Annotated in this window: 104 protein-coding genes (2 of these 104 only partly in view); 28 read left to right on the top strand and 76 right to left on the bottom strand. The window is 71.4% G+C overall.

The features are described 5' to 3' along the window. Positions 1–1078, bottom strand: partial view of an exonuclease SbcCD subunit D gene (locus ACGFI7_RS09035; RefSeq protein WP_393401150.1) — the 5' portion only. It extends 32 nt beyond the left edge of the window; only the first 1078 of its 1110 coding nucleotides appear in the window; the start codon lies at positions 1076–1078; its stop codon lies off the left edge, out of view. 271 nt (positions 1079–1349) lie between these two features. Between ACGFI7_RS09035 and ACGFI7_RS09030 the strand changes: the two genes are divergently transcribed. Beyond that, on the top strand, positions 1350–2675 hold the full coding sequence (locus tag ACGFI7_RS09030) for an alpha/beta hydrolase family protein (protein WP_393401148.1): 1326 nt from the start codon (positions 1350–1352) through the stop codon (positions 2673–2675). Here the strand turns inward: ACGFI7_RS09030 and ACGFI7_RS09025 are convergent. Next, positions 2648–3601, bottom strand: coding sequence for an alpha/beta hydrolase (locus ACGFI7_RS09025; protein ID WP_393401145.1), 954 nt, complete (start codon positions 3599–3601; stop codon positions 2648–2650). The two genes, ACGFI7_RS09030 and ACGFI7_RS09025, sit on opposite strands and share 28 nt — an antisense overlap. A gap of 1 nt (position 3602) precedes the next feature. Beyond that, a complete protein-coding gene (locus ACGFI7_RS09020; protein ID WP_393401143.1) occupies positions 3603–4466 on the bottom strand; it encodes an enoyl-CoA hydratase-related protein in 864 nt (287 codons plus the stop codon). Between the two features lie 142 nt (positions 4467–4608). On the opposite strand from ACGFI7_RS09020, the gene ACGFI7_RS09015 reads away from it, so the two are divergent. Then, entirely contained in the window at positions 4609–6132 is a 1524-nt protein-coding gene (locus ACGFI7_RS09015) for an LCP family protein (protein ID WP_393401141.1), read from the top strand. 39 nt (positions 6133–6171) lie between these two features. Here the strand turns inward: ACGFI7_RS09015 and ACGFI7_RS09010 are convergent, their stop codons facing one another. After that, complete coding sequence (locus ACGFI7_RS09010) at positions 6172–7182, bottom strand: enolase C-terminal domain-like protein (protein WP_393401139.1); 1011 nt, start codon at positions 7180–7182, stop codon at positions 6172–6174. A 68-nt stretch (positions 7183–7250) separates the two neighbouring features. Beyond that, positions 7251–7976: a TetR/AcrR family transcriptional regulator gene (locus ACGFI7_RS09005; RefSeq protein WP_393401136.1), complete on the bottom strand. Its 726-nt coding sequence runs from the start codon at positions 7974–7976 to the stop codon at positions 7251–7253. 104 nt (positions 7977–8080) lie between these two features. Here ACGFI7_RS09005 and ACGFI7_RS09000 point away from each other — a divergent pair, with 104 nt between their 5' ends. Further along, positions 8081–9520, top strand: a complete 1440-nt coding sequence (locus tag ACGFI7_RS09000) for a DHA2 family efflux MFS transporter permease subunit (RefSeq protein WP_393401134.1) — start codon at positions 8081–8083, stop codon at positions 9518–9520. Here ACGFI7_RS09000 and ACGFI7_RS08995 read toward each other — a convergent pair. Genes ACGFI7_RS08995 through ACGFI7_RS08975 form a run of 5 tightly spaced genes read right to left on the bottom strand, consistent with a single transcriptional unit; the run spans position 9489 to position 17009 of the window. Beyond that, positions 9489–10682: a VWA domain-containing protein gene (locus tag ACGFI7_RS08995; RefSeq protein ID WP_393401132.1), complete on the bottom strand. Its 1194-nt coding sequence runs from the start codon at positions 10680–10682 to the stop codon at positions 9489–9491. The two genes, ACGFI7_RS09000 and ACGFI7_RS08995, sit on opposite strands and share 32 nt — an antisense overlap. Beyond that, positions 10675–13260 (bottom strand): DUF5682 family protein, encoded by a 2586-nt coding sequence (locus tag ACGFI7_RS08990; RefSeq protein ID WP_393401129.1) that lies wholly within the window; start codon positions 13258–13260, stop codon positions 10675–10677. The genes ACGFI7_RS08995 and ACGFI7_RS08990 overlap by 8 nt, the downstream gene beginning before the upstream one ends. Next, positions 13257–14321: an AAA family ATPase gene (locus tag ACGFI7_RS08985; protein ID WP_393401126.1), complete on the bottom strand. Its 1065-nt coding sequence runs from the start codon at positions 14319–14321 to the stop codon at positions 13257–13259. The genes ACGFI7_RS08990 and ACGFI7_RS08985 overlap by 4 nt, the downstream gene beginning before the upstream one ends. Beyond that, a complete protein-coding gene (locus ACGFI7_RS08980) occupies positions 14318–15658 on the bottom strand; it encodes a DUF5691 domain-containing protein (protein WP_393401124.1) in 1341 nt (446 codons plus the stop codon). The genes ACGFI7_RS08985 and ACGFI7_RS08980 overlap by 4 nt, the downstream gene beginning before the upstream one ends. A 34-nt stretch (positions 15659–15692) precedes the next feature. Continuing rightward, positions 15693–17009 carry an SWIM zinc finger family protein gene (locus ACGFI7_RS08975; RefSeq protein ID WP_393401121.1) on the bottom strand — a complete coding sequence of 439 codons (1317 nt, stop codon included), beginning with the start codon at positions 17007–17009 and terminating at the stop codon, positions 15693–15695. 79 nt (positions 17010–17088) lie between these two features. On the opposite strand from ACGFI7_RS08975, the gene ACGFI7_RS08970 reads away from it, so the two are divergent. Beyond that, the gene (locus tag ACGFI7_RS08970; protein ID WP_393401119.1) at positions 17089–17652 is read left to right on the top strand and encodes a cupin domain-containing protein; all 564 of its coding nucleotides are present in this window, start codon (positions 17089–17091) and stop codon (positions 17650–17652) included. Here ACGFI7_RS08970 and ACGFI7_RS08965 read toward each other — a convergent pair. Then, positions 17624–18673, bottom strand: coding sequence for an alpha-hydroxy acid oxidase (locus tag ACGFI7_RS08965; RefSeq protein WP_393401116.1), 1050 nt, complete (start codon positions 18671–18673; stop codon positions 17624–17626). The genes ACGFI7_RS08970 and ACGFI7_RS08965 overlap by 29 nt on opposite strands. Positions 18674–18884: 211 nt before the next feature. Here ACGFI7_RS08965 and ACGFI7_RS08960 point away from each other — a divergent pair, with 211 nt between their 5' ends. Further along, a complete protein-coding gene (locus ACGFI7_RS08960) occupies positions 18885–19250 on the top strand; it encodes an STAS domain-containing protein (protein WP_393401113.1) in 366 nt (121 codons plus the stop codon). Here ACGFI7_RS08960 and ACGFI7_RS08955 read toward each other — a convergent pair. From ACGFI7_RS08955 to ACGFI7_RS08945, 3 genes are all read right to left on the bottom strand, one after another. Further along, a complete protein-coding gene (locus ACGFI7_RS08955) occupies positions 19247–19729 on the bottom strand; it encodes a MarR family transcriptional regulator (protein WP_393401110.1) in 483 nt (160 codons plus the stop codon). The genes ACGFI7_RS08960 and ACGFI7_RS08955 overlap by 4 nt on opposite strands. Before the next feature lie 51 nt (positions 19730–19780). Further along, positions 19781–21400 (bottom strand): sulfatase-like hydrolase/transferase, encoded by a 1620-nt coding sequence (locus tag ACGFI7_RS08950; RefSeq protein ID WP_393401107.1) that lies wholly within the window; start codon positions 21398–21400, stop codon positions 19781–19783. Positions 21401–21650: 250 nt separating this feature from the next. After that, positions 21651–22985: a helix-turn-helix domain-containing protein gene (locus ACGFI7_RS08945; RefSeq protein ID WP_393401104.1), complete on the bottom strand. Its 1335-nt coding sequence runs from the start codon at positions 22983–22985 to the stop codon at positions 21651–21653. Between the two features lie 184 nt (positions 22986–23169). On the opposite strand from ACGFI7_RS08945, the gene ACGFI7_RS08940 reads away from it, so the two are divergent. After that, positions 23170–23679 (top strand): hypothetical protein, encoded by a 510-nt coding sequence (locus ACGFI7_RS08940; protein WP_393401101.1) that lies wholly within the window; start codon positions 23170–23172, stop codon positions 23677–23679. 7 nt (positions 23680–23686) lie between these two features. Here ACGFI7_RS08940 and ACGFI7_RS08935 read toward each other — a convergent pair whose 3' ends face one another. Continuing rightward, complete coding sequence (locus ACGFI7_RS08935; RefSeq protein WP_393401099.1) at positions 23687–25288, bottom strand: FAD-dependent oxidoreductase; 1602 nt, start codon at positions 25286–25288, stop codon at positions 23687–23689. A gap of 352 nt (positions 25289–25640) precedes the next feature. Here ACGFI7_RS08935 and ACGFI7_RS08930 point away from each other — a divergent pair, with 352 nt between their 5' ends. Beyond that, positions 25641–27221 (top strand): ABC-F family ATP-binding cassette domain-containing protein, encoded by a 1581-nt coding sequence (locus ACGFI7_RS08930; protein ID WP_393401097.1) that lies wholly within the window; start codon positions 25641–25643, stop codon positions 27219–27221. Between the two features lie 13 nt (positions 27222–27234). Here the strand turns inward: ACGFI7_RS08930 and ACGFI7_RS08925 are convergent, their stop codons facing one another. Further along, entirely contained in the window at positions 27235–27540 is a 306-nt protein-coding gene (locus tag ACGFI7_RS08925) for a hypothetical protein (RefSeq protein ID WP_393401095.1), read from the bottom strand. 92 nt (positions 27541–27632) lie between these two features. On the opposite strand from ACGFI7_RS08925, the gene ACGFI7_RS08920 reads away from it, so the two are divergent. Continuing rightward, positions 27633–29168: an aldehyde dehydrogenase family protein gene (locus ACGFI7_RS08920; RefSeq protein WP_393401092.1), complete on the top strand. Its 1536-nt coding sequence runs from the start codon at positions 27633–27635 to the stop codon at positions 29166–29168. Between the two features lie 108 nt (positions 29169–29276). Further along, positions 29277–30605 carry a CehA/McbA family metallohydrolase gene (locus ACGFI7_RS08915; protein WP_393401090.1) on the top strand — a complete coding sequence of 443 codons (1329 nt, stop codon included), beginning with the start codon at positions 29277–29279 and terminating at the stop codon, positions 30603–30605. Between the two features lie 107 nt (positions 30606–30712). Here the strand turns inward: ACGFI7_RS08915 and glnII are convergent, their stop codons facing one another. The 4 genes from glnII to ACGFI7_RS08895 form a co-directional block, all read right to left on the bottom strand. Further along, positions 30713–31732, bottom strand: a complete 1020-nt coding sequence (gene glnII / locus ACGFI7_RS08910) for a glutamine synthetase GlnII (RefSeq protein WP_393401087.1) — start codon at positions 31730–31732, stop codon at positions 30713–30715. A gap of 93 nt (positions 31733–31825) precedes the next feature. After that, positions 31826–32296: a hypothetical protein gene (locus ACGFI7_RS08905; RefSeq protein ID WP_393401085.1), complete on the bottom strand. Its 471-nt coding sequence runs from the start codon at positions 32294–32296 to the stop codon at positions 31826–31828. Positions 32297–32328: 32 nt separating this feature from the next. Beyond that, positions 32329–35379 carry an AAA family ATPase gene (locus ACGFI7_RS08900; protein WP_393401082.1) on the bottom strand — a complete coding sequence of 1017 codons (3051 nt, stop codon included), beginning with the start codon at positions 35377–35379 and terminating at the stop codon, positions 32329–32331. A 12-nt stretch (positions 35380–35391) separates the two neighbouring features. Further along, entirely contained in the window at positions 35392–36069 is a 678-nt protein-coding gene (locus tag ACGFI7_RS08895) for a hypothetical protein (protein ID WP_393401079.1), read from the bottom strand. A 234-nt stretch (positions 36070–36303) separates the two neighbouring features. Between ACGFI7_RS08895 and ACGFI7_RS08890 the strand changes: the two genes are divergently transcribed. After that, complete coding sequence (locus ACGFI7_RS08890) at positions 36304–36648, top strand: carboxymuconolactone decarboxylase family protein (RefSeq protein WP_393401077.1); 345 nt, start codon at positions 36304–36306, stop codon at positions 36646–36648. Here the strand turns inward: ACGFI7_RS08890 and ACGFI7_RS08885 are convergent. Further along, positions 36608–37867 (bottom strand): PQQ-dependent sugar dehydrogenase, encoded by a 1260-nt coding sequence (locus ACGFI7_RS08885; RefSeq protein ID WP_393401075.1) that lies wholly within the window; start codon positions 37865–37867, stop codon positions 36608–36610. The genes ACGFI7_RS08890 and ACGFI7_RS08885 overlap by 41 nt on opposite strands. A gap of 527 nt (positions 37868–38394) precedes the next feature. On the opposite strand from ACGFI7_RS08885, the gene ACGFI7_RS08880 reads away from it, so the two are divergent. Beyond that, positions 38395–39147, top strand: a complete 753-nt coding sequence (locus ACGFI7_RS08880) for an SDR family NAD(P)-dependent oxidoreductase (protein ID WP_393401073.1) — start codon at positions 38395–38397, stop codon at positions 39145–39147. A gap of 117 nt (positions 39148–39264) precedes the next feature. Here the strand turns inward: ACGFI7_RS08880 and ACGFI7_RS08875 are convergent, their stop codons facing one another. Further along, on the bottom strand, positions 39265–40485 hold the full coding sequence (locus ACGFI7_RS08875; RefSeq protein WP_393401070.1) for an ABC transporter ATP-binding protein: 1221 nt from the start codon (positions 40483–40485) through the stop codon (positions 39265–39267). A gap of 181 nt (positions 40486–40666) precedes the next feature. Between ACGFI7_RS08875 and ACGFI7_RS08870 the strand changes: the two genes are divergently transcribed. Continuing rightward, positions 40667–41722: a LacI family DNA-binding transcriptional regulator gene (locus tag ACGFI7_RS08870; protein WP_393401067.1), complete on the top strand. Its 1056-nt coding sequence runs from the start codon at positions 40667–40669 to the stop codon at positions 41720–41722. Positions 41723–42055: 333 nt separating this feature from the next. On the opposite strand, the gene ACGFI7_RS08865 is transcribed toward ACGFI7_RS08870, so the two are convergent. Both ACGFI7_RS08865 and ACGFI7_RS08860 read right to left on the bottom strand, forming a co-directional pair. After that, a complete protein-coding gene (locus ACGFI7_RS08865; protein WP_393401064.1) occupies positions 42056–43963 on the bottom strand; it encodes a S41 family peptidase in 1908 nt (635 codons plus the stop codon). Between the two features lie 109 nt (positions 43964–44072). Beyond that, positions 44073–44558: a glutathione peroxidase gene (locus ACGFI7_RS08860; RefSeq protein WP_393401062.1), complete on the bottom strand. Its 486-nt coding sequence runs from the start codon at positions 44556–44558 to the stop codon at positions 44073–44075. Between the two features lie 188 nt (positions 44559–44746). On the opposite strand from ACGFI7_RS08860, the gene ACGFI7_RS08855 reads away from it, so the two are divergent. Both ACGFI7_RS08855 and ACGFI7_RS08850 read left to right on the top strand, forming a co-directional pair. Continuing rightward, positions 44747–45160 carry a transglycosylase SLT domain-containing protein gene (locus ACGFI7_RS08855; RefSeq protein ID WP_393401059.1) on the top strand — a complete coding sequence of 138 codons (414 nt, stop codon included), beginning with the start codon at positions 44747–44749 and terminating at the stop codon, positions 45158–45160. A gap of 368 nt (positions 45161–45528) precedes the next feature. Next, a complete protein-coding gene (locus ACGFI7_RS08850; RefSeq protein ID WP_393401057.1) occupies positions 45529–45981 on the top strand; it encodes a transglycosylase SLT domain-containing protein in 453 nt (150 codons plus the stop codon). Between the two features lie 24 nt (positions 45982–46005). Here ACGFI7_RS08850 and ACGFI7_RS08845 read toward each other — a convergent pair whose 3' ends face one another. Continuing rightward, positions 46006–46653 carry a TetR/AcrR family transcriptional regulator gene (locus tag ACGFI7_RS08845; protein WP_393401055.1) on the bottom strand — a complete coding sequence of 216 codons (648 nt, stop codon included), beginning with the start codon at positions 46651–46653 and terminating at the stop codon, positions 46006–46008. Between the two features lie 82 nt (positions 46654–46735). Between ACGFI7_RS08845 and ACGFI7_RS08840 the strand changes: the two genes are divergently transcribed. After that, complete coding sequence (locus ACGFI7_RS08840; RefSeq protein ID WP_393401052.1) at positions 46736–47851, top strand: ferritin-like domain-containing protein; 1116 nt, start codon at positions 46736–46738, stop codon at positions 47849–47851. Between the two features lie 4 nt (positions 47852–47855). Here the strand turns inward: ACGFI7_RS08840 and ACGFI7_RS08835 are convergent, their stop codons facing one another. The 3 genes from ACGFI7_RS08835 to ACGFI7_RS08825 all read right to left on the bottom strand — a co-directional run bounded on the left by ACGFI7_RS08835 (position 47856) and on the right by ACGFI7_RS08825 (position 53100). Next, complete coding sequence (locus tag ACGFI7_RS08835) at positions 47856–50624, bottom strand: P-loop NTPase fold protein (RefSeq protein WP_393401049.1); 2769 nt, start codon at positions 50622–50624, stop codon at positions 47856–47858. Positions 50625–50633: 9 nt separating this feature from the next. Beyond that, entirely contained in the window at positions 50634–51944 is a 1311-nt protein-coding gene (locus ACGFI7_RS08830) for an MFS transporter (RefSeq protein ID WP_393401046.1), read from the bottom strand. A 1003-nt stretch (positions 51945–52947) separates the two neighbouring features. Beyond that, positions 52948–53100, bottom strand: a complete 153-nt coding sequence (locus tag ACGFI7_RS08825; RefSeq protein WP_393401043.1) for a hypothetical protein — start codon at positions 53098–53100, stop codon at positions 52948–52950. A 155-nt stretch (positions 53101–53255) separates the two neighbouring features. On the opposite strand from ACGFI7_RS08825, the gene fxsT (ACGFI7_RS08820) reads away from it, so the two are divergent. Next, on the top strand, positions 53256–55787 hold the full coding sequence (gene fxsT, locus ACGFI7_RS08820; protein WP_393401040.1) for an FxSxx-COOH system tetratricopeptide repeat protein: 2532 nt from the start codon (positions 53256–53258) through the stop codon (positions 55785–55787). Here the strand turns inward: fxsT (ACGFI7_RS08820) and ACGFI7_RS08815 are convergent. The 3 genes from ACGFI7_RS08815 to ACGFI7_RS08805 form a co-directional block, all read right to left on the bottom strand. Beyond that, positions 55777–57069 carry an HEXXH motif domain-containing protein gene (locus tag ACGFI7_RS08815; protein ID WP_393401037.1) on the bottom strand — a complete coding sequence of 431 codons (1293 nt, stop codon included), beginning with the start codon at positions 57067–57069 and terminating at the stop codon, positions 55777–55779. The genes fxsT (ACGFI7_RS08820) and ACGFI7_RS08815 overlap by 11 nt on opposite strands. Positions 57070–57079: 10 nt before the next feature. Further along, on the bottom strand, positions 57080–58234 hold the full coding sequence (locus ACGFI7_RS08810) for an FxsB family cyclophane-forming radical SAM/SPASM peptide maturase (RefSeq protein WP_393401035.1): 1155 nt from the start codon (positions 58232–58234) through the stop codon (positions 57080–57082). Positions 58235–58396: 162 nt separating this feature from the next. Then, complete coding sequence (locus tag ACGFI7_RS08805) at positions 58397–60694, bottom strand: tetratricopeptide repeat protein (protein WP_393401033.1); 2298 nt, start codon at positions 60692–60694, stop codon at positions 58397–58399. 603 nt (positions 60695–61297) lie between these two features. Here ACGFI7_RS08805 and fxsT (ACGFI7_RS08800) point away from each other — a divergent pair. After that, positions 61298–63823 (top strand): FxSxx-COOH system tetratricopeptide repeat protein, encoded by a 2526-nt coding sequence (fxsT, locus tag ACGFI7_RS08800; protein ID WP_393401031.1) that lies wholly within the window; start codon positions 61298–61300, stop codon positions 63821–63823. On the opposite strand, the gene ACGFI7_RS08795 is transcribed toward fxsT (ACGFI7_RS08800), so the two are convergent. Together ACGFI7_RS08795 and ACGFI7_RS08790 are read right to left on the bottom strand one after the other, a co-directional pair. Next, positions 63813–64004, bottom strand: coding sequence for a hypothetical protein (locus tag ACGFI7_RS08795; protein ID WP_393401028.1), 192 nt, complete (start codon positions 64002–64004; stop codon positions 63813–63815). The two genes, fxsT (ACGFI7_RS08800) and ACGFI7_RS08795, sit on opposite strands and share 11 nt — an antisense overlap. Positions 64005–64250: 246 nt before the next feature. Then, the gene (locus tag ACGFI7_RS08790) at positions 64251–64730 is read right to left on the bottom strand and encodes a nucleoside deaminase (RefSeq protein ID WP_393401026.1); all 480 of its coding nucleotides are present in this window, start codon (positions 64728–64730) and stop codon (positions 64251–64253) included. 153 nt (positions 64731–64883) lie between these two features. Here ACGFI7_RS08790 and ACGFI7_RS08785 point away from each other — a divergent pair, with 153 nt between their 5' ends. The 3 genes from ACGFI7_RS08785 to ACGFI7_RS08775 all read left to right on the top strand — a co-directional run bounded on the left by ACGFI7_RS08785 (position 64884) and on the right by ACGFI7_RS08775 (position 69107). Further along, the gene (locus ACGFI7_RS08785; protein ID WP_393401023.1) at positions 64884–66569 is read left to right on the top strand and encodes an ABC transporter ATP-binding protein; all 1686 of its coding nucleotides are present in this window, start codon (positions 64884–64886) and stop codon (positions 66567–66569) included. After that, positions 66566–68389: an ABC transporter ATP-binding protein gene (locus ACGFI7_RS08780; protein ID WP_393401021.1), complete on the top strand. Its 1824-nt coding sequence runs from the start codon at positions 66566–66568 to the stop codon at positions 68387–68389. The genes ACGFI7_RS08785 and ACGFI7_RS08780 overlap by 4 nt, the downstream gene beginning before the upstream one ends. An 85-nt stretch (positions 68390–68474) precedes the next feature. Beyond that, positions 68475–69107, top strand: a complete 633-nt coding sequence (locus ACGFI7_RS08775) for a hypothetical protein (RefSeq protein ID WP_393401018.1) — start codon at positions 68475–68477, stop codon at positions 69105–69107. Positions 69108–69216: 109 nt separating this feature from the next. Here ACGFI7_RS08775 and ACGFI7_RS08770 read toward each other — a convergent pair whose 3' ends face one another. The 11 genes from ACGFI7_RS08770 to ACGFI7_RS08720 all read right to left on the bottom strand — a co-directional run bounded on the left by ACGFI7_RS08770 (position 69217) and on the right by ACGFI7_RS08720 (position 77993). Next, positions 69217–69603 (bottom strand): hypothetical protein, encoded by a 387-nt coding sequence (locus tag ACGFI7_RS08770; RefSeq protein ID WP_393401016.1) that lies wholly within the window; start codon positions 69601–69603, stop codon positions 69217–69219. Between the two features lie 130 nt (positions 69604–69733). After that, on the bottom strand, positions 69734–70042 hold the full coding sequence (locus ACGFI7_RS08765) for a hypothetical protein (protein ID WP_393401013.1): 309 nt from the start codon (positions 70040–70042) through the stop codon (positions 69734–69736). 59 nt (positions 70043–70101) lie between these two features. Beyond that, the gene (locus tag ACGFI7_RS08760; protein WP_393401011.1) at positions 70102–70437 is read right to left on the bottom strand and encodes a DUF202 domain-containing protein; all 336 of its coding nucleotides are present in this window, start codon (positions 70435–70437) and stop codon (positions 70102–70104) included. A 2-nt stretch (positions 70438–70439) separates the two neighbouring features. Beyond that, positions 70440–70766, bottom strand: a complete 327-nt coding sequence (locus ACGFI7_RS08755; RefSeq protein WP_393401009.1) for a YidH family protein — start codon at positions 70764–70766, stop codon at positions 70440–70442. Positions 70767–70812: 46 nt separating this feature from the next. Continuing rightward, a complete protein-coding gene (locus ACGFI7_RS08750) occupies positions 70813–71208 on the bottom strand; it encodes a hypothetical protein (RefSeq protein ID WP_393401007.1) in 396 nt (131 codons plus the stop codon). 38 nt (positions 71209–71246) lie between these two features. Beyond that, entirely contained in the window at positions 71247–72533 is a 1287-nt protein-coding gene (locus ACGFI7_RS08745; RefSeq protein ID WP_393401005.1) for an ABC transporter substrate-binding protein, read from the bottom strand. Between the two features lie 13 nt (positions 72534–72546). Then, on the bottom strand, positions 72547–73713 hold the full coding sequence (locus ACGFI7_RS08740; RefSeq protein ID WP_393401003.1) for a branched-chain amino acid ABC transporter permease: 1167 nt from the start codon (positions 73711–73713) through the stop codon (positions 72547–72549). Then, a complete protein-coding gene (locus tag ACGFI7_RS08735) occupies positions 73710–74597 on the bottom strand; it encodes a branched-chain amino acid ABC transporter permease (RefSeq protein WP_393401000.1) in 888 nt (295 codons plus the stop codon). Before ACGFI7_RS08735 ends, ACGFI7_RS08740 begins: the two co-directional genes overlap by 4 nt. Beyond that, positions 74594–76444, bottom strand: coding sequence for an AMP-dependent synthetase/ligase (locus tag ACGFI7_RS08730; protein ID WP_393400997.1), 1851 nt, complete (start codon positions 76442–76444; stop codon positions 74594–74596). Before ACGFI7_RS08730 ends, ACGFI7_RS08735 begins: the two co-directional genes overlap by 4 nt. Then, entirely contained in the window at positions 76441–77205 is a 765-nt protein-coding gene (locus ACGFI7_RS08725; protein ID WP_393400994.1) for an ABC transporter ATP-binding protein, read from the bottom strand. The genes ACGFI7_RS08730 and ACGFI7_RS08725 overlap by 4 nt, the downstream gene beginning before the upstream one ends. Then, complete coding sequence (locus tag ACGFI7_RS08720) at positions 77202–77993, bottom strand: ABC transporter ATP-binding protein (RefSeq protein WP_393400991.1); 792 nt, start codon at positions 77991–77993, stop codon at positions 77202–77204. The genes ACGFI7_RS08725 and ACGFI7_RS08720 overlap by 4 nt, the downstream gene beginning before the upstream one ends. Before the next feature lie 89 nt (positions 77994–78082). Here ACGFI7_RS08720 and ACGFI7_RS08715 point away from each other — a divergent pair, with 89 nt between their 5' ends. After that, a complete protein-coding gene (locus tag ACGFI7_RS08715; protein WP_393400989.1) occupies positions 78083–78340 on the top strand; it encodes a UBP-type zinc finger domain-containing protein in 258 nt (85 codons plus the stop codon). A gap of 1 nt (position 78341) precedes the next feature. Here the strand turns inward: ACGFI7_RS08715 and ACGFI7_RS08710 are convergent, their stop codons facing one another. Next, on the bottom strand, positions 78342–79493 hold the full coding sequence (locus ACGFI7_RS08710; RefSeq protein ID WP_393400987.1) for a hypothetical protein: 1152 nt from the start codon (positions 79491–79493) through the stop codon (positions 78342–78344). Positions 79494–79707: 214 nt separating this feature from the next. Here ACGFI7_RS08710 and ACGFI7_RS08705 point away from each other — a divergent pair, with 214 nt between their 5' ends. After that, positions 79708–81696 carry an ATP-dependent DNA helicase gene (locus ACGFI7_RS08705; RefSeq protein WP_393400984.1) on the top strand — a complete coding sequence of 663 codons (1989 nt, stop codon included), beginning with the start codon at positions 79708–79710 and terminating at the stop codon, positions 81694–81696. 177 nt (positions 81697–81873) lie between these two features. On the opposite strand, the gene ACGFI7_RS08700 is transcribed toward ACGFI7_RS08705, so the two are convergent. From ACGFI7_RS08700 to ACGFI7_RS08610, 19 genes are all read right to left on the bottom strand, one after another. Then, on the bottom strand, positions 81874–82359 hold the full coding sequence (locus ACGFI7_RS08700) for a nucleotidyltransferase domain-containing protein (RefSeq protein ID WP_393400981.1): 486 nt from the start codon (positions 82357–82359) through the stop codon (positions 81874–81876). Between the two features lie 214 nt (positions 82360–82573). Next, positions 82574–83332, bottom strand: a complete 759-nt coding sequence (locus tag ACGFI7_RS08695) for an SGNH/GDSL hydrolase family protein (protein ID WP_393400977.1) — start codon at positions 83330–83332, stop codon at positions 82574–82576. Positions 83333–83436: 104 nt separating this feature from the next. Beyond that, positions 83437–84513 (bottom strand): 3-dehydroquinate synthase, encoded by a 1077-nt coding sequence (gene aroB, locus ACGFI7_RS08690; RefSeq protein ID WP_393400974.1) that lies wholly within the window; start codon positions 84511–84513, stop codon positions 83437–83439. Continuing rightward, positions 84510–85010, bottom strand: coding sequence for a shikimate kinase (locus ACGFI7_RS08685; RefSeq protein WP_393400972.1), 501 nt, complete (start codon positions 85008–85010; stop codon positions 84510–84512). The genes aroB and ACGFI7_RS08685 overlap by 4 nt, the downstream gene beginning before the upstream one ends. Beyond that, positions 85007–86188 (bottom strand): chorismate synthase, encoded by a 1182-nt coding sequence (aroC, locus tag ACGFI7_RS08680; protein WP_393400969.1) that lies wholly within the window; start codon positions 86186–86188, stop codon positions 85007–85009. Before aroC ends, ACGFI7_RS08685 begins: the two co-directional genes overlap by 4 nt. A gap of 44 nt (positions 86189–86232) precedes the next feature. Beyond that, positions 86233–86898: a prepilin peptidase gene (locus ACGFI7_RS08675; RefSeq protein ID WP_393400966.1), complete on the bottom strand. Its 666-nt coding sequence runs from the start codon at positions 86896–86898 to the stop codon at positions 86233–86235. A gap of 93 nt (positions 86899–86991) precedes the next feature. Then, positions 86992–87513, bottom strand: a complete 522-nt coding sequence (locus ACGFI7_RS08670; protein ID WP_393400963.1) for an SseB family protein — start codon at positions 87511–87513, stop codon at positions 86992–86994. A gap of 10 nt (positions 87514–87523) precedes the next feature. Then, entirely contained in the window at positions 87524–88381 is an 858-nt protein-coding gene (locus tag ACGFI7_RS08665) for an ABC transporter ATP-binding protein (RefSeq protein WP_393400960.1), read from the bottom strand. 1 nt (position 88382) lies between these two features. Further along, positions 88383–89159: an ABC transporter permease gene (locus ACGFI7_RS08660; protein WP_393401910.1), complete on the bottom strand. Its 777-nt coding sequence runs from the start codon at positions 89157–89159 to the stop codon at positions 88383–88385. A gap of 5 nt (positions 89160–89164) precedes the next feature. Then, on the bottom strand, positions 89165–89992 hold the full coding sequence (locus tag ACGFI7_RS08655; protein ID WP_393400957.1) for an ABC transporter permease: 828 nt from the start codon (positions 89990–89992) through the stop codon (positions 89165–89167). Further along, positions 89989–90960 (bottom strand): ABC transporter substrate-binding protein, encoded by a 972-nt coding sequence (locus ACGFI7_RS08650; protein WP_393400954.1) that lies wholly within the window; start codon positions 90958–90960, stop codon positions 89989–89991. Before ACGFI7_RS08650 ends, ACGFI7_RS08655 begins: the two co-directional genes overlap by 4 nt. Before the next feature lie 192 nt (positions 90961–91152). Then, positions 91153–91821 (bottom strand): GntR family transcriptional regulator, encoded by a 669-nt coding sequence (locus ACGFI7_RS08645; protein ID WP_393400952.1) that lies wholly within the window; start codon positions 91819–91821, stop codon positions 91153–91155. 64 nt (positions 91822–91885) lie between these two features. Continuing rightward, positions 91886–92836: a VOC family protein gene (locus ACGFI7_RS08640; RefSeq protein ID WP_393400949.1), complete on the bottom strand. Its 951-nt coding sequence runs from the start codon at positions 92834–92836 to the stop codon at positions 91886–91888. Positions 92837–92871: 35 nt separating this feature from the next. Beyond that, positions 92872–93936: a 4-oxalomesaconate tautomerase gene (locus ACGFI7_RS08635; RefSeq protein WP_393400946.1), complete on the bottom strand. Its 1065-nt coding sequence runs from the start codon at positions 93934–93936 to the stop codon at positions 92872–92874. After that, positions 93933–94715, bottom strand: coding sequence for a DUF1932 domain-containing protein (locus tag ACGFI7_RS08630; RefSeq protein WP_393400944.1), 783 nt, complete (start codon positions 94713–94715; stop codon positions 93933–93935). Before ACGFI7_RS08630 ends, ACGFI7_RS08635 begins: the two co-directional genes overlap by 4 nt. Beyond that, on the bottom strand, positions 94712–95413 hold the full coding sequence (locus ACGFI7_RS08625; protein WP_393400942.1) for a 4-carboxy-4-hydroxy-2-oxoadipate aldolase/oxaloacetate decarboxylase: 702 nt from the start codon (positions 95411–95413) through the stop codon (positions 94712–94714). Before ACGFI7_RS08625 ends, ACGFI7_RS08630 begins: the two co-directional genes overlap by 4 nt. 10 nt (positions 95414–95423) lie before the next feature. Beyond that, positions 95424–96137, bottom strand: coding sequence for a PIG-L deacetylase family protein (locus tag ACGFI7_RS08620; RefSeq protein WP_393400940.1), 714 nt, complete (start codon positions 96135–96137; stop codon positions 95424–95426). An 80-nt stretch (positions 96138–96217) separates the two neighbouring features. Continuing rightward, positions 96218–96391 carry a hypothetical protein gene (locus ACGFI7_RS08615; protein WP_393400937.1) on the bottom strand — a complete coding sequence of 58 codons (174 nt, stop codon included), beginning with the start codon at positions 96389–96391 and terminating at the stop codon, positions 96218–96220. Between the two features lie 68 nt (positions 96392–96459). Next, on the bottom strand, positions 96460–97545 hold the full coding sequence (locus ACGFI7_RS08610) for an aromatic acid exporter family protein (protein ID WP_393400934.1): 1086 nt from the start codon (positions 97543–97545) through the stop codon (positions 96460–96462). Positions 97546–97628: 83 nt separating this feature from the next. On the opposite strand from ACGFI7_RS08610, the gene ACGFI7_RS08605 reads away from it, so the two are divergent. Beyond that, entirely contained in the window at positions 97629–98171 is a 543-nt protein-coding gene (locus tag ACGFI7_RS08605) for a TetR family transcriptional regulator (RefSeq protein WP_393400931.1), read from the top strand. A 6-nt stretch (positions 98172–98177) separates the two neighbouring features. On the opposite strand, the gene ACGFI7_RS08600 is transcribed toward ACGFI7_RS08605, so the two are convergent. From ACGFI7_RS08600 to ACGFI7_RS08580, 5 genes are read right to left on the bottom strand one after another with little or no spacing between them, the layout of a single operon-like run. Next, positions 98178–98843, bottom strand: a complete 666-nt coding sequence (locus ACGFI7_RS08600; RefSeq protein ID WP_393400928.1) for an alpha/beta fold hydrolase — start codon at positions 98841–98843, stop codon at positions 98178–98180. 13 nt (positions 98844–98856) lie between these two features. Then, the gene (locus tag ACGFI7_RS08595; protein ID WP_393400926.1) at positions 98857–99249 is read right to left on the bottom strand and encodes a hypothetical protein; all 393 of its coding nucleotides are present in this window, start codon (positions 99247–99249) and stop codon (positions 98857–98859) included. Further along, complete coding sequence (locus ACGFI7_RS08590) at positions 99246–99692, bottom strand: hypothetical protein (RefSeq protein ID WP_393400923.1); 447 nt, start codon at positions 99690–99692, stop codon at positions 99246–99248. Before ACGFI7_RS08590 ends, ACGFI7_RS08595 begins: the two co-directional genes overlap by 4 nt. Before the next feature lie 10 nt (positions 99693–99702). Then, complete coding sequence (locus tag ACGFI7_RS08585) at positions 99703–100494, bottom strand: carbon-nitrogen hydrolase family protein (RefSeq protein WP_393400921.1); 792 nt, start codon at positions 100492–100494, stop codon at positions 99703–99705. Further along, positions 100454–101374, bottom strand: a complete 921-nt coding sequence (locus ACGFI7_RS08580) for a DUF418 domain-containing protein (protein WP_393400919.1) — start codon at positions 101372–101374, stop codon at positions 100454–100456. The genes ACGFI7_RS08585 and ACGFI7_RS08580 overlap by 41 nt, the downstream gene beginning before the upstream one ends. A 99-nt stretch (positions 101375–101473) precedes the next feature. Between ACGFI7_RS08580 and ACGFI7_RS08575 the strand changes: the two genes are divergently transcribed. Beyond that, positions 101474–102640 carry a pyridoxal phosphate-dependent aminotransferase gene (locus tag ACGFI7_RS08575; RefSeq protein ID WP_393400917.1) on the top strand — a complete coding sequence of 389 codons (1167 nt, stop codon included), beginning with the start codon at positions 101474–101476 and terminating at the stop codon, positions 102638–102640. Here the strand turns inward: ACGFI7_RS08575 and ACGFI7_RS08570 are convergent. The 3 genes from ACGFI7_RS08570 to ACGFI7_RS08560 form a co-directional block, all read right to left on the bottom strand. Continuing rightward, the gene (locus tag ACGFI7_RS08570; RefSeq protein WP_393400915.1) at positions 102637–103746 is read right to left on the bottom strand and encodes a ring-opening amidohydrolase; all 1110 of its coding nucleotides are present in this window, start codon (positions 103744–103746) and stop codon (positions 102637–102639) included. The genes ACGFI7_RS08575 and ACGFI7_RS08570 overlap by 4 nt on opposite strands. A gap of 100 nt (positions 103747–103846) precedes the next feature. Further along, positions 103847–105334, bottom strand: coding sequence for a carboxyl transferase domain-containing protein (locus tag ACGFI7_RS08565; RefSeq protein WP_393400913.1), 1488 nt, complete (start codon positions 105332–105334; stop codon positions 103847–103849). 43 nt (positions 105335–105377) lie between these two features. After that, positions 105378–106535, bottom strand: a complete 1158-nt coding sequence (locus tag ACGFI7_RS08560) for a CaiB/BaiF CoA transferase family protein (RefSeq protein ID WP_393400911.1) — start codon at positions 106533–106535, stop codon at positions 105378–105380. 76 nt (positions 106536–106611) lie between these two features. Between ACGFI7_RS08560 and ACGFI7_RS08555 the strand changes: the two genes are divergently transcribed. Beyond that, positions 106612–107166: a uridine kinase gene (locus tag ACGFI7_RS08555; RefSeq protein WP_393400908.1), complete on the top strand. Its 555-nt coding sequence runs from the start codon at positions 106612–106614 to the stop codon at positions 107164–107166. A 48-nt stretch (positions 107167–107214) separates the two neighbouring features. On the opposite strand, the gene ACGFI7_RS08550 is transcribed toward ACGFI7_RS08555, so the two are convergent. Continuing rightward, positions 107215–107883 carry a histidine phosphatase family protein gene (locus tag ACGFI7_RS08550; protein ID WP_393400905.1) on the bottom strand — a complete coding sequence of 223 codons (669 nt, stop codon included), beginning with the start codon at positions 107881–107883 and terminating at the stop codon, positions 107215–107217. A 73-nt stretch (positions 107884–107956) separates the two neighbouring features. Between ACGFI7_RS08550 and ACGFI7_RS08545 the strand changes: the two genes are divergently transcribed. Continuing rightward, positions 107957–108214 (top strand): hypothetical protein, encoded by a 258-nt coding sequence (locus ACGFI7_RS08545; protein WP_393400902.1) that lies wholly within the window; start codon positions 107957–107959, stop codon positions 108212–108214. A 55-nt stretch (positions 108215–108269) separates the two neighbouring features. Here ACGFI7_RS08545 and ACGFI7_RS08540 read toward each other — a convergent pair whose 3' ends face one another. Continuing rightward, a complete protein-coding gene (locus ACGFI7_RS08540) occupies positions 108270–109496 on the bottom strand; it encodes a hypothetical protein (protein WP_393400900.1) in 1227 nt (408 codons plus the stop codon). A 348-nt stretch (positions 109497–109844) separates the two neighbouring features. On the opposite strand from ACGFI7_RS08540, the gene ACGFI7_RS08535 reads away from it, so the two are divergent. Then, positions 109845–110855 carry a S66 peptidase family protein gene (locus tag ACGFI7_RS08535; RefSeq protein ID WP_393400897.1) on the top strand — a complete coding sequence of 337 codons (1011 nt, stop codon included), beginning with the start codon at positions 109845–109847 and terminating at the stop codon, positions 110853–110855. Here the strand turns inward: ACGFI7_RS08535 and ACGFI7_RS08530 are convergent. Next, positions 110836–111390, bottom strand: coding sequence for an NUDIX domain-containing protein (locus tag ACGFI7_RS08530; RefSeq protein WP_393400894.1), 555 nt, complete (start codon positions 111388–111390; stop codon positions 110836–110838). The two genes, ACGFI7_RS08535 and ACGFI7_RS08530, sit on opposite strands and share 20 nt — an antisense overlap. 128 nt (positions 111391–111518) lie before the next feature. On the opposite strand from ACGFI7_RS08530, the gene ACGFI7_RS08525 reads away from it, so the two are divergent. Beyond that, entirely contained in the window at positions 111519–112724 is a 1206-nt protein-coding gene (locus ACGFI7_RS08525; protein WP_393400892.1) for a hypothetical protein, read from the top strand. A gap of 4 nt (positions 112725–112728) precedes the next feature. Here the strand turns inward: ACGFI7_RS08525 and ACGFI7_RS08520 are convergent, their stop codons facing one another. Then, positions 112729–113676, bottom strand: partial view of a hydantoinase B/oxoprolinase family protein gene (locus ACGFI7_RS08520; RefSeq protein WP_393400890.1) — the 3' portion only. Its footprint extends 861 nt past the window's final position; 948 of the gene's 1809 nt are visible here — the last part of the coding sequence; the start codon falls outside the window, past its right edge; it ends in the stop codon at positions 112729–112731.

The following is a 113676-nucleotide window of genomic DNA, read 5'->3' as shown; positions in this document are numbered from 1 at the left end:
CGATGGCCCGTCTTAGCAGCTCTTCTTCCTCACGTGTGGCAGGCTCGCCGCAGACCTCGCGGACGAAGTCGAGCGCGACCTCCGCCTCGGGCCGCCCGCTCAGCCGGGCCGGCGCGGGCACGGTCCGCTCGCCCTCGGGCTCGAAGGACAGGGCGAGCGTGTGGGGGAAGCGGGCGCGCAGCCGTTCCATGGCGGCGCGCGGCCGGACCGGGTCGGTGAGCACGACCTGGAGCCAGTGATCCTCGACCGGCTCGTACCGGGGCGAGGTGAGCAGGTCGTCGAGCCGGCCGGTGACGCGGCCGACGGGGCGCGGCACCGGCGCGGGCACGAACTCGGCCCCGGAGCCGAGCGTCACCAGCCACGACCCCTTGACCTGCCCGGCCTCGGAGAACGAGTAGGCCAGCGGGGAGCCCGAGTAGCGGACGGTCTCGGACATGCGCTGGCGGCCGTGCAGGTGGCCGAGCGCGACGTAGTCGACCCCGGCGAAGGCCGTCAGCGGGACGTGCGCGATCCCGCCGACGCTGATGTCGCGCTCGCTGTCGCTCGCCGCCCCGCCGGTCACGAACGCGTGCGCGAGCACCACCGCGTGCCGGTGGCGGGCCGCGTCGGCGCGGACCCGCTCCATGGCGTAGGTGAGCGCGGCGGTGTGGCTGCGCTCGGTCAGCTCCCAGGGGCGGCGGACCAGCTCGGGCTCAAGGTAGGGGATGCCGTAGAAGGCCACGTCGTCGATCACCACGGGCTCCCACGCCTGGGCGGGGTCGGTGCGGAGGTGGACGCCGGACGCCTCGATCAGGGCCGCGCCGAAGCCGAGGCGGCGCGCGGAGTCGTGGTTGCCGCTGATCAGGATCGTGCGCGCGCCCGTCTCCCGCAGGCGGCGCAGCGCCTCGTTGCAGAGCGCGACGGCGTCGACCGGCGGCAGCGCCCGATCGTAGACGTCACCGGCGACGAGCACGACGTCGACCCGCTCGGCCCGCACGGTCTCCACCAGGTGGTCGACGAACGCCGCCTGCGCGTCGAGCAGACTCTCGCGGTGGAACGAGCGGCCCAGGTGCCAGTCGGAGGTGTGCAGGATCCGCATTCGCAGGAAGCTAACAGGTCCCAGTGACATATGTGGCCCCCTGCGCCACGTGAGCTGGGAGTAAGCTGGAAGATCGACGGGCAAACCAACGCACATGGGGAGGCCGATGCGGACTGGCCGTGGCACACTGAGCGTTGCCGCCGGTCTGTTACTGGTGGCTCTGGCGTCCGTCGGATACGTGCTTCCGCCCGCGTTCGACCCACCGCCGCTCAAGGCCGACGTCTCACTGCGGTCCCTGCCTCCTCAGCCGGCCGCGGAGCTTCGGCCTGCGGTGACCGTCTCCGACTTCAGGGAGGAGGCGATCTCGGTACGGGCCGAGGGGCAGATGCTCTACGGAACGGTCCGTTTTCCGGTGAAGCCGGGCCGCTACCCGGCGATGGTGTTCGTGTCGGGCTCGGGCAACGGGTCGCGCACCGAGTTCACGCCGCAGGCGGAGTTCCTGTCCCGGGCGGGCGTGGTGACGCTGGCGTTCGACAAGCGGACGGTCGGCTACAACTTCCGCGACCGTGACTTCTCGCTGCTCGCGGACGACGCGCTGCGCATGGTCGAGTACCTCCGCACCCGCTCCGACGTCGACGCGACCCGGGTGGGCATCTGGGGGGTGAGCGAGGGCGGCTGGGTGGTGCCGATCGCCGCGGCCAAGAGCGCCGGCGTGGGCTTCGTGGTCCTGGTGTCGTCGCCGAACGTCTCGCCGCTGCGGCAGGTCGCCTGGGCGCTGAACGAGCAGTTGCTGCGGCTGCGCGCGCCGGCGGGCGTGCGCGACCTGCTGATCAGGGCGATGGGCGCGGTCGGCTTCGACTTCCTGCGCTACGACGCGCAGCCCGCGCTGAGCCGGATCGAGCAGCCGGTGCTGGCCTTCTACGGCACCACCGACCCGTCGATCCCGTTCGTGGAGTCGACGGACGCGCTGCGGCGCGGCATGAAGGCGGCCGGGAACGACCGCTACACGATCCGCTTCATGGCCGAGGGCGACCACGCGATGCGGGTGCACGGCGGCGACTTCACCGCCGGCTATCTCGACACGCTCGCCAACTGGATCCTCGGCCTGCCGGGCACCGCCAAGCCGACGGTGCACCTGGCGGGGGCGACGCCGGTGCAGCGCTTCGAGGCGGCCGACGTGCCGGCCGCGCCGTGGTACGCGGGCGGCACGATGCTGGGGCTGACGATCTGCCTGGCCGCCGTCGGCTACGTGGCCGGCCCGGTCGCGGCGATGGTGGTACGGCTGCGCGGCCGGCATCAGATCCCGGAGCTGAACGCGAGCCTGTGGCCGCCGATCAGGCGCAGGCTGGCCAAGATGGTGTGGACCGGCGTGGGCCTGCTGGTGTCGGTGGCGGCGTTCATCATGCTGCTGGTGCTGTTCAGCATCAACCAGGCCGGGGCGTGGCCGGCGGTGCTGGCGGGCTGGCTCGTGGTGCGGGTGCTGGCGGTGCTGATGCTCATCCAGGAGGTCACCGCGGTGGCCGCGGTGGTGTCGGGCCTGCGCGAGGGCATGCGGCCGAGCCGCTGGCAGCACGTGGCGATCGCGGGCGTGCTGGGCGGCACCGGCCTGCTGCTGGTGGCGGCGGCCTACTACGGGTTGTTCTCGTTCCCCTGGTGATCGGCCGGCGTCAGGTCACCGCGCGGCCCGACGTAGGCGCTCATCCAGCGGTCGAGCTCGGCGAAGACCTGCTTGCGCACCGGCTCGGACGACAGCACCAGATCGTGCACGCCGCCGTCGACGCGCACGCAGGTGACGTGCGGGCCGACCGCGGTCGCCCAGCGGGCCATGTCACGCGGGTCGAGCACGATGTCGGCCGAGCGCGCCTCCGGTACGAAGTCCCGTACCCGCAGGCCCTTGCCCGCCGTCAGGACGAGCACCGGCACGTCCACCCGCAGCCCGGCGTGCAGGCGGCGCTGGGCGCGCCGGATGGCGGCGAGCCAGGTGGCGTGCACCGGGAAGCCGCCGTGCGGCTTCAGCTCCAGGTCGTAGTGCCACTCGCCGCCGTGGTCGCGGTGCAGGCTGTGGCCGTAGGCGTGGCTGGCGCCGAGCGGGAGCGGCCTGGTCACGTACGCGAGCGGGGTCTTGAGCAGGTCGGCGGCCAGGCGGAGCGGGCGCGGGACGTTGAGGTCGAAGAACGGGCTGTTGAGCACCAGCCCCTGCACCAGGCCGCGGCCGCGGACCCGGTCGGCCCAGAGCGGGGTGATGAGCCCGCCGGTGGAGTGGGCGTTGATGGTCAGCTCGTCGTGGTCGCGCCGGATGCGGCGGACGGCCTCGTCGATCTCCGGGAAGTACTCGGTGACGCTGCGCACCAGGCCGCGGGTCTGGTGCGGCAGCAGCGAGCGGCCGTACTTGCGCAGGTCGAGCGCGTAGAAGTCGATGCCGCGCTCGACGTAGTGGTCGGCCAGGTGGTCCTGGAAGAAGTAGTCGGTGAAGCCGTGGACGTAGAGGACCGCCCGGCGGGAACCGGTCCGCTTGGAGATCAGGGTCGCCACGACCTCGCCCTCGTAGTCGGGCGGCAGGTCGAGCACGGTCGTCTCGTACATGCTAGACACGATAGGGATCTTCCGGCCACGACGGCAGTCCCGCGGGGAGGTCCTCGGTCACCGACAGCGGGAAGTCGGGCTGCCGCTTCTCCAGGAACGCGGTGACGCCCTCGATCGCGTCGCCGGCCGGGCCCAGCTCGGTCATGAGCCGGGAGTCGGCCGCGTGCGCCTCCCAGGGCGAGGACGCCGACAGCCCGGACCACATCAGCCGGCGCACGGCGGCCACCGACACCGCGGAGGTGTTCCCGGCGATCTCGCGGGCCAGCTCGTACGCGGCGGGCAGCAGCTCCTCCTTCGGGTGGACGCGGGACACCAGCCGGCCTTCCAGGGCTTCCGCCGCGCCGAAGACCCGGCCGGTGGCGGCCCACTCCATGGCCTGGGCGATGCCGACGATCCGCGGCAGGAACCAGCCGGAGGCGGCCTCGGGCACGATGCCGCGGCGGGCGAACACGAACCCGATCTTGGCGCCGTCGGCGACCAGCCGGACGTCCATCGGCAGCGTCATCGTGATGCCGACGCCGACGGCGGCGCCGTTGATGGCGGCGATGACGGGTTTGAGCGAGGCGGCGATGCGCAGGCTGACGGTGCCGCCGCCGTCGCGCGGGTACCCGTTGACCAGTTCGGGCTCCCGTCCGGAACGGCCGAACGTGCCCCCGCCGCCGCCCAGGTCGGCGCCGGCGCAGAAGGCCCGGCCCGCCCCGGTGACGACCACGGCCCGCACCTCGTCGTCGGCGTCGGCCAGGTCGAAGGCCTCGATCAGCTCGGCGCGCATGGTGAGGGTGAACGCGTTGAGCCGGTCGGGGCGGTTCAAGGTGATGGTGGCGACCCGGTCGGCCACGCCGTACTCAATCTCAGTGAACGCCATGAACCGAATCTTATTCGGTCCCAAGTGTTCGTCCGCTCATAAACATACATTTCGCATTTTGTCCGTAGACTCCTGCTGCGATTCGTGCCTAACGTCACGCTCTTCGGGGAAGCGGGATGGAGTAGGCCAGGGGAGGATTCGGGTGGGTGCGTTGCGGCTCGTCGGCTGGTTGATGCTGGCGGCACTGGCTCCGGGGGCGGCCCATCTGAAGGCGGGATGGCGCAGGACGGGCCTGACGCTGCTCGGCTGCTACGCCACCGCCCTGCTCGCGCTCCTCGCCGTGGGACTCACGACCGACCTGGGCGCCTTCGGGCAGCTCCTGGACGACGCCTGGCTGATCGCGATCATGGTCGGGTCGGCGGTGCTGGGGGTCGCGTGGTTCGCGATGATCGTGCACTCATTCACGCTGCTGCGGCCGGGGCGGCTGCGCCAGGCCGAGCAGATCGTCACGGGGGCGCTCGCCGGCCTGATCGCCGTCGCGGTGCTCGCGCCGTTCGCCGTGACCACGCAGTACGTGTGGACCGCACGCGAGGCGATCAACGACATCTTCAAGGACGCCGTGCCGGACCCGCAGGCCGACGACGGCACGCCGCCGCTGCCGGTGGTCGAGGACCCGTGGGCCGGCCGCGACCGGGTGAACGTCCTGCTGCTGGGCGGCGACGCCGACGACCACCGGCCGGGCGTGCGCACCGACAGCATGCACCTGGCCAGCGTGGACGTGAGGACGGGCAACACCGTCCTGTTCAGCCTGCCGCGCAACCTGGAGGACGTGCGGTTCAAGCCGGGCACGCCGATGGCCGAGCACTTCCCCGACGGGTTCCGCCTGCCGCCCGACCCAGGCGGCGGCCGCAGCGACCTGCTCAACAGCGTCTGGGAGTACTCCGACGCGCACCCGGAGATCTTCGGCGGGCAGCAGAACCAGGGCCCCGAGGTGCTGAAGGAGACCATCGGCTACACACTCGGCCTGGAGGTCGACTGGTACGCGCTGGTCAACATGTGGGGGTTCGCCCGGCTGATCGACGCCATCGGCGGCATCACCGTCACCGTCGAGCAGGACGTGATCTTCGGCAGGTACAACGAGGGCCTGGTGAAGGCCGGCACGCGCAAGCTGAAGGGCGCGGACGCCATGTGGTACGCCCGCTCGCGCACCAACAGCGACGACTACACCCGGATGCGCCGCCAGCGGTGCGTGATCAGCGCGCTGCTCGACCAGGCCGACCCGGCGACGGTGCTGGCCAGGTTCACCGCGATCGCCGGGGCGACCAAGGAGCTGATCCGGACCGACGTCCCCCGCGACATGCTGCGCCACCTGGTGCCGCTCGCGCTGAAGGTGCAGGACGCGAAGGTGACCAGCATCCAGTTCGTGCCGCCGCTGATCAAGACGTACGACCCCGACTGGCAGCAGATCCGCAAGCTCGTCCGCCAGGCGCTGCGCGACTCGGCCGGGACCACCGCGATCGCCGCCTCGGCCGCGCCCACGGCGACCCCGTCCACGGGGTCGGCCACCCCGTCCACCACACCGTCCACCACCCCGTCCGCCACCCCCTCCGCCGAGTCGTCCGCCACCCCCTCCGCGACGCCGTCCCGTACGAAGACGCCGAAGAAGACCGCGGACCCGGACGACGCCTCGCCCACGGACCTCGCGGAGGGCTGCGGCAAGGCCTGACCCGGCGGCACAGGCTCAGGCACAGGCACAGGCACAGGCTCAGGCGGTGAAGGTGAAGTAGTCCTTCGCCAGGCGGCGCAGCCGGGTCTCGTCGACGGAGTGGCCGAGGCCGGGCTGGGTGAACGGGACGGCGATGACGCCGGCGTTCGCGCCCACGATCGGGTCGACGATCTGGTTGTTGCGCGGCGGCTGCGTCACGTCGCACGGCAGCGTGCAGCCGGGCAGGCTGCCGACGGCGACGGTTGCCGCCCTGGCCAGCCCCGCGCCCTGGCCGCCGGCGCACTGGATGTCCCACCCCGCCGCGACCGCGCGGTCGTGGGCGCGGCGCGCCTCGCTGATCGACGGGAAGGCCGACGGCCGCAGCAGCAGCACCCGGGCCGCGCGCACCGTCAGGTAGTCGTCGAGGTCGGCGGTGGCGCGGACCTCGACCGCGACCGAGGCGGACACCTGGTCCTGCAGGTCGGCGTGCGCGTACACGTCGCCGACCGGGAACGGACGCTCGATCACCTCGAGGCCGTAGGCGTCGAGCGCGACGAGCTGGCCGCCGTCGGTGTAGGCGTTGCCGCAGTCGACGGCGAGCGTGAGCGCGGGATAGGCGGCGCGTACGGCCCGGACCGGCTCGACGTCCCACCCGGGCCGCACGTCGAGCGTCACGTGGCTGTAGCCGGCGCAGACCTGCTGGTTGACCCGCGTCACCAGGCTCTCGATCGACAGGTCGGGAGTGAGCCGCACGGTGGCCATCAGCGAGGTGCGGGTGCCGCCGATCGCGTCGGCGAGCGGCACGCCGCGCATCCGCGTCCACAGGTCCCAGCAGGCCATGTCGACGGCCGGGTCGCCGCTGGGCACGCTGTCGGGGTGCTCCCAGTCGACGCCGATGAGCACCGCCCCGAGTGTCTCCTCCAGCCTCGACCATGACTTGGGCGCCGGGCTGACGGCCTCGCCCCAGCCGGTCATGCCGCCGTAATCGGTCAGCTTCACCAGCAGGCTCTCCGTGCGTCTGCCGTACGGCAGCACGACCCGGAGCACCTCCAGTTCGCGCACTCGCGGCATGAACCCCCCTCTTGGTGACACGACTCCCTCCAGTGTGCCTGTCACCGTGCCGTGGGCGAAACGGCGGGTCAGGGCATGCGCGCCGCCAGCCCGGCGAGAAGGAGGTCGAGCCCGTACTCGAAGCGCGCCTCGCCGTCGTCGGCGATCAGCGCGTCGACGTGCGCGGTGAGGTGCGGGAACCGCTCGGGCGGCAGCGAGCGCAAGTAGCCGGTGACGTCGCCGGTGAAGCGCCGGAAGTATTCCTCGACGTCGACGGGCCCGGCGGCGCGCATCCTGGCGTAGTGCAGCGAGCCCTCGTAGGCGTCGCCGCAGACGTAGAGCGTGATCCGGTCCAGCGCGAGCGACGCCTCCCTGGGCGCCATGCCCGCTTCGATGAGCAGCCCGAAGACGAACTCCGACAGCCGCACGGCGTTCGGGCCCGAGGGGACGCCGGCCAGCCCCGCCCTGGCCACGTCGGCATGGCTGGTCAGCACGTGGTGCACGCGCCGTACGTGGTCGCGCAGTTGCTCCCGCCAGCGGGTCGGGTCGGGCTCGGGCAGCTCCACCTCGCCGAGGACGAGGTCGTAGATCAGCTCCAGCAGTTCGTCCTTGTTGGCGACGTGCGCGTAGAGCGAGGCGGGACCGGTGTCGAGCTCCGTGGCGACGCGGCGCATGCTCAGCGCGTCCAGCCCCTCGGCGTCGAGCACGCGCAGCCCGGCCTCCACGATCAGCTCCTGGCTCAGCTGCCGCCTCGCGGGCGCGGCCTTGCGGCGCGTGCGCCAGGGCGGCGGCGGGAGGTCGGTGTCGCCGTTCATACGAACAGTGTATTTGACGCGAACATCGTTCGAGTGTAGAACGGTGTTCGTTAACGAACGGTGTTCGTTCCTACTGCCGGATCGCAAGGAGTTCCCCCGTGTCCGTGTCCACTCCCCTCCAGACACCCGAGGTCAAGCCGTATCGATGGCGCTGGGTCGCGTTGCTGGTGATCCTCACCGCCGAGGTCATGGACCTGCTCGACGCCCTGGTCACCACCATCGCCGCGCCCACGATCCGGGCGGACCTGGGCGGCTCGGCCAGCCTGGTCCAGTGGCTGACCGCCGGCTACACGCTGGCCATGGCCGTCGGCCTGATCACCGGCGGACGCCTCGGCGACCTGTTCGGCCGCAAGCGCATGTTCGTCGCCGGCGCGGTCGGGTTCACGGTGGCGTCCCTGCTCTGCGGCGTCGCGATGAGCCCCGAGATGCTGATCGCCAGCAGGGTGCTGCAGGGCTTGTGCGGGGCCGTCATGCTCCCGCAGGGGCTCGGCCTGATCAAGGAGATGTTCCAGGCCGACGAGCTGGGCAAGGCGTTCGGCATGTTCGGCCCGTTCATGACCCTCGGCGCGGTCGGCGGGCCCCTGCTGGGCGGCTGGCTGGTCGACGCCGACCTGTTCGGCACCGGCTGGCGCATGATCTTCCTGATCAACCTGCCGATCGGCCTGGCCGCCGTGGCGGGCGCGCTGCGCTTCCTGCCGGAGACGCGCTCCTCCGACGCCACCCGGCTCGACCTGGTGGGCGTGCTGCTCGTCTCCGCCGCCTCCGTGCTGCTCGTCTTCCCGCTGATCCAGGGTCACGAGCTCGGCTGGCCGGCCTGGACGTTCGTCTCGATGGGCGCGTCCCTGGTGGTCTTCGCGCTGTTCGCCAGGTACGAGGTCGCCCGCGCCAGGTCGGGCAGGGACCCGCTGGTGACGCCCGGGCTGTTCCGCAAGCGCGCCTTCACCGGCGGCCTCGCGGCGGGGCTGGCGTTCTTCTCCGCGCTGGTCGGCTTCAGCCTCGTCTTCACCCTGTACGTGCAGCTCGGGCTCGGCTACAGCCCGCTCCAGGCCGGTCTTGCCGCGCTGCCCCAGGCGCTCGGCTCGGTCGCCGGATTCGGCCTCGCCATGGCGGGGCTGCAGGAGAAGCTGGGCCGCGGCGCGCTGCAGATCGGCACCGGCGCGATGGCCGCCGGCGCCGCCGCCCTGGCCCTGACCGTCCACCTGGCCGGGACCGACGTCACCGTCTGGCAGCTGGTGCCCGCCCTGGCGCTGGTCGGCATCGGCATGGGGCTGGCCATGGCGCCGTTCTTCGACATCGTGCTCGCCGGGGTCGAGCCGCACGAGTCGGGCTCCGCCTCCGGCACCCTCACCGCGATCCAGCAGCTCGGCGGCGCGCTGGGCACCGCCGTGCTCGGCACCGTGTTCTTCGACCTGCTGGCCGGTCAGTGGGCCTTCGGCCAGGCCATGCAGGTCGCCGCCTGGGGCGTGGTGGGGCTGCTGGTCATCACCTTCGGGCTGACGTTCCTGCTCCCGCTCAGGGCGCGGCCGGACCAGGGCGGACACTGAGATTGCGCTCCGCCCACCGGCCGATGTCGCGGCGCTCGATCGCCGCGGCCATCAGATCGGGGAAGGCGTCGGGCGTGCACGCGAACGCGGGCACGCCCATCGCCGCGAGCGCCGCCGCGTTCTCGTGGTCGTAGAACGGGGCGCCCTCGTCCGACAGGGCCAGCAGCACGATCACCTGGACCCCGGCCTGCGTCATCGCGGCCACCCGGCGCAGCATCTCCTGCCGGATCCCGCCCTCGTACAGGTCGCTGATCAGCACGAAGATCGAGTCGGTCGGCCGGGTGATGAGGCCCTGGCAGTAGGCGATCGCCCGGTTGATGTCCGTGCCGCCGCCCAGCTGGGTGCCGAACAGCAGCTCCACCGGGTCGTGCAACTGGTCGGTCAGGTCGGCCACCGACGTGTCGAAGACCACCAGCGACGTCTTGAGCGAGCGCGTCGAGGCCAGCACCGCGCCGAACACGCTGGAGTACACCACCGACGCCGCCATCGACCCGCTCTGGTCGATGGCCAGCACCACCTCCCGCTGGACCGCCCGCTGCCTGCGCGCGTAGCCGACGAGCCGGGACGGGACGACGGTCTCGCGCTCCGGCAGATAGTTCTTCAGGTTGGCCCGGATCGTCCGGTCCCAGTCGATGTCGGCCACCCGCTTCGGGCGGTTGTTCCTGGCGCTGCGGTCGAGCGCGCCGGTGACGGCCGCCCGCGTCTTCTGGGCGAGCCGGCGCTCCAGCTGATCGACCACCGCCCGGACCACCGCCCTGGCCGACTCCCGGGCCTGGTCGGGCATCACCCGGTTGAGCGACAGCAGCGTGCCCACCAGGTGGACGTCCGGCTCGACCGCCTCCAGCATCTCCGGCTCCAGCAGCAGGCGGGTCAGGTTGAGCCGCTCGATGGCGTCCTTCTGCATCACCTGGACGACCGTCGCCGGGAAGTAGGTCCTGATGTCGCCCAGCCAGCGGGCCACCCGGGGCGCCGACGCGCCCAGCCCGCCTTCGCGCCCGCCCGCCCGTTCGCCCCGGCCGCCCCGCCCCTCCTGGCCGTAGAGCGCGGCCAGCGCCGCGTCCATCCCCGCGTCGGCGCCCCGCAGGCCGTGGCCGGTGCCGTCGGCGTCGCCGCCGCCGAGCACCAGGCGCCACCTGCGCAACCGCTCGTCCTGGTCAGCCATGCCCACTCCCCAAGATCTCCAGCACGGTGCGCCCGGCCGCGGCCGCCCGGCGCTCGTCCAGCTCCGGCTCGCTCTCCTCCGCCGCGCGCCCGCCCCGCCGCGCGCGCTCCCCCACGGCTCTTCTCTCGGGTACGGCGAAGCTGCCGAACGTACGCCTGAGCAGGGGCAGCACCTCGACGAACTGTTCCCCGCCGAGCCCGGTGAGCCACGCGTCGACCAGCCCGAACAGGCGCGGATCGTGCACCAGCAGCAGCCCTCCCCCGGACAGGAACCCCTCGACCCAGGCGGCGGTCCTGGCCGGCGACTCGCCGCGCGACACCGCCCTGGCCATCCGGTCGCCCGCGTCGTCGATCTCCCCGGCGTCGAGCAGGATCCGGGTCAACCGGCCCTCGACCAGGCCGTGCAGATCCTGACGTCCGCACAGCCCGTGCAACGTCGACAACCACCGCTCCCGCGCCGGAGCCGACCCCCCACCAGCCCGCCCGGCCCCCGCGTCGCCGGGGCCGGGGTGTGGGCTGTCCTCGTCCAGCAGCCCCACGGCCGCGTGGACCGCGTCGACGTGGACGAGCAGGCCGGACGCCGCCTCGTCGTCCAGCCGGGTCACCGCGACGGGCAGGCCGACGCAGATCCGGTCCAGCATCGACCGCACGATCACCGCCAGCCCGTCGGCGGAGGTGCCGCGCACATCGCCGTACCGGTGCGCGCGGACCATCGCCGGCAGTGCCGCCATGAGCTGGGTGACGTCGGTGTCGAGCGCCGCCTTGGCGGACAGCGCGGCCAGCACGTCGGGCAGCGCCTCGGGCAGGTCGGCCAGCAGACACTGCTCCACCAGCCCGGTCAGCTCCGCCAGCGACACCCCACCGGCCTCACTCCCCCACGACACCCCACCTGGCCCTCCAGGCGAGCCACCTGACCCCGGAGCCCGAGGCGAACCACCCGGGCCCGGCCCACCGGACGCTCCCCCCGACCCCGGAGCCCGGGGAGAACCGCCAGGGCCCGGTCCCCCGGGTGCTCCGCCCGATCCGGGCGCGCTGGGAGAACCACCCGGCCCCGGACTGCTGGGCGTCGTTCGGGAGCCCGGGGCGGCGGGCGGCGTGGCTGGGCTGGGGGCCGACGTGCCGAGGGCGCGGTCGCGGGCGTGGCGGGTGGCGGCGGCCGCGACCGTCGTGCCGAGGGCCGCGCGCTCGATCAGCGCCAGGTCGAACTCCGGCTCCCACCGCAGCCGCCAGGTCTCCCTGAACGTGCCCTTGCCCCGCGCCTCCCCCGGCTCGCCCCAGCCGACCCCGAGCAGCCGCAGCCGGTGGAGCAGATGGCTGCGCGCCAGGTCGAGCGGCTTGCGGAGGTCGAGGTCGAGCTCCCGGTCGAGCGCCTCGGGCTTGAGCCGCACCACGCGCTGCTGGTCACGCAGGTCGCGCTGGAGCGGCACCATCGGCGTGCCGTCGGTGACCCGGCCCAGCCGGTCGCCGACGACGAGCCGCCGGTGGATCAGCTCCACGGCCAGGTCGTCGCCCTCACACAGCACCGCCCTGGCCGCCTCGGTCACCTCGCCCAGCCCGGCCAGCGGCCGTCCGCGCAGCGTCGCCAGCCCGTGGGCGAGCCGCGCCGCCTCGATCACGTGCGCCGACGACACCGCCAGCCCCTCGTCGCGCAGCACCCCCGCCGCCTCGGTCAGCCACCGCTCGATCGGCCGGTCGGGGGCGGTGAACAGGTGGTCGTACCAGCCGGGCGAGGTGATGCCCGCGCCGTAGCCGCTCCACCAGGCCAGCCGCCCGTACGTCCACGGCACCCAGGTCACCTCGGTCTTGACCTTGGGCATGCCGCGCAGCACGGCGTTGTCGTCCTTGACCGGCGGCAGCGGCCCGGTGAGCGCGGGCACGTGCCAGGCCCCGCAGATCACGGCGATCCGCTCGTGCCCCTCCTTGATCGCCGCACGCAGGGTCTTGCGCATGTACGCCTCGCGCCTGGCCTCCCGCCCGACCGGCACGTACCCCTCGCGGACCGCGGCCACGGCCTCGGCGATCACCTCGAACGGCGTGTCGCCCCGGTGCTCGACGACGTCCTCCCACCACCGCTCCGGGTCGTCGTAGCATGCGGCCTGCGCCAGCGCGCCGATGGGGTCGACCCGCAGCGCGTCGTCCGCCGCCTCCGGGTCTCCCTCCTCCGGCACGGGTCCTTCCAGCGACGAGCCGCCCTCGCCGGGCACGGGCCCTTCCGAGGACGGGCCGTCGTCCGGCGCGGGTGTGGCGTCGCCGGGGGCGTGGCGGGGTTCGGCGAGGGTGTGGGCGGCGGGCAGGTCGCAGAAGCGGACCGGGACGCCCGCCTCGACCCCGTACAGGATGGCCTGCCACTCCGGGGAGAAGCGGGCGAACGGCCAGAAGGCGGCGGCCGGACTGCCGGGGACGTGGGCCAGCAACGCGACCGGCGGCTCCAGGTCGGGGGCGAGGTGGAGCAGGGCGTCGGCCTCCGGCGGGCCCTCGATGAGGACGACGCCGGGACGCAGGCGTTCGAGCTCGGCCCGCACCGCGCGGGCCGAGCCGGGGCCGTGATGACGGACGCCCAGGACGGAGACCCTGCTCATGACACCTCGCGGCAGGCGCGGTAGAAGTCACGCCAGTCGGACCGCTCGCGCACGACCGTCTCCAGGTACTCGCGCCACACCACCCGGTCGGACACCGGCTCCTGCACCACGGCCCCGACGATGCCGGCGGCCACGTCGGCGGGCCGCAGCACCCCGTCGCCGAAGTGGGCGGCCAGGGCGATGCCGCTGGTCAGCACCGAGATGGCCTCGGCGGTGGAGAGGGTGGCGCTGGGCGACTTGACCTTGGTGCGGCCGTCCTCGGTCATGCCGGCGCGCAGCTCGCGGAAGACGGTCACCACCCGGCGGATCTCCGACAGCGCGGTGGCGGTCTCGGGCAGTTGCAGCGAGCGGCCGAGCTGGGCGACACGGCGGGCGACGATGTCGACCTCCTCCTCGGCGGTCGCGGGCACCGGCAGCACGACCGTGTTGAAGCGGCGGCGCAGCGCGCTGGACAGCTCGTTGACGCCGCGGTCGCGGTCGTTGGCGGTGGCGATGACGTTGAAGCCGCGCTCGGCCTGCACCTCGCGGTTGAGCTCCGGGATCGGCAGCGTCTTCTCCGACAGCACGGTGATCAGCGCGTCCTGCACGTCGGACGGCATGCGGGTGAGCTCCTCGACCCGGGCCACCCGTCCTTCGGCCATGGCCCGCATCACCGGCGAGGGGGTCAGCGCCTCCAGGGAGGGGCCCTCGGCCAGCAGGCGCGCGTAGTTCCAGCCGTACCGGATGGCCTCCTCGGCGGTGCCGGCGGTGCCCTGGACGAGCAGCGTCGAGTCGCCGCTGACGGCGGCGGCGAGGTGCTCCGACAGCCAGGTCTTGGCCGTGCCGGGCACGCCGAGCAGCAGCAGCGCCCGGTCGGTCGCGAGGGTGGCGACGGCGACCTCGACGATGCGCCGGGCGCCGACGTACTTGGGCGTGATGCGGTCGCCGTCGCCGAGGATGTAGGTGGTGACGGCCCACGGCGAGAGCTTCCAGCCGGGCGGCCGCGGCCGGTCGTCCTCCTTGGCGAGCAGGGCCAGCTCGTCGGCGTACTGATCTTCCGCGTGGGGACGCAGAACGGTCATGTCAGCTCCTTGAACATCTCGGCGCGGAAGCGCAGCAGGGCGGCCACCTGCTGGACGGACGGTGCGGGCGAGTAGCTCTCGGCCAGCGGGGCCAGGCCGGGGTCGATGCGTTCGCCGGCCAGCCGGACGAGCTCGTCGAGGTTCCACGGCTGGGTGGCGGCCACTTTGACGATCTTGTGCAGGACGGCCGAGGCGAGAGGCTCGCGCCAGGCGGGCGACACCCCGCCCAGCACCATGATCAGCTGGCTGTCGAGGTCGTGGGCCAGGGTGAACTCGGCGGCGAGCTCCTGCTGCTCGCCGGGGCCGAGCGCCTCCAGCAGGTCGGCGATCGGGTCCCAGGCGAACATCGCCCGGGCCCACGCCGGGTCGCGCTGCAGCACGGCGGCGCGCACCCAGCCGGCCTTCACCTCGCCGTCCCACTCGGGGATGCGGCGGGCGAGCAGGCTCTCGGGCGGCTCGCCCCACATGGTCAGCGGCGCGCGGGCGATGACCTGCTGCAGCCACCAGGCGCGCTCGCCGAACCCGCGGGGCGGCTTGGCCCTGATGCCGTCGCGCTCCATCGCCTTGTCGCAGCTCTCGGGCGGCTCGACCAGGATCGCGGCGGGCTCGACGGTCAGGCAGGCGCGGGCCCGCTCGGCCATCCGCCGCGACAGCCGCGACTCCGGCAGGCGGGTGAGGAGGTTGGCGGCCTCCTGGCGGACCTCGCGCCGCCGGTCGTCGAGCGCCGACTCCAGGAACGGCTCGTCGTCCATGGACAGGCCGTCGGCCAGCGTCTCGGCGAACGCGGCCCGGTCGTCGGGCGTCTCGCGCTCCCACGTGCTCTCCAGCAGCCGTCTCGCCCCCGTGGGGTCCTGCTTCCTGAGCCGCCGCAGGTGGGCGCGCCGGTCGGCGGCGCTGCCCAGCTCCCACGTCTCGCCGGTCGGCTCGTCCAGGAGGTAGGCCCAGGAGGGGTTGCGGGCGGCCAGCCACCGGCCGCGGCGCCCGGCGAGCACCCCGAGATGGGCGCGTACGGACCGGTCCCAGCGGCCGCGTTCGAGCAGCTCGGGCAGCACGTGGGCGGGGACTCTGCGGCCTGAGGCGGCGGCCACGGCCAGCCATTCGGGCAGCAGTCTCTCGTACTCGCCGCCGAGGACGCGCGCCAGCCGCTCGGCGGCGCGCCTGCCGACCGGCTCCTGCTCCTCCGGCGGCGCGGACTCGCCGGGCGCGGCCTCCGCCGGCCGCCGCCCGGCCCGCCGCCGCACCACCTGCACGGCCGCCGCGGCGAGCAGGTCTCCCGGGTACGGACGGCGATCGGTGCCGACGAGAGCCGTCGAGGCCAGCTCCTCCCAGTCGCTCACGAGGGGTGCTCCGTCCTGCCGGTGTCGCGGATGTTCACAGGATCACCACCGTGCCGTCCTCGTCCCAGGTCGTCAGGGGGCGCAGGCCGCGCGGCGTCCACTCGGCGGCGACCGTCACCGGACGCCCGCCGGAGACGGCGAGCAGCCGCCACACGCCGCGCCAGGAGGTCAGCAGCGGGAACCCGGCCAGCGTGTGCTCGCCGGGGATCACCCCGGTCAGCACGAGCGGCCAGGACTCGGTCCACGGGTCGGCGGCCACCGCGGCCGCGACCTCTCCCATGGCGGTGTCGGTGTCGGCGCCGGGCGGCGGGCCCGGCGTCGCGGGAGACTCCGCGCCGCGCCGGTCGGCGACCAGGGCGCGGAGCGGGGCGGCGCCGGGGTAGAAGGCGAGGTCGGCGTCGATCAGGGTGCCCGTCACCAGGGAGGCGTCCAGGGGCTGGCCGGCGGGGGCGAAGGACAGCACGAGCGCCGCGCGGCCCGTCTCGCGGCCGCGCAGCCAGACGCGGCGGGCGACGAGCCGGTCCTGCTCCTCGTCACGCGTGCCGAGGACGTCCCAGCGGTCGCGCACCACCGGGCGGACCAGGACCTCCTCCCGGGTGACGGGGAAGCCGACCCGCATCAGCACGGTGTCGGCCAGGTCGCCGGGCAGCCCGGCCCGCCTGCGGTAGGCGACGGCGAGCAGGTGGAGCAGGGCGTACTCCTCCAGCAGCCGGCCCGGCCAGTCGTCCTCGTCCCTGACCCGGGCGAGCCTGGTCACCACGCCGGCCACGCCGGGCGCCTGGGCGTCGATGAGGCGTTTGGCCAGGCCCTCCCAGTCGTGCGGGGCGGCGGTGGCCAGGCCCTGGCGCGTCTGGTCGGCCAGCCATCGCTCCAGCTCCGCCAGCCCGGCCGTGACCCGGGCGTGCCGCAGCTCGCCGTTGCGCGGCGGGGCGGCGGACGACGCCGCGGCGCCGCTCTCCTCCGGCGGGGCCGCGGCCGTGGCGCGGGCGGCTTCGAGGCGGGCCGCCGAGCGGGCGGCGCGGGCCTCGCGCTGGGCCAGCCACTCCGCGGCCCAGGCGGGCAGCTCGCCGGTCTCGGGCACGCCGTCGGCCGACCACAGCAGGAGCAGGCCCAGCGCGTGCTTGCACGGGAACTTGCGGCTCGGGCAGCTGCACCGGTAGGCGGGCTCGCCGAGGTCGACGCACGCGCGGTAAGGCGTGGCCCCGCTCCCCTTGCACTCGCCGAACAGCACCTCGCCCGCCGCTCCGCGCAGCTGCCACTTGCCCGGCGCGGCGACCCCTTGGGCCGCCTTCCGTGAGGGCGCGTCGGGGGCGAGCGAGAGGACTTGATCACGGCTCCACCGTTCGATCACTCGCCGCACATTAGCCACCACGACCGACATTCCGCGACCGTAGGCGGACAGCCGGCCGGTCCCCCGTACAATCCGGCGCATGGAGCTGATGATCTACCCGGACGGGCCGGTGTTCGAGGTCGCCGACGAGCGGGACGCGCTGGCGCGGGGGCTGGAGGGGCAGCTCGTGCTCGACCGGACGCGGTTCCTGCGGCGGGACGTGACCGGGGCTCCGGTGGGGTTCGTGCCGCGTCCGCCGGTCGCGCGGGCGCTCGACCTGCTGCCGCACCCGGAGGGCGGGTGGTTCAGGGAGACGTGGCGGTCGGGCGTGACGTTCCGGCCTGAAGGGTACGAGGGCGACCGGGCCAGCGCGACCGGGATCTACTTCCTGCTGCAGCCGGGCGAGGAGTCGGTGCCGCACCTCGTACGCTCCGACGAGGTGTGGCTGTGGCACCGGGGCGGCCCGCTGCGGCTGGTGATCGGCGACGGCAGCGTCGTCCTGGGGCCGGACGTCGAGAGCGGCCAGGTGCCGCAGGCGGTGGTGCCAGGAGGGGTGTGGCAGTCGGCCCGCCCGGAAGGCGAGCAGGAGGTGCTGGTCAGCTGCGTGGTGTCGCCGGGGTTCGACTTCGCGGACTTCACGGCGACGCCGCCGGGCCCTCGGTGACGACCAGGTCGCGCGGCACCTGACCGGCCGAGCCGACGCCGCACAGGGTGAGGGCGTTGGCCAGCTCGGCGCGGAGCGTCGCCAGCACGTGGGAGACGCCCTCGGCGCCCCCCACCGTCAGGCCCCACACCACCGGGCGGCCGACCGCCACGGCGTGCGCTCCCAGGGCGAGGGCCTTGACGACGTCGGTGCCGCGCCGTACGCCGCCGTCGAGCAGGACGGGCACGCGGCCGTCCACCGCGGCGGCGATCAGCGGGAGGCGGTCGACGGTCGCGGGGGCGGTGTCGAGCTGACGGCCGCCGTGGTTGGAGACGATGACCGCGTCGGCGCCGTGCTCGACGGCCAGCGCGGCGTCGGCGGGGTGCAGGATGCCCTTCAGGACGATCGGCAGCGAGGTGATCCCGCGCAGCCAGTCGACGTGCTGCCAGGAGAGCTCTGGCGAGAGCGTGACCTGCCGGATGTCGCCCGCCCCTCCGAGGTTCGGGCACGACAGCCCGGGCGGCAGTTCGAGCAGGGCGCTCCTGGCCCGTTCGCCGGTCCGCAGCGCGGGCGAGTCGACGGTGATCACCAGCGCCCGGCACCCCGCCGCCTCGGCCCGCCGCACCAGATACTCGGTGTAGCCCAGGTCGGGCTGCAGGTAGAGCTGGAACCAGAGGGTCGCCCCGGTGACCGCCACGTCCTCCATCGCCACCGTCGACAGCATCGCGTTGATCATGATGACACCGGCCGCCGCTGCCGCCCTGCCGGTGGCCAGCTCCCCGTCAGGGTGCGCCAGCCGGTGGAACGCGCTGGGCGCCACCAGCACCGGCATCGACGCCGGCCGCCCCAGGGTCGTGACGTCCAGCACGGGCTCGCCGGCGCCGGTCAGCACCCGGGGCACCAGCATGAGCCGCCGGAACGCCGCCTCGTTGGCGCGGAGCGTGACCTCGTCCTGCGCCCCGCCCGCGAAGTAACCGTAGAGCCCGGGGTCGAGCTTCTCTCTGGCCGCTTCCTCGTACTCGCGAAGGTTGACCGGTTCCACCCGCCCAATGTCCTCCAGGAGACAGAAGCTGGCAATCATGGGTCGCGGGACGTAGGCTCCAGTAGCGCTGAGTGACATCGTTGACGCGCAGCGGAGAGATTGTCGGGACTACGCGCATGTATGCGCTGAATCCTGGGTACTGCATGAATCCATTGCATTGTGCAATGGTGATCTCAAGGGTGAAATGTCACACTTTTAGGAGGGCGGAGACGTGCAGCCCGGCTTCTCCTGGGTCATCACCCCCAACCGCGGCGCCGCGGTGCTCACCCTGTCGGGCGAGCTCGACATCGCGACAGCCCCCGAATGCGGCCGCTGCATGGCCGAGGCCATCGCCAGCACCGAGCCCGCGAGGGTCGTCGTCGACATGAAGGGCGTCGAGTTCTGCGACTCGTCCGGGCTCAGCGTCCTCGTCTCGGCCTTGAGCGGGGCCGAGGCGTCCGGCGGCGTCCTGGTCCTCTGCGAGCTTCATCCCCGGGTCCAGAGGGTGCTCAACGTCACGGGGCTCAACAGGCGGTTCCGGTCGTACGCGACGGTGCCGGAGGCCATCGCCGCCCTGCCCAGGCCGATCACGTCCTAGCCCTCGGGCCAGCCCAAGGGGTGCGGGCCCTCCTCCGGACGTTCACCGGCCGCCGCGTTGAAGGCGTTCATGGCCGCGACCAGGGCGCGGCACTGTTCGGGTGACATGCGTGCCACGATCGCCCCGATGTCGGCACGGCGGCGCGCGGTCACCTCGTCCACGATGCGCCGGCCCTCGGGGGTGAGCCGCATCAGGCTCTCCCGGCGGTTGAGCGGGTTGACCTTCCGCACGATCAGGTCCGCCCCGGCCAGCCGGTCGGCCATCCGCATGGCCGTGGACGGGTTCACGTTCAGCAGCTCCGCCATCGTGACGAGCTTGGTCTCGCCCTGCGTGGCCAGCACGACCAGCATCCTGAGCTGCGACAGGGTGACCCGGTCCGCGGCCGCGCCGAGCGAGCGGGCGGCGATGCCGACGAGCAGCCGGGTGGCCGTCAGCACCGCCGAGGTCACCGCGGCGAGGTCGTCCGCCCGCTCAGGCATAGCCCCTTTTGTACACGCTTCACATAACGGACTTCCGACTTATGCGGCATCTCATACGAGACTGCGCTGGTGGCGGTAGGCCCGGCGGAACGTGTGCCGCCTGCTGCCCGTGCGGAACGCCGCGGACCCGGTGATCACCCCGTGCCCGGGGACCCGGAAGGTCGCGCTGATCTCCTCGCCCGGCGCCAGCTCGGCCGCCTCCTGCCGGGAGATCACCTTGCGCCCGCGCGGCAGGTTGAGCGCCAGCCGCACCCGCCGCCAGGTGACGGCCGAGCCGTTGACGAGCGTCACCGTGACCCGGTCGCCCGACGCGGTCATCCTCAGCCCGTACGGACGGCGCGGGTCGTCGCCGATCGACTGGTCGAGCAGCTCCATCAGCTCGCCGACCAGCTCCGGGCGGTCGGACGACACGTCCTTCCGCTCGCCGAGGTCGGTGTCGAGGTCGTACAGCTCGATCCGGCCCTCGGGACCGGCCCCCGCCACGCCGGGCGCGAACCTGATCGCCTTCCAGCGGCCGCGGCGGATCGCCTGCGCCTTGCGCGGCCGGTTCCACACCAGATGGTCGTGATCGGGCCCGTCGCCGCCGTTGAGCATGCGGCGGAACGAGCGGCCGTCGATCCCGTCGGGCACCGGCACCCCGGCCAGGTCGGCCAGGGTCGGCAGCAGGTCCCAGTAGGCCACCGGCCGCGTCTCCACCCGGGAGCGCATCTTCGGCGACCAGGCGATCAGCGGCACCCTGATGCCGCCCTCGTACAGGTCGCGCTTGTCGCCGCGGAACGGGCCGTTGGCGTCGAACAGGGCCGGGGTCACGCCCTTCTCGTGGTGCGGGCCGTTGTCGCTCATGAACAGCACGATCGTGTTCGCGGCCTTGCCGCTCTCGCGCAGCGCGGCCACGAGCTTGTCCACGTACGAGTCCAGCAGGGTGACCTGGGCGGCGTGGCGGCGGTTGGCCCGGGTCCACGGCTTGTCCTTGTACCGGCCGGCGTTGCCCGGGACCTCGCTCGGCGCGTGCGGCAGGTTGGTCGGGAAGTAGAGCAGGAACGGCTTGTCGGACGGCTGCTTGATGAAGTCGACGGCCCGCCGCAGGAACAGGTCGGGCGCGTACCCCCCGCCGGTCACCGCCACCTTGCCGGCGTTGTGCCACAGGTAGCGCGGATAGTACTGGTGGGCGTGGCGGTGGGTGATGTAGCCGAAGAACTCGTCGAAGCCGCGCTCGTTCGGGTGGGACGGCTGGCCGGGCAGCTCGGGGCCGAACCCCCACTTGCCGACGCACGCGGTGCGGTAGCCCGACATCTGGAGCACCTCGGCGAAGGTCAGGTCGTTCTCGACCAGCGCGCCCTGCGGGGAGCCCGCCGGGTTGTCGCGCACCGTGGCGTGCCCGGCGTGCAGCCCGGTGAGCAGCGAGCAGCGCGACGGCGCGCAGAGCGGCGCCCCCGCGTAGGCGGTCTCGAACCGCACCCCCTCGGCGGCCAGCCGGTCGATGGCGGGTGTGGCGATCTTCCGCTGCCCCTGGATGCCGAGCTCGCCCCAGCCCAGGTCATCGGCGAGGATGATCAGGAAGTTGGGCCGGGGGGCGAGGGCCGCCTGCGCCGATGACGCGGTGGCGGCGGGGACGGACAGGCCGGCGAGCGCGCCCGCCAGGAGGGTCCGACGCGAGGGAGCGGGGATCATGCAGACACCTTCGACGCAGGGTGAGATCGATGTGCGAAGCGCCGAAGAACGGCAGGCGGACTCTGCCGGAGCCGGGTGATGACAGGGGCCGCGCTCGTCAGCAGTAGTCCCGGAGCTTGCCGATCTCCTTGAGCTCGGGAGGCAGCTCGTCGATTGGAGGGCGACGGGCGGCCAGCGACGACCGTACCGCTCTCGATCTTGCCGCGCCAGTCGCTCACCTTTTTCGCGAAGGCACCGTGATCCTTGTCTCTCACGCCGGTCCAGGGTCCTCCCAGACCGTCAGGGTCTCGGCGGGCCCGCCGATGCGCTGCCAGGCGCCGGTGTCGCGGAGCCGGCGGAGGATCTCCGTACGGTCCGCGGACAGGACGTACACCGCCTGTCCGCCCACCCGCGTCTCCGCGCCCGCCGGGCCGATGTCCTGCCAGGCCGGGACCTCGCCTCCCGGTCCGGCCTCCGGCAGGACGCGCAGCCGGGCGCCCTGCGGGTCGGTGGAGAACAGGCCCGCGGCGCCCCCGTACAGCTCGCCCGCCGGGCCCGCCGCGTGCGGCCACGGCCGCCCCGGTTCCCCCGGCCAGCGGTTGACCGCGCCGCGGTCCGGGGTGAGGCCGTACAGGTTCTCCCCGGCGACCGCGAACGAGGCGCCCTCCAGACCGGCGAAGTCCCAGCGGGCGGGTACGCCCTGGTAGGACCAGATCCAGCCGGTGCCGGGGGCGATGGCGAACAGGCCGCGTGCGCCGCCGTGCAGGCGTGTCGCCGGGCCGCCGATCCAGGTCCAGGAGGCGCCCTGCCCGTCCCAGACGTGGACGGACTGGCGGTCGGCGGCCAGCCGGTAGACGTGGGAGCCGCTGACGGCGACGTCGGCGCCCGGGTCGCCGATGGGCGACCAGACGCCGGGACGCCCGCCGTACACGTAGAGCCGGCCGTCCATGCCCGTGGCGAACAGACCGGCGGGCCCGGACCAGAGGCGTCGGGCGGCGTCCCCGATCTTCGTCCATCGGTCCCCGCCGTCCCACCGGAACACGCCCCGGCCGCCCGGCCCGACGGAGAACACCCCGGAGCCCGAGCGGGGCGGGGCCGTCACGACGCCGCCCGCCGGGTCCCCGGGCGCGCCGGGCAGCCGCCACGCCACCAGCGCGGCGAGCACGGCGAGCACCACGACCCCGGCGACCCCGGCGACCCCGCCGAACAGCAGGGAGCGCCGGGCCGGCCGTCGTGGCGGCTGCCCTCCTGATGCCACGGGAAGGACCGGGCCGGCGGCCGGGGGCGGCTCGGGCGGGGGCTGGGGCGGGGGCTGGGGCGTCGCGCCGAGAGCGGCCGTGTGCAGGTGTCCGGCGGTCTCCAGGCGCGTCCGGCGGGTGCGCTCGTCCGGGGTGCGGTCGTGGACGAGCCGCCGCAGCAGCTCCAGCGGGATGATCTTCTGTCCGGACCGGTACTCGCCCCAGAGCGTCTTGCTCACGTGGTACGCCTCGGCGAGCTCGCGCACGGTCATCCCGCCGGTGACCCCGAGCAGGAACTCGGCCAGCGCGTTCGCCTCCGCCGTGCTCCCCCGCGGCCGGCCCTGGGGCCTGCCCGCCCTGCGTTCCATCCCGCCGCCCTCTCCCGCCGACCCCTCCCATGATCATCTCGGTCCGGCCGTTTGTCCACGGACAACTGATTGTCCGTACTTCACCTGCGATTCCACCCCGATCGGTTCCGGACAACCGCCCCGGCCCCGCACCCTCGGACCAACCGGGCGATCACCGCCCCTGCCCCACCTTGGAGGACATCTCATGAAGCGCAAGGCCAAAGCAGGGCTCGTGTCGGCAGTGCTGTTCGCCGCCTCCCTGACCCCGGCACCGGTCTCGGCCGGCAACGGCGGCCCCACCCCCGAGCAGGTGTGCGGCAGCGGTTTCGGCAGGGTCGCGGACGGCACGCACCGGGTGATCGACGGCAGGGGCGTCGTCCGGGCCCACGTCCATCTGCTCTACAGCGCGCGTACCGGGGAGAACTGCGTCGTCACCATCAAGTCGAGCTCCGTGGGCGAGGCCACGTGGACCAGCGCCACCCTCTACGTCCAGACGCCCGGCCGGATCCGCTCGAAGATCTTCCGCGACGAGGGCGCCTACAAGTACTACGCGGGACCGGTCAAGGCGTACGCCAGAGACGTCTGCGTCGCCTTCACCGGGACCGTGAGCAGCACACCGAGCAAGTCGTCGTTCTTCGGCAGCCACGCCTCCGGCGGCCGCAAGGCCTTCGGCAACTGCGGCGGGCCGGCCAAGCGCAACCGCGCCTCCGGCTGACCGGACGCTACGGCCGCACCGACAGGGCGTGGCGGAAGACGTCGCGGGGGTCGTAGCGGCGCTTGGCCCGCTGGAGGCGGGCGTAGTTGCCGCCGTAGTACAGGGTGGACCAGGGGACGCCGGAGGTGTTCCAGGCCGGGTCGGCGTGGTCGGTGTCGGGGTAGTTGACGTAGGCGCCGCCGCAGCCGCCGCCGGGGACCGGGACGCCGCCGGTGCTCGCGAACGTGTCCTTGTGCAGGCCGCGCACCCACCGGAGGCGGGCGTCGCCGTCCTGGCCCGCCTCCCAGGTGACCAGGTGCAGCACCTTGAGCACCGACCGGCGTTCCGCGGTGGCGGTCGCCTCCGGCGGCACGGTGTTGACCTTCCCGCCGTACGACAGCAGCCACAGCATGCCCGCGGAGGAGATCTCGCCGGGGTCGTGCAGGCGGTCGAAGGCCACGTCGGCCTGCTCGTCGGTGAACGGCTCCCGCAGGTAGGCCGACTTGCCCTTGTACCGGCCCCGTTCGGCGTCCGCGCCGAGCGAGAGCTCCCGTACCGCCTCGTACCAGGGCTGGCGGACCAGCGGCGGGACGAACCGCGGCGGCGCGACTCCGTCGGCGACGAACGCGAAGTGGTCGCGGAGCAGCTTCTCGGCGCCGGGCACGCCGGCGTCGATCTGGGTGGGCATGGCGATGCCGCCCGGGTCGGCGCCCGCCTGCCTGCCGGGGATCAGCAGCGACCCCCACAGCGACAGGTTCGGGTCGCCGGGGCCGCTGTTGCGCACGTGCCACTCGGCGTAGTTGCGCAGGAGCCTGCGGAACGAGGCCCGGTCCATCCCGTCCCACGACCACAGCGCCACCCCGGACAGGACGGTGCGGGGCGGCTTCGGCAGCAGCGTGGCCGGGTCGTTCCCGCGGGCCCGCGGGTCGCGCAGCCAGTAGCGGGTGACGATGCCGAAGTTGCCCCCGCCGCCGCCGGTGTGCGCCCACCACAGGTCGTGGTGCGGGTCGGCGGGGTCGCGGGTGGCGACGACGGCGCGGGCGCGGCCGTCCCGGCCGACGATGACGACCTCGACGGCGTGCAGATAGTCGACGGTCAGCCCGTCGCGCCGGGACAGCGGCCCGTACCCGCCGCCCGCGATGTGCCCCCCGGCGGCCACGCCCCCGCATTGGCCGCCGGGGAAGGTGACTCCCCAGCCCAGGTAGAGGGTCCGGTAGGCGTTCATCAGCGTCGCGCCGGCCTCGACGGCGAACGCGCCGCGCTTCCTGTCGAAGTACACCCCCGACATCTCGCACAGGTCGACGACGACCTGGGCGCCGTCGCCGACGAAGTTCTCGTAGCAGTGGCCGCCGCTGCGCACCGTCACCCGGCGTCCGGCCCGCACGGCGTCCTGGACGGCCTTGACCACCTGCTCGGTGGTGGTGGCGAGGTGGAAGTACTCCGGTTCGTGCCGGAAGCGCAGGTTGGTCCTGCGTACGGCCAGATCCTCGTAGCGCGGGTCGGCCGGCCGCACCACGACGGGCCCGAGCGGCGGCTCCTCGCCACCGGGCGGCGCGGCGCCTCCTGCCACCACCACGCCCCCGGCCGCCGCGCCCGCACCGATGAACGCCCGGCGTGTGACCTCGCTCATGACGACCCCCTCGTCCCGTGTCGAGAACACTCACCGACGACGCTAGGGATCGCGCCGGGGCTCAGGAAGGGCGCCAGGTACACAACGGGGGTGGTGCTGGCTCCACCCCGGCGGAAAGAGGGGGTTGCAGACAGAGATTCAGATCGGGTAAGGTTACCGGGCCCTTGTCGCCGACCCCTGAGGTGATCCATTTGTGATCTGAGGCCGAGACGCCGCGCCTCTTCGTTGTGCGCATGCCCGACCTCAGACGATCGCCTTCTCTTCGGCCATCTCCTTTTCCGGTCTTGCCGGCTTGCGCCCGCGGTGTCTCCACGTGTCCCGAAATTTCCAGACACGTCAGGGAGCCGCCCTTATGTCTTTTTCCATCGTCTGTGACGCCATCTCGTTCGAGTGGACCGACGGCACGCCCGTCCTGTCGGACCTCGACGTCGCCTTCGGCCCCGGCCGCACCGGCCTGATGGGCGTCAACGGGTCGGGCAAGTCGACCCTCCTGCGGCTGATCGCCGGCGAGCTGCGCCCGGCCTCCGGCACGATCAGCGTGGCCGGCGAAGTCGGCCACCTCCCGCAGAACCTCCCGCTGGCCACCGGCAGCACGGTCTCCGACCTGCTCGGCATCACCGAGCAGCGGGCGGCCCTGCACGCCATCGAGAGCGGGGACGTCGCCGCCGAGCACTTCACCGTGATCGGCGACGACTGGGACGTCGAGGAGCGCGCCCGCGCCGAGCTCGACCGGCTCGGCCTCGGCCACCTGGACCTCGACCGCGACACCGTCACGCTGTCCGGCGGCGAGGTGGTCATGACCGCGCTGGCCGCGCTCCTCGTCCGCCGCCCGGAGGTGCTGCTGCTCGACGAGCCCACCAACAACCTGGACCTGGACGCGCGCCACCGCCTCTACGCCGCCGTCCGGTCGTGGTCCGGGGTGCTGGTGGTCGTCAGCCACGACCGCGCCCTGCTCGACCTCGTGGACCAGGTGGCCGACCTGCGGGACGGCGCCGTACGGATGTTCGGCGGCAACCTGACCGCGTACGAGGAGGCGCTGGCGACCGAGCAGGAAGCCGCCGAGCGCATGGTCCGCGCGGCCGAGGGCGACGTCCGTCGCCAGAGGCGCGAGCTGGAGGAGGCGCAGACCAAGCTGGACAGAAGAGTCCGGTACGGGAACAAGATGCAGGCCACCAAGCGCGAGCCCAAGATCGTCATGGGCGGACGGAAGCGGGCGGCGCAGGTCTCGGCCGGCAAGCACCGCACCATGCACGCCGAGAGGCTGGACCAGGCCCGCGACCGCCTCACCGAGGCCGAGCAGACACTGCGCGAGGACGACGAGATCAAGATCACCCTGCCGGGCACGGCGGTCCCGCCGGGCCGCACGGTGCTGACGCTGCCGGACCCGGCGGGCCTGCGCGAGCTGCGCGGCGGGCCCGGCGCGGACGGCGAGCCGATCGCGGAGCTGATCGTCCGCGGCCCCGAACGGGTCGCCCTGATCGGCCCGAACGGCTCAGGCAAGACGACCCTGCTGCGCCGGATCGCGGCCGGGGACACCCCCGTCCCGGCCCGCTACCTGCCGCAACGGCTCGACCTGCTGGACGACTCGCTGAGCGTGCTCGCCAACGTCCGCCGCTTCGCGCCGTCGGCGCCGGTGAACGAGGTGCGGGCGCGGCTGGCGCGGTTCCTGTTCAGGGGCGACCGGGTGGAGCAGGCGGCGGGCACGCTCTCGGGCGGCGAACGGTTCCGCGCGGTGCTCGCGGCGCTGCTGTCGGCCGAGCCCCCGCCGCACCTGCTCCTCCTGGACGAGCCGACGAACAACCTGGACATGGCCAGCGTCCGACAGCTCTCCCAGGCCCTGTCGGCGTACCGGGGGGCGCTGGTCGTGGTCAGCCACGACCTGCCGTTCCTGGAGACGCTCGGCATCACCCGGTGGCTGGCGATGGAACGGTGACCGCCGGGCGTCCCTACGTGCCGGCGAACAGGTCGTAGTGGTCGACCGTCAGCTCCTTGTCGACCAGGAAGCGGTCGTCCTCCGGATAGAAGACGGCCGTGGCCGGCTCCTCCCCCGCGAACGCCTTCACCGCCTCCCAGGAGTCCCACATCGTGATCAGGAAGAACTCGGTGCGGTCTCCCGCGTCGCGCCGGGTGAAGTAGGCGCCGCGGTTGCCGGGGGTGGCGGTGTACTCGGCGAACCCGGTGCGCATCAGATAGGCCTCGTAGTCGGCCGCGTCGGCGGCCCGCGTCCAGCCTCTCCAGGTACGGATGATCATACGGACACGCTAACCCCGCTGCGCCGCCCCCGGGTTGGGGATTTTCCTGGGAGATGATTGTCTGTCCGGAGAACCTATGAGGAGGGCAACCGGTGACCCGTCAAATTGTTTCCGTCGTCGGCGGCAAGGACGCCGCCGGCTCGGACACGTACGCATCCGTCAACCCCGCCAGGCTCGACGAGGTGGTCGCGCGGGTGGGGCTGGCCGACGCCGACACGTTCGCCGGCGCCTGCCGCACCGCCAAGGACGCCCAGCGGGAGTGGGCGAAGGTCCCGGCCCCGGTCCGCGGCCGGGTGATCGCCTCGATCGGGAGGCTCGTGGAGGCCAACGCCGAGACCCTGGCCGCGCTGGTGACCGAGGAGATCGGCAAGCCGTACGCGGAGGCGCTCGGCGAGGTGCGGGAGATCGTCGACACGTGCGACTTCTTCCTGGGCGAGGGCCGCAGGCTCTACGGGCAGACGGTCCCGTCGGAGATGCCGGACAAGAACCTGTTCACCTTCCGCAACCCGGTCGGCGTGGCCACCGTGATCACGGCGGGCAACTTCCCGGTGGCGGTCCCGTCGTGGTACCTGGTGCCCGCCCTGCTGTGCGGCAACGCCGTGGTGTGGAAGCCGGCCGAGTACGCCGCCGCGTCGGCGCACGCGATGTACCGGCTGTTCGCCGCCTCCGGCCTTCCTGACGGCGTGCTCAACGTGGTCTTCGCCGACGGCGCGCAGACCTTCGCGGGATTGGAGAAGGCGCTCGCCGAGGGCACGGTCGACAAGATCGGGTTCACCGGTTCGAGCGAGGTGGGCAGGAAGATCGGCGAGCTCGCGGGCCGCCACCTGCAGTCGCCCTGCCTGGAGCTGGGCGGCAAGAACCCGATGGTGGTCATGCCGGACGCCGACCTGGACCTGGCGGTGGAGGGCGCGCTGTTCGCCGGCTTCGGCACGGCGGGCCAGCGCTGCACCAGCCTGGGCACCGTCATCGCGCACGAGTCCGTCCACCAGGACTTCACCGACCGTTTCGTCCGCGCGCTGAAGGCGGCCAGGGTGGGCGACCCGCGCGAGGACGTGCTGGCGGGCCCGCTGCTCGACCAGAAGTTCGCCGACCGGTACGAGGAGTACCTGACCTGGATCCAGCCGCACCACGAGGTCGTGTCGGGCCCGACGGGCCGGATCACCGCCGACAGCCCGCGCGACGGGTTCACCGGCGAGGGCGGCCTCTACTACCACCCGGTCGTGGTCGACGGGGTGCGGCGGGACGACCGGATCTTCCTGGAGGAGACGTTCGGCCCGATCGTCGGCGTCACCACGTTCGCCACCATGGACGAGGCGGTCGAGCTGGCCAACCGGCCCGGCTACGGCCTGTCCAGCTCCATCTACACCACCGACGCCAAGCACGCGTTCGCCTTCCGCGAGGGCGTCTCGGCGGGCATGGTCAGCATCAACAACTCGACCTCAGGGGCGGAGGCCCACCTGCCGTTCGGCGGCAACGGCAAGTCGGGCAACGGCAGCCGCCAGTCGGGCATGTGGGTGCTCGACCAGTTCACCCGCTGGCAGTCGATGAACTGGGACCACTCCGGCCGGCTGCAGAAGGCGCAGATGGACGTGGCGGAGATTACCCCCGATCTCGGGTTCCGGCTCTAGGTCTTTACCACGCGGTGTAAGAGAAGCCACCCCGCCGGGCAGGGGGCCCTTCCCGGCGGGTGATGGCCGTGTCACGATGGCGGCGCCTTCGATCACGGGGAGAAGCCGATGCGTGACTATCTGAGACCATTACCTGGTCGGCCGGTCCTCCGCCTGCGGGCCGGCTTCCCTTGCCGCTGGAGCGTCCGCACCCGCGACGGCCGCGGCTGGTGCCCGCCCGACACCGTTCCGGCCCGCGATCGCGACGGTCGTCCGTACTTCCACGGCGACGATGTCGTCCTGCCGGTGCCCCATGAGCCGGTCACCGTCCGGGCGGCGCGGGGTCCCGAGTACGCGGACGTGGAGACGACGCTGCTGCCCGGCCTCGGCGAGACGCTGGTGGAGCTCACGCCGCCGCGCCGGTACGACGCGGGGGCGCGCGGCTGGTACGGCGGCGACCTGCACGTCCCGCTGAACCGGCCGCCGGGGTGGGTGGCCGCCGCCCAGCACGGGGAGGACCTGAACGTGATCAACGTGCCGCCCGGCGACGGCGAGACGCTGGAGCGGTGGTCGGGCCGCGACCTGCCCTGGTCCGACGGCACGCACGTGGCCCGGGTCGACCTGGTCCACGAGGTGCTCGGGCTCGGCTCGTGGCCGCTGTCCGGCGTCGCGCTGCGCGAGCTGCACCGCCGCGGCACGCTGGTGACCTACGCGAACGCCTGCGACGGGCCGGCGGAGACGGCAGACCAGCTGATGAGCGACGGCGATCCCGGGTTCGACGCGCGGCTGGCCGTGGTGGACGCGGCGCTGGGGCTGGTCGACGGCTTTCCTTCGCCGCTCGGCTCGCCTCGCGCGTACCGGCGGCTGATCGGCGCGGGCAACCGGGTCGCGGCGATGGGCGGCGGTTCGCGCCGGTTCGGCCCGATCGGCCGGGAGCGCACGTACGCGCGCGTCGACGGGCGGCTGACCGCGGGCGCGTACGCGGAGGCGGTGCGGCAAGGCCGCACGTTCGTCACCACCGGCCCGTTCCTGGAGCTGGAGGTGGCCGGCCGGGGACCGGGCGACACCCTCGACCTGGCGCCGGGCGCGACGGTCCCGGTGACGGTGCGGGTGCTCGGCGACGGGGCGGAGCGGGTGCGGCTGCTGACCGCCGACGGCGTGCTCGCCTCGGGGACGCCCACCGGTCGGGCGGGCGGGCCTTCGGCGCTGACCGCCGACCTGTCGGTCGTGTGGCCGACGTACGTGGTCGCGGTCGTGGAGGGCGGCGGGCGGGTGCTCGCCCACAGCAGCCCGGTCTATCTGGACGTGTGCCATCGGCGGGTGGCCAGGGAGGAGGACGTGACGTTCTGCCTGCGCTGGCTCGACCTGCTGGAGAAGCAGATCAGGGACCGGGTGACCGAGGACGACCTGGAGGTGCTGGAGGAGGCGCGCCGCGTCTATCTGGCCCGCCAGCGCTGAGGCCGGTCCGGTTCACGCGGAGGAGGAGAACGCGGGCCCCTCGGGGGTGCCCGCGTTCTCTCCCCTCCTCGCGAGGCGGCTGATCGAACCCGTGATCAGACCCGTGATCAGACCTGGCCGGCCTTCTCCAGGGCGGCGCAGCAGGTGCCGACCAGGAGGCGGGCGACCACGTACGGGTCGATGTTGGCGTTCGGGCGGCGGTCCTCGATGTAGCCCTTCTTCTCGACCTCGACCTGCCACGGGATGCGGACGGACGCGCCGCGGTCGGAGACGCCGTAGCTGTACTTGTTCCACGGGGCGGTCTCGTGGGCGCCGGTCAGGCGGCTCTCGATGTCGGCGCCGTACTCCCTGATGTGCTCCATGGGCTTGTCGCCCTCGCCCAGGGCCTCGCAGGCGGTGATGATCGCGTCGTAGCCCTCGCGCATCGCCCGGGTGGAGAAGTTGGTGTGCGCGCCGGCGCCGTTCCAGTCGCCGCGGGCGGGCTTGGCGTCGAGGGTGGCCTCCACGCCGTACTCCTCGGCGGTGCGGTAGAGGAGCCAGCGGGCGATCCACAGGTGGTCGGCCACCTCGAGCGGGCCGGCCGGGCCGATCTGGAACTCCCACTGGCCGGGCATGACCTCGGCGTTGATGCCGGAGACCTTCAGACCGGCGGCGAGGCAGCGGTCGAGGTGGAGCTCGACGATCTCGCGGCCGAACACGGCCTCCGCGCCGACGCCGCAGTAGTAGTGGCCCTGCGGGGCGGGGAAGCCGCCCTCGGGGAAGCCGAGCGGGCGGCTGCCCTTGAAGAACGTGTACTCCTGCTCGATGCCGAACCACGAGTCCTGGTCGGCGTACTGCTCGGCGACCGGGCGGAGCAGGGCGCGGGTGTTGCTCCGGTGCGGGTCGCCGGAGACCTCGTCGACCTCGCACAGCACGAGCACGCTGTCGCCGCCGCGGATCGGGTCGGGACAGCTGAACACCGGACGGAGCACGAGGTCGGACTTGTGTCCCTCGGCCTGGTTGGTGCTGGAGCCGTCGAAGCCCCACACCGGAGGCTCGACTCCGTCGGCAAGGATCTTGGTCTTCGAGCGCAGCAGAGCGGTGGGCTCGGTGCCGTCGATCCAGATGTACTCAGCCTTGTAGCTCACAGCGGTCCTTTCCCGGTGTTCATCAGCCACGCCGAGTCTTATGGACGGCCGTTTCCCGGTTTTTGCCCGAATGTGAACGCCGTGTTAAGGCGCCTACTTCACCCGCACGCCATCCGGACCAGCCACGAGCAGGGCGTTCGGCCCGCCCTCGCCGCAGTCGGGGCCGTTGGGGAAGCGGCCCTCGGGGGTGACGTCGAGGCCGCGGTCGAGCAGGGTGCGGCCGTCCGCGTCCAGAAGTGTGACACGCACCCGCACCGGGCTCTTCGGCAGGCCGGGCACGTCGGCGAAGCCCTGCTTGCCGCCGGTCTCCCTCATGCGGGCCGAGCAGGTGTCGCCCGAGCAGGTGGTCTCGGCCGCCGCGGTCACCGGGTGCAGGTCCGGCTCGTACGTGCGGCAGCCGTCCGGCAGGCACACCTCCAGCTCCGCCCGGTCCACCTGTGAGGCGAGCGGCGCCTCGACGGTCAGGCCCACCCCCACACGGGTGCCGATCATCGTGCATGGCCGGGAGTCCGAGCAGGCGGTCAGCAGGGCGGCGAGGGCGAGGACGGCGACGGGGGCACGCATACTCCTGATGACGTGATCGGCAGGGCCGCGGTTCAGGCGATCTCGCGCCGCCCGTCGCCGTCGTAGCCGAGCAGCCGCATCGCGGTGTCCGGGTCCAGCGCCGCCGCCAGGAGCTGGGCACGGGCGTGCGCCTGGTCCCGGTCGCGTTCCGCCCTGACCTGGGCCGCCCGCAGGCCCTTGACGGCCACGATGGTGAGCCCGACGCCGACGACCACCGCGACCACCACCACGAAGAGCGTGATCAGCAGCCAGGGTGAGGCGATGCCGGGCCCGGGGCCGGCGGCCGCGCCGGTCTCCGCCCCGGAGGCGGGGCTCGCGGCCAGCACGCCGTTCAGCGAGAGCGCGAGGATGACCGCCAGCCCGACGAGCGTGACCAGGCTGGCCGCGACCACCCACCACGCGCCGCGCCGGCGTCGCGGCGGCGGCTCGACCGGGGCGTCCATGACCAGCGGGGATGCGCTCCGCGGGGGCGGCGGTGGCGGCGGGGCCGGGGAGTCCGTGGCCCAGGGCACGAACTCGGGCCGTCCCTCGTCCTGCTGTCCGTCCGAGGACCCACCGGAGTACGCCACGGGCTCGGCCCCGGTGGGCACGCTCGCGGCGAGGGCGGGCGGCGGTGCCACGGGAACCCCCAGAACCGTGCCCGGCAGGCCCTCGCCGGGCGCGATCGCGGTGGCGACGACCGGCCTGGCATCCACCACGGCGTCCACCACGGCATCCACCACGGCCGCCACCAGCGGCTCCTCGGCCACGCCCGGCAGGTCGCGCTCCACCCGGCTGTGTTCCTTGTGCGCCCTGGCGGCCTCCGTGTGGTACTCCTCCAGCTCGCGGACGAGGTCCTCGGAGGCGTAGATCGTGCCGTCGACGAGCGGCCCGGGGCGGCGCTGGAAGATCGCCACCACGTCGTCGCCGTTCAGCGTCTTGTGCGTCTCCAGCGCGTGCGCCAGGCACAGCACGTCCTGGCGGTGCTCCTTGAGCAGTTCCTCGGTCTTCTCCAGCAGCCGCACCAGGTTGTACTCGATCCGCTCCCCCAGCACGTCGGGGGTCAGGTCCTGCTGCGCGGTGCGCGGCTCGCGGTCGGTGATGCCCATCGGCCCGCCGCCGGGCCGCCTGGGCATCGCCTTGCCGCCCATGATCTCCAGCTCCTGCAGGGCCGGCAGCGAGGTGACGCCCGAGCCCATCCCCCAGTACGACTCCATGAGCGCGGTCAGGAAGGTGGCCGAGTGGAGGTCGCCGGAGACGCCCGAGGAGTTGTCCTCGCTGAAGAACATCCGCTCCCCCGCCAGGGAGGCGAGCGAGACCATGATGTCGGCCTCGTACTCCGACTTCCACCGGGTGAACTGGTCCTCCGGCTTGATCGAGGCCACCATGCCGAGATAGTCGGCGCCCTTCTCGATGGTGGCGATGTCGATCTCCAGGTGGAAGCGGGTCACGTACGCGACGACCGCGTGGCAGGCCTCGTGCACGGCCACCGCGTGCCGCTCGCGCTCGATGTACTCGACGTCCTCGGGCGGGCCGAGCTGCTTGAGCCGCTTGGCACGGAGCACGTCCGACCAGGTGATGATCTCCCGCCCGTCGCGGATGGCGGTGATCAGCGACTCGTTGACCAGGTCCTTGATGGTGGCGCCGGTGGCGTACGGGGTGATGGTGGCGAGCTTGTCGATCTGCTCGGCGGTGAGCTGGTGCGCGACCTTGTCGAAATAGCCCTGGTAGGTGCGCAGCCGCCCGGCCTTCGACGGGTAGCCGACCTTGTAGATGCGGTCGATGCGGCCGGGCCGCAGCAGCGCCTCGTCGAGCGCGTCCGGCCGGTTGGTGGCCATCATGACGAGGATGCGGTACTTCGGCGGCGGCTTGGGGCGCATCCCGAGCAGCCGTCTGACCAGCCGGTTGAAGAACCCGCGCGGCTTCTTCAGCCCCGACAGCTCGGTGAGCAGCGCCTGGAGGACACCGGTGTCGCCGCCGCCGCCCATGCCGCCGCCCATGAAGAACCGCTCGCGCGTCCCCGGCTCGGCGGCCTCGCGGCGGCCGCGGAAGGCGAGCACCGAGCGGCTCTCCTCCGACAGGTAGTTCAGGCCGTGGCAGCCGGAGAAGCCGCCGCCCTGGCCGGGCGGGCCCTGCTGGGCCAGCCGGCCGCGCTTGCCCAGGGAGTCGGCCTCGTCGAAGAAGACGATCACGCCGCCGTACCGGAGTGCGAGCTTGCGCAGCTTCCTGAAGAGCGTCTTGACCTTGAGGATGCCGATGCCCATGAACATGGCGGTGAACGCGCCCGGGTCGACGAACACGTACGGCTTGCCGGTCTCGCCGGCGACGGCCTCGGCCATCAGCGTCTTGCCCGTGCCGGGCGGCCCCCACAGCAGCAGGCCGCTCGGCACGTAGCCGCCGCGCTCCTCGATCTCGCCGGGCTTCTCCAGGAAGACGATGTTCTCCTGGACCCGCTCGACGACGTGGTCCTGCCCCCACACGTCGGTGAAGCGGGTCTTGATGTCGTCGGGGAAGTACGTCTCCACGCCGCCCCTGGACAGGAACCAGAACAGGCCGACGAACTGGATGATGATCACGAAGAACAGGAAGACGATCTGCAGGACGAACGGCAGCGCCTGGAACAGCAGTGCCGGCGCCTGGAACAGGGCGAGCAGCGGGCTGCTGTCGAGCACCGCGCCGAGCACCATGGCCAGCAGCGCCACCCAGAAGGCGATCTTCAGCACGCGGGCGAGCCGGAACCTGGTCCAGTCGTCGAAACGCCGGTGCGACCAGCGCTCGAACCCGCCGAAGACGCTCCGGCTCCAGAACCGGTGGTAGGCCGACCAGCGTTCACTGACCAGGAAATGGACCTGCCGGGCAGCCTCGACGCCGAGCAGCCAGAAGATCCACTGATAGTCCCTGGCGATCACTCGGACGGCGTCGGAGAAGGGCATGATGCCGGGGTGATCGGCCATCGCTTTCCAGCTGAGCACCAGGAAGGCGACCGTCAGGCCGATGAGGAACTTGCTCCGGTCCCAGAAGCGCATCTTCTTCCTGGTGACGGCGTCCGGGTCGGAGGGGCCGCTGCCGGGGGCGCGCAGCCCTTCATGGTGCGTGGTGTTCACGGGGTGCTCCCTTTATCCGGGCAGCCTGAGCAGGTTGAAGGAGCCGGCGATCTTGTCGAGCTCGGCGGCGCGCTCGGCGAAACAGGTCGCCTCGCAGGTGATGAGCATCAACGACAGGCTCGTGCCCTTGCCGTCGAGGATGGCCGTCTGGTCGAACGTCTGAACTCCGCCGACGATTCGGTAGTTGTACCGGACCCGGATCCCCCTGGCCCCGTCGTCAAGGGTGAGCTCCTGGTCCAGGAGCGGCTCGAAGTTGCCGAAGAGCGGCGCCCGGCCCGCCTGCAACTGGGACATCACGTACGCCTCGCGCCGCCCGTCGGTCACCGGCAGGATGTAGTCGCGCATCCGGTCGAGCGACATCTCGTTGCGTTCCTTGACGGTCAGCGCGTGCACGGTCACGTACACGAACGGTTCCCGCGAGCCGAACATGTGCTGGACGTTGGGCTCGGCCGCCTGGTCGAAGGCGGTCGACCAGACCCGTTCCTTGCGCAGCTGCGTCGCGGCCGAGGTCGGGTCGTCGCCGGAAATCAGCAGTTCGAGCGGTTCGGTGTCGAGCTGGGAGAAGGAGGCCGGCACCTTGAAGTACGTGGTGCCCGCCCGGTCGCGCACGTAGTGGAACTCCGGCTGTCCGCAGGCGGACACGGTCGCCACCGCGGCGATGAGCGCGATCGCCGCTCGCATCGTCTTCACCAGGGTTTACCTCCGCATGACGAGGCACCGCAGTTGTTGTGCCCGCTTTCTCCTTCGCTGAGCCGTGCCGGAATGGAGAAATCTTGACCAAATCTTGGCCTGGCATTGGCTTCACTTGTTACAGATCAACAGGAAAACCTGTCTTCGCGGTCCGACTTCCGGTCGTCCCCCTTGGTCATCGCCCAGGAGGTGGCCCAAGATGAAGCCACCCCCCTCACGCGACCGGAGCGCACGATGACAGAACCGGCCGGACCGGCCATGGAGACCGTCGACTCGTTCGGGATGACGGCCGAGCGCGCCTTCGCCGACCTCTGGTCGCGGGAGACGCTCACCCTCAGGGAACGCCGCCTGCTCCTGCTCGGCCTGCTCGTCGGGCAGGGCCTGGACGACCAGGTGGCACAGAACCTCGACGCCGCCCTGCGCACCGGCGACCTGGACGAAACCGAGCTGCGGGAGATCGTCGTCTTCCTCACCCACTACGCCGGCTGGGCGCGAGGAACCCGGCTCAACGGGCAGGTCGAGGACCTGATCGAGCTGGTCAGGCGGGATCGACCCGGTAGACGGGGCCGGCCAGGCTGAGCGCGTACAGCTCGCCGTCGTGGTCCTCGCCGAACGACGACAGCTGCTCCACCTCGCCCACCTGCCGGTCGCGGTCGAGCTCGTCCACGGGGGCCGCCCTGACCCACCCGGCGCAGAAGTCGCCGTAGAGGAACCGGCCGCGCAGCCACGGGATCTTCGCGCCGTGGTACACGAACCCGGCGATCACCGAGCAGTTGCCGCCCTCGTTCAGCGAATAGACGATCACCGGGTCGACCGGCTCCTCGGCGCGGCCCGGGCGGAAGCGCTCCTTGCCCTCGCGGACGCTCCAGCCGTAGTTCTCGCCGCCCTCCGAGCCGGCCGGCTGGTAGTCGATCTCCTCCCAGCGGTTCTGGCCGACGTCGCCGATCCACAGGTCGCCGTTCTCCCGGTCGAAGCCGAACCGCCACGGGTTGCGCAACCCGTACGCCCAGATCTCCGTCCGCGCGTCCTCCTTGCCGACGAACGGGTTGTCGTCCGGCACCTTGTAGGGCCGCCCGCCGCGCGGGTCGATGCGCAGGATCTTGCCCAGCAGCGTGCCGAGGTCCTGCCCGGCGTCCTCCGGGTCGCCCGCGCCGCCGCCGTCGCCGAGCGCGATGTAGAGGTGGCCGTCGGGGCCGAAGGCGAGCTGCCCCCCGTTGTGGTTGGCGAACGGCTGCTCCTGCGTCAGCACGTCACGCCTGCCGGTGGCCCGCTTCCCGTCGTAGGCCCACTCGGTGACGTGCGTGGTGCCGGCCCGGTCGGTCCAGTCGAGGTAGAGCCAGCGGCCGGACGGGTGGAAGGCGACGCCGAGCAGCCCCTGCTCGTTGCCGCCGCTCACCTCGCCGGACAGGTCGACGATCGTGTCGCCGTCGGTGGTGCGCAGCCTGCCGCCCTGCTCGGCCACGTACAGGCGGCGGTCACCGCTCCGGACGGCGAACGCCACCGGCCGTTCCAGCTCGGCGATCTTCGTGAACTTCAGCCTCCCCTCGCGCGCCGCCGGGGTCCCGGACGGTGCGGGGGTCGCGTCGGCCGCGGACGAGGACGGCGAGGCGGGCGTGATCTCCGCGGTCTCCACGGTCTCCGGAGGCGCGGTTCCAGGCGGCGCGGTCTGCGGCGGCGCGGCGGAGCAGGCGGTCAGAACGACGGCGGACACGGCGGCGAACACGGCCACGGCGAGGCGCACCCCGCCATCCTCGCACGCCCCGCACCACCGCACCACCGCGCCGCTGCGCCGCTGCATCCCCGCATCCCCGCATCCCCGCATCCCCGCATCCCCGCATCCCCGCATCCCCGCATCCCCGCATCCCCGCATCCCCGCACCACTGTCACTCCCGCGCCCCCGCACCCCCCACACCCCCCGCGCCCCCGCGCCCCCGCGCCCCCGCGCCACTGCGCCACTGCACTCCCGCGCCCTTGCACCACCGCACCACTGTCACTCACGCGCGCCTGCGCCACTGCGCTCCCGCACCCCTGCGTTCCCGGACCGCTGCACCCCCGCACTCCTGCACCACCGCATTCCTGCACCACCGGCCGTCTTCCGGATTCGCCTGGTGCGGGGCGCTCGGCGTGCGGGGTCGAACGTCAAACCCTGACAAGCCTTTGGGGAACCCCCTCGGGCTGGGCGCCGTGATGCGTGCCGTCGGCCCGCTCATCCCGCCGTAGTCCCGGGACAGGCTCGCTGCTTCCCCGCACGACGGGCCACCCGCACCGGGTTCGATCGTCTCCCGTGCGGCGGGTCTCCCGGTGGGCGCGGATAGGGTTCTGAGCATGCCTACCGCATTGATCACCGGCGCGACCGCCGGCATCGGCGCCGCCTTCGCCCGCCGGCTGGCCGCCGACGGTTTCACCCTGGTCCTGGTGGCGCGCGACGAGCGACGGCTCGGGGAGACCGCCGACCAGCTGAAGCTGAGGTACGGGGTCGCGGTCGAGACGCTGCCCGCCGATCTCGCCACCGACGAGGGCCTGACCCAGGTGGAGGCACGCTGCCGCGCCGGGGTCGACCTGCTGGTCAACAACGCCGGTTTCGCGCAGCGGCACGCCTTCCTCGACACGCCCGTGGAGGACGAGATGCGCATGCTCAAGGTCCACTGCGAGGCGGTGCTGCGGCTGACCCTGGCGGCGCTGCCGGGGATGCGCAAGCGCGGCAAGGGCGCGGTGATCAACGTCGGTTCGGTGGCGGGCTTCTTCACCCGCGGCAGCTACAGCGCCTCCAAGGCCTGGGTGGCCAACTTCAGCGAGTCCACCGCGGCCGAGATCCGCGAGCCGGGGGTCAAGGTGATGGCGCTCTGCCCGGGGTTCGTGCGGACGGAGTTCCACCAGCGTGCCTCGATCGACATGTCGGGCATGCCGGGGTTCATGTGGCTGGACGCCGACCGGCTCGTCGCCGAGGCGCTGCGCGATCTGGCGCTGGGCAAGTGGGTGTCGGTGCCGTCCCTGCGCTACAAGGCGGTCGTCGCGGTCGGCAGGTTCGTGCCGCGCCGCCTGGTCGCGGGGATCTCGGCCCGCATCGGCCGCCGCTGACCTTGGCGGGGCCCCGGGCACGGGACGGGCCCTCGCCGCGGGAGGGGGTCGCGATGAGGGCCCTGACGGCCGCGGGCAGGGCCCGCGGCCGGTATCGGATGCCGGAGTACGAGCCGCTCAGCGGCCGACGTTGGCCGGGTGGCCGATGGCCAGGCCCGAGGTCGGGTCGAAGAAGTGCAGGTTGTGCGTGTCGACGACCAGGTCGATGGTCTGGCCGGGGCGCACGTGGCTGCGGGCGTTGACGCGGGCGGTCCACAGCGACTTGTCGCCCACCAGCGGCAGCGCGGCCTCCTCGTCGTCGCCCGTGTCGGCGGCGGCGACGGTGTCCTTGTGCTCCACCGGCGGGGCGTCGATCAGGAAGAGCACGTTGATCTCGGAGCCGAGCTCCTCGGTGACCTCCGCCTTGACCGGCAGCGTCGCCCAGCCGTTGTCGGCGTGGGCGCCGGCGGAGGCGGCGTCCTCGAAGTCGGACGGGCGGATGCCGAGGATGATCTTCTTGCCGATGTACTGGTCGAGGCCCGGCTTGTCGCTGAAGGTCGACTCGGGGATCGGCAGCTTGAAGCCGGCGAAGGCCACCCCGGCGCCGCCGTCGCGGACCAGCTCGGCGGTGACGAAGTTCATCGACGGCGAGCCCATGAAGCCCGCGACGAACAGGTTGACCGGCTTGTCGAAGAGGTTCTGCGGGGTGTCGACCTGCTGGAGCAGACCGTCGCGGAGCACGCAGACGCGGTCGCCGAGGGTCATGGCCTCGACCTGGTCGTGGGTGACGTAGACGGTGGTGACGCCGAGGCGCTCGTGCATCTGGTTGAGCGAGGCGCGCATGGAGACGCGGAGCTTGGCGTCCAGGTTGGACAGCGGCTCGTCCATGAGGAAGGCCTGCGGCTCACGGACGATGGCGCGGCCCATGGCGACACGCTGGCGCTGACCACCGGACAGGGCGGCCGGCTTGCGCTTGAGGTAGGTCTCCAGGCCCAGCATCTTGGCCGCGTCCTGGACCCGCTGCTGGATCTCGGCCTTGGGCATCTTGCGCAGCTTGAGGCCGAAGGCGAGGTTCTCCTCGACCGTCATGTGCGGGTAGAGCGCGTAGTTCTGGAAGACCATCGCGATGTCGCGGTCCTTGGGCGGCAGGTGGTTGACGACCTTGTCGCCGATGGAGATCTCGCCGCCGCTGATGTCTTCCAGGCCGGCGATCATCCGGAGGGCGGTCGACTTGCCGCACCCGGAGGGGCCGACCAGCACCATGAACTCGCCATCCTTGATCTCAAGGTTGAGCCCGTTCACCGCCTTGACGCCACCGGCGTAGATCTTGTCGACATTGCTCAAAACGATGGATGCCATGACAGTCCTTCGCGCTGCAGGGCGATGGCCCCGATAGTCGGTGCGGTGGTCCCGCGTTCTTGGATACGTTTTCAAGCATCTCACCGCGAAAGGGACATCACTGTCAAGCCCTGCCGTGTGAGCAGCCGATGCGGGTACGGCGGACTTCCGGAAACGCGGAAACCATGATGGAATCGTTTCCATGGACAGGCGGGCGACCATCAAGGATGTGGCCGAGGCGGCGGGCGTGGGCATCGCCACCGTGTCAAGGGTGCTGTCAGGCGGCTCGGCCAGCCCGCAGACCCGCGAGCGGGTGCTGGCGGCCGCCGCGCAGCTCGACTACCGGCCCAGCGCCGCCGGCCGCAACCTGCGCCAGCGCCGCACCGGCGGGCTCGGGCTGCTCGTCCCCGACCTGACCGACACGCTCTTCGGCCGGCTCGCCGAAGGGGTGCTCGCCTACGCCCGCTCGGCCGGCGAGCCGGTGGTGCTCGGCTCCACCGGCGACGACCCGGAGCAGGAGTCGGAGATGATCGGCATGCTGCTGGAGCAGAGCGTGGACCGGGTCATCGCGGTCCCATCGGGCGACGCCGAGACCTGGCAGCCGGCCGTCCGCGCGGGCATGACGGTGGTCTTCGCCGACCGGCTGCCCGTCGAGAGCTCCGACCCGGCCGACGAAGGTCCCGACCGCGACCTCATGCTCCTCGACGGCCTGCCGCCGGCCCCGCCGGCCCGCCCGCTGGACGTCCCCGCCGTCCTCGCCGACGACCGGTCCGGCATCCGTACGGCGGTGCGCTACCTGCGGGGGCTGGGCCACCGGCGCATCGCCTACCTCGGCGGCCCCGGCCACGACCGCCGGGTGGCGGCCTTCCGCGAGGCGATGGGGGCGCCGGTGGACGAGGAGCTGATCGTGTTCGCCACCGGCACCCGCGACTCCGCGTACGCGGCCGCGTCCGGCCTGTTCCAGAGCCGTCCCGACCTGTCGGCGGTGGTCGCCGGGGGCAACGTGCTCGGCGAGGCCGCGGTGCTCGCGGCCCGGGAGCTGGATCTGCGGGTGCCGCGGGACGTGTCGCTCGTCATGTACGACGACGTCCCGTGGGCGGAGCTGTGCTCCCCTCCCCTGACGGTGATCGCCCAGCCGGGCCGCGAGATCGGCTACCGCGCCGCGGAACTGGTCCTGCGCGCGGGCGCCCGGCGCCCGCGCGCGGTGATGCTCCCGACAGAACTGATCGTCCGAGGCAGCTGCGGCCCCCACCGCTAACCCCACCCCCACCGCCCCTGCCCCCGCACCGGCGGCCCCCGTCTCACGCAACACACGGCTCCCCCAACGGGCCCGCACCGGCGGCCATCGTCTCGCGGATCACACCGCGGACACCCATCAGGCCCGTACCACGCGACCGCATCCCGCGGCCCGCACTGGGGTCGCCGTCTCGCGGAGCGCACCGCTCCCCCCACCGGGCCCGCGCCGTCGGCCCCATCGGGCCGATGCCGGCGACGCCGCCTCCGCTCTCACCGCCGCCCCCGACCGGGGCGGGGCCCGCCGACCGCGGGCGGGGTCAGAACGGGAGGGTACGGGCGGAGGATACGGGCCGGGTCAGAGTGTGAGGGTTCGGGCGGCGACGAGTTGTCCGGACTGGAAGCCTTCCACGTGGACGACGCCGGCGGTGGCGAGGCCGGGGACGGCCATGGTGACCGTGTCCTGGGTCAGGTCGGCCGTGAGGCGCGGTCTGCCGTCCAGGTAGACGTCCGCCCGGTCCAGGAGACGGGTCCGCAGGGTCAGCTCGTCGGCCGCCACGGCGACGCTCACCTCCAGCCGGCGCGCCGGCAGGGCCGCCAGGAGCTCGCCCGCGCGGTCGAGCAGGTCCTGGTTGCCGGCCAGGAGGTCCCGGCGGGTCATGCTGTGGCGGTGGCCCGGCCGTACGCCGAGGTCCTCGACGGGCGTGCCGGCCAGCTTGTGGACGCGCAGCGTGCGGCGGATCGACACCCGCATGCCCGCGCCGCCGGGCAGCGTCCGGTACGGCGAGCCGGGGGCGGGGCTGGGCACTTCGAGCAGGACCTTGAGCAGTTCGTGCGTCCACACGTTGGCGCCGCCCGCACCGGTGTTGTCGTCCACGCCGAGGATCGGGCCGATCTCGTGGTCCTGGAAGCCGGCGGCGAAGATGTCGGTCGCCGAGTAGCAGCGGGCGTCGGTGATCAGCACGACCGGGCCGTGATAGCGCTGGCCGAGGGCGTTGGCTCCCTCCTCCGGAGTGATGGGGAAGGCGGCCGAGTGCACGGCGCCGATCTCCAGGGCCTGCTTCATGGAGGGGCACCACGGCCCGAGGTCGATCTGCCCGGTCGGGTTCTCCTCGTGCTGCGCGCAGACCCGCACGTTCAGCGGCGTGGTGATGAACTGCGTCGGCTCGGGCGTGATCCGGTGCGGGGTGAGGGTCTGCAGCAGGAACTCGGAGGCGTGGATGTGCCCGCCGCCGTTGCCGCGCACGTCGACCACGAGCCCCTGCTGCGGCAGCTGCCCCACGAGCCGGAGGAACTCCTCGACGAACGCCCCGGGGTCGGTGGTGCCGAACGAGAACACGCGGATGTGGCCGAAGGTCCCCGACGGGGTGACCACGGGCCGCGCCTTGAAGAACGCCGGCATGGTCGTCGGGAGGTCTCCTCCGGGTTCGGCGGGCCCGGCGGCGTCGACGATCTCCGCCGTGAGGGTCTCGGGCACGTACAGCATCCTGATCGCCCGGGACACCTCGTCCGCGCCCAGGTCGAGTCCCTGGGACAGGGCCGCCGTGGTGAGCTCGCCGGCGTCCACGAACGGCGGCAGGTTCTCCGTCACCCGCCACGGCTCCCGCAGTTCCCTGGCGATCCCGTCCTGCCCGAGGTAGCTGAGCGTCACCCAGGACTCGTCGGGCGGCCGGTGGATCACCAGCGCCCGGATGGTCAGCGACTGCAGCCCGCGCGAGTGGCGGGCGGCCGGGTTGCTGCCCGCGTAGCGCGCCGCGTTGGCGTCCACGGCGGCGCCGATCGGGGTCCCGTTCCAGTGGGTGACCTCGACGCCCCGCTCGAAGCCCGGGGCGGAGAACCCTTCCACGATCTTGGTCACCAGGTAGCGGGGACGCCCGCCCTCGTGGCACTCCTCGATCAGGAACGGGAGGTAGGCGACCTTGCTCGCGTACGGTGCCGGGAGCAGGTAGTTCGTGTGCAGGTCACGTACCGAGTGGAAGATCTCCGAGAGCTCGTCGTGGAAGCGCGGCTCGGGGTCCATGGTGTCGGCGGTCTGCCGGTCGAGGCGCAGGGCCAGCAGCCGGAGCCGCTGCACCGGGTTGACCGCGTGCATCGCGATCTTCAGCGGGAGATGCGCGTAGTTCTGCTCGATCAGCACCAGCGCCTGCTGCACGAGCGTGCGCCGGTCGGCGAGCGTGAGGGTGCCCGCCGTGTTCAGGAAGTCCTGCAGATCCACCGCGTCGGCCAGGTGCTTGGCCTGTCCGGTGCCGCCTTCGCCGATCCCCATGCCGCCTCCGCCCCGTGTGCCTGCTTCTGCGGGAACGCTCTCAGAGGGCGGCGGCGGCCGCGTCAGGTGGCGCCCTAGGGATGTCCCTAGGGCGCGTGCTCCCGAGCGGTCAGAGGACCTTCTCGATCGCTTCCACGACCGCCGGGTCCGTCGGGACGGTGCGGGGGCGGAAGCGCGCCACCACCGCGCCGTCGCGGTTCACGAGGAACTTCTCGAAGTTCCACTGCACGTCGCCGGTCTCGCCGTCGGCGTCGGGCGCCTCGACGAGCCGCTCGTAGAGCGCGTGCCGCTCGGGGCCGTTCACGTCGGCCTTGGCCAGCAGCGGGAAGTCGACCCCGTAGGTGGTGGAGCAGAACTCCTGGATCTCCTCGGCGCTGCCCGGCTCCTGTCCCATGAACTGGTTGCAGGGCATGCCGACCACGCTGAGGCCGCGCGGTCCGTACTCCTGCTGGAGCTTGACGAGATCGGTGTACTGCGGGGTGAGGCCGCACTTGGAGGCCACGTTGACGATGAGCAGAGCCTTGTCGCCGACCAGGTCGGCCAAGGTGGTGGGTTCGTCCGCCAAGGTGCGGACCGGGATCTCACGAACGTTCATGGTCCGACCTTACGAGATGCCTGTCAGGCCCAAAACGTGACCTAATCCACATTTATCCCCCAGAACGCCAGCAACAGGCATATATCGAGATCTTTACTGACGACGATCATTTCCTTGGTCAATTAGCAGTAAAGGTGACAAGTCCGGCAGGGTGGCGCGGTCCCCGATTCCTGCGAAAGGGAACCCGAATGCCCATGCTCCGCCGTACCAACGTCCTGATCATGAGCTCCGCGCTCATGATCGCGGGCGGCGCCACGGCCGCGCAGGCGCAGAGCTCCCAGGCGAGTGCGACCAGCACGAGCAGCAAGAACAAGGCCATCGCCAAGAAAATGGTGAAAAAGCGCGGCTGGAACGCGACCCAGTACCGGTGCCTCGTCAAACTCTGGACCCGGGAGAGTGGCTGGAACCACCGGGCCGGCAACCGCTACTCCGGCGCCTACGGCATCCCCCAGGCGCTGCCCGCCGGCAAGATGGCCTCGCACGGCAGCGACTGGCGCACCAACCCCAGGACACAGATCGCCTGGGGCCTGAGCTACATCAAGAAGAGGTACGGCACGCCGTGTCGCGCCTGGGCCCACTTCCAATCCCACCACTGGTACTGATCCAAACCCCAGGCTTGCGCGAGTTTCGCGGCAAGCGCGGGCCATCGAGGCGCCGGGCCGGTCCATCCAGGCCCAACGAGAGCGCCGAATATCCGCATCGATCACGCAAACACCTGTCCTCGGCGTGCCCCGGGTTCTGATTACGCACAGTGACGCGTATTAGAAACCGGCGTAGAGGACATGTCGTGGAGCCCTCCGGGCCGTCCGGCGAGAAGCCGGGCGGAAAAGGATCCCGGAGGGCCGCGCGGACCCTTCTCGTCCGAGCCACGGACGCGGACCGGCAGGGGCGCCGGGGAAGCGAAGAGCGCCCGTCCGCACGCGACCCGACCGCAAGGATCGAATTGGACAGCAAGCGCACACTACGCAGCGTGATCGTGACCATGACCGCGTTCACCGCCGCACTCTGCGGGATGGAGACCGTGGCCGCGGCCGACTCGGAGTTCCACGAGGACGCGCCGTTGGCGCAGGTCCGTACGTGGCGGACCACCGCGCAACCGCGCGTCCCGGCCCACCGGCCCAGAAGTCAGAACAAGCGTTTCGCCCTCGACCAGGTGGTGCGCAGGTCGTGGGGCCTGCGCGAGTTCCGCTGCCTGGACAACCTGTGGACCAGGGAGAGCGGCTGGAACCACCGCGCCGTCAACCGTTCGTCCGGTGCCTACGGCATCCCGCAGGCACTGCCCGGCGGCAAGATGCGGGGCGCCGGCAAGGACTGGCGGCACAATCCGCGAACCCAGATCCGCTGGGGCCTCGCCTACATCAAGGGGAGATACGGGAGGCCGTGCGGAGCCTGGGGGCACTTCAGATCACACAACTGGTACTGACGGGAACCGGAGGGCGTCCGCGGCTCACCGGGTGCCCTCCCTCCTGGCGGGGTGCACCGCGATCGCCTGGATGAGCAGGTCCACGCCGAACGCGAACTCCGTCTCGTGGTCGCAGGAGACCAGCAGCTCCGACAGCGCGCTCACCTCGGGGAACAGCTCCGGATCCACCTCTCCGGCGTCGATGGCCGAGCTGTGGCGAGGAGCGAAGGTGGGGGTCACGCCGACCTCCCGCAGCAGCGAGCCGACGATGAACGCGATGAACATCCGCAGCACCCGCACCGCGTCGACCCCGTCGAACCCGGCGCTGCGCAGCGTGGCCAGGGCCCGCTCGACGGGCAGCAGCCCGGCGTTGCTGTGGAGCTGGCGGCTGACGACGAGCATGGTGCAGCGCGGGTAGTGGTGGGCGATCTGCCGGAAGGCGTGGGCCTGCACGCGGACCCGGTCGGACCAGTGGGCCTCCGGGTCGTCGGTGAACTCGATCTCGCTGAGCACGCTCTCGGCCACGCCGTCGAGCAGGGCGCCCTTGTTGGGCACGTGGTTGTAGAGCGACATCACGCCGACGCCCAGCTCTGAGGCGATGCGTCGCATGGAGACCGCGTCGGCGCCCTCGCGCTCGATCAGCTCGACCGCGGCGGCGACGATCCGGGCCCGGGACAGCGGCTGGGAGGTCATGGCTCATTGTATTGACGCGCGTACGGCGTACGTGCAAGCCTCGGAAGGGAACGTACGGTGTACGTCACCCCCCGGAGGTCCTATGTCGACCCATGAGCTCTACACCATCCCCGCAGGCCTGGCCACGTGGAACGTGGAGATGGCCGGAACCACCAAGTTCACCTGGGAGTACGACGACGGCAGAGACCGCATGCTGGCCCTGTACCAGAAGGGCAAGGACAAGCAGTGGGACTCCACCAAGCGCATCGACTGGGACCTCGAAGTCGATCCGTACGACATCCTCGGCATCCCCGACCAGACCATCGCCATCTACGGCACCCCGCTGTGGGAGCGGATGGACGACCAGCAGCGCAAGGACGTGCGCCTGCACAACGCGTCCTGGCAGTTCTCCCAGTTCCTGCACGGTGAACAGGGCGCGATGATCTGCTCGGCCAAGATCGTGGAATCGGTGCCCGACCTCGACTCCAAGTTCTACGCCGCCACCCAGACGATGGACGAGGCCCGCCACGCCGAGACCTACGCCCGCTTCCTCCAGGAGAAGGTCGGCCTCGCCTACCCGATCAACCCCTACCTGAAGTCACTGCTGGAGTCCACGCTGAACGACTCCCGCTGGGACATGCCGTACCTGGGGATGCAGGTTCTCATCGAAGGTCTCGCCCTCGCCGCCTTCGGCGTCATGCGCGACATCACCACCAAGCCGCTGCCCAAGCAGATCCTCGCCTACGTCATGCAGGACGAGGCCCGCCACGTCGCCTTCGGCCGGATGGCGCTGCGCGACTACTACCGGCAACTGTCGGAGCAGGAGCTGCGCGAACGCGAGGACTTCGTCATCGAAGGCTGCTACCTGATGCGCGACCGCCTGCGCGGCCGAGAGACCTGGGAGAACCTCGGCCTGACCAGAGCCGAGGTGGACGAGGCCATGGTCGCGGTGGACCAGTCGGAGTACCTCCGCCTGTTCCGGTCCCTGCTGTTCAGCCGCATCGTGCCGTGCGTGAAGGACATCGGGCTGTGGAGCCCGCGGCTGCAGCAGGCGTACGCGGACATGGGCGTGCTGGAGATGGCCGGGCAGTCCTTGGAGGCGCTGATGAAGCAGGACGAGGAAATCGCCGACAAACTGGACGAAGCCCGCTTCGCGGAAGAGGAAGCCGAACGGCACGCCGAGGTGTCCGAAACGATCTCTCTGGGCACCGACGCCTGAGCCCTCAGCCGCCCGCGAGCCGGTCCGCCAGGCGCGGATGCACGAATTGGTAGGCCTCCGGGCCGACCTGCCTGAGCAGACCGGCCGCCACGGCGGCGTGGAGCAGGGCCGGCACCTCCATCCCCTTGATGCCGGACCGGCGGAACACGGTCCGGACGTCCGGGTCGTCGCTGCTGAACACCTCCTGCCCGGCCTCGGCGAGCGACCGGGCCACGCCCCTGAGCGCGGTCGCCACCGCCGCCGCGTCGAACCCCGCCTCCGCCGTCCGGCGCGTCGCCCAATCGGCGAACCACGCCAGGAAGTCCACGGGCCGCTCCGGCAGGTCGCGGAGCCAGGCGGGCTCCCGGGTGAGCGCCCGGAGCATCTGCGGAGAGCCGAGCAGTTCGTCGGGCAGGTGCGGCGGGCCGGCGCCGTGCTCCCCGGCCACCCTGCGCAGCAGCCTTCGGCCCTCTTCCGGGACGACGCCCTCCACGTCGAGCGTCCGGAAGCCCGGCGGGGCCTCGGCGGGCTCCCGGTCCGTCATGATGATCCCGGCCCCGGCACCGTCGGCCCAGCGCACGGCCCGCGCCACGACGGCCGCCCGGTCGGCGTCGCCGACCTCGTCCAGCCCGTCGAGCACGAGGACCACCGAGCCCCGCCGCACGACCGCGTACGCGTCCGCGATCGAGACCTGGTACTCCTCGACCAGCGCGTGCGTCAGCGTACGGGCGAACTCCGCGTTGTCGGCCCGGAGCGCCCGGAACGGAAGGAACACCGCCACACCCGTGTCCCGCTGCCCGGCCTGGTTGTGCAGCCGTGCCAGGCGCGCGGCGAGAACGGACTTGCCCGTGCCGGGCCGGCCGCCTATCAGCAGCCTCGTCCCCTGGGCGAGGATCTCGTCGATCGCGGCCGGGCGGGCCTCGGCCTCCCCGGGGAAGCGCACCATCGGCGTCAGCAACTCGCCCTCGTCGCCGACCAGCCGGCCCACCCGCCGGCCCACCCGCTCGGCCAGCGTGGCGAGCGCGTCCTCCAGCGCGTCCTGGCTCAGCCGCCGCGCCTCGGGCACGACCTCCTCCGACGGCTGTTCCCGCGGTGGCGGAGCCGCGTCCACCAGCTCGCCCGACTGCGGCACCGGCGACTCCCGGACCAGGTCGATATAGGTGCTGACGTCGTCCGGCACGCTCGTACCGGACATGGTCAGCTCGGCCACGACACGCAGCGGCAGAGCCGGCCAGTCGAGCCGCCGGCCTTCCTCCGCGGTCTCCAGGTCCTCGGCGATCCGCTTGAGCAGCGTCGGATCGCTCATCAGCCGTGCGTAGAAGTCCGCGTCCCCGTCCCTGATCAGGAGCACCGCCGCGAGCAGGCGCACCTCGTACGGGCCGCGCACCCTGGCCCTGGCCACCCGGTCCTGCAGGATGAGCACGTTGACGAAACGCTTGATGGCGCGCGGGTTCGGGCGCAACCCGCAGGCGAGCAGGCTTTTCGTGGCCTCGATATCGCGGTTGAGCAGCCCTTTCAGGTAGGCGCTGAAGGCGTCCGCCGACAGGCGGGGCATCTCGAAGGGAAACTGGATGATCTTGTCGAGATACTCCCCCACAGGGTCCTGATACTTCTCCTTCAACGCCGCCACCAGCGGCCCCTTGGCGACGCCCAGGACGAAGACGCAGTTCTCGCGGCTGAAGTACAGCTTCAGCGCCTCGAGCAGGGCGGTGATCTGGTCGACGTGGCACCGGTCAAGGTCGTCGATGAACACCACCAGGCGGCTCTTCTTCCGTTCACGCAGAGCCATCGCGATCAGCCTGTTCAGGTGCTGGTCCAAACGAGAGCGTTCGGATCGAAGGCGGAAGTTCTCCTCTCCGTACGCCTTCAGGGCGCGTTGCACGAAGGGCGGGTTGACATTGATCGTGGACGAGAGGCTCAGGGAGCCCAGCGCCTCGGAGACAGTGCGCAGCGCCCCGGTGACGTTCTCTCTGCCGTCCAGCCCGAGATCGGTGACGATCGCATGGAGCAGGGGCAGCACCGGGTTCTCGTCGTACTGGTGCAGCCAGGAGTCGAACCACACCGTGGCGCATCCGGAGGAATCGTCGTCCAGCAGGGCGCGCACCTGGTGGAGCATCGAGGTCTTGCCGCTCCCTCGCTCACCGAACACCCCGATGACCATGGGCGGGGTCGCCGACTGGGCCAGCTCGGCGAGATGGCCGACGTACTCCTTCCGGTTGAGCGCGTCTTCCAGGACAGGCTCGTCACTGTGCGTGAACCCGCGCCGTTCGCCGGCGCCGGCCCGGCGCCTCGAAGGCGTCGTACGCGCGATCTCCTCGTCAGTCCTTCGACGCCGTCTCCCCAGCAGCAGCACAAGGGCGCCCAGGAGGAGAACCACGGACGTCACCAGGATCGGCCAGTGGCGTTCGAGCAGGGACGGCTCGGAGGTCACGGCCACCGGCCGCCGGTCGATCCCGGTCTGCGAGATGAGCACGAGCTGGCCCGTCCCGGTCCGGCGCCGGGCGCCGGGGACCAGGACGACCGTGGCCGTGCCCGCGGCGGCGAGCTCGACCCGTCCGCCGTTCCGAACCGTCAGGACGTCGGACAGACCGGTCACCGACACCTGGGCCTCGGTCGCCGGTCCCGGGTTGCCGAGCTCTACGCGCCACGCGCCATCAGGAGTGAGTCGATCCAGACTGATGACGAGCCGGTCCCGGTCAAGGAACTGCGGGCCCGCCGCCGGAGCGCCGGTCGGCAGCAAACCGAGCACGAGAAGCGCGACCGACAACATCCGCCCCCAGCGTCCATGCGCCATGCCTCGATTTCAACGCACCGGAGCCGGTAATGCACCCTCTGGTACGGAAGGTTCTGGCTGTAGCCGCGCGGCAGTCACCGGGCCGCTCGTGACGCTGTTCCTCAGATGGATCAGGGTCGTCACCAGCGTCAGCACGATCATGGACAGGAGAAGGATCCACATGGTCGCGCCCGTGTCTATCCAGGGCACCAGAAGGCTGCCGACGAGCGGGCCGATGGCGACGGCGCCGTAACTGAAGATCCGGGAGGCGCTCACCACCCGCGCACGGACGCCGGGGTCGACCCTGCTCCAGGCGCTCCGCAAGGTGACGTTGCTGAGCCCGCCCACCAGCCCGATGATCAGCAACGCTCCGCCGAATGACGGCGCCCGCTGTCCGGACGCCAGGATCAGCCCGATCGCGGCGGTGCACGCCCAGACGTGCACCAGCATGACCGACGGCCGGCGCGCCAGGCCCATCCATTCCACCCAGCGGCTGTGCACCGTGTCCCCTATTCGCGTCGAGATGCGCGCACGAGTGGGCCAGAGCAGACCACCGACGATGCCCCCCACACCGGACGCGGCAAGGAACATCCCCGCCCAAACAGGACTCAATTCATCTCTAGTAGCAATCGTCAGGAAAACGACAATCAGACACTGAACCATGAAATTCGTACAGGCAACAATGATCGTCGCAAGCCGTAGAAAACGATTACTTCTCAAGGCCGCAAAACCGGCCCGCAACTCAATACGCCGGGGCGATCTCTCGGACGCTTCCCGAGGCAGCCTTCCGTAGAAGCGGGCAGAACCAGCAAATGCAATCGCATTAATGATGAAAGGGACGATCGGCAGCAATCCGTAAAGCAAGCCACCAACCTGCCGACCGAGCAGAACGGCCCCGTGACTGCTCGTTTCATGCGCGGCGAGAGCGGTGTCGAGATCATGATCCTCGACCGTGTTCGGGACGTGCGCCGACTCCGCGACCGAGGCCATCACCGCCAGACCGCCTTCAATCAGGGCGAAGGCCACCACCCACCCAATGTGCAGCCCGTCACAGAACCACAACAGGACGAGCGCGACCATGATGACGAATCGAGTCGCCTCGCTGGTTATCAGCACCCGGCGTGGACCCACCCGGTCGATCACGGCCCCGGCCGGGATGTAACAGATGAGCCCCGGCACCGTTGAGGCGAAAACCACCCAACCCGTCCACTGCGGTGATCCGGTCAGAGTGTAGGCCATTAACGGATAAGTCACGCTGAGCGCACGACCGCCCAACATGGAGAGGGTCGAGCCCCACCAGAACCACCGAAACTGCATATAACGGACGAAAAGGTGCCCCATGGCACGCAAAATACTCACAGACACCTCGGCTCTCGAAACAACTGAAGGCCACGCAGCGGATGACGCACACTCGGAGTCCGGTCGAGTTGGAGGGCCACGCCCGCGGACATGGCGATGTTCGCGCCGGATCTCTGACCTGGATCGCCGGAGTGACGCTCGCCAAGAGCCTGCCCCGGCTGTTCCGCCAGGTGCCGGCCGCCATATTCATCGACCGAGTGGGCGCCCGCAAGGCGATGCCAGGGGCCAAGGCGCTCCGCGCTGCTCATCACAAGGCTCTGTCTCACCTTGATGGGCGGCCTTATGACAGTTCCCCACTCGGGTGATCGTCGCCATGCTGGGAGGTGCATGCGGCGGGGATCGGTGGGCGCTCAGCACCCGTGAAAGTGGGCAAAATATTGAGAGTAGATACGCAACACTCTTTTTTGTGCATGCTTCCGCCAAGCCTCTCTTGAAGGCGTTTTCGTCCCTATGGCGGCTACCGTCAGAGGAGAAGCCGCGACGGGGAGAATAGGGCATCTGTGGGGTTGTGACATCGATCGTGCAAGTTTCTCCATTGATCCGAAGGAACTTCACCATACAGCCATAAGATGCTCAAACGCGGTCAAACCAGACCAGGACAAGACGGTACCAAGGCATGCGGCAATGCCGCTCCATCGCACTACGTAGGCTAACTACAGCACCCGTGAAAAGTGTGGGCAATCACCAACAAAGTTCCGATGTCACAGGAGGGGGTGTGTCAACCGGCACATGTGAATACTTCACACGAACACCTGAGGATGATGTAAGCAATGGGGTGACGCCAGCGCGGGAGACGGCGATTCGGCACCCGGGGAACGGTCGGGCCGGGCCCGGGGGGCTCCTGCCCACGCCCGCAAGCCCGGCGCCGCCGCCTCGGAGGAACGGGAACGCCCACGTACGTGACCCCGCGCGCACGTGGAGGTCATCTTGTCATCGTGTGCGACTTGTGACAGGCCGCCTTACGGTACGCCGGATCGCCCGGCACTCACAGCGCCGACGAGAAGCCGGCTACCGTCCCGCCCTCCTTTCCCAAACATCTGTGCCATGCTCGGACCAGAGCGGGAATCTCCAAGCTCTTGAGATCATCCAGATCGATGTCGTTGACATCGATCAGTCCGGCCCCGTTCGCATCCTCCATACGGCCCTCCCTGAGCCTGGTTACGGCCGCCCGCAATTGCGGTGAATTGCGCGCTGAGCGCACCCCTGGTTTCCTCAATGTGATTCTGTGTCCGCTTCTCGCCAGAATCAATCACGGGAGCGAAAATAACTGCAGACGAGAGGGGCTGAGGCGCCGTGAACGAGCAGGTCAGCACACCGGAGCCGGCACGGATGCCCGCAATCTGGGGTAAGATCCCCGGCCGCAACAAGAATTTCACCGGACGGGAACTCTTACTCGCCCAGCTTCGGGAAAGCATCACCACTTCCGCCGCAGCGGCCGTCGTACCCCTTCCTCAAGCTTTGCAGGGGCTCGGCGGAGTGGGCAAGACCCAGCTCGCCATCGAGTACGCCTGGCGGTACCGCGGGCATTACGATCTCGTCTGGTGGGTTCCCTCCGACCAGCCGATGCTTGTCCCTGGCACGCTGGCGGCCCTCACGGAGGACCTCAAGCTGCGCCCGCCAAGCAGCGTGGGCATCGACGAGGCGGCCGCCTCCGTACGCGACGCCCTCCAGCGCGGAGACCCGGTCGACAAGTGGTTGCTGATCTTCGACAACGCCGACGACCCTGAAGGCATCCGGGACCTCATCCCCGAAGGCGGCCCCGGCCACGTGCTGATCACCTCCCGCAACAGCCGCTGGAGCGGGGTCGCCGAGACAGTGCCGGTGGACGTCTTCACCAAGGGCGAGAGCGTCGACTTCCTGCGTAAGCGCCTGCAACGCAACATCGAGCAAGAGGAAGCCGAGCACCTGGCCAACGAACTGGGCGACCTCCCCCTCGCCTTGGAACAGGCAGCGGCTCTGCAGGTCATGACCGGGATGTCCACCGACGAGTACATCGACCAACTTTCCAAGCAGACCCGGGCCGTACTGGGGCTCGGCAAATCCACCGAATACCCGCTCTCCATGACCGCAGCCTGGCAACTGTCGGTCCAGGAGATCGAGAGCCGGCTGCCCGAAGCGGCCGAGGTGCTGCGCTGCCTGGCCTTCTTCGGCCCGGACCCCATTCCGCGTGACATCTTCCGGCGGGCCAACAAGACCGGCACCCGACGGATGGGCCCGATCCTGGCCAATCCCCTCATGCTCAGCCAGGCGCTGGCCGAGCTCAACCGGTTCGCTCTGGTGAAGATCGAGCAGGAGGCCGGCACGGTCCAGGTGCACCGGCTCGTTCAGGCCCTTCTGCGGGACTCTCTCGACGAGGAGGAGCGCGAGGCCATCAGGCACGAGGTGCATCAGCTGCTGGCGGGTGGCGCGCCGACCAGCCCGGAGGACACCACGCAATGGTCGGCCTTCTCTGATCTGGTGCCACATCTGCGGCCGGTGGGGATCGCCACGAGCACCCACGCCGCCGTACGGGACTTCGCGATCAACATCGTCCGCTATCTCTACCGCGCGGCCAGCTACAACTCGGCGCAGGGTTTCGCCGAAGAGTTCCTCGCAACCTGGTCGCAGCGGAGTGGCCCCAAGGATCACAGCGTCCTGCGCATCCGCCGACAGCTGGGCAACGTACTGTGGCAGATAGGCCGCTACGACGAGTCCCGCCGTCTCAATGAGGAAACCCTCGAACTCATGCGGGAGGAACTCGGCCCTGAGCATCCGGAGACGCTCGGCGTCGCTCTGACCTACGGCGCCAACCTGCGCGCCCAGGGCAAGTTCCGGGAGGCCTTCCAGCAGGACACCGCTTCCTTGGCCGCCTACGAGACGGTGTTCGGCGCCACCGACCCCGCCACGCTGCGAGTGATCAACAATCTCGCGCTGGACCACGCCCTGCTCAGCGAGTACGAGACTGCTCGTAAGCTCCAGCAGTTGGCCTTCCTGGAGCTGTCGAGCACACGCGCGGGAGTCAGCAAATGGGACGTTCAGATGTACTGGAACGGTCTGGCCCGGGTGGTGCGGGCCTGCGGCGATCATGCGCAGGCATGTGACTTCGGCGAGGAAGCCTACGCCCACGGATGCCGCGAGCTGCAGGTCGAGCACCAGCTGACGCTCATGACCGCCCGTGACCTGTCGATCGCACGGCGCCGGATCGGCGATGTCACAGGAGCGCTAGAACTGATCGAAGAGACGCACGCACGGCTGGTCAAGCTTTTCGGCTCACAGCATCCCGAGACCATGGCTGCGATGGTCGCCCTGAGCAACACCCTGCGCCAGACTGGCCGCTATGACGAGGCGATGGGGCTGGCGCGCACAGTGCTCCCCCGCTATCAGGAGGTCTTCGGCCTGCAGCACCCGTTCACCTACGGCTGCCAAATCAATCTGGCGTTGCTCTACCGGCTACGCGGCGACATCCGCAGAGCCGCCGAGCTCGACCGGCAGGCACGTGACGGGTTGCACGCGGTCCTCGGCGACAAGCACCGCTACAGCTTCGCCAGCTCCGTGAACCTTGCCAGCGACCTTGCCGCTCTCGGCGACGTCGACGAGGCCCGCGAGCTGGGAACGCGAACCTACACGCAGGTGCGCGAGTTCTTCGGCGACACCCACCCGCTCACTCTCTCGGCCGCCGTCAACCTCACCATCGACCTGCGCTCCTCGGGAGAGACCGCCGAGGCCGACGCACTCTACGAGGCCACTCTTGAACGTTACGCCAGCTTCCCGAAGGAGCATCCCGAGCGGCTGCATGCCACCACCGGCGAGCGCTTCAACTGGGACTTCGACCCACTCACCCTGTAACCAGGCCATTCCTGGCCGACCACTCTTCCCGATGGCCGTCCGCCTCCAGCCGAGCCACGTCCGCCGCCGCGGCCGGCACCGGTTCGGTAAGCCAAGCCGACAGCGTCCGACGCATGGCCGTGACGAACTCTTCGCCGGCCGGAGTGAGCCGTCCGCTGTCCAGGAGGGTCCCCGTCACCTCGAATGCCGACTCCCGCCACCGACCGAACTCGATGTGCGGGCGCAGGTCCGACTCATGCACCCGTTGCCGTCGCCAGAACCCCGACACCCCGAGGTACGCGTAGGCCCCCTGGATGAGGCCGGACAGCGGGCGCGGATCCGGCCGCCACGGCGCGTAGTAGCGGCCGTCGTCCGGCTCCAGCAGGTCCAGGACATCTAGGACGGCACCGAGCTTGGCGTGCTGCACTTCGTGAGCGAAGGTGGAGGCCAGCCATCGGCCGTCGGACGGCGTCGACATCGCGATCGTGCCGAACCTGTCGGCTGCCGAAGCGCTGTTCATCCCCTGCGGCGGGGCCTGGATCGGCGTCAGAACGGTGATGATCGAGGTGAACTCCGCCGCGATCGTCCAGTGGTGCCGGCGTAGCATCTGCCACGCTTCGTCCAGACATGCCTGCCAGGTGTGCAGCCCGCCGGCGGACAGCGGGCCTGCGATCACGGTCTCGGGGGTCCACCGGTACGGATCGAGGTCGTCGAGGAGCAGATCCAGAGCTCCGTCGAAGGTGCGTATCCGGCGCAGCGGCTCCCAGCCCGGCTGCTCCGGCTCGTCCACCCGGACGCGCAGGCCGCCGCTCTCGATCACGCCGTCGGCGTGCACGCGCAACTCGACCAGGTCTGCCGGAGCCGGCAGGACGATCTGACCGAGCGAGGGCAGCGTGACCCGCCCTTGCGGTGCGGGAGCCTCAGTCCGGCAGGCGACTCCGGCCCGGACGGCGGCGGTCGCCGCGACCGCGCCGAGCTGCGTGGCGTCGTGCGGGGCGGCGGCCCCCTCTGTCAGAACCTTCATGGTACGAGCGGCCCATGCGCCGACCGCCGGGTGACGTAGCACAGCATCGACCGCTTCCGGCCGCGTCTTCTCCAAACTCGCGAGCATCTCGTACGCGTGATCCACGGCTCTCGCGCCGGCCTGCCCGTCTCCCCCGGCCAGCCTGGCCACGCCTACTACCAGCAGGCGATGCTTGCTGCGCTCGGCGGCCACGAGGTGGCGCATGGCCTCCGCGCCGCCACCGCCGGCGGCCAGCCGGGACAGCACGTCGCCGGGCAGTTGGTGGGGCCGTGGTTCCATAGGGTTCCTTTCAGACGGAAGATCGCCGGAGGTCTCTGACGAGGCGTGAATGGATGTGCCCGATCAGCCGGTAGAGGTCGTAGCAGTAGACAGAGGGATTGCGGAACCCGGTCCCGGGCCGGTAGCGGTGAGGGTAGAGGCCGGCGCCGCACACGCGGCCGAAGCGGCACGACTTGCAGGTGTCGCTCAGCGCTTCCCAGCCCAGCTGCCTGGCTACCATGCCAGGATGCTCCAGGGCGAGGTCGAAGGGATGGTCGACGATGTTGAGCCCGGTGATGGGCGCGCCTTGCCGCACCACTTTGAGTGCGTCGGTCTGCTCGATCGTGCCGTCGGTCTCGATCACCACGAGGCTCGTCGGAGTCAGGCCCACAGACTCGCTGGCGGACCTGCCGCCCATAAGCATCTGAATGATCTCCTCGAAGAGGCGGACGACCGTGTCGCCGCTGGAGCCGTACCAGCGGTCGAACACGGCTACGAGCCAGTCGCCGTAAGGCGTCTTCTTGGGGTCGGCGGAGCGGCCAGGCGGTGGAGATTCCCAGGTGCCGTGCGGCAGCAGAAAGTCGATCATCGGCGGCCGGAACTCCAGCAGCGCCTCGTAGGTCTCGACAGGATGGTTGGCCAGGTCGATCGTGCACAGCAAGCCGCTGTAGAGATGCTCGAAGGCGGGGCTCATCAATAGGTGGAGCGCCTTGGCCACCGGATCGTAGCTGCTGCGGCCATCGGCGAAACGACGGTTGCGGTCGTTGCCGCGTGCGCTGCCGTCGAGGCTCACCCCTACCTTGACGTCGAGGTCGGCGAAGCAGCGCAGCGCGTCGTCGTCGAGGAGCACCCCGTTGGTCTGCACCGCCGCGTCGACCTGAAGGCCGGGGCCAGCCTGGGACCTGATGGTCTCCACGGCTCCGCGAAGGTAGGCGTGCCCGACGAGCAGCGGCTCGCCACCGTGCAGGATGAGCCGGACCGAGTCGACCTGATGGCGCTTGGCGTGCTCGGTGATGCGGACGGCCGCGGTCTCGATGAGCTCGGGCGCCATGACTTTGGGACGTGATCGCCAGCTCTGGTCGGCCAGGGTGTAGACATAGCAGTAGTCGCAGGCAAGATTGCAGCGACTGTGCACTTTGAGCAGGAATTGTCGGAAGGGCCGGGGTTCCCAGCCGTCCTGCAGCATTTGGGGCACATCAAGAGTGGCAGGCCACTCTCGTGCTGATTCTTGGAATGTCACCGCGCAACACCCCGTACGTGCCCCGGGAACTTGTGTAATCCGCAATGCTAGCCGAGACCCGGCAGATTGAGGAGACCAGCCTAAACTCCTGTAAATGCTTGACCATAATTAAAGAGGATCTTCGCTGAATTCCTTGAAGTCGATAAGGACGAGAGCCAGGCTGTGCCGGGTGAGCGAAGTGTCTGGATGGTCCGGTCCCAGCATTCGCTCCCGATCGGCCAGCACCCGTTCATAGGCCGATTTCGCCTCCTCGAACCGGCCACTCTTGTGCAGCGTGGTGGCGAGGTCATATCGGGTGAGCAGCGTGTCGGGATGGTCCTCGCCGAGGACCCGTTCCCGGTCGGCCAGCACGCGCCGCAGGGCCGTCTCGGCCTCCTGATGCATCCCCAAGTCGATTAGAACGGTAGCCAGGGTGTGCTCCGTGTGCAGGGTCTGGGGATGATCGGGCCCGAGGACCCGCCGCTGGTTGTCCAAGATGTCGCGATAGGACTCCGCAGCCTTCCGGAACTCCTCACGGGACTGCAGAGCGCGACCGAGATGGTGCCCTGTGAGCAGGGTGTCCGGGTGATCCGGCCCGAGCACGCGCCTGCGGTCGTCCAGCACCTCGCGGTAATACTTCTCCGCCTCGCGGAGATTGCCCTGCCGATGCAGGTTGACGGCCAGGTCGTGTCGGGTGAGCAGCGTGTCGGGATCGTCCGGCCCCAGCACCCGCAGTCGGTCCGCCAGAACCTTGCGCAGTTCGTCCTCTGCCTGCGGGAACCTCCCCCGCCTGTGGGTCAGGATGGCCAGGCTGTGCCGGAGTTGGAGCAGGGCGGGGTCGCGGGCGGAAAGCGGCCTGGTCCAGCGAACCGCTTCGTCACCGAGTTGCGAGGCACTGGGGTAGGAGCCGTACTCGCTCAAGATGTCGATGACGGTCGAGGCGCTGGAAGCCAGTTCGCGCAGGAGATCACGGGGAGGACGGCCTGGACCGCGGCCGATGAGCGCACGCAGATGCTGCGCGAGGAGGACGCCCATCGGCCAGTCACGCGGCTGGGCGGGATCCAGCCCACCCACTTCCGTGTGCAGCAGGTGCAGGCCGATCGCCCACGCCCGCTGCTGGAGGTCGTGCCGCACGGGCAGAATCCGAAAACGCGGGAACGACCTGGCAACCCGCAGGGTCTCAGCCACCAGCGGATGCAGCCGGTAGCCGGGAATGTCCCCGTCGGACGCCGGATCGGTGAGTCCGACCCTCGCCAGTGCCTCGATCGCGACGGCGACCTGGTTCGAGGTGGCCCCGATGAGGGCTCCCAGCCGGACCGGGTTCAGCATGCCTGAGGGCACGGTGTGCGCGTCGGCGAGTTGGGCCAGTACCAGGGCGATGGTCGAAGCCTCCTTCACCTGCTGGTTCCGGAGCGTATGCAGGGACAACTGCCAGGTTCGCGCCACCACCTGCCTGTCCGACGGCGGCTGGGACGTGTCGGGACGCATGTCCAGGATGCCGACCATGTCCCTTTCGAGCGCCTGCCGGTAGGCGGCGAAGGTGCGGAAGCCACTGTGCGGCCAGGCGATCAGAGTGCCCGCCAGGTACAGCGCCAACGGCAGGCACTGCAGCCTGCGGGCGAGCACGACGGCCTGTTCCGTGTCGGAGACGCCCGGGGCCAGGTCACAAAGCATCTGCGCTGCGGCCTCCTCGTCGATCGGCTCGATCGCATTAACCTCGCATAGCGGTCCCCAGGTCTTGGGGTCCCGGTCACGGGAAGTCACCACGGTCGCGCACATCGGGCTGGTGCGGATCCACCCGTTGCCGTCACCCGCCACCCCACCCGGGGGAGCCAGCACGGCATGCGGGTCGTCGGCGTTGTCCAGGATCAGGGCGAACCCTCCGGCCTTGCCGGTGCGGCGGACCGCGCCCCAGAACACGTCGGCGGCGTTTCGGCGGCCGGCCAGCGCATCCTGGACGTTCTCCGGCGGCACCCCTAGGTCATCCTGCGCCACCTGGAGTAGAAGCGTCTCGACCTGGCCCCGGCTGGTGGCCTCGACCCACCAGACCACCCGCTGTTCCTCGCGAAACTCCTCGGCGAGCTTGAGGGCGATCGTCGTCTTGCCCAGCCCGCCCATGCCGCCGAGGACCTGGACCGGCCCGCCCGGCACCTCGAGGGCCTGCCGCAGTCGCCGCATCAGATCCTCGCGGCCGCGTACGAGGGCCGGCAGGCGGCCGACGGGAGCCTCGACCGAGCCGATGCCCCCTGCGACGTCCGGAGCGTCGGCGCCTGTGGAGGCGCCGGAACCGGAGTCGCCCCTGACGAGTGAGGCCCGCCTTCGACGCCTGTCCCGCCACATCGCTACCACAGGAGGCAGCGCGATCATCGCGGCGGGCACCGCGAGCAGTGCAGCGATCACGCCGGCGATCGTTGCCACCAACTCCATATCTCTACGTTATGAGGACATACGCGATAAAGAGGATTTTCACGGAGAGGAGCAGCTTTGTAACCGTACCCTCACCCCGTGGATATCATCCGTCACGCTCAAGATCATCGTTATTAAGCCTCACGAAGCATGACATTTAGGACTAAACACCGCACCGAGGTCTGCGTCCTAGATTCAGCTCGCAGAGCAGTTTCTCCGCCACCCGGGCGCGAAGGATCATTTGATCAGCTCCATCGACCCGATGTGGGCTTGGAGAGCCGCGTCCGTGTCCAGCGGCCTCCCCGCGTAAGGCGTTCCCTTCGCCGCGTGAATCTGAAGGCCTCCATACCCCTGGAACGCACCCTCTTGGTCGTCGAGGATGGCGGCCAGGAGGTGGAAGGGGATCTCCGAGTCGAGTGCTGAGCTTACCTGGTCGAGGACCGTCGGCAGCCGCGCATCCGCGCGAAGGCGGGCAGCCTCGCATAATCGCTGTAGCAGGCATTCAACCCTCTGAGCCCGTTTACGGCCGCCCGTGACGCCTATGTCGCCATGCAATCCTGCAGCGCACGACAAAGGTGTAACTATCCATCGCCAAAATCAATCGCAGGAGGGAAAATCAGGTTCATGGATCAGCAGGCCGCTCCACAGGAACCGTTCCAGATGCCGGCGATCTGGGGGAAGAGGATCCCGGGTCGCAACAAGCACTTCACCGGTAGGCAGAATTTGCTCGATCAATTACGGACGAGCATCACTTCCACCGCCAAAGCGGCTGTCGTGCCTCAGTCGTTGCAAGGGCTGGGCGGAGTCGGAAAGACCCAGCTGGCGATCGAATACGCGTGGCGCTATCGCGGTTCATACGACCTGGTCTGGTGGGTGCCGGCAGACCATCCGATGCTCGTGCCGAGCACGCTCGCGACCCTCGCCGAGGATCTCAAGCTGCGTCCGGCGAACAGCGTCGGCATCGAGGAGGCCGCCGCGTCCGTCCGTGACGCGCTGCAGCGCGGCGATCCGGTCGAGCGGTGGTTGCTCATCTTCGACAACGCGGACGAGCCCGAGGATATCCGCGACTTCATTCCGGAGGGCGGCCCAGGGCACGTGCTGATCACCTCGCGCAACAGCCGGTGGAGCGGGGTGGCGGAGACTGTGCCTGTGGACGTCTTCTCCACGGAGGAGAGCGTCGCGTTCCTCCGCAAGCGCCTGCGCAAGGAGGTGCCGCAGAAGGAGGCGGAGCACCTGGCGGGCAAGCTCGGCGACCTGCCTCTGGCGCTGGAGCAGGCGGCCGCCCTCCAGGTCATGACCGGCATGTCGACCGAGGAGTACGTCGAACAGCTCGCCCTGCAGGCCAGGGACCTGCTCGAGCTCGGCAAGTCGACCGAGTATCCGCTGTCGATGACGGTCGCCTGGCAGCTCTCGGTGAACGAGATCGAGAAACGGCTCCCCGAGGCCGCGACGATGCTGCGCTGTCTGGCCTTTTTCGGGCCGGACCCGATCCCGAGCGCCGCCTTCCGCCGGGGAAGCAAGAGCGGCGTCAAGCTGATGGCCCCCATTCTGGCGAAACCCGTCCTGATGGCCCAGGCGTTCGGGGAGCTCAACCGGTTCGCCCTGGTGAAGATCGAGAAAGAGGCGGGCACCGTACAGGTGCACCGTCTGGTCCAAGCTCTCCTGCGTGATTCCTTGGACCCGAATAGTCGCGAAGAGTACAAGCACGAGGTGCACCTCCTGCTCGCGAGCGGCTCCCCCGGTGACCCGGAGGACACCGCCAATTGGCCCCACTACGCCGATCTGATCCCCCATCTGCGCCCTGCGGGCGTCGTCGAGTGCGCCGACCGCGAAGTGCAGCGGTTTGCTATCGACATCACCCGCTACCTCTTCCAGGTCGCGTCCTACTCCTCCGCGCGCAGGTTCGCCGAGGACTTCCTCGGTCACTGGACGAAGATCTACAAGGAGAAGGACGAGAATGTCCTGCGGCTGCGCCGACACCTGGGAAACGTCATGTGGCAGGCCGGCGCCTTCGAGGGGTCCCGCGAGCTCAACGAGCAGACCTTCGATCACATGCGCGAGGTCTTCGGCGAGAAACATGAGGAGACGCTGCGCATCAGGCTGGCCGTCGCGGCCGACCTCCGCGCCAAAGGGATGTTCCAGGAAGCCTTCGAGCAAGACACCGAGTCGCTGAAGCTGCACGAGGAGGTCTTCGGCAGGGCCGCACCCGCCACCCTGCGTGTGCTCAACAACCTGGCCCTTGACCACCTCCTGCTCAGCCAGTTCGAATCCGCGCTCGATCTCGCGCAGCTGGTCTACATAGAACAGAGCAGCGCCAAGAGCGGGATCAGCAAATGGGACCTGCAGACCTCGTGGAACGCGCTGGCGCGGACGGTCATGTTGTACGGCGACCATGACCAGGCGTGCGACGTCGGGGAGGAAGCGTACGCCCATGGGAGGAGCGAACTGGGCATCGAGCATCCGCTCACGCTTGTGGCCGCCCGCGACCTGTCCATCGCGCGCCGTCGACGTGGGGACCTCGACGAGGCTCTGGAACTCGTCGAGGAGACGTACACCAGGCTGAACAAGATCTTCGGCGCTGACAACCCGGAGACCATGTCCACACAGGTGGCGTTCAGCAACACGCTGAGGCAGGTGGGCCGCACCGCAGAGGCGATGGCCATGGCGCAACAAGCGCATGCTCGCTACGAGCAGGTTTTCCGCGACCACCCGTTCACCCACGGCTGCTTGATGAACCTCGCAGCGCTCTATCGAATGCGCGGAGACGCCGATAGGGCCTCAAAGTTGGACCAGCAGGCGTACGAAGGGTTGAAAAACAGGCTGGGGCCCAAGCACGGCTACGTCTTCGGCGCCCTCCTCAACCTGGACGGCGACATGGCGGCGCTCGGTAACGTCGCCGAAGCTCGCAGGTGCGGCGAGGTCGTCCTGGAGCAGGTGCGCGACTTCTACGGGCCCGACAATCTGCTGACCCTTTCGGCCGCCGTGAATCTCGCACTCGACCTGGATGCCGACGGGCAACCGGAGCAGGCGCAGGCACTGTACGAGAACACGATGCGACGTTACGAGAGGTACGCCGGCCAACACCCTGAGAGGATCCACGCCTCGCAGAAGAGACGCTTCATCCGGGACTTCGATCCCATCAGTCTCTGACACGGGAATCACGCGTCACGCGCCAGCCACGCCGCCCGCTGCCGAGCAGCGTCCTCGCCGCCTCGAACGCGGCTTGACGCCGGTGCGCGAACTCGACTTGCGCGTGCAGGCCGTTCTCGTCCATACGTTGGCGGCGCCAGAAGCCCGGCACGCCCAGGTGCGCGTAGGTGCCCTGCAGCAACTACGCCAGCGGCCGGGGATCGAGACGCCAGGGCGCGTGGTGCCGGCCACCGCCAGTCACGCGACGTTGAGATCCCGATGGCGCCGAACCTGACTCTGGCCTAGCAGGAGTCGCAGGCGAGGTCGCTGCGGCTGTGCGCTTTGAAGAGGAATTGACGGAGGGGCGGTAGACGCCATCCATTCCGCAGCATTTCGGCACCCACTGGAACTATAGGAGTGATGTCATGACTTAAGTACCATTACTGCTTTACTGCCACCCATGGAACCGCCGGTGAAGGTCCCTGATCTCGTCTGCCAGCTCCCCCACCGGCCCCTCCACCGAAGCCCCCGGCAGCACCTCCCGGATCGCCAGCCCCCGCACCGGCGCCGGAGCCACCCCCATCTCCCCCAGCCAAGCCGACAACTGCTCCGACGACGACGCGTACACGATCCGTCCGAGCCCCACCCACCCATGCGCCGCCGCGCACATCGGGCAGTGTTCGCCGGAGGTGTACACAGTGGCCGCGGCCCGCTCCTCAGCGGTCAGGTTGGCGGCGGCCCACCGGGCGAGTTCGAACTCCGGGTGGCGGGTGTGGTCGCCGGTCGCGACCACGTGGTTGTGGTCCTCGCCGAGGACGGTGCCATCCCCGCTCACCAGCACGGATCCGAACGGCTCGTCGCCTGAGGCGAGGGCCTGGGCCGCGAGTTCGACACATCTGCGCAGGTAACGAAGGTCTGTCTCGTTCATGAGGACTACCCTGCCACGTCCGAAAATCGGTTGATTGACGGTATTAGCCTTAGAAGGATGCCTCCTGATACGCGCGTTCCCGGTCGTCCCCTGTTCGAAAACATCTCCTTGTGGCGGTTGCGGCGCTATCTGCGGCCGTACGTCGGAAAGCTCGTGTTCATCTGGCTAGCCGCGATCGTCGGCATCGGCGCCAGCATCGCGTTGCCCCTGGTCGGCGAGAAGGTCGTCGACGGTCCGGTGCGTGACGGCGACAGCCGGGCGCTGCTGCTGCTCGGGTCGCTGGCGCTCGGCCTCGGCGTCCTCGAAGCGCTGCTCATCTTCCTGCGCCGGTGGGCGCAGATCGGTCCGGTGCTCGGGCTGGAGACGAACATCCGCGACGACCTCTACCGGCACCTGCAGCGGCTGCCGATGAGCTTCCACGGCGAGTGGCAGTCAGGCCAGCTGCTGTCGCGGGCCACCACGGACCTGTCGACGATCCGCAGGTTCCTCGGCTTCGGCATGCTCTTCCTGGTCATGAACATCCTGCAGCTGATCACGGTGACCGTGCTGCTGCTCAACATGTACTGGCCGCTGGGCGTGCTCGTGGCCGTCTCCGCGGTGCCGATCGTCATGCTGTCCCTGCGGTTCGAGAAGCGCTACATCCGCATCTCACGGCAGGTGCAGGACGAGCAGGGCGACCTGGCCACGCTGGTCGAGGAGTCGGCCATCGGCATCCGCACGATCAAGGCGTTCGGCCGCCGCCACCACGTCTTCGAGCGTTACGACGAGGCGGCGCGCCGGCTGTACGGGACATCGATGGACAAGGTGCGGCTGTCGGCGCGCTTCTTCACCTTCCTGGAGGTGATCCCGAACGTCACGCTGGCGCTGGTGCTGCTGCTCGGCGCGCTGGCCGTGGGTGAGGGCGCGCTGACGCTGGGCGCGCTGTTCGCGTTCACCACGCTGGTGCTGCAGCTGGTGTGGCCGATCGCCAGCCTCGGCTACATCCTGGCCATGGCCCAGGAGGCGATGACGGCCGCCGACCGGGTGCTGGAGGTCATGGACACGGTCCCGGAGATCCAGGGCGGGTCCGCCCAAGTCGAGCGGCCGCGCGGTCACCTGCGGTTCGAGGGCGTGGAGTTCCGCTTCCCCGGCGCTGCCCGGCCGGTCCTGCGCGACCTGTGGCTGGAGGTGCGGCCGGGCGAGACGGTCGCGGTGGTGGGCGCCACCGGCTCCGGCAAGACCACGCTGACCGCGCTGGTGCCGCGGCTCCTGGACGTCACCGCGGGCCGGGTCACGATCGACGGCCGGGACGTGCGCGACCTGGAGCTGCCCGAGCTGCGCTCGATCGTGGCGACCGCGTTCGAGGAGCCGACGCTGTTCTCGATGAGCGTGCGCGAGAACCTGACGCTCGGCCGCCAGGACGCCACCGAGGAGGAGCTGGACAGCGCGATCCGCACCGCGCAGGCGATGTTCGTGTACGACCTGCCGTGGGGGCTGGAGACCCGGATCGGCGAGCAGGGCATGTCGCTCTCCGGCGGCCAGCGGCAGCGGCTGGCCCTGGCCAGGGCGGTGCTGAGCAGGCCGAGGATCCTGGTGCTCGACGACACCCTGTCGGCGCTGGACGTGGAGACCGAGGCGCTGGTCGAGGCCGCGCTGCGGGAGGTGCTGCGCGAGGCCACCGGCATCGTGGTGGCGCACCGGGCCTCCACGGTGCTGCTGGCCGACAAGGTGGCGCTGCTCGACGGCGGCACGATCACCCACGTCGGCCGCCACCAGGACCTGCTGGCCGAGGTGCCCGAGTACCGGCAGCTCCTCGCCCAGGACGCCGATCTGGACCCGTCGGAAGGAGCCCTGCGTTGACATCCGCCACGACCGACTGGCGCGGGGTCGCCTCCGAGAACCAGGACGAGCTGACGGATCAGGTGAGCGGCCTGCTGCGGGCCCGTTCCCGCAGGCTGCTGGGCAACCTGCTGGCCCCGCACCGCAAGGCGATCGCGGTGCTCACGGCGGTCATCATCGCCTCCAGCGCCGCCGGGCTGGCCATCCCCTACCTGGTGAAGGTGGGCATCGACGCGGGCATCCCGCCGATGCTGCGCGGCGAGGGGACGGGCACGCTGCTGCTCGTGGTGGGCGTGATCCTGGCGGCGGCCGGGGCGCAGGCGCTCACCCGGCAGGCGTTCCTCACGATGTCGGGCCGGATCGGCCACGAGATCCTGCTGGAGCTGCGCAGGAGGGTGTTCGACCACTTCCAGCGGCTGTCGCTGAGCTTCCACGAGAAGTACACCTCCGGCCGGGTCATCTCGCGGCTCACCTCCGACATCGAGGCGATCGCCGAGCTGCTGCAGGCCGGTTTCGACGGGCTGGTCACGGCGGTCCTGACGATGGTCGGCACCGCCGTGCTGCTGCTCGTGCTGGACGTGGAGCTGGGGCTGGTGGCCTTGGTGCCGCTGCCGATCCTGCTGCTGTTCACCCGGTGGTTCCGCCGGCAGTCGGCGATCGTCTACCGGCGCACCAGGGAGACGGTGGCGCTGGTCATCGTGCACTTCGTCGAGTCGATGACCGGGGTGCGCGCGGTGCAGGCGTTCCGCCGCGAGCCGCGCAACCAGGAGATCTTCGAACGGCTGGACGACGACTACCGCCAGGCCAACGCGCGCAGCATGAAGCTGATCGCGGTGTTCATGCCGGGCATCAAGCTGATCGGCAACCTGACGGTGGCGGCCGTGCTGTTCTACGGCGGCTGGCTGGCCTTCCACGGCGAGGTCACGGTGGGCGTGCTCACCGCGTTCCTGCTCTACCTGCGCGGGTTCTACGAGCCGATGCAGGAGATCAGCCAGTTCTACAACACGCTGCAGTCGGCCAGCGCGGCGCTGGAGAAGCTGTCAGGGGTGCTGGAGGAAGAGCCGGCGGTGCCGGAGCCGCGCACCCCGCGCCCGCTGCCGGCCGCGCGCGGCGAGGTGCGCTTCGAGGGCGTCCGATTCGCGTACGTGGAGGCGATGCCGATCCTGCCCGGCCTGGATCTGGTGATCCCGGCGGGGCAGAGCGTGGCGCTGGTCGGCTCCACCGGGGCGGGCAAGACCACGCTGGCCAAGCTGATCTCCCGCTTCTACGACCCGACCGCGGGACGGGTGCTGCTGGACGGGGCCGACCTGCGTGAGCTGGACGAGGCCACGCTGCGCCGGGCCGTGGTCATGGTGACGCAGGAGAACTTCCTGTTCAACGGGTCGGTGCTGGACAACATCCGGTTCGGCAGGCCGGGCGCGACCGAGCGGCAGGCGCACGAGGCGGCGCAGGCGATCGGCGCGCACGACTTCATCATGTCGCTGCCCGACGGCTACCACACGGACGTGGGCAAGCAGGGCGGGCGCATGTCGGCGGGCCAGCGGCAGCTGGTGGCGTTCGCGCGGGCGTTCCTGGCCGACCCGGCGGTGCTGATCCTGGACGAGGCCACCTCCAGCCTGGACGTGCCGAGCGAGCGGCTGGTGCAGCGGGCGCTGCGCACGATCCTGGCCGACCGTACGGCACTGATCATCGCCCACCGGCTGTCGACGGTGGAGATCGCGGACCGGGTGCTGGTCATGGAGCGGGGCGAGATCGTCGAGGACGGGCCGCCGGACCGGCTGGTGGCCGCCGACGGCCGCTTCGCCGGCCTGCATCGGGCTTGGTTGGACAGCCTTTCCTGAGGTCCGCGGGAGCGGCCGCCCGCAGTGCGGAAAACGTGCGGAAAACCTGCGGCGGCCGTTCCCAGCTGGGGCATAGCCTGCTTCGATGGATGGATCAACGACTTCCTGGCGTAACACCACGCACGACTGGGCGAGCGGGGTGGACGCCGAGCACCTCGCGCACATCCGCCGGCATCCGGCCGTGTTCGCACCCGGCGGAGTCCGGCACCTGATCCTCGAGGTCGTCGCCTACGCGGCCGACGAGGCGGAGACCATCGGCGGCGGGCGCTGCACCGTCACGCTGCACCCCGACGGCTCGGTGTCCGTGGCGGACGAGGGGCGCGGCACCGACACCCGGCGGGACGAGCACGGCCGGTTGGTGAAGAAGCCTGTCATGGCCTCGAAGGACCTCCGGTTCTTCGACCACCCAGAGGCACAGGTGCTCCCCGACGGCCATCCGCGGCGCGGCATGTCCGTCGTCGCGGCGCTCAGCGAGTGGCTCGTCCACACCAACCGCCGCCGAGGCGGAGCCTGGACCCAGCGCTACGAGCACGGGGTTCCGGTGACGGGTCTGGAGCCGATCGCCGACGACGGGGCGACCGGGACGGTCGTCCACTTCCGGCCCGACGCGCACCTCGACGCCGCGACCGGCGACCTGGCCCGGCTCGCGGGTCTGTGGGAGGCGCTCTCGGTCACGGTGAACGACCACGGCGCGCGACCTGGCGGCGTCGTGACATGACAGAACTCGGCGCGCGACCTGGAGGCGGCACCGTGACCTGACAGACCTCGGCGTGCGGCCTGGTGCGGAGCGAGCCGGTCGCCATCATGTGACAGACCTCGGCGTGCCGCTAGTGCGGTGCGGTGGTCGCCATGGCGCGATAGACCTCGTACGCCGCTGCCAGCACCAGCGGCACCCCGAGCATGATCAGCAGCCGGTGGTGACGCGGCGGCCGGGCCGCCACCGGCGGGGGGACGACGTCGATCGCCGCCACCACCACCGGCACCGGCTCGGGTTCGGCCGCCGAGATCAGCTCGGGGTGGCGGGCGAGGTAGCCGTCGGGGAACGAGGTCACCACGATCCCGCCGCATGACGGGCAGGTGGCTCCCGACCACGGTGGCTGCACCACGACGCCGCCCATCAGCCAGATCTCGCCGTGGCGGGCGAGCCTGACGGTGTACGCCTCTTCCCAGACGTGCCAGCAGCACAGGCACTCCAGCGGCCAGAGTCGAGGCACGCCGAATCCGTCGTGCACGAGGACCACCCCCCCGATCACGGATCGTCATCCGCCCTGAGTGTGCGCCCGGGGGGTGCCCCCAGCAAGATGGTCCTTATGACACTCTCTGTTAGAGAAATATCACCATCTGTTATGCCTCGATCCAGCGCCGCCGCTTCCGTACCGGGCTGATCAGCGGGGTGGGATCGGGGTCGGCGGGCCGGGCGGGCCGGATCAGCTCCGGGTGGTGCGCGAGATAGCCCTCCGGGAACCGGACCGTCTGGTGACGGCCGCAGCTGGGGCACATCTCCGACGCCGAGGGCGGCGGCACGGGCACCCCGCCGCGCAACCAGATGTCGCCCCCGTTGCGGCCCTCGACGTGGCGGACGAGGTATTCCTCCTCCCACACGTGCCAGCAGCCGCGGCACTCGAAGGGGACCTTTGTGAGCTCTTCCTTCATGAGGTCACCTCCCTCACTTACGAGTGTCCGCCTCCCTCCCGCGCGGCCGCAACCCGGCCTCACCTCACGGTCAGCACGAACACCAGGGCCCCGGCGACCACGGCGAGCGTGCCGAGCCAGGCGAGGACCGCGTCGGCCCGGTGGTCCAGCGGCCGGCCGCCGTGCAGCGCCGCCTGCACCCGGCGGAAGCGGGCGCCGGTCCTGATGAGCAGGATCCCGCCGCAGAGCGCCGCCGCCGCGAACGCGGCCGCCGCGGGGAGCGGCAGGCTGGTGCGCACCGCCAGCCCGGCGGCGCCGAGCCCGCCGGTCGCCAGCAGGACGGCGGTGCGCACCCAGGCCAGGCGGGTGCGCTCGCTCTGCAGCCCCTGGTCCCAGATCTCGTACGGGTCGCCCATGGTCAGGCGGCGAGCAGGATCATCACCAGGGCCAGCACCGCCACGGCGGCGACCCCGTACCCGAAGACGGAGGCCAGCGCCGGCGGCGGGAGCGGCGTCTGGGCGCGCAGCGCGCGCTGGATGTTGCGCCAGCGCGGGTAGGCCATGCCCGCGGCCAGCGCCGACAGCGCGACCAGGACGACGGCCAGGGTGGTGCGCAGCCACGGGACGAACGCCTCCGCGGGCACCGCGGCCATGGCCACGCCCCCCGCGCTGAGCGCCAGGGCGGTGCTCAGCCAGGTGAGGAACGTCCGTTCGTTGGCCAGGGTGAATCGCGGGTCAGGCTCCATGGGAGAAACGATATTTCGCGACCATTCTCCCTAGAGAAAGCGGGTTTCACCCCCCGGCGCAGGCCTCGGTGACCTGCTGGACGTAGGCGGCGGTTTCGGAGCCGACCTGCTGGACGGCGTCGACGGCGTCGTTGACGTCCTTGACGTTGATGCCGGCCAGCGTGGTGGCGAGCTTGTCGGAGGCTTCCTTGATGGTGGTGTTGGCCGCCTCGTCGGCGAGGTCGTTCAGCTTGGCCGCGGTGTCGTCGAGGGCCTTCTCCATGGCCTGCGGGTCGTCGGTCAGCTGGGTGAGCTTGGTCGTCAGCTCAGTGATGATCTTGGGGGCCTCCAGGCAGGCCTGGGCCCGGTCGATCGTGCTGTTGACCTCGGAACAACCGGTCACGGCGAGCACGAACGCGGGGACCACGACGAGGGGCGCGAACCGGCGGTAGCGGCGAGACATGTCTCGACCCTACCCAACGGCCCGCGCCCCGCACGCGATCACAGCTTGGCGAAACAGGGTCCGTCGAAGGTGTAACCCTTGGCGGTCGGGCCGGTGAAGAAGTCCCGCACCTCGACGACCCCGGTCGGGGAGCCGTCGTCGGGCTTGTTGATGAGGGTCTGGCGGAAGGTGGCGGCGTCGGGGTCGTCGGCGAAGTTGCCGGCCTCGGGCGGCAGCATGCCCTCGTAGTCGACGGTCTTGAGCGACTTGACGGCCTTGAGCAGACCGGCGCGGCTGATGTCGCCGTCGGCGACCATCTTCTCCAGCGCCGCCTTCATCGGGTACGCCCAGGCCCAGCCCGAGGTGTAGCCGTCGTTGGGGGTGACGCCGGGCAGCGCGTCACGCATGGCCTGGTGGCCGGGCGTGTCGGAGCTCCACGTCTTGCCCGGGGCCGACTGCTCGTACAGGGCCTTGAGCGCCTCGGCGGCGGGTGACTGGAGCAGGGCGGGGTTCCAGGTGGGGCCGGTCCCGATGAAGCGGCCCTTGAAGCCGGCCGCGGCGCTCTGGCCGACGATGGTGGCGGCGTCGGCGGGGCCGGTGGTGAGGATCACCAGGTCGGGCTTCTCACGGGTGATCTCGGTGATGGCCCGGCCCTGCTCGGTGGCCCCCGGCGGGGTCTCGACGCCGGTGAACTCCAGGCCGTGCGCCTCTGCCGCGATCTTGGCGCCCGCGGCGGCGTCCGCGCCGTAGTCGCCGGCCAGGTGGACGGCCATCACGGACTTGGGCTTGTAGGTCTCCATGGCGTAGTCGACGGAGTTCATCGCCTCGACGCAGTAGTTGGCGCCGCTCTCGATGACCACGTCCTCGAACTCCCAGGCGGAGGTCCAGGAGGCGGGCGCGGAGACGACGTTGTTCGCCTTGAGGTCGCCGATGATGGCGGCGGTGGTGGGCGAGCCGAGCGTCTGGGCGAGTCCGAGCACCTGGTCCTTGATCTCGTTGTAGACCTGCCGGTGCACCTCGGGGTTGTACTTGTTGTCGCGGACGTAGCGGGTGACGTCCACCTCGTACTTGCCGCCGATGCCGCCGGCCTTGTTGACCCGGGCCCAGAACGCCTTCTGCGCCTCGGTGATCGGCACGGCCAGCGCCGCGAACGGCCCCGCGGTCAGGTCGGAGATGGAGCCGAGGTAGATGCATCCCTTGTTGCTGTCGACAGCGGAGGGACAGGGCTCACTGGTGACTCCTGTCGTCTGGGCGCTCTGTCCGCCCTCGTCGTCCCCCCGGAAGACGCCGCACGCGGACAGAAGGGCCACTGCTGCAGTGATGGCCACCACATAGCGACTCTTCATGAAATGACCCCTTCTAGTAGGAGAAAGGCCAGGCTTTCCAGTAATTCCGTACGCGGATCCAGAGGCCGAACAGGCCCCGCGGTTCGAAGATGAGGAACAGCACGATCAGCAGGCCGTAGAGCACGGTCTCGACCTGGAACACGTTGGGCGTCTGCGTGGTGTCGCCGCTGATGATCGGCACCAGCGCGGGCAGCGCCCGGGTCAGCGGCTGCAGCAGGGAGATGAACAGGGCGCCCGCGATCGCCCCCGAGACGGTGGCCACCCCGCCGATCAGGACCATCGCGATGAACTGCACGGACAGCAGCAGACTGAACGAGCCCGGCTCCACGTACCCGGAGAGGGTGAAGAGCAGCCCGCCCGCGCAGCCCGCGTAGAAGGACGAGACGCCGAACGCGAGCACCTTGTAGCGGGTGAGCGGCACCCCGATGACGGCGGCGGCGATGTCGCGGTCGCGGATGGCCGCGAACGCCCGGCCGACGCGGGAGCGGGCCAGGTTGCGCGCGGCGACCGCGAAGACCACGAGCAGGATCAGCATGAGCAGGTAGAGCTGCTGTTCGCGGGTGCCGAACGCGCCGTCCTGGTCGAGCCTGGCGCCGAAGAGGGCGGGGACGGCCGCCTCCCTGCCGACGCCGACGCCGCCGGTCAGCTCCTGCCACTCCTTGAAGATGTGCTCGCCGAGGAAAACCAGGCCGAGCGTGACGATGGCCAGGTAGAGCCCGCGCAGCCGGGTGGCGAGCGGCGCGACGAGCACGCCGGCCGCGGCGGCGACGAGCCCCGCCGCGGGCAGCCAGATCCAGATCTCGGTGATCCCGTACCCGATCGTGTCGCCGCCGGGCGGCCCGGACAGGGCGGCGGCCGTGTAGGCGCCGATGGCGACGAAGAAGGCGTGCCCGAGCGACACCTGCCCCGCGTACCCGGTGACGATGTTGAGCCCGATCGCCCCGATCGCGAGCACGTACGCGGCGGCGAGCACCTCCAGCGCCGAGTCGGCGAGCACCCCCGACAGCAGGAGCGCCAGCAGCACCAGCGCGCCCGCCGAGACCCGCTTGGCCCGGGTGTCGAGCAGCGCCATGTCCTGGGCGTAGGAGGTGTAGAGCAGCGGCCGCCCGCGCACCCGGCGGGACCGGCCGGTCGGTATGGCCGGGGCGGCCTGTGGGGCGCCCTCCCGCGTTCCCGTCATACCCGCTCGACCTCCCGGGTGCCGAACAGCCCGTACGGTTTGACCAGCAGGACGACGAGCATGACCACGTACGGGGAGACGATCGCGAAGTTCTGCCCCAGCCACGGCAGGTAAGCGCCCTGGTACGACTGGAACAACGACTCGACCACCCCGATCACCAGCCCGCCGACGACGGCCCCGCCGAGCGAGTCGAGACCGCCCACGATGATCGCGGGCAGCGCCTTGAGCGCGATGATCCAGGTCGTCTGCTCGATGCCCTGCCCGGTGCCGACGAACATGCCGGCGACGGCCGCGAGGAATCCGGCCAGCGCCCACGACACCGCGAACACCGCGCCGACGGAGACGCCCTGCGCCAGCGCGGTCTCCTGGTCGTAGGCGGCGGCCCGCATGGCCAGCCCGTACTTGCTGTAGCGGAAGAACGTGAACAGCAGCGCGACCAGCACGGCGGTGGCGGCCATCATGGCCAGCCAGCGCTGCTGCACCACGACCGGGCCGAGCGAGACCAGGTCGAACCCCCACGGGTCGCCCACCTGGCGCACGTCCCTGCCGATGAAGCCGTTGACCACCACCCGCACCACCACGTCGATGCCGAGCGTGATGATCGCCACCACGAACACCGGCCGGCCCACCATGGGCCGGATCGCCACCCGTTCGATGCCGAGCGCGACGGCGGCGATGAACAGCGCCGCCAGCAGCGCGCCCAGGTAGAAGCCGGTGACCGGGGCGAGGTAGCTGACCGCGACCGCGCCGGCCAGCATGAGCGCGGGCTGGGCGAAGCTGATCACCCGGGTGGCCTTGTAGATGATCACGAAGCCGAGGGCGAGCAGCGCGTACACCGAGCCGTTGCCCAGCCCTCTGATGATCGTCTCCAGCGTGCCCGTCACCGCGTGTACATCCCTTCGACCTGCTGCTCGAAGAGCTTGGCGATGGCGCTGCGCTTGACCTTCTGGGTGGCGGTCAGCTCGCCGTCCTCGTGGTCGAGCTCCTTGGGCAGGAACGCGAAGCGCTTGATCTGCTCGGCCCGCGCGAACCGGGCGTTGACCTCGTCGACGATGCCCTGCACCAGCACCCGCGTCTCGGGTTTCTCCGACAGGTCGCGGTAGGTGGTGTACGGGATGCGGCGGCGTCTGGCCCACTCCCCCACCGTGTCCAGCTCGATGCCGATGAGGGCGACGAGGTGGGGCCGCTGGTCGCCGATGACGACGGCTTCCTTGATGTACGGGGACGCCTTGAGCGCGTTCTCCAGCTCGCTGGGGGCGACGTTCTTGCCGCCGGCGGTGATGATGATGTCCTTCATCCGGTCGGTGATGCGCACGTGGGTGCCGTCCACCCATTCGCCGACGTCGCCGGTGTGCAGCCAGCCGTCCGGGTCGAGCACGTCGGCGGTGGCGCGCGGTTTGCCCCAGTAACCGGCGAACGTGCCCCGGTGCCTGGTCATGATCTCACCGGTGACCTCGTCGATCCTCAGCTCGACGCCGGGGTGCGGCTCGCCGACGGTGCCGAGCCGGACCCGGCCCGGCCGGTTGGCGGTGGCGATGGCGGTGTTCTCGCTCATCCCGTACACCTCGTGCATCGGGATGCCGATGCCCATGTAGAACTTGAGCACGTCCGGCGCGATCGGGGCGGCGCCGGAGGCGGCGTAGCGGACCCGGCGCATGCCGAGCCGCTCGCGCAGCGCCCGGTAGCAGAACACCCAGCCCGCCGCGTACAGCAGGCGGGTGACGGTCGTGTGCGTGCCGCCGGTGCGCACCAGCGTGTCGCCGATGCGGTCGGCGACCCGCAGCCAGAACCGGCCGGTGGCCTTCTTCAGCGGCGAGGCGGACTCCAGCCGGATGTCGACCTGGGCGAGCACCTTCTCCCAGATGCGCGGCACCCCGAACAGGATCGTCGGCTGCACCTCGCGCAGGTTGGCCTGGACGGTGTCGATGGACTCGGCGAAGTTCACCTGCACCCCGGCGGCGGCGTTGAACCAGACGGTGAAGGCCCGCTCGGCGACGTGGCACAGCGGAAGGTACGACAGCGTCAGGTCGCGCGTCGACGGCGGCGGGTCGGCGAAGCCGCCGCCCAGCGCGAGCGTCTCGATGCCGAACTCGATGTTGCCGACGGTCAGCATGACGCCCTTGGGCGGCCCGGTGGTGCCGGAGGTGTAGATGAGGGTGGCCACGTCGTCGGGCCGCGCGCCGGCCATCCGGTCGTCGAGCGCGCGGGGATGCGCCTCCCGGTGCCCGGCGCCGAGCGCGAGCAGCTCCTCCCACGGCATCAGGCGCGGGTCGGTGTAGCGGCCGCGGATGCCGCGCGGCTCGACGTAGACGACGTGCCGCAGCTCAGGACACTCGTCGATGACCGCCAGCGCCTTGTCGACCTGCTCCTGGTCCTCCGCGATGAGGATCTTCGCGCCGGAGTCGGCCAGCAGGTACGCGACCTCGGCGGGCGGGTTCGTCGGGTAGAGGCCGACGGTGACGCCGCGGGCCGCGACCGTGCCGATGTCGCCGTAGAGCCACTCGGGGCGGTTCTCGGCGTGGATGGCGACCCGGTCGCCGGGCTCGACGCCGAGCGCGAGCAGCGCGTGCCCGACCAGCTCCGCCCGGTCCCAGTAGGCGTGCCAGGTCACCTCCCGCCAGATGCCGAAGTCCTTGTGCCGCATGGCGACCGCGTCCGGGGTCTCGGCGGCCCGGTCGCGGACCCGGGTGACGAGGCTGGTGAGTGTGGCGGCGACGGGGGTGGCGGTCATGCGGTCCCTCCCAGATAGGCCTCGATGACCCGCGGGTCCTGCTGCACCTCGGCCGGGGTGCCGAGCGCGACCGGGCGGCCGAAGTCCAGCACCAGCACCCGGTCGGCCAGGTCCATCACCAGGCCCATGTCGTGGTCGACGAGCACAATCGGGATGCCGAGCTCGTCGCGGATGTCGAGGACGAACCTGGCCATGTCCTCGGTCTCCTCCAGGTTCATCCCGGCGACCGGCTCGTCGAGCAGCAGCAGCCTGGGCTCCATGGCCAGCGCCCGGCCCAGCTCGACGCGCTTCTGGACGCCGTAGGGCAGCAGCCGCACCGGGTGGCGGCGCCACGCCTCCAGCTCAAGGAAGTCGATGATGTCCTCGATCTGCGCGCGGGCGGCCAGCTCCGCGCGCCGGGCCCGGCCGAACCACCACAGCGCGGCCAGGGCGCCGTAGCGGAAGTGGTGGTGGCGGCCGAGCATGAGGTTGTCGAGCACGGTCAGGTTGTGGAACAGCTCGACGTTCTGGAAGGTCCTGGCCAGCCCCATGGCGGCGATCTCGTGCGGGCGGCGGGCCAGCAGGTCCTCGCCGAGGAAGCGGACCTGCCCCGACTGCGGCCGGTAGACGCCGGACAGCACGTTGAACACCGAGGTCTTGCCGGCGCCGTTGGGGCCGATGACCGCCAGCAGCTCGGCCGGGCCGACCTCGAAGGAGACGCCGTCGATGGCCTTGACCCCGGCGAAGCTCAGCCGCACGTCCGACACCTGCAGGATGCTCACGACAGCCACCGCTTCCTGCGCTTGTAGTGCTTGACCTCGCGGAAGGAGCGGACCGCGCCGAGGTAGAACTCCTTGATGTCCTCGTCGGCGAGCAGCTCGGCGGCGGGCTTGTCCATGACGATCTTGCCGGTTTCCATGACGTAGCCGTGGCTGGCGATGGACAGCGCCATGGTGGCGTTCTGCTCGACGAGCAGCACCGTGGTGCCCTGCCGGTTGATCTCCACCACGAGGTCGCGCACCTGGGCGACGAGCGACGGGGCCAGGCCCAGGCTGGGCTCGTCCAGCAGCAGGTAGCGCGGGCCCGCCATGAGGGCACGGCCGACGGCCAGCATCTGCTGCTCGCCGCCGGACAGGTAGCCGGCCACGCTCCTGCGCCGCTCACGCAGCACCGGGAACAGCCCGTACACCCGGTCCAGGTGGGACTCGGCGGCGGTGTGGCCGCCGACCTTGAGGTTCTCCTCCACGGTCAGCTCGGCCAGGATGCGCCGGCCCTCCATGACCTGGCTGATGCCGCGCCGCACGATCTGGGCGGGCCGCAGGTGGTGGATCGGCTCGCCCTCCAGGGTGACCGCGCCCTTGGTGACCTCGCCGTCGTGCACGTCGAGCAGCCCCGACAGGGCGCGCAGGAGCGTCGTCTTGCCCGCGCCGTTCGCGCCGAGGAGCGCCACGATCGAACCGGGGGGCACGGCCAGGCTCACGCCGCGCAGCACCAGCATCACGTCGTCGTAGACGACCTCGAGATTGCGGACTTCGAGCACCGCGGCTCCCGGGATTGTGGTCCAGATCACTCCCCGATGACCACAGAGTCCACGTTCACCCGACACGCAGCAAGAGGTGCGGCCGGAATTGCTGCCAACCTGTGTTTAGGATCGCGGACATGGCGACGTGCGAACATCTCACGCAAACGGAAGATCCCCAGGCCCGCACCCCCGAGGGGTGCGAGGAGTGCCTGGCCGACGGCGGCCGGTGGGTTCATCTGCGCCGCTGCCTCGGCTGCGGCCACATCGGCTGCTGCGACTCCTCGCCCGGCAAGCACGCCACCGCCCACTACCGGAGCACCGGGCATCCGGTGGTGCAGTCGTTCGAGCCGGGCGAGACCTGGCGGTGGTGCTACGCCGACAGCCAGATGGGTTGACTCACCACTCGCGGCGGTCGTGGCGCTCGTCGTACTCCTGGTCCGGGCGCAGCCGCTCACCGGTCGAGAACATCGGCTCGCCGAGGTAGGGGCGGGTGCGGTCGGGCTCCGGCTGGCCCATCGACAGCAGCGGGTCGACCGGGTTGGGCGCGCCGCCGTTGTAGCGCTCCTGCCCGTAGCCGGCGCCCTGCCCGTAACCGGGGTCGCGGCCGTACGAGGGATCCTGCCCGTAGCCGGGGTCGCGGCCGTAACCCGGGTCCTGCCCGTACGACGGCTCCTGGTGGTAGGCGGGCTCCTGGCCGCGGAACGGGTCCTGGCGGCGGCCCGCGCCCGGGATGCCGTGCATGGGCGTGCCCAGCCCGGCGCCGCCGCTCGCGCCTCCGGTGCTGCCGGCGCTCCCGATGTTTCCGGTGGCCGGGGCGGTGTGCGGCTGCTGCTGGTACTGGCCGCCGCTGTAGGAGTCGGCGCGCTGGTCGTAGGCGGGCTCGGCGGGGCGGGCCTGCGAGGGGAAGCCGAGCGGGTCGGTGTGCGGGGGCTGGCTGCCGGGCATCTGGTAGACCGGCACGGCCGGCTCGTCGGCGTACTGCGGGCCGCCGAACGGCTGCGCGTCCTGCTGGACGTACTGCGGGCCGGAGTAGGGATCGCGGTAGCCGCCGTCGGCGTACTGCGGGCCGGTGAACGGATCGCCCGCCTGGTCGGCGTACTGCGGGCCGGCGAAGGGCTGGGCCGTGCCGCGCGGCGGGGTGTTCTCGCCGTGCGAGGCGACCAGCTTGTCCTGATGGTTGGGGTTGCCCCGGGCGACGAGCACGTCGTTGGGGCCGAGCGGCGCGGGCGGCCGCTCCTCGTGGTGCGGCCGCTGGGCGGGCCGGTGGTAGGTGCCGGTGCCGGGGATGACCTCGGTGCCGGGATCGGCGGGCGCCGGGGCGGCCTCGTCGGGCTGCTCGCCGGTGGCCTCGGCGTAGCCGTCGTCGAGGGTGTCGAGCAGCCTGCCGACGTCGTCGAGCGGCATGCGGAAGCTCGCGGTGCACATCTCGCCGCGCCACAGGCTGAGCACGAGGGTGCCCTCGTGCCAGGTCACCCTGAGGCACCGCTCCTGACCTCGGGCATCGAAGAAGACTTCGCCGAACGACGGCAACGGGACAACTTCCGACATGGCAGACATACTGCTAGTACCAGCCTTTATCCGTCCACTCAACCCCGGAAAACCCTACTAAACCGGACTTCCCATCCCCACCCGGAACCCCATCGTTCCCTTGGTCCCCAGTTGGAGTTCCACCGCCAGTGTGCCACGGGACACGGCGGAGAGGTCCGCGAATGCCCGGATGCGCATGGCCGAACACCCGGCGTCCGGCACGGCGGGCCCCGGAATGCGGGTACCGTTGACTGCCGTGCCGGACTCCCATCTTCCGCCCGTCGACTCCCTGCTCAGCGTCGCTGTCCAAGCTCTCGGAGGGAGCGAGCGGCAGGGCCAGATCACGATGGTCAAGGCGGTGCAGCAAGCCATCGACGACGGCGACCACCTGGCCGTCCAGGCCGGCACCGGCACCGGCAAGTCGCTGGCCTACCTGGTGCCGTCGGTCCGCCACGCGATGGACACCGACAAGCCCGTGGTGATCTCCACCGCCACGATCGCGCTGCAGCGCCAGCTCGTCGACCGCGACCTGCCCCGGCTGGCCGAGGCGCTCGCCAAGGAGCTGCCGCACGAGCCGACGTTCGCCATACTCAAGGGCCGCCGCAACTACCTGTGCCGCTACAAGCTGACCGCCGCCTGGCCCGAGGACGACGAGCAGGACCAGCTGTTCGACGCCCTCGACGTGAGTGCCACCGGCCGGATGGTGCAGCGCATCCAGGAGTGGGCCGAGGAGACCGAGACCGGCGACCGCGACGAGCTGGTGCCCGGGGTCAGCGAGCAGGCCTGGCGGCAGTTCTCGGTCAGCGCCCAGGAGTGCCTGGGCGCCGGCCGGTGCCCCAGCGGCGCCGAGTGCTTCGCCGAGCTGGCCAGGGCCCGCGCGGGCGAGGTCGACGTGGTCGTCACCAACCACGCGCTGCTCGCCATCGACGCCATGGGCGAGCTCCCGGTGCTGCCCGAGCACGAGCTCGTCGTCGTCGACGAGGCCCACGAGCTGGTCGACCGGGTCACCTCGGTGGTCACCGGCGAGCTGTCGGAGACCTCCGTCGCGCTGGCGGTGCGCCGGGTCGGCAGGCTGATCGACCAGCCGATCGCCGACCAGCTGATGGAGGCGAGCGAGGACCTCAAGGCGCTGCTGTCCGCCGCCCCGCCCGGCCGGGTCGACGAGTTGCCCGAGGTGCTCGGGCTGACGCTCGCGCTGGTCCGCGACAGCGCCGCCCGCTGCCTGACCGCGCTCGGGCCGCGCGGCGCCGACAAGGACGACCCCGACAAGGCGGGCCAGCGCAAGGCCGCGTTCACCGCGCTCGACGAGGTGCACGACACGGCCGTGCGGATGCTGGAGGCCTACGGCCACGCCTCCGAAACCGACCGCGCCGAGGTGGTGTGGCTCGACGGCGCCACCGACCGCCGTCCGCCCGCGCTGCGCGTCGCCCCGCTCAACGTCGGCGGCATGCTCCGCGACAGGCTCTTCGGCGACCGCACCGTCGTGCTCACCTCCGCCACGCTGGCGCTCGGCGGCAGCTTCGACGGCATGGCCCGCCAGTGGGGGCTCGGCGACAAGGACTGGCAGGGCATCGACGTCGGCTCCCCGTTCGACCACCCCCGCGCCGGCATCCTGTACGTCGCCAAGCACCTGCCCCAGCCGGGCCGCGACGGCCTGCCCCAGGCCTACCTCGACGAGATCGCCGAGCTGATCGAGGCGGCGGGCGGGCGCACGCTCGGCCTGTTCTCCTCGATGCGCGCCGCCAAGGCCGCCACCGAGGCGCTGCGCGACCGCCTCGACGTGCCGCTGCTCTGCCAGGGCGACGACTCGACGATGCTGCTCGTCAAGCAGTTCGCCGAGGACGAGCCGACCTGCCTGTTCGGCACGCTGTCGCTGTGGCAGGGCGTCGACGTGCCGGGGCCGTCGCTGCGCCTGGTCATCATCGACCGGGTGCCGTTCCCCCGACCCGACGACCCGCTCACCTCGGCCCGCCAGCGGCACGTCGCGGCCAAGGGCGGCAACGGCTTCATGACGGTCGCGGCCACGCACGCGGCGCTGCTGCTCGCCCAGGGCACGGGGCGGCTGCTGCGCTCCCAGGACGACAAGGGGGTCATCGCGGTGCTCGACCCGAGGCTGGCCACGGCGCGCTACAGCGGCTTCCTGCTGGGCTCCCTCCCACCGTTCTGGCGCACCACCGACCCGGGTGTGCCGCGTGCCGCCCTGCGCCGCCTCTCGGGGGATTGAGTGTGATGGCGCTTCCGTGGTGGAGCTCGCAGAGAACCCAACTTCACAGGCCTACAACCTTTTCGGGAACCCCCTCGGGCCGGGCGCCGTGACGCGTGCCGGAGGCCCGCTGCGCTCGCCGTAGTTCCGGGCAACCCTGCTGGGGTTCCGGGGAGACGCGCGGGGTTCCCGCCGTCCTCAGGTGTGGGTGGGTGGGATCGTGAACCCGTAGCGTTCGCCGAGGGCGTGGACGTCCTGGAGATCCTTGGCCTGGGGCGGGTAGGCCGTCTTGAACCTGAACATGTGTTCAGCAGCGATGCACCGCACCTCCTGCCCGGCGATGACGCCCGTCCCCGTCAAGGAGTCCCTGGGATACGCGATCCCGTACGTGTGGGCGCCCTGGTCGTCGAACGCGAACACGTGGACGTCGACCGTGCCGCCGCTGCCGGCCACGACATAGTTCCAGTCGGTCGTGTCCTGCCGGGACAGCGGCCGATAGCCGAGCCGGGCCAGCACGTCGTCGAGACGCTCCGCGTGCTCCCGCCCGACGGCGAGGTCGAGGTCGGCGTGCTCACGAGTCTGCCTGCCGAGCAGCGCGTCGACACACCACCCCCCGTCGATCCAGACCGGGACGCCCTCGGCGGCGAGGCCGCCGTGGACCGCGAGAACTTCATCAGCGTTCAAGAGCCCTCCCGCACCCCGGAACTACGGCGAGCGCAGCGGGCCTCCGGCACGCATCACGGCGCCCAGCCCGAGGGGTTTCCCCAAAGGCTTTGAAGAACTTGACCTTAGAGGCTTTGAAGATGTTGACCTTAGCCCCTCGGAAGCCCTCCTCAATCCCAAAAGCCCGCGACCACCGACCTCCAGCCCGGGACGCCGGCAGGGACGCCGGCGCTGATCACATCGTCCAGTGGGTGAGTTCCGGGCGCTTGGGAGTGACCCCGTCGCCGGAGGAGACGCCTCGGAGGCGGCGGGAGACCCAGGGCACCAGGTACTCGCGCATCCACTGGGCGTCCTCGCGGCGCCGCGCCCGCGGGTCGACCGCGCGCTCCGGCCACACCTTGTGCCAGTCGTCGAACGGCACGCCGAGCACGTCGAGGACGCGCGCCGCCACCAGCCGGTGGCCGTCGGCGTTCATGTGGAGCCGGTCGTCGCTCCACGCCCGCCAGTCGCGCAGCCCCTGCATGGACCACTGGTCGACGAGACGGCACCCGTAGAGGTCGGCGATCGAGCGGATGTGCAGGTAGTAGACGGCGAACCGGCCGCGCAGGCGGCGCATCAGCGGCGTGTCGCGCGGGTCGACGCCGGTGAACAGCAGCACGTCGGCGCCGGTGGCGCGCAGGGCGCGGACGGCGCCGGAGAGCGTCTTGGCCATCACGTCCGGGTCGCTGCCGGGGCGCAGGAGGTCGTTGCCGCCGGCGCAGAGGCTGACCAGGTCGGGGGACATCTCGACCGCGAGCGGGACCTGGTCGGCGACGATCTGGTCGAGCAGCTTGCCGCGCACCGCCAGGTTGGCGTAGCGGAAGGACGGGTCGTCCAGGGCGAGCCGTTCGGCGACGCGATCGGCCCAGCCGCGGAAGTGGCCGTTGCTGCCGGGGTCGTTCAGGCCTTCGGTGAAGCTGTCACCGAGGGCGACGAAGGAGCCGTAGTGCCTCATGACCTGCTGTTCATCTCCGCGTTTTCTCGTACTGCGGCGTGGGCCCCACGACTGTAGTGGGCCGGCCGCGTCCGCGCCCGCCGCCATCCCGGCGGGCGTCTGTTTCATGACCTGGCGATGACTTCGTACGCCCTCTCCAGGAGCTCCTCGGGCGGGCCTTCCAGCCGGGCGGGGACGGCCAGCTCGTCGAGGACGACGAAGCGCTGTTTGGCCCCGCGGTTCTTCTTGTCCAGGCGCATGTGGTCGCGCAGCCGGGGCCAGGCGTCGGCGTGGTAGGTGGTCGGCAGGCCGACCGAGGTGAGGATGGCGCGGGTGCGTCGCACGAGGTCGGCGCGGCCGTCGAGCCGGGACAGCTCGGCCGCGTACATCATGCCGACGGCGACGGCCTCGCCGTGGCGCATCCGGTAGTGCTCGGCGCGCTCGATGGCGTGGGCGAGCGTGTGGCCGTAGTTGAGGATCTCACGCAGGCCGGACTCGCGCAGGTCGGCGCCGACGACGTCGGCCTTGACGCGGATCTTGCGCTCGATCAGCTCGCGGGTGTGCGGGCCGTCGGGGCGGGCGGCGGCGGCCGGGTCGGCCTCGATGAGGTCGAGGATGACGGGGTCGGCGATGAACCCGCCCTTGATGATCTCGGCGAGGCCGGCCACGTAGTCGGCGCGGGGCATGCCGTCGAGCACCGACAGCTCGCACAGCACCCCGGCCGGCGGGAGGAAGGTGCCGACGAGGTTCTTGCCCTCGGGCGTGTCGATGCCGTTCTTGCCGCCGACGGCGGCGTCGACCATGGCGAGCAGGGTCGTGGGCACGAGCACGACCTGGACGCCGCGCAGCCAGGTGGCGGCGGCGAACCCGGCGAGGTCGGTGGTGGCGCCGCCGCCGACGCCGACGACCGCGTCGGACCGGGTCATGCCGTGGCGGCCGAACGCCGACCAGAGCCCGGCGGCCACCTCGGCGGTCTTGCACGCCTCGCCGTCGGGGACGGGCAGCGCCACCACGTCGAGGCCGGCTCCGGACAGCGCGGCGGTGACGGGGCGGGCCAGCTCCGGCAGGCCCTCGGGGTGGATCACGGCGACGGTGGAGACGCCGGGCCGGAGCAGGCCGGGCAGCTCGCCGTGGACGCCGGTGCCGACGACGACCTCGTACGGGCTGTCGCCTCTCACGGTGATGCGTGTGGCGTCGCTCATCGGCCCAGCCCTTCCGCGATCTCGCCGGCGAGCTCGGCCGGGTCGCGCTTGTCGGTGGTCACGGTGAGCACCGCCAGCCGTTCGTAGATGGGGCGGCGCTCGTCCATGAGCTTCTTCAGCCGGCTGCGCGGGTTGAGCACGAGCAGCGGCCTGGCGGAGCCGAGGCCGACGCGCTGGACGGCGTCGGCGAGCCCGACCTCCAGGTAGACGACCGGCTGGCCGCCGAGCAGGGTCTGGGTCTCCTCGCGCAGCACGGCGCCGCCGCCGAGGGACAGCACGCCGTCGTGCTCGGCCAGGGCCCGGCGCACGGCCGCCAGCTCAAGCTCGCGGAAGCGCTCCTCGCCGTCCTCGATGAAGATGTCGCTGACGGGCTTGCCCGCGACGGCCTCCACGTCGGCGTCGGTGTCGCGGAAGGCGACACCGAGGCGCTCGGCGAGCAGGCGGCCGACGGTGGACTTGCCGGACCCGGGCGGGCCGATCAGCACGGCCTTGATCATTTGATCACCATGGATGAGAGGTAGCCGGACAGGTTGCGGGCGACTTCCTCGACGGAGTCGCCGCCGAACTTCTCCACCGCCGCGTCGGCCAGCACCAGCGCGACCATCGCCTCGGCGACGATGCCGGCGGCGGGCACGGCGCACACGTCGGAGCGCTCGTGGTGGGCCTTGGCCGCCTCGCCGGTCTTGACGTCGATGGTGGCCAGCGCCCTCGGGACGGTGGAGATGGGCTTCATGGCGGCGCTGACGCGCAGGATCTCGCCGTTGGTCATGCCGCCCTCGACGCCGCCGGCGCGGTTGGTGATGCGCCGCACGCCGTCGTCGGTGGTGTATTCGATCTCGTCGTGGGCCTCGGAGCCCGGCCTGCGGGCGGTCTCGAAGCCGTCGCCGACCGCCACGCCCTTGATCGCCTGGATGCCCATGAGGGCGGCGGCGAGGCGGGAGTCGAGGCGGCGGTCCCAGTGGGTGTAGCTGCCGAGACCGGGCGGCAGGTGGTAGGCGAGCACCTCGACGACGCCGCCGAGGGTGTCGCCGTCCTTGTGGGCGCGGTCGATGCGCTCGACGATGGCGGCGCTGCCGTCGGGGTCGGCGCAGCGGACCGGGTCGGCGTCGATGCGGGCCAGCTCGCCGGGGCCGGGGAGGGCGCGGCCGGGGCTCTCGACGCCGCCGATGGAGGTGACGTGGCTGAGGATGTCGACGCCGAGCGCCTGCTTGAGGAAGCGCCTGGCGACCTCGCCGAGCGCGACGCGGGCGGCGGTCTCGCGGGCGCTGGCCCGGTCGAGCACGGGGCGGGCGTCGTCGAAGCCGTACTTCTGCATGCCGGCCAGGTCGGCGTGGCCGGGGCGGGGCCGGGAGCGCGGGGCGTTGCGGGCCAGGCCCTCCAGCTCGGCCGGGTCGACCGGGTCGGCCGCCATGACCTTCTCCCACTTGGGCCACTCGGTGTTGCCGATGCGGATGGCGACCGGGCTGCCGATGGTGCGGCCGTGGCGGACGCCGCCGACGATCGTCACCTCGTCCTGCTCGAACTTCATCCGGGCGCCGCGGCCGTAGCCGAGACGGCGGCGGCGCAGGGCCTCGTCGATGGCGGCCGTGGTCACCTCGACGCCTGCGGGCAGGCCCTCCAGGATGGCGACGAGCTCAGGGCCGTGGGACTCTCCGGCGGTCAACCAACGCAACATGGGTCCAAGTCTTCCATGCGCGGCCGGGTGCGGAGTCCGCGCGTTCACCAGCCGAGACAGAGGGCGGCGAGCGCGCCGAGCAGCATGAAAGGGCCGAACGGGAACTCGGTGCGCCGGCCGGCCCGCCGGGTGGTCAGCAGCAGGACCGCGTAGAGCGCGCCGAGCAGCTGGCCGCCGACGGCGGCGACGACCCATGCCTGCCAGCTCACGGCGGCGCACGCCATGCCGATCAGCCCGGCCAGTTTGACGTCGCCGAGCCCGAGGTCGGCCGGTCTGATCAGCCAGAGCAGCCCGTAGCAGGCGGCGAGCGCGAGCCCGCCGAGCAGCGCCCTGGGCAGCTCGCCGGTGGGCAGCAGGGTGGCCGCGAGGATCGGGTACGAGGGCAGCGTGAGCACGTCGGGCAGCCGGGTGGTGCGCCGGTCGACGACGGCCAGTGCGGTCCCGGCGACCGCCGCGTAGGCGTAGGGCCAGCCGGCCCGCCACACCACGAGCGCCAGCACGACGGCGGTGATCACTTCGTGGCCGGGCGGCCAGGCGGGCACCGGCCGGGTGCGGGCCAACGCCCGCAGCGCCGCCCGGCCTTCGGCGCGCGGGTCGGCGGGGTCCGGCTCGAACGCGCCGGCGAGTGTCCGCACGTAGCACCCGGCCAGCAACCCCAGCAGCACGAGCGCCACCGGTGGGAGGACCTGCGCCGCCGGGTGTTGGAGCACGCGCCGCACTCTAGTGCGGGACGGCGGCGCCCGCCCGGGAATGCCCGGACCGGCGCCACGACGCCTCAGCCTGGCGGAACCGGGACACAGCCTCTAGCGCCCGCGGGAGAACCAGCCGCGCTTCTTGACCGGCTCGACCCGGGCCACGGTGAGGCCGTCGAAGGAGCCGGACTCGACCGCGGCCAGGGCCCGCAGCACCTCGCCCTCGATCACGAACGGGACCGGCCCGGCGACGTCGATCACCACCGCGGCGACGCCCTCGCCGGCCGCGGCCCGGCACACCTGGAGCAGGCCGGCCTGGATGGGCCGGGCGTCGGGCCGCCACAGCCGCAGCGGCTCGGTGCCGGTGAAGGCGGGCACGGCCTCGCGCCCGTCCTTGCCGACCAGCTTGGGGAGCGCCATCTCGCTCTCCTTCTCCTGCCGCACGCCGTGCGCCCCCATCTCGGAGGAGGTCAGCAGGGCGACGACCGGCACCAGCAGCCGGCTCCCGCCGAGCGCGGTGAGCACCCGCTCGGGCCCCGCCGTGCCGGCCTGGTAGGCGGCCAGCGCGGCGCCCACCTCGGACGACACGCCGCCGTCGTCGGCCGGGTCGAGCGGGTCGGGAATGGTCAGCATGCCCCCGACCTTATCCGGCGGCCTGCCCGCCCTGGTCCTCAGCGGTGCCGTGGCCGCGCTTGGCCCGCTGGATGAGCTCGTAGACGTGGGCGCGGAGCTCGGCGAAGCGGGGCGCGGAGCGGGTGGTGAGCTGGTCGCGCTCGCCGGGCAGGTCGATGACGACCTCTTCGAGGACCACGGTGGGCGAGCCGGACAGCACGATGACGCGCTGGCCGAGGTAGACCGACTCGTCGATGTCGTGCGTGACGAACAGCACGGTGACGCCGAAGCGCTGCCAGAGCGAGCGGACCAGGTCCTCCAGGTCGGCCCTGGTCTGCGCGTCGACGGCGGCGAACGGCTCGTCCATGAGCAGGATGTGCGGCTCGTAGGCGACGGCGCGGGCGATGGCCACCCGCTGCTGCATGCCTCCGGACAGCTGCCAGGGGTGGGCGTGGTGGACGTCGGCCAGGCCGACGGCCTCCAGCGCCTCGGTCACCAGCCGCCGCCGCTCGGCGCGGGCGACCTTCTTCTCCTTCAGCGGCAGCTCGACGTTCTGCCACACGGTCATCCAGGGGAACAGGCTGCGCCCGTACTCCTGGAAGACCACGGCCATGCCGGGCGGCGGGCCGGTGACGCGGCGGCCTTCCAGCACCACCTCGCCGGAGGTGGCGTCGAGCAGGCCGGCCACGCATTTGAGCAGCGTGGTCTTGCCGGCGCCCGAGGGGCCGACGATGCAGACGAGTTCGCCGGGCTCGACGGCGAAGGTCAGGTCGCGGACCGCCTCGACGGTGCGTCCCTTGGTCTCGTAGACCTTCCTGAGGTGGCGCACGTCCAGGAGGGCCGTGGTGTTCTCGGGGCGCGTCTCGGCGCCGGTGGGTGTCGTGGTCATGTCAGCCTTCTGATCGCTGCGCCGCGCGCAGACCTGTGTACCAGCTCAGTGCCCGGGACTCCACGGCCCGGAGGATCATGGAAAGGGCGATGCCGACGAGCCCGAGCACGATGATCCCGGTCCACATCTGCGGGATCGCGAAGCTGCGCTGGAACTGGATGATGGTGAAGCCGACGCCGTTGCTGGCGGCGAACATCTCGCTGATGACCATGAGGATGACGCCGATGGACAGCGCCTGCCGCGCCCCGGCGAAGATCTGCGGGCTCGCGCCGCGCAGCACCAGGTGGATCAGCCGCGAGCGGGAGCGCATCCGGTAGCAGCGGGCGGTGTCGCGCAGCACCTCGTCGACCGCGCGCACGCCTTCGACGGTGTTCAGCAGCACCGGCCAGACGCAGCCGGAGATGATGACCAGGACCTTCATCTCGTTGCCGATGCCGGCGAACTGCATGAGGATCGGCACCAGCACCGGCGGCGGGATCGCCCTGAAGAACTCCAGCGCCGGCTCGACGAGGGCGCGCACGGTCCGCGACGAGCCGATCGCCACGCCCAGGCTCACGCCGAGCGCCACCGCCGCCAGGTAGCCGGCGCCGAGCCGGGCCAGGCTGGGCAGCACGTCGGCGGTGAACCGGCCGGTGAACCAGGTCTCGCGGAACGTGCCCAGGATGTCGCTGAGCGGGGGCCAGAAGAAGTTGGTGCTGCCGGCCGTGGCCGTCCACCAGATCCCGATCAGGACCGCGGGCAGGGCCAGCAGCAGGAGGGCCTTGCGGCCCGCGCGCATCAGGGTCACGACGCCTCCGTCCGGATCGAGGGGTGCCAGCGCAGCGCCCGGCGCTCGCCGGCCCGGGCGACGAGGTTGACCACGACGCCGATCAGGCCGACCACGATGACCAGGGCGTACATGGCGGCGATGGCGTTGGAGGTCTGGGCCACCGCGATCTGCTTGCCCAGGCCCGGCGAGCCGATGATGAGCTCTCCGGTGATCTCCAGGATCAGCGCCACGGCCGCGCCGAGGCGCAGCCCGGTCATCACGTAGGGCAGGGCGGTCGGCCAGGTCACCGTGCGCACCTGGGTGAGGGCGCGGAAGCGGTAGGAGCGGGCGGTCTCGCGGGCGACCGGGTCGACGTCCCGCACCCCGTACAGGACCTGGATGAGCACCTGCCAGAAGCTCGCGTAGACCACCAGCAGGAGGGTGGACCGCATGTCGGTGCCGAACAGCAGCACGGCCAGCGGGATCAGCGCCACCGAAGGGATCGGCCGCAGGAACTCGATGGTGGAGCTGGTCGCCTCCCGCACCAGCGGCAGGCTGCCGATGACGATGCCCAGGACCACGCCGGCGACGACCGCGATGGACAGGCCGATGGCCCAGCCGCGCAGCGTCTCCAGCAGGGCCTGCCAGAACTCGGCGGTCGCGGCCTGCTCGGCCAGGGCGGTCATCATGGCGCTGAACGGCGGCAGGTAGCGTTCGTCCACCAGCCCGGCCCGCGGCACGGCCTCCGCCGCGGCGACGAGCCCGGCCAGCCCGATCAGGCCCAGCGCCCATGCGGGAAGCGGGCGGTGACGGCGCTCGCCCTGTCCCCGTTCCGGTGCGTCCGCCGTCACCGCCGCCGTCACGGCAGCAGCTCCTTGAGGTCGGGGGCGGCCTGCAGGAGACCGTCCTGGACCGCGAGGTCGGCGAGGGTCTGCAGGGAGGCGGTGTTGATCTCCGAGGGGAAGGTCGGCAGCGTGAGCTCGCCGGTCAGCGCCTGGTCGATCTTGGTGTACTTGAGCAGCACCTGGCGCACGGCGTCGGGGTTGTCGGTGGCGTACTTGAGCGACTTCTGCATGGCCGCGGTGAACTTCTTCACCACGTCCGGCTTGGCGTCGAGGGTCTGCTGCGAGGTGAAGTAGCCCGCGATGGTCAGCTCGGGGGCGGTGTCGACGTAGTTGGAGGCGACCAGCCGGTCGCCCTTCTTCAGCGCGGTCGCCAGGAACGGCTCGACGACCTGGACGGCGTCGACGTTGCCGTTGTCGAGGGCGGCGAGCATGTCCGGGAAGGCCAGCTCGACGAAGCTGACGTTCTTGGCGTCGCCGCCGGCGGCCCGGATGGAGGCGCGCACGGTGGTGTCGTTGATGTTGTTGAGCGTGTTGACCGCGACCTTCTTGCCGGCCAGGTCGGCGGCGGTCTTGACGGGGCTGTCCGCCTTGACGACGACGCCGCCGAAGTCCTCGCCCTTCTTGCCGGTCGAGCCGGCGCCGGGCGCCACGACCTTCAGCGGCAGGTTCTTGGAACGTGCCACCAGCAGAGACGTGAAGTTGCTGAAGCCGAAGTCCACCTGCCCGGCGACGACGGCGGGCACGATGGCGGCGCCGCCCTGGGCGGAGACGATCTCCAGCTTGAGGCCTTCCTCGGCGAAGAAGCCCTGCTGCTCGCCGAGGTAGACGGGCGCCACGTCGACGATCGGGATGACGCTGACCTTCACGGTGGTGGACGCCGCCGAGGACGGCGCGCCGGACGCTTCGGGGGCTCCGGCCGTCCCTCCGCCGCAGGCCGCGAGCATGAGTACGGAGGCGGCGATGAGGGCCGCGCGGATTTTGATCAAGGTTGTTTCTCCATGACGTCCGTCGGGGGGTGGAGGGTGACGTCAGCCTCGTATGTGCCGATGACGCTATAAATCATGTACGAGATTGTCAACGATTTTGTACTGCAAAAAGGACTCATCATGGTGACCCATTCGGGGCGCAGCGCGAAGCGGCCCGTGCGCGATCACCGCGCGCGGGCCGTGACGGATGAGTCAGGAACCGACCAGGGCGGAAGCACCCAGGTCGGGCGTCTGCGCGTGGGAGATCTGGGTGATCACGTCGCTCAGGTGCGCGCGCATCGCGGCCTCGGCCGCCACCGGGTCGCGGGCCACGATCGCGTCGACGATCCGCTCGTGCTGGCCGAGCGACACCTCCGAGCGGCCGGGCTGGAGCGCCAGCCGGAACTGGTGGCGCACCAGCTGGCCCTGGAGCCGCAGCAGGATGTCGCGGGCGGTGCGCTGACCGGCGATCTCCTGGACGAGCGCATGCAGCGAGGCGTTGAGGTTGGAGTAGGCGAGCGGGTCGTGCGCCGCCACCTTCTCCCGCATGGACCGCTTGATCTCCAGCAGCCGGTCCGCCTGCTCGGGGGTCACCCGCTCGGCGGCCTTGGCGGCCATCAGACCTTCGATCATCATCCGGACCTCGGTGATCTCGACCGCCTCCGCGGTGGTCACCGTGCGGACCCGGGCGCCCTTGTTGCGCTGGACCTCGACCAGCCCGTCGCTGGCCAGCTCGCGCAGCGCCTGGCGCACGGTCGAGCGGCTCGCTTCGTACAGTTCGCACAGCTCGGCCTCGATCAGCCGTTGTCCGGGAGCGAACTGACCGTCGAGCACCGAGCGGCGGATCCTGGCCGCGATCTCCTGCGGGTCCCCCGCGCCCATGCTTCTCCTCCCGGCTGGTCCGTACGGTGAGGCGAATGAATTGTGGACATTCTAGATGACGATCTCAGAGCACCGGGGTGCCGTGGGTGTGGAAGGACTCGATGGTCTTCAGGCCCCACGCCTGGCCCTTGGCGCGCTCGGCCTGGGTCCAGGTGATCAGCTTCCAGTCGGGGGCCAGGACGAGCCTCGCGCCCGCGTTGCACAGCTCGATGCGGTTGCCGCCGGGCTCCCAGACGTAGAGGAAGAACGTCTGCTGGATGGCGTGCTTGTGCGGGCCGGTCTCGATGTGGATGCCGGCCTCCAGGAAGACGTCGGCCGCCCGCAGGATGTCCTCCCGGGTGTCGGTGGCGAACGCCACGTGGTGCAGGCGGCCGCGCGCGCCCAGCCAGTCGGAGGTGAAGACGAGGTCGTAGGACTTGTTGCACACCGAGAACCACATGGCGGCCGGGGTGCCGTCGTCCAGCACGATCTGCTCGGTGGGCCGCGCCCCGAGCGTGCCGGTCATGAAGTCGCGGGCGGCGGGCACGTCGGAGGCGAGGTAGTTGACGTGGTCGAGGCGGCGCACGTTCGCGCCCCGGCCGGGAAAAGCGGAGGCCTGGTTCTTCAGGGACGGCCGGTCCTCCTCGCCCGCCTCGTACCACTCGGTCTCGTAGTAGAAGCCCATCTCGTGGCCGTCCGGGTCGGTGAACAGGTAGACGGGCCCGTGCCCGTACTCCGTCTTGCTCCACCCGGCGCCCAGCCCGGCGGCCTCGACGGCCTCGACCCGGCGCTGGAGCGCCTCGGGGCTCGCGGCGCGCAGGTAGGTGCGGCCGATGCCGGCCTGGTCGCGGCCGGTGATCTTCACCGTGTAGCTCTCGTAGTCGTCCCACGCGTGCACGTAGATGGAGTCGCCCTGCCGGTGCACCTCCTTCATCGCCATGAGGTCGACGAAGAAGTCCCGGGTCTCCTCGGGGACGGGGCTGAACAGCTCGACGGAACCGAGGTGGGCGATGTCGTGGAAACCTGCTGGGGGCATGGGGGTCCTCCTGGTCGGTGCGGGTGGGGGTGGGGTCAGGCCGGGCGCGGCCAGACCCGGCCGTCGAAGAGCTTGCGCGCGGTGCGTACGACGCCGGAGCGCCGGACGCGCCCGCCCGCCATCTCGACGGAGGTGTCGAAATAGCCGGTCGGGTGCTCGATGCGCAGCGTATCCCCAGTTGGGAGCGCTGCGGACGCCGCGGCGACCGAGCCGTCGATCAGCACGGCGGTGGCGACGGTGACCGCGCCGAGCACCCCGATCGAGGTGTGCACGCGGTGCGGGATGAACGTCCGGGTGGAGATGACGCCGCCCTCGCGTGGCGGGGCCACCAGGGTCATCTTGGGCACGGTGGTCTCCCGCATGTCGCCCATGCCCATGAGCTCGCCCGCGCGCAGGCGGATCTCCTCGACCTTGGCCTTCAGCCCGGCGTCGGCCTCCAGCTCGGCCGGGGACTCGTAGCCGGTGACCCCGAGCGAGGCGGCCTCTAAGATCACCACCGGCATGCCGTTGTCGACGCAGGTGACCTCGACACCGGCGATCTCGTCGCGGGCCGAGCCGGTGGGCAGCAGGCTGCCGCAGGTCGATCCCTCGGTGCCGGAGAAGTAGAGCGTCACCGGGGCCGCCGGGAACGGCACGCCGGAGATGACCGTGGCGCCGTCGTAGCGGACCCGGCCGCCGCGGGTGTCGACGACGGCCGTGGCGGCGCCGCCGCTGTTGAGCATGCGGACGCGCACCTCGGTGGTGTCGCCGCCCACCGCGCACAGCCCGCGCTCGATGGCGAACGGGGCCACGCCGGCCAGGATGTTGCCGCAGTTCTGCCGCGTCGTCACGAGCGCCTCGCCGACCTGGACCTGCAGGAACAGGTAGCCGACCGCGGCGTCCGGACCGTCCGGCGGGTGGATGACCGCGACCTTGCTCGTCAGGGGGTGGGCGCCGCCGACGCCGTCGATCTGCCGCGCGTCGGGCGAGCCCATCACCCGCAGCAGCAGGTCGTCGCGCTCGGCCGGGTCGGCGGGCAGGTCCTCGGCCAGGAAGTAGGCGCCTTTGGACGTGCCGCCGCGCATGAGCATGCAGCGGATGCCGTCTTCTTCGGGGGTCACGGCCGGGGCACCCCCCGGGCGGGGACCGACTTCAGCACCTCGGCGGTGGCGCGGGCCATGGCCCCGGACTCGCCGGCCGCGACGGCCATCTCGGCGGCGGCCTCCATCTCGGCCACGCGGCGGACGCTGTGCCGCTCGGTGCCGTCGAGGAGCCGGCGGAGCACGTCGCCGTCGAGCTCGGTCAGGGTCTCCACGAGGTGCTCGTGGCACCACGCGCCGAGGCCCTGCGCCTCGGCGACCCGCAGCGACTCGACCATCAGCGCGGTCAGGCCCTTGACGACGATGCTGCGCAGCAGCTTGCGCGCGGCGGCCTCGCCGACCTCGGCGCCGAGCGGGGTGATGTCCATGCCGGCCGCGGTCAGCAGGGCGGCGGCCGGCCCGGCGCCCGGCCCGGCGGCCAGGACCGGGGTCTTCTCCAGCAGCCGGAGCACCGGCGCCATCAGGACGCCTTCGGCGAAGGTCAGCCCGTGCGCCGCCGCCTGCGCCGCCAGCTCCCGCTTGAGCTCCGGGCTGCCGGTGGACAGGTCGAGGTAGATCGCGCCGTCGGCGGTGTGGCCGAGCGCGGACCGCAGCGCGCCGGGCGCGTCGGCCGCCGCCGTCAGCGCGATGACGACCTGGGCCCCGGCCACGGCCGCCGCGGCGCCGCCGGTGACGGTGAAATCGACCGGCCGGTCCTGCCACGCCGGGTCGAAGCCGGTCACCCGGGCGCGCGCGCTCAGGCCGGCCGCGAACGCGTAGCCCGCCTCCCCCAGCCCGAGCAGGGCGACGTGCGGCTTCACGCGCCGTCCTCCGGCAGTTCGTCGACGTAGCGGACGCCGAGCCGGTCCAGCAGGTCGCGCAGCCCGTACATGTCGACGCCGAGCACGCCGGACTCCAGCTTGGCCCGTTTGTCCGCCTCGCCGGCGACCCTGGCGCGCGAGGCGGCCAGCACGTCGGGGGCGGTGGCCCTGGGCACGCACATCACCCCGTCGTCGTCGGCGATGATCACGTCGCCGGCTCGGACGACCTGGCCGCCGCAGACGACCGGGACGTTGACCGAGCCGGGACTGGCCTTGACGGTGCCTTGCGCGGAGACGGCCCGCGCCCAGACGGGGAACCCCATCGCGCGCAAGGTGGCGATGTCGCGCACGCCGGCGTCGGTGACCAGCCCGGCGACGCCGCGGGCGCGCAGCGAGGTGGCGAGCAGGTCGCCGAACATGCCGTCGGTCGACGGGGACGTGGTGGTCACCACGAGGATGTCGCCCTCCTGGCACATCTCCACCGCGGCGTGGATCATGAGGTTGTCGCCCGGGTGACTCGACACCGTCACCGCGGAGCCGGCGATGGCGGCGCCGTCCTGCCGGGGGCGGATCGCCGGGTCCGCGAGCCCGATCCGGCCCGCGGCCTCGTGCGCGGTGGCGACCCCGGCCTCGCGCAGGCCCGCGACGACCTCGGGGGCGGCGCGCGTCACGTTGCGTACGACGTAGTGCCCTGCCATGCGGGTCCCCCTAGGCCAGCTCGGAGGTGACCTGCGGGTAGACCCGCTGGTAGGCCTCGGCGTAGGCGTCGACGGGCAGCCCCAGGTTCGGGCCGCTGTTGCGCTTGGCCTGGACCCCGCGCCGGCGTCCCAGGTCGGTGTAGTACTCCACCAGGTGGCCCTGGGCGCCGAGGATCCGCATCGCGGCCACCTTCCGCTCCCACACCGGCGTGATGTCCAGCAGCACGTCGGGGCGGAAGTCGCACACCTCCGGCTGGTGCGGCTCGAAGCAGAAGACCGGCGGTGCGCCGATCACCTCGCCGTCGCCCGGCACGCCGGGCGCCTGGGCGAGGATGCGCGCCTTGCGGGCGATCTCACCGGCGACCGGATGGTCGATGTTGTACGGGTCGCTCGGCGCGTGGGTCAGCACCACCGAGGGCTGCACGCTCCGGTAGAGGTCGACCAGCGACTGGATCAGCTCAGGCGTCTCGGTCAGCGGGTAGTCGCCCGCGTCGTAGAAGATCGCCTCGGCGCCCAGCACCGCGGCGGCCTTCTCGCCCTCCTCGCGCCGGACCGCCTTGACCTCCTCCAGGGTGTGGCCCTGCCGCCACAGCCTCGCGGACTCGCCGCGCTCGCCGAAACTGAGGCAGGCGATCACCGCCCGGTTGCCGGCCTGGGTGGCCAGCGCGACGGCGCCGGCGGCCCGCCACACGAAGTCGCCTGGGTGGGCGGTGATGACCAACAACGACCCTTGCATATGTCAAGTCTCCTCAATCAGCGACGATATTGTTGACAATATCGCCGCCGACCTCGGTGACACAAGGCTCAGGTCAGGTCGTCGAGGTTCTTGCCCGCCTCCTTCATCGCCTCCCGCATCGCCTGCCCGCCCTGGGTCCTGGGCTCCTTGCCCGGCTCCTCGACCGGCTCCGCGTCGTCCTCCGCCGCCTCCAGCAGCGGCTCGGTGTCGGTCTTCGGGGCGTTCTCGTCGGGTGTGCTCATGACGTGTCCTTCCTGGTGAGGGTCGTGCAGGGCGCCCTACCCCGCCAGGAACGGGGAAACCGGGGGCGTCAGCCGTCGACCGGCGGCAGCGCCTTCTCGGCCTGCTCCTCGCCGGCCCCGGTGGCGCTCAGCAGGTCGACGACGATGGACCGGAGCTGCGCCACGATCACCGCCGAGGAGAAGCCGACGCCGTCGTCCGGCCGCTGCCGGGTGGCCACCGCCAGCAGTGCCTGCCGGGCCAGGATGGGCTCGCGCCCCGCGCCCAGCTCCAGCTGGAGCAGCAGCGCCGCCTCCGACACCTCGCGCATCGACTCGGCCAGCGACGCCGGGGGCGGCTGCGGCTCGCCGAGCGCGGCGAGCGTGCGCCGGGCCAGCACCCGGACGTTCCTCAGCGCGTGGTCCACCGGTTCGGCCGCGACCTCGTACCGGGCCAGCATGGAGCGCCGGTGCCAGTGCATCGGCGAGATCATGATGATCTCCTTGCTGGTCTCCAGCGCCTGCTCGAACTCCTCCACCGCCGACTGGGTGCCGCGCGCCTCCTCCAGCGCCTCGGCGGCCAGGTCGGCGTCGCGTTTGTCGATCGCCTCGGCCGCCTGCTCCAGCGCGGTGGACAGCGCGTCGAGCACCCCGGAGGCGTGCTTGGCCGCGATGGTGAGCGGGCTGGCCGGCATCAGCGCGACCGCGGCCAGGCCCACCCCGCCGCCGACGAGCGCGTCCAGCATCCGGTCCAGGCCGCCCATGTCGTCGCCGGGCAGCACGGCCGCGACCAGCACGGCCGAGGAGGCGACCTGCGACACGAACACCGCCCCGCTGTCGAGCAGCACCGCGGTCACCATGGCCAGCATCACCACGAGCGTGATCTGCCAGGCGCCGGAGCCGATCCAGGCCACTAGGAGGTCGCCCAGGCCGACCCCGAGGCTGACGCCGATCACCAGCTCGGCCACCCGGCGCAATCGCTGGCCGAGCCCGATGCCGACGCTGATGAGGACCGCGATGGGCGCGAAGAACGGCCGCACGTGGCCGAGCAGCTGCGTGGCGATGAGCCACGCCAGGCCCGCTCCGGCGGCGCTCTGGGCGATGGAGGGAGCGAGCAGCCCGAACGTCCCCCACCGTTCCCGCATGTGATCGCCGAGCTTCGTTCCCACCGTTGTCATCGTCGCCGATCATAGTGACATTCCGGGCACACAGACCATAGCGGGCAATATCGACCGTGCGGCGCGCGGCTATTGTCAGAAGCGTGGAACCAAGGAGCCGGGAGGGCACCCGCCGGCGCATCCTCGACGCCGCCGTCGACCTGTTCGCCCGCCACGGCTACGACCAGGTCACCATGCGCATGCTCGCCGCCGAGGCACAGGCGAACGTGGCGCTGATCAACCGCTACTTCGGCTCCAAGCGGGAGCTGTTCGCCGAGGTCCTGGCCCAGCAGGGGCGCTTCCCCGGCGTGCTCGACGACGGCGGCGGCGACCTGGCCGCGCGGCTGGCCGAGTACGTCGCCGACCGGCTCGGCTCGGACGTCGCCAGCCCGGTGCTGGCGACCCTGACCCGCTCCGCCTCCAGCGCCGAGATCGGCGCCATCGCCGCCGACCGGATCCGCATCGCCATCCTGGAGCCGCTGACCGCCAGGCTGGACGGCGAGCAGGCGGAGCTGCGGGCCTCCATCGCCACCGCGCTCATCATGGGCATCGGGCAGTTCCGCCAGCTCATGGGCCCGGTCACGCCGGTGCGCCGCGCCGAGCTGGTGACCCGGCTGACCGCCGTCTTCCGCGCCTGCCTCGACTGACCCGGGTCAACCGTCGAGGAAGTCGTCGACCGCGCGCCGGAACGCCTCACGCTCGGTCGCGTGCACCAGATGACCGGCCTCGATCGTGACCAGGCGGGCGCCGGGGATGCGCGCGGCCAGCAGCTCGGCGCGGAACGGGCTGGCCTTCCCGCCCGAGACGACCAGCGTGGGCGCGGCGATCCGGTCGAGCCCGGCCAGCCAGGCCGGATCGGGGTCCAGGAACTGCCGCTCGGTGTCGTGCATCATCCGCCAGTCGAAGCCGGTGGAACCGTCCTCGACCAGCGCCGGACGGTCGCGCATCGGCTCGGGCGGCGGGGTGTCCTCCACCACCAGCCGGGTCACCCGCCCGGGGTGGCGCATGGCCAGGTGGTAGGCGACCATCCCGCCGAGCGAGTGGCCGATCACCACCGCGCTCGCGGCCCCGTGCAGGTCGAGCAGGGCGGCGACGTCCTCGGCCATCTCCGGGATGGGGTACGAGCCGGGGAAGTCGCTCGCGCCGTGGCCGCGCAGGTCGGGCACCAGGACGTGGTAGCGGGCGGCGAAGTGCTGGGTGAAGCCGTTCCAGTCGTGGTGATCGGCGGTCCGGCCGTGGAGCAGCACCAGCACCGGGGCCGCCGGGTCACCTTCCTCCCGGTAGGCCAGCCTGATCCCGTTGACGTCGGCTTCACGCATCACAGCAGGGACCCTACGGCACCGGGATCCGCTCCACGCGGATCGAGAAGACCTCCTCGCGCGGCACCACGACCTCGTAGGCGCCGTGGTCGACCATCCAGTAGCCCAGCGCCTCGGCCTTCATCCCGCTGTGGCCGGTGTAGGCGATGTGCAGGCCGTCGTCGTCCTCGTCCAGCACGATGCACGGCTCGCCGCCGAACGCGCCGACGGTGCGGATGAGCACCAGCCACTCCAGCTCGGCGCGGGCGATCGTGCGCCGCCAGTAGCCGGAGGCGGACTCGAACCCGTCGAGCTCCTCCTCGCTGAACAGCACGACCTGGTCGTCGGGGCCGAGCGCCGCGGGCAGGGTCAGCTCGCCGAACCGGGCGACGAAGCCGGAGGCGACCGGCGTGATCTCCTCGCTCATGCCGCGGGCCGCCACGTCAGCCCGTCGTACTCGGCGAACGGCCGCTCACCGGAGCCGGTGACGTGCACGATCCGCGCGCCCGCCGGGATCGGCATCGGGACGGTGTGGAACTGCGGCACCACGTGCTCGCGGGAGGTGGTGAACCCGTTGCCGGCGAACGGCGGCCCGTCGCTCCAGTCGCCGCCCATGTGCGGGCCGTACGGGACGGAGTAGGTGTCGATGTCGCGGGCGTGCCAGCGCAGCACGTACAGCTCGGGGACGTCGGAGGTCAGGTCAGAACCGTCGAACGACAGGTCTAACCCGTGGTAGTAGTCGCGCGGCGTGGTCAGCCTGGCACAGTCCTGCACCCGGTAGACGTAACCGGAGATGACCGTGCGTTGGCCCGACAGGTAGGGCACCAGCAGACGCGGGGGGACCACCTTCTGCATCTGCGTTCCGCTCACGATGACCACTTTACGATCGGTTGACCCCGAGAACCCGATGTTCGAGGCAGGGCAAGGTGGCCCTGGCCCGGGCGGTCGCCTCGGGATCCAGCTCGACCACCTGCACCCCGGCCGGGGTGCCGAGATCGGCCCGGACCACGCCCATCGGATCGACCAGCATGCTGCGCCCTACCCCATAACCGTCGGATGACTCGCCCGGGTTGGGCGCCTGGCCGACGGCGGCGGTCCACATGGTGTTCTCCAGGGCGCGGGCCCGCACCAGGGTCACCCAGTGATCCTCCTTCAGCGGCCCGGAGCCCCACGCCGCGATCACCGCGAACAGCTCGGCGCCCCGGTCGACCAGCGCCCTGGTCAGCTCGGGGAAGCGGACGTCGTAACAGGTGACCAGCCCCACCCGCAGGCCGGCCAGCTCCACCACGACCGGCTCGGCGCCCGGCGCGACCAGCTCCGACTCCTTGGCGCCGAAGGAGTCGAACAGGTGGATCTTGCGGTAGGCGGCCCGGATCTCGCCCGACGGGTCGATCGCCACGGCGGTGTTGTGGACCAGCCCCTGGCCGGGCTCGAAGACGCCCGCGATCACCGCCACGCCGTGCCGCCTGGCGGCCTCGGCCACCCCGGTGACGAACGGCCCGTCGAGCGGCTCGGCCAGCTCGGTGATGCGCTTGCCGTAACGGGTGAGCGTCGCCTCGGGGAAGATCGCGAGATCGGCGCCCTCGGCGCGGGCGAGCGCGTCGCGCACCCGTGACAGGTTGACCGACGGATCAGGTGACACCTGGATCTGGCAGAGGGCGATTCTCGTCACGGCCCGACTCTAGCCGGTTGGGCACGTATCGAAACCAGGTGGCCATCCGCCAGATCCATTCGAGCGGACCGTAACGGAACCGGCCCAGCCACCACCGGCTGAACAACGCCTGCACGACCAGCGTGCCGCCCGCGACGGCGAGCACCGACCAGCGGGTGGGGTCGGCGTCGACCAGCCCGCCGGTGAAGAAGATGACCACGGTGCCGGTGACGTAGTTGGTCAGCGCCATCTTGCCCAGCGGCTCCAGCACCGCCGATAGCCACGGCCGCAGCACCAGCAGCACGCCCGTCGAGTAGGCGGCCGCCCCGGCCAGCGCCCCCAGCGTGTAGAGCGTCCAGTCGCCGCTGCTCGCCGCCGCCGCCGTGAGCAGCACACCGGCCAGCGCGCTCACCCCGAACCCGGGCAGCAGCAGCTCACGCGACGGGCGCAGCTGCATCAGCGCCATGCCGACGACGAACATGCCGGGCACCAGCAGCACCCCGCCGCCCACCATCACCCCCCACACGGTCACGCCCAGCCCGAGCAGCAGCACCGGCACCCCGGGCGACAGGAACGACGCGGGCAGCAGCACGATCAGCCCGTAGAAGGCGTAGTCGGTGAGCACCTCGCCCTCGTACCAGGTGTGCTGGACCAGCCCGAACAGGAACAGCCAGCCCAGCCGCGACAGCAGCACCCACCGCCCGGCCCGCTCCAGGAACAGCACGAAACTGATGCCGAACAGCAGCGAGAAGATCGGGTAGAAGCGGCTCTGGAACGCGGCCTCGATCGTCGCGTCGATGGCCGTGTAGGGCTCGTGGGTGGCGTGCTGCCAGGTGTTGACCAGCATGATCCCGCCCACCGCGAACCCGCGGAGGGCGTCCAGCTCACGAATGCGCGCCACGGAACCCAGGTGAACCACCCTATCCACGCGGACCCCGATCACCGGCCCGCCGGGCGGTCCGGCCGACGTTTCCCGGGAGCGACGGCCTAATCTGAGCATGTGACGGAACCACTTGTCTCCCGGATGCGCTCCTTCGGCACCACGATTTTCGCCGAGATGAGCGCTCTTGCCGTACGGACCGGAGCGATCAACCTGGGCCAGGGCTTCCCTGACACCGACGGCCCGGCCGCCATGCTCGACCGCGCGGTGCTCGCCATCCGCTCCGGCGCCAACCAGTATCCTCCCGGCCCCGGCGTGATGGAGCTCAGGCAGGCGATCTCCGAGCACCGCGAGGAGCACTACGGCCTCTCCTACGACCCGGCCGGCGAGATCCTGGTGACGGTCGGCGCCACCGAGGCCATCGCGGCCTCCGTCCTGGCGCTGTGCGAGCCGGGCGACGAGGTGGTCGCCTTCGAGCCCTACTACGACTCCTACGCGGCCTCGATCGCGCTCGCCCAGGCGCGGCTGGTCGGCGTGACGCTCCGCCCCGACGGCGGACGGTTCGCCTTCGACCCCGCCGAGCTGCGCGCCGCGATCACCCCGCGCACCCGGGTCATCCTGGTCAACTCGCCGCACAACCCGACCGGCACCGTGTTCACCCGCGAGGAGCTGACGCTCATCGCGGAGCTCTGCCGCGAGCACGACCTGATCGCCGTCACCGACGAGGTGTACGAGCACCTGACCTTCGACGGCGTGGCCCACGTCCCGCTGGCCACCCTGCCGGGCATGCGCGAGCGCACGGTGATGATCTCCTCGGCCGGCAAGTCCTTCTCCGTCACCGGATGGAAGACCGGCTGGGTCTGCGCCCCGGCCCCGCTGGTGACGGCGGTGCAGACGGTCAAGCAGTTCCTCACCTTCACCGCGAGCGCGCCCTGGCAGAGCGCGGTCGCGTACGGGCTGCGCCACGAGCGCGAGTGGGTGGCGGCGCTGCGCGCCTCGCTGCAGGACAAGCGCGACCGGCTCATGGACGGGCTGGCGGCGGCCGGGTTCGAGGTGTTCCGCCCGGCCGGCACCTATTTCGTGCAGACCGACATCCGGCCGCTCGGCTTCGACGACGGGCTGGCGCTCACCCGCCGGCTGCCCGAGCTGGCCGGCGTCGTCGCCATCCCCACCCAGGTGTTCTACGAGCACGCCGAGCGGGGCCGCCACTTCGTCAGGTTCGCCTTCTGCAAGAAGGACGAGGTCATCGACGAGGCGGTGGCCCGGCTCAAGCGGCTGTCGGGCTAGCCCTCGTCGTCGCCCAGGTCGACGATGGCCGCGACCGGCCCGCCGCCCGACGGGCCCTGGTGCACCGCGGCCACCGACACGAACACCGCCGGGTCGCCGGTGACCGACGCGGCCACGCCGCCGACCGTCGCCTTGATCTGGCGGTGCCAGTGGACGTCTGAGTCGTCGAGCATGATGTTGCGCCGGCCGCGCACCCGGCCCGACGGGTCGGCCTCGCACTTCATGAACACGTTGACCAGCCGCTGCCCGAGATCGGAGTGGTGGGGGCGCTCGGGCAGCGGCAGGCCCGCGTCGCGGATCGCCGCCCAGATGCCGTCGGCGTCCAGCGCGTCGCGCATGACGTCGTGGCCGATCCGGAACCGGCCGCCGACGCCGCGCACGTTGCCCACCAGCACGATCTGCGCCCGGTCCAGCTCGACGCCGGACGAGCAGGACGCGACCGAGGAGTAGAGCGACAGGTCCTTGTGGATCTGGTCGGCGCCCGGCATGTCGATCTCGCCCAGCGCGACCGCGATGCCGAGCGCGGTCGTCGAGTTGGACAGGTCCATCGACGGGCCCGTCTCCTCGATCGCGGTGTCCTTGCCCCGGCTCTTGGCCTCGCTGATCGTGGCCAGCGTGAGCAGCGGCGTCTTGGTCTGCACGTAGTGGACGTCACGCGGGTCGTCGATGCCGGCGATCTTCATGGCCTCGCGCACCCCGGCCGCGACCTTCTCCACCATGGCCGGCCGGCCGATGTCCTCGGGCAGGATGACGTCGCTCATCGCCACGCCGACCGACAGGCGCGGCTCGTCCGACGGCTGCGCCCGCGCCGGGTCGATGCTCGCGAAGATCGTGGCGTGCGGGCTGAGCACCCCGTCGGTGCCGCCCGACCAGACCAGCGGCACGCTCTCCGGCGCCGGATGCCCGTGGGCGGCCAGCACGTCGCGGAAGGCCCGGTCGGCGAGGATGCGGGTGTAGTCGTTCACACCCCCGTTGCCCTCGGTCTTGCCGATCACCGCGAGCACCCGCCGCGCCTCGATCACCCCGTCGTCGATGAGCCGCTCCAGCCCCGAGGCGTCCGTGACGCTCTCGATCGGCACCTTGCGCACGTCAATCGGATCCGGCATCCCGCGCCCTTTCTCGCCATGTGCAGCCGCGTTCGATCGGCATACCCGGGGATCACACTAATGACGCAGGAAACGGTCCTTCACTGGCAATGTCTGCCAACTAGCCACCCAGGTTGCGGTAGCGGTCGAGCCGGGCCGCCTTGCGGTCGGCCGGGCTGTGCCGCAGCAGCATGGCGATCTCGTACTCCAGCGTGCTGCCCACCCGCTCGCAGAAACCCCGGTGCTCGTACGCGGCGTCCGGCCGTTCCAGGATCACCCGGTCCACGATGCCGTCGCGGCGCAGGTCGGTGGCGCGCACCCGCTGGGCCTGGGCGATCTCGGGGGCGAAGTCGACGCTGCGGTAGAGGATCGTCGAGGCGCCCTCGGGCGGCAGCGGCGACAGCCACGCGTGCTGGGCGCTCAGCACCCGGTCGGCCGGCAGCAGCGCCAGCGCCGCGCCGCCCGCGCCCTCGCCCAGCAGCAGGCAGACCGTCGGCGCGTCGAGCGTGACCAGCTCGGCCAGGCAGCGGGCGATCTCGCCCGACAGGCCGCCCTCCTCGGCCGCCTTCGACAGCGCGGCCCCGGCCGTGTCGATCACCGTCACCAGCGGCAGCCGCAGCTCCTCGGCCAGCCGCATGCCGCGCCTGGCCACCCGGAGCCCGCCGGGGCCCAGCGGCGAGCGGGACCGCTGGCCGCGCCGGTCCTGCCCCAGCACGACGGCGGGAGCGGCGCCGAACCGCGCCAGCGCCAGCACCAGCCCCGGCTCGTTCTCGCCCGCGCCGCTGCCGCTCAGCGGGGTCACCTCGGTCGCCGCCAGCTTGAGCAGCTCGCGCACGCCCGGCCGGTCGTCGCGGCGCGACCGGGTGATCGCCTCCCACGCCTCGACCGGCCGCAGGTCCTCCTCCGGCTCCTGCCCCACCGGGACGCGCTCGCCGCCGGCCGACAGCACGCCGAGCGCCCGGATCGCCACCTCGCGCACGTCCTCAGGCGGCACCACGGCGTCGATCAGCCCGTTCTCGTACAGGTTCTCCGCCACCTGCACCCCCGACGGGAACGAGTAGCCGTACAGCGACTCGAACACGCGCGGCCCGAGGAACCCGATGAGGGCGCCCGGCTCCGCCGCCGTGACGTGGCCCAGCGAACCCCACGAGGCGAACACCCCGCCGGTCGTCGGATGCCGCAGGTAGACCACGAACGGCAGGCCGGCGGCGCGGTGCGCCTGCACGGCCACGGTGATCTTGATCATCTGCACGAAGGCCAGCGCGCCCTCCTGCATCCTGGTGCCGCCCGAGGCCGGGGCGGCCAGCAGCGGAAGCCGCTCCCTGGTGGCCCGTTCGACCGCCGTGACCAGCCGCTCGGCCGCCGCCACCCCGATCGACCCGGCCATGAACGAGAACTCGCACGCCAGCACCGCCACCCGGCGGCCGCCCAGCAGCCCCTCCCCCGTCACCACCGCCTCGTCGTAGCCAGACTTGACCCGCGCCGCCGCCAGCTCCTCGGCGTACGACGAGCCCGGCTCGGCCGGCTCGGCGGGCGGCACGTCCCACGACCGCCACGATCCCTCGTCGAGGACCGTATCGATCAACGTGCGCGCGTCCGGACGGCTCACTATCACTCCCTCGTGTCGACCGGCAGGCGGATCCCGGTCCCGATCATCCCTCACGCTCTTCGAGCCAGCGCAGGACGGCCCCCTCGTCCTGCCCGAGCATCGGCGGGGCGGTGTGGCGCACGCCGTCCGTCCCGTCGAAGCGCAGCGGCGGGCCGGGCAGCGCGATCGTGCCCAGCACGGGGTGGTCCACCTCGACCAGCAGGCCCTGGGAACGGGTCTGGTCCCAGGCGTACACCTCGTCGAGCGTGCGGATCGCCCCGGCCGGCACGCCGGCCTCCGCCAGCTTGGCCAGCCAGTGTGCGCGGTCGTGGGCGCCCAGGGCCTTCTCCATGTCGGCGATCAGCTCATCCCGGTGCGCGAATCTGTCCCTATTGCTGGCATATTTCGCCATATCTGGATCAATGTCGAGTAGCGCGGCCACCTTTCTCCACTGGCCGTCGTTCGCCGCCGCGATCTGCAGCATGCCGTCGGCGCACCGGAAGGCGCCGTACGGGGCGATCGAGGCGTGGTGGTTGCCGTTCGCGCCCGGCACCTTGCCGCCCACCGTCCAGGCCGTGCCGTGGTAGGAGTGCACGCCGGTGACCGCCGCCAGCAGCGAGGTGCGCACCACCCGGCCCAGGCCCGTGCGCTCCCGCTCGTACAGCGCCGCGACCACCCCGTACGCGCCGTGGATGCCCGCCAGCAGGTCGGCGATCGAGGCGCCGACCCGGTAGGGCTCGTCGGGCGAGGGGCCGGTCAGCGACATCAGCCCCGCCTCCCCCTGGGCGATCTGGTCGTAGCCCGGCCGGCCGCCCTCCGGCCCGTCGTGGCCGAAGCCGGTGATCGACAGGATCACCAGGCGCGGGTTCAGCTCGTGCAGCCGGTCGACGGTGAAGCCCAGGCGGTCGAGGACGCCGGTGCGGAAGTTCTCCACCAGCACGTCGCTCTGCCGGACCAGGCGTTCGACGAGGGTCTTGCCCTCGGCGGTCTTCAGGTCGACGGTGATGGACTGCTTGTTGCGGTTCGCCGCCAGAAAGTAAGTGGATATGTCGTGATCCGGGCCGACGAACGGCGGGCCCCAGCCCCTCGACTCGTCCCCTCCGCCAGGATGCTCCACCTTGATCACCCGCGCCCCCAGATCCCCCAGCATCTGAGCCGCGTGCGGGCCGGCCAGCGCCCTCGACAGATCCAGCACCACGATGTCACCGAGGGGTCCTGACAACGTCAACCTCCTGCGTGCGGTCGGAGCGGGAGCACATTCTCTCAGCCCCGTCACCCCAGTCATCTACCCTGGGCCCGTGGATTCCCTGGCCCGCCGCATCCGGACACTCCCCCCGTCATGCGGCGCCGTACGACTCGTCGCCGTCGACGGCCCCGCCGGATCCGGCAAGACCACCTACGCCGACGCGCTCGCGGCCGCGCTCAGCTGCCAGACCGTGCACGCCGACGACTTCCCCGTACCCTGGGACGAAGGCCCCGCCACCTGGTTCGACGCACTCTTCGACCAGGTCCTGGAGCCCCTCCGGCAAGGGCGGCCCGGCGGCTTCCGCCGCTACGACTGGGTGCGCGGCGGATACGCCGAACCCGTGACCGTCCCCGTCGCCCCGGTGCTGATCATCGAAGGCGTCGGCACGGCCAGGAAGTCCGCCGCCCACCTCATCGCCTGCACCATCTGGCTGGAGGCCCCCGACGACGTCCGCCTCCAGCGGGTCCTGGACCGCGACGGTCCCGGGCTGGAAGAACGGTGGCGCGCCTGGTTCGCGGCCGAACGCGACTGGTTCACCGCCGACGCCACCCGCACCCGCGCCGACCTGATCATCTCCACCGCCCCCACGGAAGACCCACCACCCTGAACCACGGGGAAGCACGCGGTGAACCAGCACCGCGCCCACAGGGACCCCCTACAGGTGACCCACCGCGTTGAAGCCGAGCAGGCTCAGGCGGCCGTCGCGCGCACCCCACGTCGACACCGACGCGTTCAGCACCGGCGCGAACACCGCCAGACCGGCCAGCTCGCTGTCGGGCGTCTCGGCGATCACGTGGCGCAGCACCAGCACCACCGCGTCGTGCGCGACGATCAGCACTCGCCGCCCGTCCGCCCGCTCCCGCAGATCACCCCACACGCCGCGCAGCCGCACCGCCACGTCGCCGAACGACTCGCCGCCCGGCGGCCGGTAGAGATACTCCCCCTGCGCCCGCCACCGCGCCAGCTCCTCGGGGAACCGCTCCCCGATCGCGGCCTCGTTGTACGGGGCCAGCTCCCCCCACTCCCGGTCCCGCAGCCGCCCGTCCACGGTGAGCGGCGGCGCGACGCCCCACGCCTCCCGCGCCACGGCCCACGTGTCGAGCGCCCGCCGGTACGGCGAACACCACACCACCTCCGGCGCCTCATCAGGCGGCAACGCGGCCAGCATCACACCCAGCGCCCGGGCCTGCTCCCTGCCGAGGTCGCTCAGCGTCACCTCGTCGTCACCACGCTCGTACACCAGAGGACGGTCGCCCGCACGGCGGTAGGCGACGTTGGCCTCGCTCTCGCCGTGCCGCACCGCGATGACGCGTCGTGGGCCCATGGTCCCCATTTTGCCGGAGCGCCGCCGCCTTTACAAAGTAGATCACTGACGGTCGGTCTGGCAGGATGACGGGATGCCGGCCCTGCTACCGCCGACCGAGACGGTCCGCGACTCCTTCCTGGCAGCCGTACGGGAGTTCCACGCGCATCCCCAGCCGGTGCCGTGGTTCGTGGCGGACCTCGACCCCGATCGGCTCGCCATCCGGCACCGGCTCACGCCCCAGCTGGAGGATCTGGGCGGGCACATCGGCGGCCGCTATCTGGACCGACGCGGCCGCAAAGTCCGTTTCCTCATCCCCACGGCAGCACCCGGGCACGACCTGCTCCCCTGAGACGTCGAGGCTCTGCTCCCCCGCACACCACGCGCGGCCGCCGCACCGGCTCAGGTCAGCGGCATGGATCCGGGCGCACGATCGGGGCGAGCTGGCCGTTGATCGCGCCGCCCTTCTCCGACATCTGGAAGAAGCTGTCCAGCGAGGCGAGCGGTTCGTAGGTGTCCCAGGCGAAGTAGAGGTAGCCGGAGGCCCCCAGCCGACACATGTCCTTCTGCAGGTCTCGCATCCCGTACGCGGCCTTGGTGATGTTATGACCGAAGTGCGACTTCAGGGCGCCGAACTCGCCGACGATGTACGGGTCCTTACGGGCGCCCATCGCGTGCAGATCGAGCACGGCCGAGCCGTGATGTTCGTACATGTGCAGGTCGAGCAGGTCCACAGCCCCCCAGTGGGACAGGACGCCTGCCCGGACGGGGTACCAGTACCTGACGCTGCCGGAACAGTCGGTGGCACAGTGCACCGCGAAGCCGTCGGCCCCCTTCTTGCCGACGGCCTGATAGCTGAAGAATCCCATGGCCAGCAGGGCGTCCGGATCGACGCCGGTGAGCGCGCGTTTCACCCGCAGGCTGTATTCCACCACGCTCGCGTCCGCGGCCTGCTGGCGGTCGGCCCGTTCCTTCATGTGGTAGGTGACGCCATTGAGCGGGATGACCGAGCCGCTCATCTTGTGGAACGGCGCCTTGTCCGTCTCGAAGAAGACCTCGTTGTCACTTTGATAGGCCAGGATGGCCGTCCGGTGCTGCCGGCCGATCCGCTGCAGCAAGGCGGTGGCGAAGTTCTTGACGTAGTCGGCCTTGGCGGTCACCCGCCCGTGCTCCATGTAGGTGAGATTCTGGCCGGCCATGTTGACGGGGTCGCCCTCGCCTTCCTTGCCGACGATGCCCCAGTAGTAGGAGTTGGCCGGGAAATAGTCGAGCGAAGGAATCGTGTAGATACCGCGGGCCGCCGCGTCCATGACGAAGGAGGCCACGTTGTCCATGTACGGCCCGTACGCCTTGTCGTGGGTGCCCGTCCCGCGGCCGAGGCCGTGGTCACCGCTCGCGGTGCCGTGATCGATGAAGACCCGCACCGTGTTGTACCCGTCGTGCTTCATCTGCTCCAGAAAGGCGATGACCTTCGCGCGGTCGTAGGTCTTCGGTTCGAAGGTCGAGTGATACACCTGACCTCGTCCGTTCTTGGCCAGACGGGTGTAGTTGGCGCCCCGGGAGACGAAGCGCCTGCCGGTGACCGCGTTGTAGAGACCGTCGGCGCGTGAGAGCACCCGCGCCAGCGGCCTCACCGTGCTCCATGCGGGGGAAGGAGTCACGGGCGGCGTCCGGGTCGGTGCGGGGGTCGGGCTGGTGGCCGGCGCCTTCGACGACACGGCGTTCGCGGTCGTCCTCGACTCCGCCTGCTGGGCGGGTGCGGCGTGCGAAGCGGGCCCCGCTGCCATGACGAGCCCGGCGGCCAGTGTGCTGACGGAAGCGGCGAGTCCTCGTGAGCGGAGCATGTCAGTTGTCGGTCATCTTTCCTGAGGTCCATGAGAGGTAAGGGACCAGCCTGGCAGTGCTCAGTTGCAGGAAAGCTTCACGCCGGGGGTGCTGATATTCCGTGGTTTCAGGTGGTCTGTCGGTGATAGGAGCGAAGAATGAGATTTCCTTCCCCCTTGCAGCCCGGTGACCGGATCGGCGTCACCTCTCCCTCCAGCGGCGTGGACAAGACCCTGCAGGACCGGCTCCAGGTCGCGATCCGGACCGTCGAGGCGCGGGGCTATGAGGTGGTGACCGGGGCGTGCATGGACGGGAGCGGTCACGTCAGCGCCCCGGCAGCCGAGCGGGCGCGTGAGCTGATGGGCATGCTCACCGACCCGGCGATCAAGGCGGTGGTGCCGCCGTGGGGCGGGGAGACCGCGATCGACCTGCTGCCGCTGCTCGACTGGGAGGCGCTGCGGGCGGCGGAGCCGACCTGGGTGGTGGGGTACTCCGACATGTCGACGATCACCACCCCGCTGACGCTGCTGGCCGGGGTGGCGACGATCCATGGCAACAACCTGATGGACACCCCGTACCGGGTCCCGGACGGGCTGCTCGGCTGGCTCGACATCGTGGCGCTGCCGTCCGGCGCGACGTTCACCCAGACGCCGCCGGGGCGCTACCGGGCGCAGGGCTTCGACGAGTGGCAGACCTCCCCCGGGGCGGACGAGTTCACCCTCGACACGCCCGGCGGCTGGACCCGGCTGGACGGCGACGGTCCGGTGCGGGCCGAGGGCCGGTTGATCGGCGGCTGCGTCGAGACGCTGTGCAACATCACCGGGACGCGGTACGCCGACACCTCGTCGCTGGCCGGCGAGGGGCTGATCGCGTACGTCGAGGCGGACCAGCACGACGCCGGCACCATCTGCCGCAACCTGCACGGGATGCGCCTGGCGGGGTTCTTCGACGGCGCCACCGCGATCCTGGCCGGGCGCACCCGCGCGCCAGGCCTGCTCACGCTCACCCAGCACGAGGCGGTGCTCGACGCTCTCGGCGGGCTCGGGGTGCCGATCATCGCCGATGTGGAGTGCGGTCACGTCCCGCCGTACCTGCCGCTGGTCAACGGCGCTCGCGCGCGGGTCTCGTACGCGGACGGACGGGGCGAGATCACCCAGACGCTGGCGTGACGCGCTCGTACAGGGTGAGCAGGGCGTAGGCGGCGACCGACCCCGAGTCGCCCACCTCGCCTGCCCGGAGCATGTCCTCGAACGCGGCCCGGCTGACCCACCGCTGGCGCATGTCCTGCTCGGTGTGCTCCCGGCCGGCCGTCCCCGTCTCCAGGCCGGTGGCGAGGTAGACGTGCAGCCGCTGGGTGGCCAGGCCGTGGGCGTTGTCGAGCGCGCCGAGCCGGGTCCAGGCCCGCGCCCGCAGGCCGGTCTCCTCCGCCAGCTCCGTCTTGGCCATGTCTTCGGGGGTGGGCGCGACGGCGGTGCCCTGCGGGAAGCTCCAGGACCGGCGGCGCACCGGGTAGCGGTACTCCTCCACCAGGTGGAAACCGTCGCGCTCCATCGGGATGACGAGCGCGAAGTCGGGCTTGTCGACGTAGCCGAAAATGCCGCGCGACCCGTCGGGCCGCTCCACCTCGTCCTCCCTGACCGTCATCCAGGCGTTGGCGTAGACCACCTTCGTCGAGAGCTGTTTGATCGTTTCCCCCTCGCGCATGACCCCGATGCTAGACGTCGGCGGAGACAGGGACGGCGTTCTGCGCCAAGATGAGGCCACAGCGCCCCCGGCCATGGAAGGAAGCGTCGCGGAGCACCTCACCGGATGAGAGCGAGAGGGGGACGCGGGTGGCGATCGTCATCGGTGTCGTCGGCCCGCACGACCTGGTCGACCAGGTCGCGGCCACCTGCGAGGAGCAGCCGGGCACGAGCACCCTGCGGCTGGACTACGACCACGAGTCGCAGGCGCCCGCGATCGTGGAGGCGCACGCCCCGGCCGTCGAGGGCTGGCTGTTCACCGGGATCGTGCCGTACATGCTCTCCCGCGACGCCGGGGCGCTCACCCGCCCGGCCGCGTTCGTCGACTACACGGGCGCGACGCTGCTCAGCGCCCTGGTGCGGCTCCAGCACGAGGGCGCGGACGTGACCCGGCTGTCCATCGACACCCTGCCGGCCGCCGACGTCGCCGCCGCCTTCGCCGAGGCCGGGCTGCCCACCGACGAGCTGCGCACGCTCCCCTACCGGCCGGAGATGACGTCCAAGAAGGCCGTCGTCTTCCACCGGCGCGGCCCCGCGCACCCGGTGATCACCTGTCTGAGCACCGTCCACGAGGCGCTCCGCGGCGACATGCGGGCGCTGCGGCTGGCCCCGTCGCCGCACTCGGTGCGGGTGGCGCTGCGCCAGCTCCTGCTGGCCGCCGAGGGCCGGGCCCAGGAGGACGCGCAGATCGCGCTCGGCCTCGTCGAGGTGGCGAACGACGACGGCCTGCTGCGCGAGGCGGCCGCGCTGGGCGGCACCGTGGCCGCCTTCCGCGGCGGCACCCACCTGCTGGTCACCACGCGCGGGCCGCTGCACGACGCCACGGGCGGTTTCACCGGGCTGCCGCTGCTGGCCCGGCTGGCCGCGCGGAACGACGTCGTGCGGGCCGGGTTCGGCCTGGGCCGCAGCGCCGCCGAGGCGGAGAGCCTGGCCCGCCGGGCGCTGGCCCGCGCCCGCCGGATCGGCGACGTCGCGGCGGTGCTGTCGCTGCGCGCCGACACCGACATCGTGCTGGAGTCGGTCCCGTCCGGGCCGGCCGGCGCGCAGAACCTGTCGGTGATCGCCCGCCGCGTCGGCCTGTCGGTGCCGACGCTGGAGAAGCTCCTGGAGGCGCGCCGGGCGGCCGGCGACGAGCCGCTGACGACCCGGGAGATCGCCGACCGGCTCGCCGTCCAGCAGCGCACCGCCCGCCGCATGCTGCACCGCCTGGAGCTGGCCGGCCTCGCCGAACGCACCGGCAACCTGACCAGCGGATCCAGCGGGCGGCCGCTCACGTTGTACAGGCTCACCCTGTGACGGGCTACAGTTCGTCCACTTCCGCGAAGGAGCGTCCGCCCGACAGCTTCGGGTAGCCGGGGCCCCGGTCGAAGAAGCGGTCGGCCGGGGGCCTGAGGTTGGCGCGGAGCTCGGCCGTGCCCTGCTCGTCGATGCGGTCGCCGTCGAGGACGACCCCGTAGTCGCCGAGCGCGCCGGCGATCGAGACCTTGCCGTCCCTGACGTCGGCCGCCACCGCGCGGGGGTCGCGGTCGTACGGGGAGCCCCACCCGCCGCCGCCCGTGGTGCGGATGCGGATGACGTCGCCCGCCTGGACCGGGTGGTCGTCGACGAGGCCGTCCATCTCCTTGCCCGCGATCTCGACCCGGAAGGGCCGCCCGGCGAGGCCGCCGTTGACGCCCCAGCAGGACAGGATGGACCGGTCGGCGATGGACATGTACGAGGCGTCGCGCAGCATCCGGATGTGCTTGTCGTAGCCGAGGCCGCCGCGGAACATGCCGGGCCCGCCCGAGTCGCAGGCGAGGCCGAGGCGCTCGACCCGGAACGGCCAGCGGGCCTCGGCGAACTCCACCGGGATGTTGCGCGAGTCGGGCACGATGTGGATGGTGTCCTCGCCGTCGGCGTACCAGCGCCCGCCGGAGCCGCCGCCCAGCACCTCCCGCATCAGGTAGGGCTGACCGTCGGCGTCCGTGCCGTACACGCCCGTGTAGCGGATCGTCTCCTGGTCGGCCGGCATCCGCCCGCCGGTGGCCTTGGCCAGCACCCCGGCCAGCACGCCGAGCAGGCGCAGGATGACGAACGTGCGGGCGTTGGTGGGCGCGGGGAAGACCGGCGTGAGCAGGGTGCCCTTCTCCGGGAAGATCATTTTGATCAGCGGCACGACGCCCTCGTTGACGTCCAGCTCGGCCATCCGCTCCGGCGTGTCGGCGAGGTTGCGCAGGATGGGGGCCAGCCACTTCTTCAGGAACACGCC

Source organism: Nonomuraea sp. NPDC048826 (assembly GCF_043198225.1).
GTDB lineage: Bacteria > Actinomycetota > Actinomycetes > Streptosporangiales > Streptosporangiaceae > Nonomuraea.
This window is presented reverse-complemented; position numbering and strand designations above follow the sequence as displayed.

Bases quoted from the DNA above. Each gene is read 5' to 3' on its own strand.
- ACGFI7_RS08615 (WP_393400937.1), bottom strand. From the start codon at position 96,391: ATGAGCACACCCGACGAGAACGCCCCGAAGACCGACACCGAGCCGCTG.
- ACGFI7_RS08570 (WP_393400915.1), bottom strand. From the start codon at position 103,746: ATGCCGGATCCGATTGACGTGCGCAAGGTGCCGATCGAGAGCGTCACG.
- aroB (WP_393400974.1), bottom strand. From the start codon at position 84,513: ATGAGCGACGCCACACGCATCACCGTGAGAGGCGACAGCCCGTACGAG.
- ACGFI7_RS08890 (WP_393401077.1), top strand. From the start codon at position 36,304: ATGACAGAACCGGCCGGACCGGCCATGGAGACCGTCGACTCGTTCGGG.
- ACGFI7_RS08640 (WP_393400949.1), bottom strand. From the start codon at position 92,836: ATGCCCCCAGCAGGTTTCCACGACATCGCCCACCTCGGTTCCGTCGAG.
- ACGFI7_RS08875 (WP_393401070.1), bottom strand. From the start codon at position 40,485: ATGGCATCCATCGTTTTGAGCAATGTCGACAAGATCTACGCCGGTGGC.
- ACGFI7_RS08830 (WP_393401046.1), bottom strand. From the start codon at position 51,944: ATGGGGCACCTTTTCGTCCGTTATATGCAGTTTCGGTGGTTCTGGTGG.
- ACGFI7_RS09025 (WP_393401145.1), bottom strand. From the start codon at position 3,601: ATGTACGAGACGACCGTGCTCGACCTGCCGCCCGACTACGAGGGCGAG.
- ACGFI7_RS08710 (WP_393400987.1), bottom strand. From the start codon at position 79,493: ATGTCGGAAGTTGTCCCGTTGCCGTCGTTCGGCGAAGTCTTCTTCGAT.
- ACGFI7_RS08670 (WP_393400963.1), bottom strand. From the start codon at position 87,513: ATGCTGACCATTCCCGACCCGCTCGACCCGGCCGACGACGGCGGCGTG.
- aroC (WP_393400969.1), bottom strand. From the start codon at position 86,188: ATGTTGCGTTGGTTGACCGCCGGAGAGTCCCACGGCCCTGAGCTCGTC.
- ACGFI7_RS08955 (WP_393401110.1), bottom strand. From the start codon at position 19,729: ATGCCTGAGCGGGCGGACGACCTCGCCGCGGTGACCTCGGCGGTGCTG.
- ACGFI7_RS08990 (WP_393401129.1), bottom strand. From the start codon at position 13,260: ATGAGCAGGGTCTCCGTCCTGGGCGTCCGTCATCACGGCCCCGGCTCG.
- ACGFI7_RS08755 (WP_393401009.1), bottom strand. From the start codon at position 70,766: ATGGAGCCTGACCCGCGATTCACCCTGGCCAACGAACGGACGTTCCTC.
- ACGFI7_RS08940 (WP_393401101.1), top strand. From the start codon at position 23,170: ATGAAGCGCAAGGCCAAAGCAGGGCTCGTGTCGGCAGTGCTGTTCGCC.
- ACGFI7_RS08775 (WP_393401018.1), top strand. From the start codon at position 68,475: ATGGATGGATCAACGACTTCCTGGCGTAACACCACGCACGACTGGGCG.
- ACGFI7_RS08750 (WP_393401007.1), bottom strand. From the start codon at position 71,208: ATGTCTCGCCGCTACCGCCGGTTCGCGCCCCTCGTCGTGGTCCCCGCG.
- ACGFI7_RS08695 (WP_393400977.1), bottom strand. From the start codon at position 83,332: ATGAGGCACTACGGCTCCTTCGTCGCCCTCGGTGACAGCTTCACCGAA.
- ACGFI7_RS08535 (WP_393400897.1), top strand. From the start codon at position 109,845: ATGAGATTTCCTTCCCCCTTGCAGCCCGGTGACCGGATCGGCGTCACC.
- ACGFI7_RS08915 (WP_393401090.1), top strand. From the start codon at position 29,277: ATGCGTGACTATCTGAGACCATTACCTGGTCGGCCGGTCCTCCGCCTG.
- ACGFI7_RS08705 (WP_393400984.1), top strand. From the start codon at position 79,708: ATGCGGGTACCGTTGACTGCCGTGCCGGACTCCCATCTTCCGCCCGTC.
- ACGFI7_RS08905 (WP_393401085.1), bottom strand. From the start codon at position 32,296: ATGCGTGCCCCCGTCGCCGTCCTCGCCCTCGCCGCCCTGCTGACCGCC.
- ACGFI7_RS08985 (WP_393401126.1), bottom strand. From the start codon at position 14,321: ATGACCGTTCTGCGTCCCCACGCGGAAGATCAGTACGCCGACGAGCTG.
- ACGFI7_RS08885 (WP_393401075.1), bottom strand. From the start codon at position 37,867: ATGCAGCGGCGCAGCGGCGCGGTGGTGCGGTGGTGCGGGGCGTGCGAG.
- ACGFI7_RS08835 (WP_393401049.1), bottom strand. From the start codon at position 50,624: ATGGCGCATGGACGCTGGGGGCGGATGTTGTCGGTCGCGCTTCTCGTG.
- ACGFI7_RS08855 (WP_393401059.1), top strand. From the start codon at position 44,747: ATGCCCATGCTCCGCCGTACCAACGTCCTGATCATGAGCTCCGCGCTC.
- ACGFI7_RS08865 (WP_393401064.1), bottom strand. From the start codon at position 43,963: ATGGGGATCGGCGAAGGCGGCACCGGACAGGCCAAGCACCTGGCCGAC.
- ACGFI7_RS08925 (WP_393401095.1), bottom strand. From the start codon at position 27,540: ATGATCATCCGTACCTGGAGAGGCTGGACGCGGGCCGCCGACGCGGCC.
- ACGFI7_RS08845 (WP_393401055.1), bottom strand. From the start codon at position 46,653: ATGACCTCCCAGCCGCTGTCCCGGGCCCGGATCGTCGCCGCCGCGGTC.
- ACGFI7_RS08625 (WP_393400942.1), bottom strand. From the start codon at position 95,413: ATGGCAGGGCACTACGTCGTACGCAACGTGACGCGCGCCGCCCCCGAG.
- ACGFI7_RS08880 (WP_393401073.1), top strand. From the start codon at position 38,395: ATGCCTACCGCATTGATCACCGGCGCGACCGCCGGCATCGGCGCCGCC.
- ACGFI7_RS09020 (WP_393401143.1), bottom strand. From the start codon at position 4,466: ATGGCGTTCACTGAGATTGAGTACGGCGTGGCCGACCGGGTCGCCACC.
- ACGFI7_RS08870 (WP_393401067.1), top strand. From the start codon at position 40,667: ATGGACAGGCGGGCGACCATCAAGGATGTGGCCGAGGCGGCGGGCGTG.
- ACGFI7_RS08665 (WP_393400960.1), bottom strand. From the start codon at position 88,381: ATGACCACGACACCCACCGGCGCCGAGACGCGCCCCGAGAACACCACG.
- ACGFI7_RS08930 (WP_393401097.1), top strand. From the start codon at position 25,641: ATGTCTTTTTCCATCGTCTGTGACGCCATCTCGTTCGAGTGGACCGAC.
- ACGFI7_RS08810 (WP_393401035.1), bottom strand. From the start codon at position 58,234: ATGCTGCAGGACGGCTGGGAACCCCGGCCCTTCCGACAATTCCTGCTC.
- ACGFI7_RS08740 (WP_393401003.1), bottom strand. From the start codon at position 73,713: ATGACGGGAACGCGGGAGGGCGCCCCACAGGCCGCCCCGGCCATACCG.
- ACGFI7_RS08760 (WP_393401011.1), bottom strand. From the start codon at position 70,437: ATGGGCGACCCGTACGAGATCTGGGACCAGGGGCTGCAGAGCGAGCGC.
- ACGFI7_RS08715 (WP_393400989.1), top strand. From the start codon at position 78,083: ATGGCGACGTGCGAACATCTCACGCAAACGGAAGATCCCCAGGCCCGC.
- ACGFI7_RS08945 (WP_393401104.1), bottom strand. From the start codon at position 22,985: ATGGAACGCAGGGCGGGCAGGCCCCAGGGCCGGCCGCGGGGGAGCACG.
- ACGFI7_RS08595 (WP_393400926.1), bottom strand. From the start codon at position 99,249: ATGAGCGAGGAGATCACGCCGGTCGCCTCCGGCTTCGTCGCCCGGTTC.
- ACGFI7_RS08970 (WP_393401119.1), top strand. From the start codon at position 17,089: ATGGAGCTGATGATCTACCCGGACGGGCCGGTGTTCGAGGTCGCCGAC.
- ACGFI7_RS08685 (WP_393400972.1), bottom strand. From the start codon at position 85,010: ATGATCAAGGCCGTGCTGATCGGCCCGCCCGGGTCCGGCAAGTCCACC.
- ACGFI7_RS08840 (WP_393401052.1), top strand. From the start codon at position 46,736: ATGTCGACCCATGAGCTCTACACCATCCCCGCAGGCCTGGCCACGTGG.
- ACGFI7_RS08935 (WP_393401099.1), bottom strand. From the start codon at position 25,288: ATGAGCGAGGTCACACGCCGGGCGTTCATCGGTGCGGGCGCGGCGGCC.
- ACGFI7_RS08610 (WP_393400934.1), bottom strand. From the start codon at position 97,545: ATGACAACGGTGGGAACGAAGCTCGGCGATCACATGCGGGAACGGTGG.
- ACGFI7_RS08995 (WP_393401132.1), bottom strand. From the start codon at position 10,682: ATGGCTGACCAGGACGAGCGGTTGCGCAGGTGGCGCCTGGTGCTCGGC.
- ACGFI7_RS09010 (WP_393401139.1), bottom strand. From the start codon at position 7,182: ATGCCGCGAGTGCGCGAACTGGAGGTGCTCCGGGTCGTGCTGCCGTAC.
- ACGFI7_RS08545 (WP_393400902.1), top strand. From the start codon at position 107,957: ATGCCGGCCCTGCTACCGCCGACCGAGACGGTCCGCGACTCCTTCCTG.
- ACGFI7_RS08765 (WP_393401013.1), bottom strand. From the start codon at position 70,042: ATGAAGGAAGAGCTCACAAAGGTCCCCTTCGAGTGCCGCGGCTGCTGG.
- ACGFI7_RS08745 (WP_393401005.1), bottom strand. From the start codon at position 72,533: ATGAAGAGTCGCTATGTGGTGGCCATCACTGCAGCAGTGGCCCTTCTG.
- ACGFI7_RS08805 (WP_393401033.1), bottom strand. From the start codon at position 60,694: ATGGAGTTGGTGGCAACGATCGCCGGCGTGATCGCTGCACTGCTCGCG.
- ACGFI7_RS08530 (WP_393400894.1), bottom strand. From the start codon at position 111,390: ATGCGCGAGGGGGAAACGATCAAACAGCTCTCGACGAAGGTGGTCTAC.
- ACGFI7_RS08950 (WP_393401107.1), bottom strand. From the start codon at position 21,400: ATGATCCCCGCTCCCTCGCGTCGGACCCTCCTGGCGGGCGCGCTCGCC.
- ACGFI7_RS08660 (WP_393401910.1), bottom strand. From the start codon at position 89,159: ATGCGCGCGGGCCGCAAGGCCCTCCTGCTGCTGGCCCTGCCCGCGGTC.
- ACGFI7_RS09005 (WP_393401136.1), bottom strand. From the start codon at position 7,976: ATGAACGGCGACACCGACCTCCCGCCGCCGCCCTGGCGCACGCGCCGC.
- ACGFI7_RS08730 (WP_393400997.1), bottom strand. From the start codon at position 76,444: ATGACCGCCACCCCCGTCGCCGCCACACTCACCAGCCTCGTCACCCGG.
- ACGFI7_RS08815 (WP_393401037.1), bottom strand. From the start codon at position 57,069: ATGGAACCACGGCCCCACCAACTGCCCGGCGACGTGCTGTCCCGGCTG.
- ACGFI7_RS08645 (WP_393400952.1), bottom strand. From the start codon at position 91,821: ATGGGCGCGGGGGACCCGCAGGAGATCGCGGCCAGGATCCGCCGCTCG.
- ACGFI7_RS08825 (WP_393401043.1), bottom strand. From the start codon at position 53,100: ATGGAGGATGCGAACGGGGCCGGACTGATCGATGTCAACGACATCGAT.
- ACGFI7_RS08790 (WP_393401026.1), bottom strand. From the start codon at position 64,730: ATGAACGAGACAGACCTTCGTTACCTGCGCAGATGTGTCGAACTCGCG.
- ACGFI7_RS08860 (WP_393401062.1), bottom strand. From the start codon at position 44,558: ATGAACGTTCGTGAGATCCCGGTCCGCACCTTGGCGGACGAACCCACC.
- ACGFI7_RS08550 (WP_393400905.1), bottom strand. From the start codon at position 107,883: ATGGGCCCACGACGCGTCATCGCGGTGCGGCACGGCGAGAGCGAGGCC.
- fxsT (WP_393401031.1), top strand. From the start codon at position 61,298: ATGGATCAGCAGGCCGCTCCACAGGAACCGTTCCAGATGCCGGCGATC.
- ACGFI7_RS08600 (WP_393400928.1), bottom strand. From the start codon at position 98,843: ATGCGTGAAGCCGACGTCAACGGGATCAGGCTGGCCTACCGGGAGGAA.